We start from the raw sequence: 114,962 nt of genomic DNA on the forward strand, positions 1-114,962 counted from the left end.
GATCCTGTTCAATATTCCCCTGGCGCTGGTGGGCGGCATCGCCGCGCTCTGGATTTCCGGCCAGAACCTGTCGGTGCCTGCGTCAGTAGGCTTCATCGCGCTTTTCGGCATCGCCCTTGAGAATGGCATGGTGCTGGTGTCCTATCTGAACCAGTTGGTGCGCGAGGGCATGGGCCTGGATGAGGCTTCAATACAGGGAGCCTGCCTGCGTGTTCGGCCGGTAATGATGACGGCCCTGACGACATCGCTGGGGCTTTTGCCCCTGTTGATGGCGACAGGTACTGGCAGTGGGGTGCAGCGGCCGCTGGCCACCGTTGTGGTGGGAGGATTGATCACGTCCACACTGCTGACTCTGGTGGTCATTCCGGCGCTGTATCGCTGGTTCGCCGAGCGAGCCAGTAGCGTGTCCCAGGATTGAGAGACGTGATCGCCTTTTCACGCAGTCGGGTGCTGGCCAGGCCTACCAATGCGTTGAGAACTGATGGGCATTTGACGTTGATTGACGATGATAGACTCCTTGCACTATCTGAAATCGATATAACAGAGAGGATGTTTTCATGAAACAGATGCTATCGCTCGCCTTTGTGCTGGTATGCACCCTCGCGGTGACCGCCCAGGCCCAGGAGATGACCGTCAAGGGCGTTGAGCTGCCAGGAACCATCGACGTCGAAGGTAATGAGCTCAGCCTGAACGGCGCCGGCATCCGCTCCAAATGGTTCATGAGCCTGTATGTGGGATCGCTTTACCTGCCACAGGAATTTGACAGTGCCCAGGCCATCGTTGAAGCGGACCAGCCAATGGCTATTCAACTTGATATCGTCTCCGGCATGATCAACAGCGAGAATATGACCGAAGCCACCATGGAAGGATTCGGGAACGCGACAGACGGCAACATGGAGCCCATCCAGGAGGATGTGGATGCGTTCATGAGTTTGTTTGAGGAGGAAATCAAGGAAGGGGACCAATTCCAGATTGCCTACCTCCCAGACGACGGGATTGTCGGGTATAAGAACGGTGAGCGCACGGGCACTGTTGATGGCGGCATGAGATTCAAAAAGGCCGTTTTCGGCATCTGGCTCGGCGAAGTCCCGGCCCAGGAGAGCGTGAAGAACGCCATGATGGGCAAGGACTGAAACGGTCAATCAGCCGTTTTGTCTTTGTACTCGCACAGATCCTCGATGACGCAGCTGCCGCAGCGTGGCCTTCGGGCCAGACAGGTGTAGCGGCCATGGAGGATCAGCCAGTGATGCGCGTCCTTGAGGTAGGCCTTCGGGACGCGCTTCATCAGGTTCTCTTCCACTTCCCGTACGTTTTTCCCGGTGGCAATGCCGGTGCGGTTCGCTACACGGTAGATATGCGTGTCCACCGCCATAGTGGGCTGATCGAAAGCGGTGTTCAGGATTACATTGGCGGTCTTGCGGCCCACACCAGGTAATGCTTCCAGTTCTTTGCGGGTCTGCGGCACCTGCGAGTTGTGTTTCTCCACCAGCATCCGGCATGCCTTGATGATGTTGGTGGCCTTGCTGTTGTAGAGGCCGATGGTCTTGATGTACGCCTTGAGGCCTTCTTCCCCCAGCTCAAGGATCGCTTCCGGGGTGTTGGCGACGGGGAACAGTTTCGCCGTTGCCTTGTTGACGCCCACGTCGGTGGCCTGGGCGGAGAGTGTGACCGCCACCAGCAATTCAAATGGAGAGTTGAAGTTCAGTTCCGTGGTGGGCGCGGGATTGGCTTCCTTGAGGCGGGCGAAGATGGCCTCACGCTTGGTGTCGTTCATGAGTAGGTTCCTGTAACGCGTACCCGTTTGTGCCCGCTTTCCACGGGCGCCTGCTGGGCCTGCTGCTGTTGCTGGATGTGGTGATCGATACGGTTGCGCAGGGCAATGATCAGCCCCAGACCGATGAAGGCCCCGGGCGGCAGGACGGCGATCAGCGCCTGGCGGTAGTCGGGAAAGACGGTCAGTGTCCAGTCCCGGGCCGCCTCGCCGAAGAGCAGATGGGCGTCTGCCAGCAGGGTTCCGTAGCCCACCAGTTCGCGCATGCCGCCCAGGAGCACCAGTACGGCCAGGAAACCGAGACCGGTCATCAGGCCGTCCAGGGTTGCTTTGTGCAACGGATTGCGGCTGGCAAAGGCCTCGGCGCGGCCGAGGATGGCGCAGTTGGTGACAATCAGCGGGATGAAGATGCCCAGGATCTGGTAGAGCTGGTAGGCATAGGCCTGCATGATCAGTTCGGTGCAGGTGACCAGTGCAGCGATGATCATGACGAAGGCCGGCAGGCGCATGGAGTCGGTCACTTGATGGCGGATGAGCGAAACCGCCATGTTGGAACCGGTCACCACCATCAGCGTTGCTAGGCCCAGCCCTATGGCGTTGACCACGGTGTTGGTAACCGCCAGCAGCGGGCACAGGCCGAGCAGCTGCACCAATGCCGGGTTGTTACGCCAGAGGCCGTCAAGAATGATCTGGTTGGTGTTTGCGCTCACAGCTTTTCAGCTCCCGCTTCTGCGCCAGCATTGGTGAAAAGGCGTTGTTGATGGGACGCAGTGAATGCCAGCCCGCGGCGGACTGCGTCCACCACCGCCCGGCTGGTGATGGTTGCCCCGCTCAACGCGTCAAAGGTATCGCCACTGCCAACGCCCCACTGCTCGGGTACGGGATTGGTCAGTGAGCGGCCATTGAAGTGCAGTATCCAGTCGCTCTTCGCCACCTCGATGGCATCGCCCAGGCCCGGTGTTTCCTGATGTTTGGTAGCGCGCACGCCGGTGAGCATGCCGTCCCTCCGCACGCCAAGGATGAGTTCAATCCGCCCGGAATAGCCATCCGGTGCTGTGACAGGCAGGATCAGGATGGCGGCGGCGTTGGCAGGCGTAACCAGGATGGCTTCCGCGCCCTCCCGGATACCGGTCACCCCGTTCGCCGGTAGGGTGATTGGCTGCGTGTTACCCGCCTTCAGGGATACCGGCTCCGGCAGGACGGCGGCGCGCGCCCTTGCGGTGGCCAGTTCACGCTGCTGCTCGATGCGCTCGGCCGTCAGGATCTGGGTAACGCCGATGGCGCCGGCCGTCAGGGCCGCGAACAGGCCCAGCCCCAGAGCGTTGCGCTGAATGGCTCGGAGCGCCTCGCTCATGACGGGACCCCCCGCCCCGCCCGTTTATGGCCGCGGGTACGTGGACGCGTGTAGTAATCTAGGAAGGGCACGGCCAGGTTCATCAGCAGCACCGCGAAGGCGACTGCGTCGGGGTAGCTGCCCCAGGAGCGGATGGTGTAGAGCAATACACCGATGCCAGCGCCGTACCAGAGTTTACCCCGGTTGGAAGTGGCTGCCGAGACCGGGTCTGTGGCGATGAAAAAGGCGCCGAACATGGTGCCCCCGGCCAGCAAATGCAGGCTCAGGGGCACAGACTGGTCCGGATCATAGCCGAACAGCAGGGCCATGAAGGTCAGTGCCCCGAGTAGACTGACCGGGATGTGCCAGGTGATGATCCGGCGCTGGATGAGCAAAAGGCCGCCTGCAAGAAATGCAAGATTGACCCACTCCCAGCCAAGGGCAACTCGGTCGCCGTAGATCGGGGCGGCAGTGACCCGGATGGCGACGGCGCCGTCGATGGCATGCTTATAGTCATCCAGGGGCGTGGCGCCGGTGAAGGCGTCAACGGAGGCTGCACCCAGCCCCGTGAACACCGACAGGCTGTCCATGAGCGACAGTGGTGCTTCCTGCAGTGACACAGGCAGGGCCCAGCGTGTACTCATGGCTTCCGGGAAGCTCACCAGCACCAGGGCGTAGCCGACCATTGCGGGGTTGAACAGGTTGCTCCCCAGCCCGCCGTAGAGGTGTTTGGCCAGGATGATGGCGCTGGCGGTGGCTACCAGCGCGATCCACCAGGGCAGTAGCGGCGGCAGCGAAAGGCCCAGCAGCAGGCCCGTCAGCGCCGCGCTGCCATCCATGAGAGTGCGTTGAATGGGGCGTGCGCGGAGCCAGAGGATCAGGGCCTCGGTGACCAGGGCGACGCCCACGCACCAGAGCACGTTGATCAGCACGCCCCACCCGAAGAAGTGGATGAATGCCAGCAGCCCTGGCAGGGTCGCCGCCATGACCCAGAGCATGATCCGCTGGGTGGTCAGCATGGTCAGGCCTCTCCGTCCGCACTGCCAAGCGCCTGTTCGGCCGCTTCGAGGCGCTTACGGTGCTTGTTCAGGGCCCGTTCCAGCTTGGGTACGGCTTCCGGGGTCTGTTCTCGTGCCTCGGTCACTCGGGCTTCTGCTTCCTCGACTTTCTGGCGGGCCTGGTCCCGGCGTTGGATCAGCGTTTCGCGATCCGGGCCGGTGGCTGCCGGTGCAGGGTGGGGCTCGCTAGCGGCTTCGTCCGCCACCTCAGTCTGACGTTGCTCTCGTGCCTGCTGCCGGGCACGGCGGCGTTCCTCGCGTTCTGCCTGCTCCCGTTCCATGCGGGCCTGGCGCTCCTCGAACCGCTTCCGGGCATGATCCGCCTCCGCCTGCTCCTTCTTTTCCTGACGCAGCACGCCTTTGCTGTGCCGGAAGTAATCCGTCAGGGGCAGGTGGCTGGGGCAGACCCAGTCGCAGGCACCGCATTCGATGCAGTCGAACAGGTCGAAATGCTCGGCCTTCTGGTGCTCACCCGCGCTGGCGAACCAGTAGAGCTGCTGGGGCAGAAGATCCACGGGGCAGGCCTGCTCGCAAAGGCCGCAGCGGATGCACGGCTGCGGTATCGGCGGGTCCGGGAACTCTTTGGCGGTGCCCGCGATAAGGCAGTTGGCGGTCTTGATCAGGGGCAGGCCCGTGGTTATCAGGTCGAAGCCCATCAGCGGGCCGCCCATGATGAGCCGGTGCAGGTGCTCGGGATCCAGCCCGGCCGCGAAGAGCACGTGATCGAGGGGCGTGCCGATGCGGGCCTCGATATTGCCGGGACGGGCCAGCGCATTGCCCGTGAGCGTGGTGATGCGCTGGATGACGGGCTCGCCCAGGCGAAGGGACCGTTCCACGGCTACCGCCGTGGCAACGTTCTGGCAGAGTACGCCCATGTCCGCCGGCAGATCGCCCGAAGGGACTTCGCGCCCCGTGAGAAGCTGGATCAGCTGTCTTTCGCCCCCGGAGGGATAACGCGCGGGGACGACCCGGATCTCAATGCCGGTGCCTTGCGCAGCCTGCTTGAGCGCCTCAATGGCGTCCTGCTTGTTATCCTCGATACCGATCAGGCACTGTTCCGCGCCAACAAGCTCCCAAAGTGCTCGTGCGCCCGCGATCACGGATTCCGGTCGTTCCCTCATCAGCGCCTGATCGGCAGTGATGTACGGTTCGCACTCGGCGCCGTTCAGGATCAGAACCTGTGGGGCAGTTTCTGCGCGCTGCAGCTTGTCCCTGGTCGGGAAGCCGGCGCCGCCGAGGCCTACGACGCCGGTGCGGTGCAGGTGGTCGTAGCGACCAAGGATGCCGGCATCGCTCTGGCAGGGCGAGAGTTCGCACCACTGGTCCCTGCCGTCCGCCGCGATCTGGATGCAGAGTTCCTCCAGCCCGGAGGGGTGGGGTACGGTGTGGGGCTCGATGGCTGTGATAGTACCGGATGTGGGGGCATGCACCGGCGCGGAGAGACCAGGTTCACACTCACTCAGCGGCTGGCCAGTGAGTACCTGTTCGCCAACGCGCACCAGCACCCGGCCGGGGTCTCCGCGATGCTGGCGCAGCGGCACAATCAACTGCTCCGGCAGAGGTGCCTGGCGGATGGGCTCCTGCAGCGACTGCTGCTTGTTATCCGGCGGGTGAATGCCACCCGGAAAGTCGAATTGAGTGCCCATCAGGCGGTGGCCTCCGCCGGACGCTGGTCCGTGGCGATCATTGGCCCATGGGTCAGGGGGCGTTGTTCCGGGTGCGGAGGAACCCAGTCGTCGATGCCTTTGGCTACCTCGATCATGTCGATGCAGTCCACCGGGCAGGGATCCACACAGAGATCACAGCCGGTACACTCGCTTTCGATCACCGTGTGCATGAACTTCGGCGCGCCCACAATGGCGTCCACCGGGCATGCCTCGATGCACTTGGTGCAGCCAATGCACTCAGCCTCTCGGATATAGGCCACTCGCTTGGGCTGCTCCTCGCCGTGTTCGGCGTCCAGCGGCTGGGGTTCCACATCCAGCAGGTTGGCCAGGCTCTGGATGGTTGCTTCACCGCCGGGCGGGCACTTGTTGATGGCGTCGCCCTCGGCGATGGCTTCGGCGTAGGGGCGGCAGCCGGGGTAGCCGCACTGGCCACACTGGGTCTGCGGCAGCACCGCGTCGATCTGCTCCACCAGTGAATCGTCATCCCGGCGCAGACGCACCGAGGCATAGCCCAGCAAGGCGCCGAAGGCGCCGGCGAGCAGCAGCAGCGTGGCGATGGCGAGCAGCAGGTTCATCCACATGGCGGTACACCTCTCACACCTGCACCATCCCGGTGAAACCCATGAAGGCCAGCGACATGATGCCGGCGGTGATCATGCCGATGGCGGCCCCCTGGAACGGCTGGGGCACGTCAGCGGCGGCAATGCGCTCGCGCATGGCGGAGAACAGCACCAGCACCAGCGAGAAGCCGGCGGCGGCGCCGAAGCCGTAGAGGACGGATTCAAAGAAGCTGTTCTGCTTCTGGATGTTGAGCAGGGCCACGCCGAGCACGGCACAGTTGGTGGTGATCAGGGGCAGGAAGATGCCCAGCACTCGGTGGAGCAGCGGGCTGGTGTGACGAACGGCCATTTCGGTGAACTGGACGACCACGGCGATGACGAGGATGAAGCTGATGGTCTGCAGGTATTCGACCTGCAGGGGTTCGAGGATCCAGGTGTTGACCAGATAGCTGCAGACCGAGGCCAGCGTTAGCACGAAGGTGGTGGCCATGGACATGCCCATGGCGGTCTCCAGTTTGTTGGAGACGCCCATGAAGGGGCACAGCCCCAGGAACTGGGCCAGCACGAAGTTGTTAACCAGGACGGTGCTGATCAATATGAGCAGGTATTCGGTCATGACTGAGATTCCAGACGCAGGCAGCAGAGGCATTTTGCAATTGAGGGGAACGTCTGTCCATTCGATCCTCACTGTAGGTCGGCATGCCGCCCCTGTGAATGATACCGGTATTACGCTCCAGCTTATAGGCATCATCATATTGAACCAGGAGAAGGTTGCTCTTCGTTATTAAGTATGCGATTGTTATACTAATTGTTACAAAATGTACATGGAATGTTAGGGAAGTTTTTGGTGATGAGGAGTATTACCTGTCAGTGCGCTTTATTCATTTTTGTATTTTCCTACCTGCCCAGTGCCTTTGGGGTCGCTATTGATCTGAATGATTGGGCTGTTAATAGAGACGGTGTTATTTCCGAGAACTTTGCTGGCGATTCTTTGCCGGGCGAGGGCAACTTCAATCTTCAAACCGGGTTGGGGAAGCGCACCTTTGAATTTGCCTCGCCGGGTTCCCATTCCCTGACGGCTTTTTTTGACCACGAGATCGCCGTCCAGAGCAATTTCTTTACCAACGAGTATGGGGTTGTCCATGGAAATCCGGAACCGGACCAGTCGTGGCAGGTTGATGAGCCTGGTTTTGTATTCGGGACGATTTACGACAATCTGATTGATGGTTCGCTCAACAACACCAACACCATCCCCGATACGGCTCCCGAGGATGTCTCCGTCGCAATGGGGTGGGAGTTCGCTCTGGATGCGGGAGAGCAGGCCGAGGTCATCCTGAATCTTAAGGAAACCAGGCCTGATAGCGGCTTTTTTCTTGAGCATGTCGACCCGGAAACCGGCCCCGGATTTGATCAGAAAAAATCCCTGTTCTTTTCCAGTGAGCTCAATATCACGGGCTCTGCTGCACAGGTGCCAGGCCCTCCCACATGGACTCTTCTCCTTGTCGGCCTCTTTATTGGAAGTGGCCTGAGACTGCGCGAGTCCATGTCCTACCGCTAGAAATCAAAATCCGGAGAACTAAAACCAGAGATCCAGGACGGGAGCGTTCTGGATGCTGTTTGAAAAATTGTGTCAAAGAAGGCTTCGCGCTATGAAATGGATGTCAGTTCCCTCCCTGTCTTTCGTGTGTCTTGTCGCCATGCTTGCGGCATGGCCTTTTGCCGCCTATTCCCAGGCTCCTGTAGCGGCCGATCTGATTATGGTCGTGGATGAATCCGGCTCCATGTCGGGGGAGCAGAGGTGGCTGCGAGAGATGGCGCCCCTGCTTGAGTCAAACCTGAATAGTTATGGGATTGGCAGTGAATCCCAGAAGAATCTGTACGGCGTAGTTGGCTATCTCGGAAGCCCACGGAGTCTGGAGGTAGGCGGTGATTTGTTCGGTTCGTCCGAAGAATTTGTGGAAGCTGCCCGAGGGCTTCGTACTTATGGCGGTACTGAAGATGGGTGGCGCGGGATTCAGTCTGCATTGGATGATTACCCTCGGCGTAATGGCGCGGCCTTGAACATTATACTTGCCACAGACGAGGACCGTGACAACAGGGACTCGTCAATAACATTCGACTCACTCCTTGAAAAACTCAATGGCCAGCGAGCACTGCTCAATGCGGTCGTGAATGTCCGCATTGAGTGTGAAGACGGCACCAGGGCTTTGGGGATGGACAGCATCGGTAACGGCTATGTTGCCGATGGCGCCGGTGGATTCTCTCTATGCGATAACCCAACAGCGGTTTCAGGCGGTGGTCGCACCATTGACCACTACGTTGATCTTGCGATCCAGAACGGGGGCGCTGTATGGGACCTGAATGTGCTCCGGTCCGGTGGTGCCAATGCGGAATCGTTCACGGAAGCTATTCTTGATATCAAGGTTGAAGAGATTCTGGATCAGCGCCCCGTTGATGACCTTGTAGCTGTGGCCAATGCAGCCCCCAACCCGGCAGTCGCGGGCCAGTCAGTCACGCTGGATGGAACGAACTCCTTTCATCAGGAAGACGATCGCGGGATTGTCCGATGGGAGTGGGATCTTGATGATGACGGCAACTTTGAGGCATCGGGTCCAAAAGTAACCACCCAGTTCCCCGAGTTAGGTGAATACCCGGTAACCCTCCGGGTGACCGATGACGCGGATTCACCAGCTACCTCACGTGCCAGTGTCACGGTGGACGTCAGCACCCCACCCCTGGAGCCCACCGCCGACACAGGCGGTCCCTATCGCTTCTGCCCCCAGACGAAACCCTGGCGGCTTGATGCCAGCGAGTCTGTTAACCCGGATGATGGCCAAAGCGAGCCCGGGCAGCCGGAGGATCGTATCGTGTCCTATGAGTGGGACCTGGACGACGACCAGGCGTTTGACGATGCGAGTGGTCCCACCGTTGATGCTACGCCCCAGCTGGCCGATCTCGGGGTAGGCGACCATCTGATCCGCCTGCGCGCAACCGACAATACCAGTAAGGCATTCCCCTCCAGCGGCAAACCGGATCTGACGGATACAGCGGTAACCCAGATCAGTGTCCTTGATGAATCCGCCGCGGTGTGTAATTGCCTCACGGACCTGGCCGCCCGAGCCAAGATGAGGAAGGTGCAGCTGACCTGGACCGATTCCGGTGCGCATCAGTATGGCGTCTACAGGAGCAAGCAGGAGGGCGGCCCCTATGAGCGGATCGCGCTGACGGACAACCGCTACTCCGGCTACCTTGATTCTGGCCTGGAGCTTGATACCACCTATTACTACATGGTCCGGGAGCTCGATCGGGCCGGGCAGACGCTCTGCCAGTCGCGTGAAGTCAGCGTCACCCCGCAGGCGCGCCGACTCAACGAGTCCAATCGTACGCCTGAAATCGTGTCCGCCCCGGTCATCGAAGCGACAGAGGGGCAACGGTATGAGTACGCGGTTCAGGCGCAGGACCCCGACCGTCGTGAACGCCTCACGTACAGCCTTCCTGTTTCGCCATCAGGGATGAACATCGATGCGACCACCGGCCTGATTGAGTGGGAGCCCGTTAACGCACAGGTAGGCGACCAAACAGTCATCGTCAGGGTGACGGATAATCAGGGTGCTCACTCAGAGCAGGATTTCGTCGTCTCGGTGAGCAATGTGAACCAGGCGCCCGAGATTGTAAGCAGTCCGGTTACTGAAGCGGTCGAACTCAAGACCTACGAGTACCAGGTGGAGGCGCTGGACCCGGACAAGGGCGACAGTCTCACCTATGCATTGGATTCGGCACCGAACGGCATGGCGATCGATGCGGCAACAGGCAAGATACGCTGGACGCCCGAGGAAGGTCAGGCCGGCCGGGGCAGTGTGAGCGTGAGCGTCACCGACAGCGCTGGTGAAACCGACCAGCAGTCGTTCGAAGTGGATGTGCGCGAACGCAACCACCTCCCGGAAATCACCAGTGAGCCGCCGACCAGCACGACGGAGGGAAAGAGCTATAACTACCTCGTCATGGCGACGGACCAAAACGAGGACGATACGATCACCTTTGGTCTGGACCAGGCGCCGGCCGGCATGACGATCGATCCCGCAAACGGGTTGATTGACTGGACGCCGCAGGAGGATCAGGTCGGCACCACCAACGTTGCCGTATCCGCCTCGGACAGCAGGGGCGGCTCAACCTCCCAGAGCTTTACCATCGAGGTTGACGAGGCGAACAGGGCGCCGGAGATCCTGACGGACTCCCTTCCGCAGGCGAGAGAGGATCAGGCGTATCGGTTCACTCTGAATGCACAGGACCCCAATCAGGGCGATGAGCTTGAATACAGCCTGACCTCGGGCCCGTCGAATATGGAAATCAATGCCGCAAGTGGCGAGCTCGCCTGGTACCCGGTCAACAATCAAGTCGGCCAGCACGAGGTCACGATCCGGGTCAGTGATGAGGAAGGCCTGCATGATGAAGCAACCTTCCAGGTTGAGGTCGAAAACGCCAATGATTCGCCCTTCTTCGTGTCGCAGCCTGTTTACCAGGCGTCTGTAGACAGTGCTTATGTCTATGACGCCAGCGCCGACGACCCGGATGACGCTGATACCCTCAGCTATACGCTCGTGGAATCACCGGATGGAATGAGCATTGAGGGCGATACTGGAAGGGTGGATTGGACTCCGGAAGCCGGACAGGGGGGAACCCATCCGGTGACCATCCGGGCAGCTGATCAGGGCGGCACCGCGACCGAGCAGAGCTTCCAGGTTACCGTGGCCTCCAGCAACGAGGTTCCCGTGATCACCTCGGAGCCACCGGCGATGGGGTATGTGGACAGCACCTATCGCTACCAGGTGGTGGCGAGCGACCCCGAGGGTGCTTCACTGAGTTACAGTCTGGATCAAGCACCGGATGGCGTCGCCATCAATAATTCCGGAAACCTCAACTGGATTCCGTCGCCAGGCCAGTCAGGTCAGAACCGTATTAGTGTACGTGTAACGGATGAGCGGGGTGCCACTGCAACGCAGTCATTCACGGTCACCGTATCGGCCACGAACCAGCGCCCGGTCATCGAAAGCCTACCGCCCCAGGGCGCCAGGGTTGACCAGCCCTATCATTACGACGCCAATGCGAGTGATCCGGATGGGGATGTGCTCACATACGTGCTCTCACAGGGGCCATCCGGGATGAGCATTGATTCCAGTACGGGCAGCATTCAGTGGACACCTGGTGAATCCCAGGAAGGGACGGTTCCAGTGCGCCTGGACGTCTCCGACGGTCGTGGTGGACAGACCAGTCAGACGTTCGAGATTCAGGTTTCCAGGGATAATGCGGCACCAACAATAGTCAGCGCCCCGGAAACCGTAACCGAACCGGATACAGAATACGTCTATCAGGCTCAGGCTAGTGATCCGGACGGAGACCCGCTGACGTTCTCGCTGGAAGCAGGACCTTCCGGCATGACAGTGGACGCCGACAATGGTCTTATTCTCTGGACGCCAGGGGAGAACCAGGCAGGCGAGCACAGTGTTGCGCTGCGTGTATCTGACTCGAAAGGAGGTCAGAACACCCAGTCCTTTAACCTCGTGGTGACGGGTGACAACGAGGCCCCAGTGATTGAGAGTGCCCCGATAACCAGTGCGCGCGTTGATGAGCCCTATCAATACGAGGTTAAGGCCACCGATCCGGACGGCGACGACCTGGAGTACCGGCTGCGCGAGGCGCCGGCCGGGATGGCCATTGGGGCGCAGTCCGGCACTCTGTCCTGGACACCGGGTGCGGCACAGGAGGGGAGTTTTACCGTGGACCTGGTGGTGAACGACCCGGCCGGAGGGACTGCCTCCCAGCGGTTTACTGTGGAAGTAACTAAAGAGGGTGAGCCGCCCTACCTGGCCAATAAGCCGGCAGCACGCGCCGAAGTTGGTGAGCAATATCGGTTCAAGGTGCTGGCTGTTGACTTCGAAGGTAATGCCGCCAGTGTCGAGCTGGCATCCGGTCCCGACGGCATGACCCTCAGCGATGACAGCAACGTCCCCGAGCTGCGCTGGACGCCGGCTGAAGGGGACTGCACCAAAGAGGTCACTCTGGTACTGGAAGACCGTTTCGGCCAGTCCGAGCAGGTGACCTTCAGCATCAAGGTGCTCGCGGCGCCCAAACGGTTGAACCGCATCCAGTGCTCGAAACAGTCCCAGGCTTGTGGCGACTAACAGGAATTCAGGGAGAGAAACCGTGTATACCGAATTTACAACCGACGCCCTTTTCACGACTCGAACCCGGAGAATCATCAGCGCTCTGGTGCTGTTCTTCTTCATCTTCACCTTCTACTCCCCGGCGGTCGCGTCCGCCGTGGACAAGGCAAGAGAGAACTGGAATCCGCCAGTCAATTCCCTGGAGCACGTGAATCCAGTCGGCAAGACCTTGGAATCACTGAATGCGCAAGTCAGGGAACTGAAGCAGACAGTTGCCGATTCCGGGGAAAAAGGCGACCGGCCCGACGTTGAGCCGATGCTCGAGGAAATCGCCACCCTGGCGGACGAATTCGTCGAGCGGGACGAACAAACGCGCGCCGAGATTCGCAGCACGGAGGCGCACCTGAGGAATGAGGGCGTCGCCGGGAAAGTCCTGGAACGCCACCAGGCGTATAAGCAGCATTATCAGCGCCAGGCCGATGCGGTGCGGGAGCATGTGCAGCGTCTTGCTGAATGGAAGCCGCAGGAGCAGAATCTCGACGACCTGAAGACGGCGATCGACGATCTGCAACCCTACCTCGAATACCCGGCGCGCAATCCCCAGGAGAGCTTCAGCAATGACCTGGACTTCGTCAGTCCGCCTCCCAGGTCGCTCTTTACAGAGCAGTCCGATATTAACGCACTGCTGAATCTCAACGGGGATGAAACCTGGAGCCAGTCCGATTTTCTCGAAACCGACAGCGCAACCGCAGCGGGTGAGAACATTGAGGAAAAGGTCAGCGAGCTGTCAGGTGATCCCCTGGCGATGTTCCAGTGGGTCCACGATAATCTCGACTACGTGCCCAGCTACGGCGTGATGCAGGGCGCCGACTACACGCTCGCCAGCGGGCGCGGCAACGCCTTTGACATTTCCAGCACCCTGATCGCCATGTACCGCGAAGCCGGCATCCCGGCCCGCTATAGCTACGGCACCGTGGCACTTCCCGCGGAAGCGGTGCAGAACTGGGTGGGCGACGTGGCCAATGTGGACGCGGCCACCAACATTCTCAGCCAGGGCGGTATCCCCCAGACCCAGGTCAGCTACGGCGGCGCGGCTGAAGAAATCGAAATGGAGCACGTCTGGGTCGAGGCTTATGTGGATGGCCAGTGGGTGGCGCTGGACCCCAGCTTCAAGCAGTACGACTACCAGGAAGGGGTCGATATTGAATCCGAGGTACCGCTGGACGCCGAAGGCCTGGTGAACCAACTGGAAAGCGGTGCCACGGTGAACGAAAGCGAGGGCTGGGTTCAGGGCGTGGACGCCGCCAGCCTCCAGACTGAGCTCAATGACTACCAGAGCCAGGTCGAGAGCTTCATCAACAACCAGCACCCGGACGCCACGCTGGGCGAGGTGCTTGGCAGCCGCAGCATCATCCCCAATGAAGCGGATTCTTTGGCGGCGGTGGAGCTGCCCTACGAGCAGATCCAGGCCAGCGCCGTCAGGCCCAACCTGCCGCAAGGCCTGTTTTATGAGTTCCGACTCCAGATAGGGGATACGACAGGTGGCCAGTTCGGCATCCCGGTGCAATGGAATTCCCTCCAGGCAGAACTGGACCGGCCCACGCCCGAGCTGCTTGGCAAGGACCTGGCCATCAGCTTCCGCCCGGCCAGCCAGGCGGATGAGCAGGCCATCGCCAGTTATATTCCGGACGATCTGGAAGATCCCGAAGATCTGCCCAGCTCACTGCCGGCCAACAGCATCCACATGATCGGCGAGATCACGCTGGACGGGGAAGTGGTCGAAAGCACCGGCCAGGTCACACTGGGCGAGGCGATGATGACACGCCTGGGCTACGTCAAGCCCCAGCACGGCTGGCGTAAGTCCGAGAACCACCTCACCGCCGGCCAGTATCAGGCGGTGGGGCTGGACATGCAGGGGATCAGCCCCGACCAGCTGGAATCCCTGCAGTCGGATCTGGAAGGGGTCCAGTCCAAGCTGGAGGCGGAGGATTTCAGTGGCCTGACCCGCCATGATCTGACCGGCGCCATCCTGCAAAGCGGCATCCAGGGCTATCTGGCCGAGACCTACGCCATGGACCGCATCGCCGCTCAGTCCTCGGGCATCATCTACCACCGCAGCCCAAGCTACGGCACCTTCTCCACCAGCATGCAGGTGCAGTACAACTTCGGCATCGCGCAGAAGGTACTGTTCAGTGGCGTGGTCATGGACATGGACCGGATCGAGTCCAATACGGAATCCAGGGAGAACTGCTACGAGGACTGGGTGGCATTCAACCGGTCATCGGGCATGCGCAGCAGCGCCTATGAGCACATCATCCCGGAGCGGCTGTTCTCCACCGAGAACAGCCAGGCGGAGGGCGTATCAACCGCCAAGGCGCTGTCCAAGGCCATGGCGGACGGGCAGCGGATCTACACGCTGACGGAGGACAACGAAGAGCAGTTGTCGAACATCACGATAGACGATGAGGCCCGCAGTGAAATCCAGCAAGCGCTGAGCCGTGGCTATGAGGTCACGGTCCACCAGAAGCCGATCAACGTCAATGGCTGGGAGGGTAGTGGTTACTCGATCATTGATCCCGAGCGTGGGGTTGGGGCTTATAAGATTTCTGGGGGCGTAAATGGGGGAGTACTCCAAGGTATTTCTACGGGACTTTCTGGACTACTCGGTGGCATTGGTGGTTTCCTGGAGAAATATAAAACGAACCAGATTGGCAAAGTGCTGTTCAGTCCAGAATTGGAGCGACTTCAGAAACTGGCAGGAAAAGCTGGAACAGTTGGGGCGTTGGGGCTGATCGCGCAGCTAGTAAACATCGGTAACGGAGATGCAGACACCGTTGATAAAGTCGGCCAAGCAAGTAGCGCAGTTTTTGGTTTCGCGCTCACATCATTTCTAACGAGTAGCCTCTTAGCTACGGCGCCCGCTCTTTTAGCTATTCTTGGAGGGATATTAATTGCGGTCGCTGTTTCCGTTGTCATGGCACAGTTTACAAAAAGGTATTTCAAGTGATGATGGGGTACTATGAAGTGGCAGGTTCTCTGCTATTGCTCAGCGTTATATGCTGCACGACTTATTATGTTTGGTACCTGACATGGCCGGTTGTCGATGGGAAGATTACAGATGTCGAAGAGGGGGTAAGGCCCTCAGATGGTGTGGTTGGTCCTCGCAAATATCGTTTCATCACCTATGAGTATTATGTAGAAGGCGAAAAATCTGTTTCTAGTGTCCAGAGTCTCTTTCTCTCTGGTGCGCTGGGGCCAAAAAAATTAATAGGAGAGCCTATTCGGGTTGCCTATTGCCGCCCCTTTCCTCGGGCATCTTGTCCCAAGCGTCCACTGGTTGATGGATTCGCATTGATGGTGTGGAATGCGCCCATGTTGACAGTTATTGCCATCGCGTTCATGGCTGCTGAGCTAGGGGCATGATGAGTGCAAGGTGTTTGTTGTACAAGTTTGGTTATTGCCCGAGTACGCAGTCCTTTAATCCTCGTGGTCACGGCTGACAACGAGTCTCCGGTTATTGAGAGCGCCCCAGTAACTAGCGCCCGGATTGATAAACTTACCAATACAAAGTGCAGGCTATCGATCCCAACAGTGATGTGGAATACAGGCTGCGGGAAGCGTCGGATGGTACGTCAATCGGTGCCCAGACCGGGGCTGTCTCCTCGGCGAAGCGATGATGACACGCCTGGGCTACGTCAAGCCCCAGCACGGCTGGCGTAAGTCCGAGAACCACCTCACCGCGGGCCAGTATCAGGCGGTGGGGCTGGACATGCAGGGGATCAGCCCCGACCAGCTGCAATCCCTGCAGTCGGATCTGGAAGGGGTCCAGTCCAAGCTGGAGGCGGAGGATTTCAGTGGCCTGACCCGCCATGATCTGACCGGCGCCATCCTGCAAAGCGGCATCCAGGGCTATTTGGCTGAGACTTACGCCATGGACCGCATCGCTGGTCGCGGCGCGCGAGTTGCTGCATCTGCCCATCGATGATCTTTTGGTTGTGGCCGGCGAGTTTGTAAACCCGCAGCTGTCACGCTCGGCGCTGCACCGAATGCTCAAGCGCCGCCAGGTTCCCACGCTGGCCGAGCTGCGGCGCCAGGAGGCGGGTGACGCCAATGGGCGCGCTCACAAGCCGTTCAAAGAGTATGGGCCGGGCTTTGTCCATGTCGACATCAAGTATCTGCCCCAGATGCCGGATGAGAGCCATAGGCGCTACCTGTACGTGGCCATCGACCGCGCTACCCGCTGGGTCTTTGTGCAGGTGCGCGACAGCCAGTCCGCGGCCGATGCCCAGGCGTTCATGCGCCAGCTCACCGACAAGGCCCCGTTCCGGATTGAGAAGCTGCTCACCGATAATGGCAAAGCGTTTACGGATCGGTTCTCACGTGGCGGCTAGCGCAGCCCCAGTGGCAACCATCCAGTGGACCACTACTGCCATCAGCAGGGCATTGAGCACCGTCTGATTGCCCCTGGCCGGCCCCAGACCAACGGCATGGTTGAGCGGTTCAATGGGCGCATCAGTGACGTACTCGCCACACGGCGCTATGATTCCCGCGAGGATCTTGAGACCACTCTCAAGCGCTACAACTGGCTTTACAATCACCAGATCCCTCAGCGGGCACTGAACCATCAGCCGCCCATACAGGCGATGAAGCAAAGGCAGGCTGAACGGCTTGAGTTATTCCATAAAAAAGTTATCGATCATCCGGCGCCCCGAATCCCTGCACCAAACCAAAAGGCTACATAATCCGAAGACCCGGAGTAGCACCAGAATCAGGAGCCAGAAGCCAGATATCCTCCCCCCCGGGCCCGGCAGCCAGAACCATCCCCTCGGATACCCCGAACTTCATCTTCCTCGGTTTCAGATTGGCCACCATCACCGTCAGCCGTCCGATCAGGCCCTCCGGGGCGTAAGCCGTCTTGATGCCCGCAAACACCTGGCGCTGCTCCGCCCCGATGTCCAGAGTCAGCTTCAGCAGTTTGTCCGCCCCTTCAACAGGCTCGGCATTCTCGATTTTCGCCACCCGCAGATCCACTTTGGTGAAGTCATCAAACTCAATCTGTTCCGCGATGGGCTCCACGCTTCTCTCCTCGGGCTCTTTGGGTTGCTGGCTCGTCTTCTGATCCTGAGCCACGTCTTCTTTCGAAGCTTCCAGCATGGCTTCGATCTGATTTGAATCGATGCGTTTCATCAGCGGCTTGAACTTGTTGATCCCATGATTCAGGAGGTGATCATCAAGCCGGTTCCAGTCCAGGGTTGTGTTCAGGAAGGCTTCCGCGTTGCGGGCTGTTTCCGGCAGCACTGGGGCCAGATAGGTCATGAGGATGCGGAACATGTTCAGCGCATTGGTGCTGATAGCCTGGACCTGGTCGCGGGTGCTTTCATCCTTGGCCAGCACCCAGGGTTTCTGTTCGTCAACGTATTGGTTGGCCCGGTCGGCCAGTTCCATGACGCGTTTCATGGCGCGGCCGATTTCCAGTTCCTCGTAATAGCCTGCGATCTCCCCGGCGGCGTCGGTGAACTCCTTCAGCCGTTGCGGTTCGGTGATTGTTGCGCTCAGGTGGCCGTCGAACTGTTTGGTGATAAAACCGGCGCTGCGGCTGGCGATGTTGACCACCTTGCCCACCAGGTCCGAGTTCACCTTCTGGACGAAATCCTCCAGGTTCAGGTCCATGTCGTCCACACCCGCGGTGAGTTTGGCGGCGAAGTAGTAGCGCAGGTACTCTGGATGCAGGTGCTCCAGGTAGGTGCGCGCCATGATGAAGGTGCCGCGGGATTTGGACATCTTCTGGCCGTTCACGGTCACGAAGCCGTGGCAGTTGATGGCGGTGGGCGTGCGGAACCCGGCGGTCTTGAGCATGGCCGGCCAGAACAGGGCGTGGAAGTTGATGATGTCCTTGCCAATGAAGTGGTAGACCTCGGCCGTGGAGTCTTCCCGCCAGTAGTGGTCGAAATCGAGATCATCGCGCTGGTTGCACAGGTTCTGGAAGCTGGCCAGATACCCCACAGGCGCATCCACCCAGACGTAGAAGTACTTGCCCGGCGAATCCGGGATCTCAAAGCCGAAGTAGGGGGCGTCGCGGCTGATGTCCCAGTCCTGCAGGCCGGCGTCGAGCCATTCCGCCAGTTTGTTGGCCATACCGGGCTGTAGCGCGCCACTGTTGGTCCAGTTTCTGAGAAAATCCGCGAAGTCGGGCAGGGTGAAGAAGAAGTGTTCGGACTCACGTTCCTCGGGCGTGGCGCCCGAGAGTGCGGATCTTGGATCAATCAGTTCCATGGGCGTATAGGTGGCGCCACAGGCTTCGCAGTTGTCGCCGTACTGATCCGGTGCATGGCAACGTGGGCAGGTGCCCTGAATGAAGCGGTCCGCCAGGAACATGCCTTTTCCGGGATCGTAAGCCTGGGTGATGGTGCGTGTGGCGATATGGCCCCGGTCGCGCAGCTTCTGGTAGATGTAGGAGGAAAGCTCGCGGTTTTCCGCGGAATGCGTCGAGTAGTAGTTGTCGAACTCGATCAGGAAGCCGGAGAAGTCACGCTCGTGTTCGGCCTGGATGCGGCTGATCAGCTGTTCCGGCGTGATTCCCTCGCGTTCGGCCCGCAGCATGATGGCGGTACCGTGGGCGTCGTCCGCGCACACATAATGGCAGTTCTCGCCCCGCAGTTTCTGATAGCGCACCCAGATATCGCTCTGGATGTATTCCAGCAGGTGGCCCAGGTGTATGGGCCCGTTGGCATAGGGCAGGGCACTGGTGACCAGGATATCGCGGCGGTGGGCGCTCGGCTCGCTCATGGGGGTTGGGTGGCTCCGTGATTGGTGATGGATTCAGTGATGATACCGTTCAGGCGCGCTTTTTTCATCCCGCCCGGCTGGCCGCTTCCCCCGCGCCGGGCGTATGATTGCGGAAAGTGAAATACAGCGTTACCGGGAGCAGCATGACGGACATTGACCAGAAGGCGGTTGAGCAGGCCATCCGCCAGTACACGGACCCTTACCTTAAGCAGGACCTGTTGACGCTGGGGGCGATCCGCAACCTGGCCATCGCGGGGAGCACCGTGTCTTTCGAGGTTCAGCTCGGCTATGCGTGGGACGGTATCGCCGGTGGGGCCCGATCGATCCTGACCCATGCCATTGAGGACGTGGACGGTGTCGAGGATGTTCGCATCACCACCAGTCACAATATCCACCCCCACAAGGCTCAGGGCGAGCTGCACGCCATGGGGGGCGTGAGCAACATCATTGCCGTGGCCTCCGGCAAGGGCGGGGTGGGCAAGTCCACCACCGCCGTGAACCTGGCTCTGGCACTGGCGGGCGAAGGGGCGCGCGTGGGCATTCTGGATGCAGACATTTACGGCCCCAATGTGGGACTGATGCTGGGGATCCCCGAGGGCAGCCGGCCTGAGACCAAGCAGGACAAGTATTTCGTGCCGATGGAGGCGCACGGTATACAGGCCATGTCCATGGCCTTCATGATCACCGACAAGACCCCCATGATCTGGCGTGGGCCCATGGTCAGTGGTGCGGTCCAGCAGCTTGTGGGCCAGACGCTGTGGGATAACCTCGATTACCTAGTGGTGGACATGCCGCCGGGTACCGGTGACATCCAGCTCACATTGGCGCAGAAGGTGCCTGTGACCGGGGCGGTGGTGGTGACCACTCCCCAGGATATGGCGCTGATGGATGGCCAGAAGGGTATCGAGATGTTCCGGAAGGTGGATATTCCGGTATTGGGCGTGGTTGAGAACATGAGTACGCACATCTGCAGCCAATGCGGGCACCATGAGCCGCTGTTCGGCAGTGACGGCGGTGAGCGGCTGGCAGCGGATTACGATGTGGAGTTGCTGGCGCAGTTGCCGCTGCACCGCACGATCCGTGAACAGACTGATGGCGGCAACCCCACAGTAGTGGCGGAGCCGGACTCGGAAGTATCCCGCATCTACGCGGATCTGGCCCGCCGGGTCGGTGCGGCGCTGTCACAGCGTGAACGCGATACCAGTTCGCCCATAGCGGCGATGAGTTCCTGATTGCAGAGGATAAACGGGTCTTAATGGTGTGGAGATGGGTGATACGTTATAAACGGTGCTCTTCGCGGCTTCCAGCATTGTTCGTCCAGGGCGTATGAAACGATTTCCCACTCTCCAGGCTCGTTACCGGGGTCTCCGGCGCCGGGGCCATAACTGGCTGGTTGGCCATCCACGGCTCTGGCGGATGCTTTACGTTACCGGGTGCCTGCGGGGAGGCGTAGAATCGGCGGCTCGGGGTGTCAGCGTGGGTCTTTTTGTGGGGCTGACCCCAACCGTCGGGTTCCAGACCATCTTCATGATCATTGGTTGCGTCATCGTTCGAGGCAACTTCCCGGCTGCCTTCGCCGTTTCCTGGCTCAGCAATCCCATCACCATGGCGCCTCTGTACTGGGGGTTTCATGAGTTGGGCGAGCTGCTCACTGTATTGCTGCCGGTTTCGCTGGATCTCATTCCATCCTGGATGTTCGAGAATGTCGGGGACACCATGACGTTTACCGCCATTGGCAGCCTGATTGTCGCGACCCCCTTTGCGGTAGGCGGCTATTTTGCCACCCACGGGGTATCGCGCTGGATCCGGCTGCGCCGCCGTCTCCGACGGGAGCGGCGGGACGAGGCTGCGCCCGGCTCCTGACTTTCAGTCTTTGCCTCCGCTGCGGTATGATCCGCTGCGACTCTATTCTCCAACGGTTAACGTGGACGCAGCATGAGCATAAAATCCGATCGCTGGATCCGCCGGATGGCGCAGGAACACAGCATGATCGAACCCTTCGAGCCCGGCCAGATCAAGGAAACCGCGGACAAGGGGCGCGTGATATCGTACGGTACCTCCAGTTATGGGTACGATGTCCGCTGCAGCTCCGAGTTCAAGATTTTTACCAATGTTCACTCTGCGACGGTTGATCCCAAGAGTTTTGACGAAGACAGCTTTGTGAATGTTTCTGGGGAATCGTGCATTATTCCGCCAAACTCGTTTGCATTGGCACAAACTGTTGAATACCTCCGGATCCCGCGCAATATCCTGACCATCTGCCTGGGCAAGTCCACCTACGCCCGCTGCGGGATCATCGTGAATGTCACGCCGCTGGAGCCGGAATGGGAAGGGCAGGTGACGCTGGAGTTCTCCAACACCACCAATCTTCCCGCCCGGATCTACGCCAATGAAGGTGTCGCCCAGATGTTGTTTCTGGAGTCCGACGAGACCTGCGAGATCAGTTACGCGGATCGCAAAGGCAAGTACATGGGGCAGCGCGGCGTGACCCTGCCCAAGACCTGAGTGCCGGGAGCGGCCGATGAATTCGAAGCAGTGGCAGCGTGAGATGAACCGGCTGACAGGCTGGCGCCAGTACGGTTTCATACTGGCACTGGCTGAACGCGCGTTTCCCAACTACGCGCTTTTTGCCGAGATCACTGAGCCCGAGTGGGGGGATCGCTTCCGCGATGCCCTGGACTGGGGCTGGCGGATGCTGGCAATCAGGGATCACGACGTGGACCCTCTGAAGCAGCTGACCCGACTGGAAGAGGTTTATCCGGACCCGGGGCAGTACGATTTCTATGGCGTAGCGCCGGCGATGGACGCGTGGCATCTTTTGGAACAGGCTTTCCTGTGCCATGTCAACCCGGAGAAAAAGCGTGCTTTTGATGCCGCGGCGCGGGCGCTGGAGGCGGTGACCACGTTCGTCGAGGTCACCGAGGGCGAGGGGTTGGACGACGATGCGCTGGTGAAGCTGTTCGACAGCCATGAGCTGGTGAAGGCGGAGAAGGTCTTTCAGAAAACCCTCGCCGAGACGCTGCGGCGCGCGCCAGCGCCGGACGGCGAGACCCTGAACGAACTGCATGACATGGCCCACAATGGGGGCGTCAGCAGTCTGGGGCTTGCGGTGCCCGAGCGCTGGACAAAAACGGATCATTCCTGAACGGGAGCCTGCATGAAACTGTCATCCTTCGGTCAGAAGCTTGGCGAGGACGCCGGCATTAATTCGCTGATGGACGATCTGGGCGAGGCTATGGCTTCTGGGGGCGACGTCGTCATGATGGGCGGCGGCAATCCCGGCCATATTCCGGCGGTCACGGATCGGCTGCAGACGATCATGAAGGAACTGGTAGACGATCCCGATCAGTTCCGCCGCCTGACCGGAGCATACGATCCCCCGCAGGGGGAGAAGCAGTTCATCGCCAGCCTGGTGGAGCTGCTGAACCGCGAATACGATTGGGGGCTGACCACGGACAACGTGGCGCTGACCAACGGCAGCCAGTCAGCGTTCTTCATGTTGTTCAATATGCTGGCAGGAGAGCATCCGGACGGCAGCCATAAGCATATCCTGCTGCCGTTGGCGCCGGAATACATCGGCTATGGGGATGCCGGCCTGACGCCGGGTCTGTTCCGGGCTGCGCGCCCGGAGATTGAGGAGCTGGGCGATAACCAGTTCAAGTACCGGGTCGACTTCTCCCAGCTTGAGATCACGCAGGATACCGCCGCCATCTGCGTATCCCGGCCGACGAACCCTACCGGCAATGTGCTTACCGACGGCGAGATGCTGGGCCTGGAGGAACTGGCTCGCAAGCATGACATCCCGCTGATCGTGGATGGCGCCTACGGCACCCCCTTCCCGGATCTGATGTACACCGAGGCCTCGCCGCGTTGGACGCCCGAGCAGATCCTCTGCCTGAGTCTCTCCAAGCTTGGGATCCCGGCCGCGCGAACAGGCATCGTGATCGCCGACAAGCCTGTGATCCGCGCTCTTTCAGGTATGAATGCCATCATGAATCTGGCTACTGGCAGCTTCGGCGCTATGCTGGCAGAGCCGTTGGTGCGCACTGGCGAGATCATTACCATGAGTCGCGAGTTGGTGCAGCCGGTTTATCAGCGCAAGATGGAAAGGGCTGTGGCAGCTTTCCGGGAGGCTATGGGGGATGACTGCCCATGGCGGGTCCACAAACCGGAGGGTGCCATGTTCCTTTGGCTCTGGTTCCCAGACCTGCCCATCAGCAGCCTGGAACTCTATAGGCGGCTCAAGGCCAGGGGAGTGCTGGTGGTATCAGGGCACTACTTCTTCCCCGGTCTTGCGGATGAAGACTGGCGTCACCGACATGAGTGCCTGCGGGTCACCTATTCCCAGGACGAAGCGGATGTAGCCCGTGGTCTGCAGACCATTGCCGAGGAAGTGAAGGGGGCCTGGGCTCAGGGCTGAATTCGCTCGCCGTCGAGGGTAGCGCTCTTGAGATAGATCTCGAAGTCCTCGCCCTCGTCGTTGGTCTGTTCCAGACGCACCAGCAGGTGATCCCATTCCGGGGCGAACCACATCAGGGTGGTCCGGGGCGAATCCTCTTCCCGGACCCGCTCGACAACGACCGTTTCCACGTCGCCAAATTTGCGGGTATCGAGGGTCTCCCTGCGCACCACCTCAAACTGGTAATCCTTGAAGTCGCCGTCGTCCGGGATCACGTATTCCATGGTTTCTTTGCCGGCGCGCAGGTCGACCCAGAGCTGAAGCTGGGCACCAAGCTGGTCCTGGACGTCCAGCTGCTCGCTCATGTCGGTGCGTCGGTCGTTCTCATGGTCGGCAATGACGCCCTTGTCCCAATTGAAGTCGAGCTTCTTGTAGCGGTTGGACAGAAAAAAGCCCTCGAGGCTGTAGCGGTACCGTTGCGAGATTACGGTCTGGTCCTCGAAGCGGAAACGGCTGGATTCTCGGATATCGGCCACGAAGGAGTCCACGTCGAAACGATAGATCCAGCGGCCCGTGTCTGTGGGTTCCAGTGAGCGCGTGGCTTCGCCGCTGATAGTGATGCCACGTTCAAGTTCGGCGCCATAGGTGCTGCTCATGGGATAGAGATCGACGTTATCCGCCACGGCAGTCGAGGGCAGTGCCGCCGTGGCGGCAAGAGCGAACAGCAGTTGGCGTGTCTGGACCATGGCGGAATTCCTGATTGAACCGTTCCAGTCTACCCTATGAGAACCGGGGTAACAGCTCAAGTCCAGGGCTTTAAGGATTTTTATCCCTGTCAACTGGTTCGTTCAGACGGGTACCGTCCAGTTCCGTCTCGCCATTGGCCAGCCGCAGCCGCCCTTGACAGAACCAGCGCACGGCCTCGAGGTAGATTCGCCGCTCCTGGGCACCAACGCGGCCTGCGAGGGTTTCTTCATCATCGTCCGTGTGCACCGGAACGCGACCCCGGATGATGCGCGGGCCGCCATCCAGCTCTTCGGTAACGAAGTGCACCGTGGCGCCGTGTTCGGCCTCGCCGGCTTCCAGGACTTTGCGGTGGGTATGCAGTCCCGGCCAGGCCGGCAGCAGTGAAGGGTGGATGTTGAGCAGCCGCCCCTGATAGTGCTGCACGAAAGCATCGGTGAGAATGCGCATGAAGCCGGCGAGCACAACAAGGTCCGGGCTGAAACCGTCAATGGTGGCCATGAGAGCCCCATCAAAGGATTCCCGGCTGCTATGTTCCCGGTGGGGAATGACTCGTGTCGGGATACCGGCGGTTTCAGCCCGCTCCAGCCCTTTGACGCCGGCGCGGTTACTGATGACACCCGCAATAGTGCCCTCCAGTGAACCCGCTGCCTCAGCGTCAATCAGCGCCTGCAGATTGGTGCCACCCCCGGAAATAAGGACGACGATACGCGGCAGGGTATTGGGCATCAGCGTTCGTCGTTGTCCGGCACGAAGCGAACGCCGGCGGCTTCACTGGCCTCCGGTTCGTCGCATTCCTGGATGTGACCCAGAAGCCACGCATCCTCGCCGGCGTCGTTCAGGGTCTCGAGCACCTGGTCGCGCTCGGCGTCCGGAATGCAGACCACCATGCCCACGCCGCAGTTGAAAGTGCGGAACATCTCATCTGTCGCGACGTTGCCGGCGCGCTGCAGCCACTGGAAGACGTCCGGCCACTGCCAACTGTGGGTATCGATAACCGCTTCCGTGCCCTCGGGGAGGACGCGCGGCAGGTTCTCGGTCAGTCCGCCACCAGTGATGTGGGCCATGGCCCGGATATCGAACTGGTGCAGGACTTCCAGCATCGGCTTGACGTAGATACGGGTGGGCGCCATCAGCGCCTCGCCCAGGGTCTCCGTGCCCACCGATTGCTTCAGATCCGCGTTGGTCTGTTCCAGAACGCGGCGGATCAGAGAGTAGCCATTGGCGTGTGGGCCCGAGGATCCGAGACCGATCAGCGCATTGCCGGCTTCGACGCGACTGCCGTCAATCAGACGTTTGCGCTCAACGATGCCCACACAGAAGCCTGCCAGGTCATAGTCGTTGCCCTGGTACATGCCGGGCATTTCCGCGGTCTCGCCGCCCACCAGCGAGCAGCCGGCGCTCTCACAGCCAGCGGCGATGCCGTTGATAACGTCGGCAGCGATGTCATTGTTGAGCTTGCCCGTCGCGTAATAATCGAGAAAGAATAGAGGTTCGGCACCGGTCACGATGATGTCATTCACGCACATGGCCACCAGATCGGTACCGATGCGGTCATGGCGTTCCATGTCCATGGCCAGACGCAGTTTGGTGCCAACCCCATCGGTTCCTGAGATCAGAACCGGCTCCCTGTAGCCTTCGGGGACCGCGAAGGCGCCGCCAAACCCCCCCAATCCGCCCAGCACTTCCGGGCGCTGGGTGCGTGCGACGCTGTCACCGATGCGTTCCACCAGCTCGCTGCCGGCATCAATATCGACACCGGCGTCGCGGTAGGTCATTCCCTGGTTGTTATCGCTCATGGGGCGGTTCCTCGAAACGGGTATTGGACGGATTCTAGCACCGCGGCCATCCCCGGCCAAATGCGGCGGGTGTCGTGGTCTGGGTGCTTGTTGTATCCTGAGCCAACCTTGGAGGACAAGACGATGGGATTTCGGGTGCAACTGGGCATTGATCGGCTCCGGATGGGGCTGCTGGCATGCGGTTTTCTGCTTTTGGCGCTGGCTGGCTCTGTTCAGGCAGTGGTTGTGGATCGTCTTTACGATGCAGTCGTGCCGGTTGAGGATACCGGTACTGATGTGCGGCAAGAGGCGTTTCGAGAGGCATTGCGCCAAGTGCTTCTGAGACTGACCGGTGACCCGGCCCGGGTGCAGAGAATGGTGCCGGATGATACCGGCGGTGAGCAGCCGCAAGAGGCTCTGGGCGATCATGCAGCGCGTTTCATCGAAGCGTTCAGCTATCGGCGTAACGGCAAACAGCTCGAGCTGCACGCCACGTTGAGTACCGCTGCGGTTGGTCAGGCACTAGCGGACCGTCAGGTTCCTGTCTGGGGGGCCACCCGGCCGCGGATTCTGCTCTGGTTCTTGGTGGATGGCCGCGGTGAACGCAAACTGATCCATCGTGACAATATCTTGCCCCCTTTTCTCGAAAAACCCATGCAGCCGCTGGACTCAGAAGCTCTTGCCGCTGAACGCGGTCCCTGGAAAGAGCCTCTCTGGGAGACCTCGCGGCAGCGCGGCATGCCTCTTGCGCTGCCTTTCAATGACGACAGGGATCGTGCGCAAGTCGGTCTTTCCGAAATATGGGGGCTGTTTCAGGAGCCCATACGGCGCGCTTCCCGGCGCTACCCCCATGATGTGATGGCGATTGCCCGGGTTAACCGGGACGGTGATGGCTGGCGGGCGCGCTGGCAGCTCAGGCGCGGTGATGATCGGATTGCGGATGGTGTCACTCGTGCTAATGACCGTGCTGACGTAGCGCAGCAGCTGGTCAATGCCTGGGCTGACCAGCTTGCCGGGCGTTACGCCGTGGCGCCTGCCAGCGGGGAGGCGCTGCGCTCAGCCCGCATGCTTATCGCGGATGTCGAAGGGTTGGGGCCCTATGCAGCTGTGCGCCAGTCACTGGCCGGATTGGAACCAATCCGTTCGGTGCAGATAGACGCCATTCACCAGGATCGGTTGACACTTGAACTTGCCTTCAACGGGGATCTGCGTCTGCTGCTTGATTACATTGGACTTGATGAGCGGATGGTGCTGATGGGCGGACCACCAGACGGTGCTATTCCCAGTGGCTCGACTACCGACGGTGATGCACTGCGACTGTACTATCGGTGGGATCAGGATCGCGCGGCCATTGGTATGGGGCCGGGCAGTGATGAGGCTCAAGAGATTGTTCCGCTGGATTCCGCCGAGGAGGGCAGTGGGGGAAGCGCTCCATCACTGCAGTAGAATGAAGCCATGACGCAGACGCCTTCACAATTCCCCCTGAGAATTCTGCTTCGGGATGAGGCTGGATTCGACAACTTCCATGCCGGGCCCAACGACGCGCTGGTTCGACGCCTTCAGGCCTGGCCGCTGGCGCCGGAATCCGGTGCGGTGGTGCTGTGCGGTGAGGCCGGTGCAGGTAAGAGTCACCTGCTCAATGCTGTCTGCCTCGCAGCGGAAGCGGCCGGTTATGACCCGGTTTCTATCAGCCTTCGTGAGGCGGCGTCACTGGCGCCTGAGGCTCTTCAGGGCTTTGAGGGATTCGACCCGGTTTGTCTGGATGACCTTGAAGGACTCCCGGACGATACGGCCTGGCAGGAGGCGCTGCTGCATCTTTTCAACCGGGTCCAGGATGCCGGCGGGCGCATTCTGATCGCCAGCCGGCAGCCACCGGCGGCGCTGACCTGGGGTTTGCCGGATCTGGCCTCGCGGCTCAGGGCCTTGCCCGTGTGGCAGCTGTGTCTTCCGGATGACGACCAGCGCGCGGCCATGCTCGGGGCTCGCGCGGCCAATCGCGGGCTTGCCATGCCGGAGGAGGTGACCCGTTACATCCTGCGCCGCGCCCCAAGGGATCCGGGCCAACTTCTGGGGCTTCTGGATCGTCTGGATGAGGCATCACTGCAGCATCAGAGGCGGTTGACGGTACCCTTCGTCAGGCAGGTGCTGGGCTGGTAAACTCCTGACGTTCAGGGACTTCATCGATAACAGCAAAAAGACAGGGGGAACAGCCATGCGCCGGGTGGTTTTCAATCAGAAGGGCGGTGTGGGTAAATCCAGCATCGTGAGCAATCTGGCGGCCATCAGCGCGAGCCGGGGGGTGCGGACCCTGGTGGTCGATCTGGACCCGCAGGGGAATTCAACCCAGTATCTGCTCGGGCAGTCAGCAGAAGCGTTGAACGATACGGTGGGCGACCTGCTGGAACAGTCCATCGCCTTCCGGATCACTAACCGCCGCCCCCAGGAATTTGTGCATGCATCGGCGTTTTCCAATCTGCACGTGCTGCCCTCCAGTCCGGAGCTGGACTACCTGGAGCGTAAACTTGAGGCCAAGCATAAGATCTACAAGCTGAGGGATCATCTCAGCCGCCTGAGTGATCTCTACGATGCGATCTATATCGATACCGCTCCGGCGCTCAACTTCTATACCCGCTCGGCACTGATCGCGGCCCAGCGTTGCCTGATTCCTTTCGATTGCGACGATTTCTCCCGCAAGGCGCTGTACAGCCTCCTCGGCGAAATCCAGGAAATCCAGGAAGACCACAATCCGGATCTGATGGTTGAAGGCATCATTGCGAATCAGTTCCAGAGCCAGGCAAGCCTGCCGCGCCGGCTTGTCCAGGAACTGACGGACGAGGGGTTGCCCGTTCTGCCAGTGAGGCTGCCGTCCTCGGTCAAGATGAAAGAGTCCCATCAGGCGGGCCGCCCTCTGATTTATATGGCACCGAAGCACAATCTTACGGCCCGTTTCCAGGATCTCTACGGTTTGCTCAATGGTGAGACCGTGGAAGTGGAACCGCTGGGGGTTTGATTTGATGGCGATGGATCAGGAACAGGCGCGCAAAGCCCTGGTTGAGGCGATCAAGGCGGTCGGCCAGGCGCTGTCCGATTTGGCGCTGCGCAGCAGTGTATCTCCGTCCCCGGAGGCATTAGCCAGCGTCCAGCCCTTCTGTGTGGATACCATGACATTCCCGGAATGGATCCAGTTTGTTTTCCTGCCCAAGCTTGAGGGGATGCTGGAAGGAGGCGACCCCATGCCTACCTGGTGTGATGTTGCGCCTATGGCTGAAGAGTATTTCCGCCAGCACGAGCTGGACGGCATTACCCTGATCGAGGCACTTCGGCGTCTGGACGAGCTGGTAACCGCCGCGCGTTAGGTGTCCCCGTCAGTTTCAGCCGGCTCGTGGCTCAGTGACCAGCGTTCGCGCACCTCGTAAACCGGACCATGGAGCCCCTGCTGGCTGTCGTAGAGGCAGACCTCGGAGACCGGTAGCTCCGCCTGCCAGGGTGTTGGCCTGATGGCGGGCGGCCGTCGGTCGCGCAAATGCGCCACGGTGATGTGGGGGCGCCATTGGCGTTCCTGTTGGGATTGGCCGAGTGTTGCGGCCAATCCCTCTCTGAGGGTGCGCTGGAGTGTTTCGATGGTGGGGGAGGCATAGCCCTCAAGCACCAGATGGCGCGGTTTGCCTGGATCCGGGAAGCCGGCAACCTGGCGGCAATGGATGCGGCCCGGGCGGGCATCGGCCAGCAGCTCGCTCACCCGGGGAATCACCTGTTGGCTCAATGTTGATCGCGGGAGCGAGCCCAGAAATACCAGCGTAAGATGGAGGTTGGCCCGTGGCGTGGCTTTCAGTGGCGGCAAGCTGGGGGTTGAGGCATTGATTGTGGCCATGAGCGGCTCCGCCACGGTGTCGGCCACGGGAACGGCCAGGAAGCTGCGAATCGCGTCGGTCACCGGCGAATCCTCCTCTCTATCAGGTAGACACTTCAGTGTCTAAACATAGACGTTCACCAGCGGCTCTGCCGGCTCAGTCATCGTCTTTGATACGCAGTGACAGATCTGCTGCGGTGACGTCCTTGGTCAACACACCCAGGGAGATGAAATCGACGCCGGTTTCCGCGATGGTTGCCAGCTTCTGTTCAGTGATTCCCCCGGAAGCCTCGAAGCGGGCGATACCGCTGTAACGTTCTACCACTCGAGTCATGCTTTCCAGCGGGAACTCATCCAGCATGATGTGGTCGGCGCCGGCAGCAATGGCCTCGGCCACTTGCGCCTCGGTTTCCGTTTCCACCTCCAGAGGCACATCCGGGGAGGTCTCCCGGGCCCGTTCAACCGCGGCGGTTATCGAGCCACAGCTGGTGATGTGGTTCTCCTTGATGAGTATACCGTCATATAGCCCGATGCGGTGGTTGGCACAGCTGCCGCAGCGCACCGCGTACTTCTGCGCGATACGCATCCCGGGCAGGGTTTTGCGGGTGTCCAGCAGTTGGGTTTGGGTATGAGCGACACGGTCCGCATAGGAACGACAGCGCGTTGCCACCCCGGAAAGCGTCTGCAGCCAGTTGAGCGCAATGCGCTCGGCCGTGAGAAGAGAGCGGGCAGGACCGGTGATGGTCAGAAGGTTGGTGTCCGCGTCGACCTGCTGTCCTTCGTTGCAGTGCCAGGTCACGGCGAGTTGCGGATCCACCTGTCGGAAGCTCTCGTCCACCCAGGGTCTACCTGCAATCACACCCGCGTGGCGGATGATGACGCTGGCCTCAACCTTTCGCTCCGGGTCAATGAGCGCAGCCGTGCGGTCACCACTGCCTTCATCCTCGGCAATGCTGGCGGCGACATTCCGGGTCACGGCCTGACGCAGTGTGGCAGCAGGGATCTGGTTCATCATGGTGGAGCCCTTTCTGATGGTGGTCACAAAAGGTGACAAATTCTGACACAGATTGACGGATTCCGACTCTATAGTGGAAATGTTGAAAATTCCAATCGGCGTTTCGCTGAATCTCGGGAGTCAGACAGATGAGTCGTGGAGAGAACGTGGTCACCATTGGTCAGTCCAGTGAGCCTCGGCAGCTGCCGGCGCCGCTGATCAGTCTGCGTGACAGAGCGGCGGTTCGGTTCCGAACCCTTCTCGACGCATTCTTTGACAGCGCTGACGATGCCCTGTTCGATCTTTCGGAGCGCTCCCGTTCCAATGCGGAGCAGACGACTTACTTTGATGCCATGCGTGAACTGCGTATGCAGCGCCAATCCATGACCCTGGCCTTTCAGCAGTGGCTGAGCCGTGCTTTCAACGAAGGCGGTCATTTTGAGCCAGCCCCCGGGCGGCACAGTGAAGGGGAGTCCGATCTCGAGTCCCTATCACTGGTGGATGATGATGACCTGGAGGAACAGGTGGCGGTGGATAATATGATCCAGCGCATCCGTAATCGCTACAACGATCAGGTGGAGCTGCTGCGCCAGCGCATGGCGGAGCTTCTTGGCGATCTGGATCTGGCCTCATCGTGCAATCCACTGGGGCCGGAAGTGATCTGTCACGGTCTTGCGGACGCCTGTTCGTCGCTGTCCATCGACATTCGCTCGCGGCTGGTGATTTACAAGCTGTTCGATAAGCTTTTGATCAATCAGCTGGACAACCTCTATACCGAAGCGAACCAGCACCTCAGTGATGAAGGCGTTCTGCCCAATCTGAAGAACCCGGCTCCGAAGCGCCAGCATCGGAGCAGCAGCCAAGGGTCTTTTGGTGGTGAAGGGGGCACCGCTGGTGGTGATGTGACGGGCGGAGCTGCTGAAGCCTCAACACAGCAGCCGAGTGGCGGGACGGACATCCGTAGCTTGATTGAGATGATGCATGCCAGTGGCAGCCCGGGCGGTGCCGGGTCTGCGGGAAGCGTGGGTAATGGCTCCGGTTCTTCCGTGATTGGTGCCGGTCAAGGGGGGACACCAGTCCAAACGTCCGAGCTTGTGCAGATGCTCTCCGGCGTTCAATTTTCGGCCGAGGCCGCTCAGGCTGGCGGCGCGATCCCCGTCGTACAGAATATGGTCAGCGAGAATGACCGCAATGTGCGCCAGGCGGATTCGGACGTGATCAACCTGGTTTCGATGCTGTTTGATTTCATCCTGGAAGACCGTCGGCTGCCTGAAACGATGCAGGCCCTTATCGGTCGCCTGCAGATTCCCATGGTCAAGGTAGCGCTGGTGGATCCGGCTTTCTTCGAACGTGGCGGCCACCCTGCCCGCAAACTGCTCAACGAGCTCGCCGCGGCGGCTCTATTGTGGAATGGGAGCGGCGACAGCAGCCGCGATCCGCTCTACGAAAAGATAGAGGCGGCAGTCAGTCGGATCCTCAACGAGTACAGCGACGATGTCAGCGTTTTTGAATCCGTTCTGGAGGACTTTGCCGCCTTCATGGAAAAAGACCGTCGGCGGCGCGAGCTTGTGGAGCAGCGCCTGCGTGATGCTGAGGAAGGCCGAGCACGGGATGAACAGGCACAGGCAGAGGTGGAACGATTCCTGGGGCAGGCCAGGGCCGGGCGCACTGTGCCGGAGGCTCTGGTCGATTTTCTGGATAACGCCTGGTCCCGAGTGCTCAAGTGGCATTACCTGCGCGAAGGCGCCGAAGGAGAAGGCTGGCAGCAGCAGTGTGCCCTGACTCAAAGGCTGCTGTGGAGTCTGGATCCGGATCCTTTCCTGGCATCCACCCGGTCAGTGGTGCTGCGTGAGATTCCCGGCATTGTTCGCAGTGTAAAAGAGAGCCTGGAAGAGATTGGGTGGGATCCCTTTGATCTGGATCGCAACCTGCACCAGCTTGAGCTGGTGCATGTGGACGTGCTCCAGCGGCTGAAGACGGCGCCACGAGAGGCGCCTCCGGGGCTCGATGAAGGCAGCGATGCGGGGGAACAGCTTGTAGAACAGGAACCTGATGAGGCGGAGCCGGGACAGGAAGATGATACGCCGCCGGAGCTGAGTGTGGGCGCCTGGCTGACGTGGCAGCCACCTGAAGGCGACCCGGTGCGCTGCAAGCTGGCGGCGGTGATCCGGGCCACGGGAAAGTACATCTTTGTTAACCGCAATGGAGCCCGAGTCGTTGAGTACATGATGTCGGAGGTGAACCGGGCGCTCGCGGATGGCACTCTTGAAATGCTGGATGACGGGCTGATCTTTGACCGGGCACTGGAGTCGGTTATCGACAGTCTCCGCCAGGGACAGACGGCCTGAAACACCGCCTGACGTATTGCAAAATACGGCGACTATGCTTCACTGCAGCCTGAATCCGCTACCGAGTGAACTCATTGCCCAGAGAACCGTTTGACCATCTGACGCCGGGGCCCGATGGTTGGCTCCCAGAGGCCAGGCTCATGCCCTCGGAGAATTACGATGCTCGTCCTCCAGGTACCGCCGTCTCGCTGTTGGTGGTGCATGGTATCAGCCTACCGCCCGGCGAGTTCGGGGGGGATGCCATCGAGCGCCTGTTCTGCAATACCCTCGACTGTAATGAACATCCCTGGTTTGAGCGTCTGCATGATCTTCGTGTGTCGGCACACATGCTGATCCGTCGTGATGGTGAGCTGGTGCAGTTCGTTTCCCTGTTCGATCGCGCCTGGCATGCGGGGCGATCGTGTTTCGCCGGACGCGCGGAATGCAATGATTTTGGCATCGGTATTGAGCTTGAGGGTACTGATGAGACGCCGTACACGGACGCTCAGTACGGGCAGCTGATCCCGCTGGCAAGGGGGCTGATCCGGGCATTCCCTGGAATGACACAGGATCGTGTCGTCGGTCATTCGGATATTGCCCCCGAGCGCAAAACAGATCCCGGGGCTGGTTTTGACTGGCAGCGGCTGCGGCGGGGTATTGAATCTGGTGCAGAGGAGTCGGGCTGATGCGCCTTCTGGTGGTCATTGTGGCCTGGATGCTGCGCCGGCAGCTGGATGCACGTGGCTGGCTGACTCCCGCCGACTGGCAGCGCCGGATCCTTGAGCATGCGCCAGCGGAGAGGGGCGATGGCAGCGCGACGCTGCGCTGGATCGTGGCGCTCTATGGCGTGTTGGTGCTGCTGGTTGGTCTGCTGTCCTGGGGCGCCAGCGGTATCGCTGGCGGTCTTTGGGCCAGCGTTCTGGCACTGGTTCTGCTGGTCGCCGGTACGGGCATGCCTGGTTGGCGCAAGCCACTGACTGCCTACAGTGCAGCCTGGCGTTCCGGCGATATGCAAAGTGCCTGGCGTCACATCTCACCACTGTTGCCCGCGGAGCAGCGCGGTGCGGCGTTAGCGCCTGAGCAGCTTCACCTGAGTCTGTGCGGGGCGCTCATTCAGACCACTTTTGAACGCTATTTCCTGCCGCTGTTCTGGTACGCTTTGCTGGGGCCGGCAGGGGTGGTTCTGATTCTGGTGGCGCTGATGTTGCGGGATCACTACCCCTCCACAGGCGTGCGGACGTTTTTTGAGCGCTGGAGCCACTGGCTCACCGTACCGCCGCGCTGGTTGCTGTCATTCAGCTTTGCGCTGGCTGGGGACTTCTCTGGCTGGGCTGGTGAAGCGTGCAACCGTCGTCTCCGGATGAGAGCCGGCTGTAACGATGTGCTGCTGACCGCAGCCGGAAGTGCGCTTTCCAGCTATGCGTTGGACCCCGCTCGTTTCCAGGTTCATGACCCGGATGGCTGGCCGGATTACGGCCATCGGAGTCTGCTGGCCGTTCGCAATTTGCTCAATCGCAGCATGCTGGTCTGGCTGGCGGTGCTTGCGGTTCTTGCTTTGATGGGAATTCTACCCTGATAGCTCAAGATTCTCGGGAAAAAGTCGTTAAACGGCAGGGAAGTTGACGGATCTGGCTTGTCTCGACGCGCATGTCACCTAAACTTTCAGACACTGAGCGATTTCCTGAAGGAGCCGGGAAACGGTTAACGCCGCATTGGAGCGCGGCACACAGGCGATAGAGCCGGTAAGACCGGTCTGCCAGTACGACTGGTGTGTTTGAACGCTCGGAGGGCGTATCGTGAAGAAACTGCTAGCACCTGCCATTCTGCTGATGAACAGACTGAAGATCGTCTATAAGTTCAGTCTCATCAGCGTTTTGTTCCTGCTGCCCATCGTTGGTCTTGGCTACCTTTTGGTGAGTCAGCTGAACGCGTCCATCGATGATCTGGATCGGGCCATCGGCGGTACACAAGCCGTGGCTGAAGCCAATGATCTGGTGCGTAGCGCCCAACGATACCGTGATTACCAGACGGTGGTGCGGGTGCGCGAGCTGGAGGGTGAACTCCAGGAAAAGTCACAGCAGGCTCAGGCCTCCGTGACCGAGCAGCTGCAGGGACTGCGTGATTATGCCAGCAATCTTGAAAACGGCGATACGTTGAAGGCGCAGCTGGATGAGGTAACCGGATCCTGGGAGCGGATGCTGGAGGAAAATCAGTACCTTCAGACAGCGGACCGCCAATTCAATCTCTACGACCAGTTTTTCCAGAAGACTTTGGCGCTGCGCAACACAGTGGTTCAGGTAAGCGGACTGGGTCAGGATCCCTCCAATAGTGTTCAGATGCTTCTGGAACTGATCATCAACGGGATCACGCCCGTGGTCGACGAAATGGGGCAGGCCCGCTCTTTCGGAATCTATGGGCTTAACGAGGGCCGGCTTTCCGGCCAGCTCAGTAAGCGTATGAATGGTATCTACGACAACCTTACGAACGTGAGCAATCAGCTCCAGACAGCGTTTAATCTTGGGTTCGACGCGGCGCCGGTCATCGGTCAGCGCTTCACTCAGGATGCCGAGCAGCTCGGCAAGGCCCCTGTTGAAGTCCGCGATCTGATGGAAACGAAGGTCATCACTCCCTTCCGCCTTGAATACCCGGCTGGGGATTATGATGCGGAGGTCTCGAAGCCCATCGGTGAGCTGTATTCACTGAGTGATGAACTGCTAGGCGCCATCCGTGGCAAACTGAAGGAGCGCATGGCCAGTGAACGCCAACAACGAACCGTCATTTTCGCCTCGCTGGCGGTGGTGCTGATGATCATTGTCTGGCTGTACACCGGCTTCTACTACTCCGTACGCACGGCTGTCCAGAATTTCGCCGACGCCGCCCGCCGCGTTTCGGACGGCGATATGCGGGTCCAGCTGGAACTCAACAGTCATGACGAACTGGGCGAACTGAGCACCGAGTTCAACGGTATGACGGAGAGTATCCGAGAGCTGGTCGAATCGGTGCGCGCAACGGTGAATCAGGTGGATCAACAGGCCCGGCGCGTTAATGAGACGGCCACATCCAATTCAGATGCCGTATCACGTCAGATGCAGGAAACCGATCAGATCAATGATGCCATGAAGCAGATGGTGGAGACGGTTCAGGAAGTGGCGAAGAGTTCCCAGCAAGCGCTGGACAATGCCAATGAGGCGGACTCAGAGGCAGAGCAGGGCCAGGATGTGGTTGGCGACTCTGTCCAGACCATTAATCGGCTGGCCGAGGAGATCAAGGGGGCCGCGGACGTTATCAACCGAGTCAGCGAAGACAGCAGCAGCATCAGTCAGGTACTGAATGAGATCAAGGCGATTGCTGAACAGACCAACCTTCTTGCTCTCAATGCTGCGATCGAGGCGGCGCGGGCCGGCGAACAGGGGCGTGGCTTCGCCGTGGTCGCGGATGAGGTGCGTTCACTGTCGCAACGCACACACAAGTCCACGGAAGAGATTGAGGAGATGGTCAGTCGCCTGCAATCCGGCGTTAAGGATGCTGTGACCGCCATGAACAACAGTCACGAAGTCACCAATGAGACGGTGACCAAATCCGGCGAGGTTACCGAGGCACTGGAGAACATCGTTAACGCCATTCGCCGTATTGTGGATATGAGCCAGCAGATTGCGCAGGCGGCCGAGGAGCAGTCAGCAGTGGCTCACAACATCAACAGTAATGTTGAAACGATTTCCGGAGTGGGTCGTGAGACTGCGGGTAATGCTGAAGAAACCCTTGCGGCCAGTCGTGAGCTTGCTGACCTGACCGCATCGCTCCACGAGCAGGTGGAGCGGTTCAGGGTTTAGGCTTGCTCATCTGCTGATCCCAGAGGACCTCAGCTGCCCCTTCGCGGCGGGCCAGTACCCGGGCTGCGACAAAAAGGAAGTCTGAAAGCCGATTCAGGTACTGGCGGGCATCCGGGTTGATGGACTCCTCGTGCCCGAGCGCCACCGTGATGCGCTCCGCGCGGCGAGACACGGCTCTTGCCATGTGGCACTGCGCTGCGGGCATGGAGCCGCCTGGAAGCACGAAGTTCTTCAGCGGTGGCAGGTCCTGGTTCCAGTGATCCAGAGTGCCTTCCAGCCAGTCAATGTGGCTGTCAGCCACCACTCTGCTGCCTGGGATAGCGAATTCGCCACCGAGATCGAAAAGGTGGTGCTGTACCCGTTGCAGGACTTCTTTCAGCGCCTGTTCTTCTACACCGAGTGACTCGACCAGAATGCCCATCTGGGCGTTGAGCTCGTCCATGGTACCCATGGCTTCCACCCGCAGGCTGTTCTTGGCAATACGGTTGCCATCGGCAAGGCCGGTGGTGCCGTCATCCCCGGTGCGGGTGTAGATCTTGGAGAGGCGGTTACCCATGCGTCTATCCGTTTTTGGTTATGACTGACTTTGGAAATACGATGCTTTACAGCGCCCGGATCTGTTCCAGCTGCTCATTAAGGCGCTGGCGCTGACTGTTTGCGTCCGCCAGCTTGGCCTTTTCCTTCTCGACTACTTCGGCAGGGGCCTTTTCCACAAAGCCAGCGTTGCTGAGCTTGCCGTTGAGTCGCTGAATCTCCTTGTCGAGCTTTTCCAGTTCACGACTCAGGCGTGCGATCTCCTCATCTTTATCAATGAGGTTGGCCATGGGGACCAGGACTTCCAGTTCGCCCACCAGCTGCGTCGCGCACAGGGGAGAGTCCGCGGTTACCCAGTCGATGCTTTCAAGCTTGGCGAGAGATTTCAGGAAGGCGCGGTTGGCCTCCAGTCGCTCGCGGTCCTGCTCGTCGCCATAGCGCAGCAGAACCGGCAGGGCTCTGGCCGGGGAAATGTTCATCTCGCCGCGGATGTTGCGCACGGCCTCGATGACGCCCTTGAGCCATTCAATATCCGTTTCGGCTGACGCGTCCTCCAGAGCGGGGTTGGGTTCCGGATAGGGCTGCAGCATCACCGTTTCCCCGGCAATGCCGGCCAGAGGCGCGACGCGCTGCCAGATCTCTTCGGTGATGAAGGGCAGCAGCGGGTGGGCCAAACGGAGTACGGTCTCCAGAACCTGAATCAGTGTCCGGCGTGTACCGCGCTTGCGCTCGGTGGTCGCGCTCTCGTCATAGAGCACTGGTTTGGACAGTTCCAGATACCAGTCACAGTACTCATTCCAGAGAAAATCGTAGATGCTTTGAGCGATACGGTCGAAGCGGTACTGGTCGAAGAAGCCATTGGTCTCGTCAACGCAGGTCTGAAGCCGGCTCAGGATCCAGCGGTCAGCAAGTGACAGCTCGAGGGGGGCGTCCGACACGCCGCAGTCCTGTGCCTCGGTGTTCATGAGCACATAGCGGGCGGCGTTCCAGAGCTTGTTGCAGAAGTTACGGTAGCCCTCCAGGCGCTTCATATCCCAGTTGATGTCGCGCCCTGTTGTTGCCAGTGCCGCCAGAGTGAAACGCAGTGCATCTGTGCCGTGGGGCTGGATGCCATCCGGGAACTCTTTCCGAGTGTTTTGGGCGATCTTTTCGGCCAGCTGCGGCTGCATCATGTTGGCCGTGCGCTTGGCAACCAGATCCTCGCAGCTGATGCCGTCGATCATGTCCATAGGGTCGAGTACGTTGCCCTTGGACTTGGACATCTTGTTACCGTGCTCATCGCGGATCAGCCCGGTTACATACACCTGCTGGAATGGCACCTGGGGCGATCCATCATCGTGTTTCATGAACTGCATCGTCATCATGATCATCCGGGCGACCCAGAAGAAGATGATATCGAAACCGGTTACGAGCACACTGGTAGGGTGGAAAGTGCGCAGGTGTTCAGTGTCCTCGGGCCAGCCCAGGGTGCCGAAGGTCCAGAGAGCGGAGCTGAACCAGGTGTCGAGAACATCCTCGTCCTGCTCCAAAGAACACGTCTCTCCCAGTCCGTACTTGTGGCGCACTTCCTGTTCTGTCCGGCCAACGTAGACGTTGCCTTCGCTGTCGTACCACGCCGGAATGCGATGCCCCCACCACAGCTGCCGGGAGATGCACCAGTCCTGTATCTCGCGCATCCAGGCGTAGTACATGTTGGCGTACTGCTCCGGGACAAACTCGATGTCGCCGTTCTCTACGGCCTGGATAGCCGGCTCGGCGAGAGGTTTGGTGGCAACGAACCACTGGTCCGTAAGCAGCGGCTCGATGATGAGTCCGGAACGGTCGCCGCGTGGAACCTTGAGAGTATGGGCATCCACCGCATGCAGAAGCCCCTGCGTTTCCATCGCGTCAACAATGCGCTGCCGGGCATCGAAGCGGTTCAGTCCGGCGAATGCCGTGGGCATGGTTCCGTCGAGTTCATGGTCGGGCGTGCCGTCGGCATTGAAGACCTCAGCCTGCTCCCGGATGCTGGCATCCGGTGTGAGGATGTTCACCAGCGGCAGCTCACACCGCTGGCCTACGGCGTAGTCGTTGAAGTCGTGGGCGGGAGTGATCTTGACACAGCCACTGCCCATCTGCGGGTCCGCGTGCTCATCGCCCACAATCGGGATGTTGCGCCCGACCAGCGGCAGGCTCACAGTTGCGCCGATCAGGTGCTTATAGCGTTCGTCTTCGGGGTTAACCGCCACGGCCGTATCACCCAGCATGGTCTCAGGACGGGTGGTGCCGACCACCAGGTAATCCGTTCCTTCAGTGGTGGTTTGGCCGTCATTGAGCGGGTAGCGGAAGTGCCAGAAGTGCCCCTGTTCCTCAGCGTTTTCGACCTCCAGGTCGGAAATGGCTGTATGCAGCTGCGGGTCCCAGTTCACCAGGCGCTTGCCACGGTAGATCAGCTCGTCCTCGTAGAGGCGCACAAAGACTTCCTGCACAGCGCGGTAGAAGCCGTCATCCATGGTGAAACGTTCGTGGTCCCAGTCCACGGAGGTGCCCAACCGACGCATCTGGCTGGTGATGGTGCCACCGGACTGTTGCTTCCATTCCCAGACCTTGTCGATGAAGGCTTCACGACCCAGATCGTAGCGGGTCTGGCCTTCGTCACTGGCGAGGTTGCGTTCGACCACCATCTGGGTGGCGATGCCGGCGTGGTCGCTGCCCACCTGCCAGAGGGTGTTGTCGCCCTTCATACGGCGGTGGCGGATCAGGGCATCCATGAGTGTGTGCTGGAAGGCGTGGCCCATGTGCAGGCTGCCGGTCACGTTGGGCGGCGGAATCATGATGCAGAAGGGGTCACCCTCGCCGGAAGGCGCGAAATAGCCGCGCTCCTCCCAGGTCCGGTACCACTGGTGCTCGATCTTTTCCGGCTGGTAGGTCTTATCCATGCTTGTTCGGCCCGGCTCTGCTGATGTGGGTTAAGACATAAAGGCTAACAGATCGCAATTATACATGGTGGTCGGTCACCGGCGAACCATCAGGTGGAACTGCGGAAGTCGTGGACCTGTGGCTTGATACCCAGTTCCCTCAGTTGTCGGTACTGGTTACGGGCGCGCTCCAGACTATCGTCATCATTGCTGGCGATCAGGGCCAGGCGGGTGAAGCCGTCAGCCGTGGCAGGCAGACCAGAGGCGACCACAATCAGTGTGCCCCATTCCGCAGGTGTGGGTTCGCATTCGAGAACCGTCACCCGGGTTTCAGGTTGCTGATCACTGGTGCGGATGTGGTCATGGGGCAGGAATGCGTCCGGGCGGAAGGACCACAGTGTGTCATCCAGTGCCTGGGCGGTGTCGGCATCGTCACAGTACAGGGCGACCCGGTCGTCATCCAGCCAGGCCTTTTCAGCCAGCCTGGCCGCATGAAGGAGGCGGGCGTCGAGGCCGGAGCCGGCCAGGATGTGGAACCAGTGACTCATGGCGTGTCCCGCGGTTGGCTGTCATTGAGGGCACAGGTTATCTAGAATGACTTTTCCTGTCAGGCGATGCGAGACGCTGGGAACCGCCGTGTTCATTATTTTCCGTTATCTGGGCCGCCAGGTTCTGACCACCATGGCCGCTGTTGCGCTGGTGCTTTTGCTGATCTTCATGAGCGGCCGTTTTCTGCAGTACCTGGCGGCGGCCGCGGAAGGCGAGTATGCGGCCAATGTTATCTTTCTGGTCATGGGGTACCGGCTACCGGAGTTTCTGGAGCTGATCCTGCCCTTGAGCTTTTTCCTCGCGATTCTTCTGACCTACGGGCGCATGCATCAGGACAGTGAGATGACGGTGCTGACCGCCTGCGGGGTGAGTGAGCGCCAGGTTCTGCTGCTGACCCTGGGGCCAGGGGTGCTGGTGGCCTTTATGGTCGGCGCCATGAGTCTGTGGTTGACACCGGCGGGCATCCAGCAGGTGGATCGTCTGTTCGCGCAGCAGGCCCAGCGCACCGGGTTTGAAATGCTGGCACCAGGCCGTTTTCAGGCCATGGGGTCGAATGAACGCGTAACCTACACGCGAGCCATGAGTGACGATAAACAGACCCTGGAAGGCGTTTTTATGGCGCAAGGCCGGGATAACGGGCGCTTCACGCTTATGAAGGCGGACAAAGGAACCCAGATTGTTGAGGGCGAGCGAGAGCGTTTCCTGGTGCTGCATGAGGGCGTGCGGTTTGAGGGGCGGCCGGGCGGCGCTGAATTCGATGCCATGACCTTTGACAATTACGGTCTGCGGATTGAATCGCCTACTGGGGTGAGCTCGGGGGCTTCCCGTGAGGGCAAACCAACCCTGGAGCTCATGGCTTCCGGAGCGCTGGCGGACCAGGCGATGGTGCACTGGCGTCTGTCACTGCCTGTGTTGGTGCTGGTGATCACAGTTCTGGGAATTCCGTTGAGCCGCGTGAACCCGCGTCAGGGGCGCTTTTTCCATCTGCTACCGGGGATTGTGGTGTTTATCAGCTATCTGGGAGGGCTGATTCTGGGGCGTGATGCCATTGCCTCAGGCCAAGTACCCACCGGGGTCGGCCTCTGGGGCGTTCATGGCGCTTTTATAGCGCTTGGTGTCGGCATGCTGGCATGGCCGTCACTGCGACTGCGGCGGACAGCGAAGGTGGCTCATGCGGCTGATTGATGGCTACATCATGCGGGTGGTGGCCGCTGCCATTCTGCTGGTGCTGTTGGTGGTTCAGGCACTGGATTTCGTGTTTGCCTACATTGCTGAGTTGGAGGACACGACCAACAACTATCAGGCATGGGAAGCTTTTCTTTTCATGCTCTATACGCTGCCGCGGCGGATCTATGAGTTCCTGCCGCTGGCCGCCTTCATGGGAGCGCTGGTTGGGCTGGGTCAGCTGGCCAATAACTCCGAGCTGGTGGTGATCCGGGCTGCCGGGGTGTCACTGGGGCGGATTACCTGGTCTGCCATGAAGCCGGCTCTTGTTGTCGTAGTCATCAGCCTTGTGATTGGGGACTTCGTTGCGCCACCCGCCGAGCAGGTAGCTCAGAGCAACAAGGCGGTTGCCCGTTACGGCGGGCAGGCAGCGGCAACCCACGGGTTCTGGCACCGCGAGGGCGATGTTTTCATGCACTTCAATACGGTGTTGCCCAACGGAGAACTTCACGGGGTCTCCTTGTTCCGTTTTGGCGATGACCAGTGGCTCGAGGAGGCGCTCCATGCTGAGCGGGGCGAGTACCAGGGTGATTATTGGCTTCTGCATGATGTGAGCCGCTCCCGGATCAAGACGCAGTCCGTCAGCACAAGCGAGCAGAAAATATTTCGGTGGGAGAACGGCCTGTCGCCGGATGTGCTCAGTGTGCTCACGGTCAAGCCGGACCGTCTTGCCATCCACGGGCTGTACACCTATGCCACCTATATGGAAGGGCAGGGGTTGAATGCCAGTGACTACTGGCTGGCGTTCTGGAAAAAGAGCCTGCAGCCGCTGGGAACCGCCGCCATGGTTCTTCTGGCCATTTCCTTCGTGTTCGGCCCGCTGCGGTCCGTGACCATGGGGTTCCGGATATTCTGCGGACTACTGGCCGGGCTTGGCTTCAAGTACACTCAGGATCTGCTCGGGCCCATGAGCCTTGTCTACGGTTTCAGCCCGATGCTGGCCACTCTCGTACCAATCGCCATTGCCGGAGGCGCGGGCGCTGTGCTTCTGCGGCGGGCTGGATGATACCCATTAGTCGTGCTTTTTCCGTTTCGCCAGCTGCATCGTGCGGCTCCGTGACAGCCGGTCCGTCCAGCTCCGGTCTTGCGGGTCCCACCACTGCCACAGCCATCCCAGCCCGAAGGTGGCCCAGCTCAATAACCCTGCAATCACCCTCAGCAGCGCCTGCGTCCAGCTAATCACCGAGCCATCCGGGTTCTCGATGCGGATCCGCCAGGTCTGCATGCCCAGGGTCTGACCGGCACGCCGCCAGAAAAAGCCGAAAAAAAGCCACAGACTGACAACCAGTACCAGAGCCAGAACCGGGTCATGTCCGACGTTCCCTTCGGCCTCGAGCATGGCACCGTAACGGTCACTGAAAAGACCGGCGCTGATCAGCAGTTTGTGAAGAGCGGTGTAGATCGCGGTAACCACAAAGGCCAGTGCGATGCACAGCAGGCTGTCGTAAAGCATGGCTGCGAGCCGGCGCCAGAGTGGGGCCGGGGTGTACAGCTCGCAAGTTGCGGGGTGATCTGTCATGGGGCACGGATGCTGTCTGGAAGTAGCCGTTATTGTAGCGGCTCGGGGCCGGCTCGGCGAGGTTGCGGATTGTGCGGGGCGTGAAACGGTCCCCGTCGGGCGCGTTCCCCGGCTTTTTGCGCCTATGTTAGAGTGTTTGCCTCAGAATCAATGTAATTGTCACCATCAAAGAACGGGTCCGAGTCCGCTATGAAAACAGCCGAGCTGCGCAGTGCGTTTCTGGAGTATTTCCGTCAGAACGGGCACACCATCGTTCCCAGCAGTTCGCTGGTGCCGGCGGACGATCCAACCCTGCTGTTCACAAATGCGGGAATGAACCAGTTCAAGGACGCGTTCCTGGGCCGGGAGGATCGCGGCTACACCCGAGCTGTGTCTTCCCAGCGCTGCGTTCGCGCCGGCGGCAAGCATAATGATCTTGAGAATGTGGGCTACACCGCACGCCACCACACCTTCTTCGAGATGCTGGGTAATTTCAGCTTCGGCGATTACTTCAAACGCGAAGCGATCAATTTTGCCTGGACGTTTCTGACCGATTCCCAGTGGCTGGGCCTTACCGCGGAAAAGCTTTGGGTCACCGTGTACCACACGGATGACGATGCCTACCGGATCTGGAATGAGGAGATCGGGGTGCCGGCCGAGCGGATCGTGCGTATTGGCGATGAGGACGGTGTGCCCTATAAATCCGACAATTTCTGGTCCATGGGTGACACAGGCCCTTGCGGCCCCTGCTCTGAGGTGTTCTATGACCATGGTCCGCATGTAGCGGGCGGCCCGCCCGGGAGCGAGGATGAAGACGGTGACCGCTACATCGAGATCTGGAACATCGTGTTCATGCAGTTCAACCGCACGGCGGATGGTGTTATGCATGATCTTCCCAGTCCGTCCGTGGATACCGGCATGGGGCTCGAGCGTATAGCGGCGGTGCTGCAGGGCGTACACAGCAACTATGAAATTGATCTGTTCCAGTCGCTTCTGGAATCCGTCTCGCAGGTGCTGGGAGGAGTGGATCCGGATCAGGCCTCCGCCTGCGTGGTCGCCGATCACATCCGCTCCTGTTCCTTCCTCATCGCAGACGGTGTTATGCCCTCCAATGAGGGGCGTGGTTTTGTGCTGCGCCGGATCATCCGACGCGCAGCGCGCCACGGCAACAAGCTGGGCGCGACCGGAACCTTCTTCCATCAGCTGGTGGCGCCACTTCAAGCGCTGATGGGCGATGCCTTCCCCGAGCTGACAAAAGCCCGCCCGCAGATCGAAAAGATCCTGAAACAGGAAGAAGAGCAGTTCGCCCGTACTCTGGAAAAAGGGCTGCGCCTGCTCGAGGATGACATCGCTCAGCTCAACGGTACGGAGATTCCTGGCGAGACTGTCTTCACCCTGTATGACACCTATGGCTTCCCGGTGGATCTGACCAACGACATTGCCCGGGAGCGTGGCCTGACCCTGGATATGGAAGGCTATGAAAAGGCCATGGAAGCGCAGCGTGAACGGGCGCGGGCGGCGAGCAAGTTTGGTATTGATTACAACGCCGGACTCAGTCTTGAAGGGGAGACCGAGTTCACCGGCTATGGCCACTTCGAGGATAACGGCGAGGTCCGCGCTGTGCTCGTTGAGGGTGAACGCCGCCCTGCTGGTGTTGGCGAACGGGGCGTCGTAGTGCTCGATCGCACGCCTTTCTACGGGGAGGCTGGTGGCCAGGTGGGCGACACCGGCGTGCTGAGCTGGTCCGGTGGCCGCTTTGAAGTGGAAGATACCCAGAAAGAAGACGGCCATCATCTGCACATTGGCCGGGTTGTGGCTGGCACCGTAGAGCCCGGCATGAGCCTGCATGCCGAGGTGAACGGCGAGCGTCGCGCGAACACCGCACTCAATCACTCCGCTACCCACCTGCTTCACGCCGCGCTGCGGACTGTGCTCGGAGACCATGTAGCCCAGAAAGGGTCGCTGGTGAACGCGGAACGGTTGCGGTTCGACTTCTCTCACTTTGAGGCCGTTACTGGCGATGAAGTGGAACGGATCGAGCGCATGGTTAACGAGCAGATCCGCGCCAATACGCCGGTGGAGACCCGGGTGACGGACATGGAAACGGCCAAAACCATGGGCGCCATGGCCCTGTTCGGAGAGAAATACGGTGATACCGTCAGGGTCCTGTCCATGGGTACGGGAGGCTTCTCTGTCGAGCTTTGTGGGGGCACTCATGTGGAGCGCACCGGTGATGTCGGCCTGTTCCGCATTGTAACCGAGACGGGCATTTCCTCGGGCGTTCGTCGCCTCGAGGCGCTCACCGGCGAAGCTGCCCTGGCCCACGACCGGGGTCAGGAGGAGCGCTTGGGGCGGATTGCAGCACTGGTCAAAGGTGCCCCTGAATCCGCCGTCGAGCGTGTCGAATCTCTGGTGGAGCACAACCGTCAGCTTGAAAAGGAAGTGGAGCAGCTCAAGGGCAAGCTGGCCAGTGCCGCCGGCAATGATCTGGCTGACAGTGCTGTGGACGTCAACGGCGTTAAGGTGGTTGCTGCGGATATGCAGGGTGCGGACCGTAAAGCACTGATGGAAACCGCCGACCAGCTCAAGAACAAGCTTGGCAGTGCGGTGGTGTTCCTGGGCGCTGCGGAGGACGGCAAGGTCACGCTTGTGGCTGGTGTTACCAAGGATCTCACCGCACAACTCAAGGCGGGTGATCTGATGAAAGCCCTGGCTCCCAAGGTCGGAGGTAAAGGCGGTGGTCGGCCGGATATGGCGCAGGGCGGTGGCAGCGACCCGGACGGTCTGCCTGATGCGATAGACGCTGTGGAAGGCTGGGTGCGGGAGAATTCGGGGAACTGAGAGGCTAAGGGCTATCCCTACCTGTACAGCTAGCTCAAGAGGACTATAATTCGTCCGGCGCTAGTAGTGAACCGGGATTCATTTAATCCGTTCGGACCAAGGAATACGCACGCATGGCGTTGTACGTGAAAAAATTTGGCGGTACCTCTGTTGGTGCCGTTGACCGGATTGAGGCGGTGGCGGATCAGCTCCAGGCCGCACGCAATGCCGGTGATGATGCGGTGGTTGTGGTTTCGGCCATGAGTGGCGAGACCAATCGGCTGATTGAGCTTGCCCATGAGGTGACGGAGGAGCCGGATCCGCGTGAGATGGACGTTCTGGTTTCTACCGGTGAGCAAGTGACCATTGCCCTTTTGAGTATGGCTCTTCTCAAGCGGGGTGTGGACGCCCGCTCCTATACCGGGGGCCAGGTTCGCATCACAACGGACAGTTCCCACACTAGGGCTCGGATCCAGGACATTGACGAACACAATATGCGTCAGGATCTGGACGCCGGGCGAGTTGTGGTTGTGGCCGGCTTTCAGGGCATGAATGAGGAGGGTCACATCACCACTTTGGGGCGTGGTGGTTCGGATACCACGGCCGTTGCCCTGGCCGCTGCACTCAAGGCGGATGAGTGCCACATCTACACCGATGTGGATGGCGTCTACACCACGGATCCGCGGATCGTGGACAGCGCTCGCCGGCTCGAGACCATCACCTTCGAGGAGATGCTCGAGATGGCCAGCCTAGGCTCCAAGGTGCTGCAGATCCGCTCGGTGGAATTCGCCGGCAAGTACAATGTACCGGTGAGGGTGCTTTCCAGCTTCAAAGAGGGCCCTGGAACCCTGATCACCTTTGACGACGAGGACGATATGGAAAAGCCAGTGGTCTCGGGCATCGCTTTCAACCGCGATGAAGCCAAGCTGACGGCAGTGGGCGTAGCGGACGTCCCCGGCTGTGCCTCGCGGATGCTCAAGCCGATCAGTGACGCGGGTATTGAAGTGGACATGATCCTCCAGAATGTCGGCTCTGATAACCGTACTGACTTCACGTTCACCGTGCACCGCAATGATTATCGCCAGTCATTGGAACTGTTGGAAAACCTGGGGCGTGACCTGGATGTGCAGGCAGTTCAGGGCGATGAGCATATCGCCAAAGTCTCCATTGTGGGCGTTGGTATGCGCTCCCATGCGGGCGTAGCCTCGTGTATGTTCGATGCGCTTTCGGCGGAGGGCATCAACATCCAGATGATCTCCACTTCGGAAATCAAGATTTCGGTGGTGATCAATGAGAAATACCTGGAGCTGGCAGTGCGTACGCTGCACAGTGCATTCGGACTTGAGCAGGCCGAAGTCCGGGAAGAAGACTGAATAACCATAATAATACAGCTGGCGAAAACGCGTGCAGGCTTCAATAATTAGGAAGCCGAAACGAAAACGACACAGGTAGCGTCTCGCGACTGAGCCAAAAGAGCCAGTGAGGCGTACAACCGGAAAGCGGTTAATTACGACAAGGAGCTTGGACAATGCTGATTCTGACACGTCGCGTCGGCGAAACACTCATGGTGGGTGATGAAGTCACCGTGACCGTTCTCGGGGTTAAGGGAAATCAGGTGCGTATCGGCGTGAATGCCCCCAAGGAAGTGGCGGTACACCGGGAAGAGATCTATCAGCGCATCCAGCAGGAACAGGACGAGGACGAGCCCGAACACGAGTGAGTCCAGGCCCTGTGCGGCGGCTGCTATGATTTTTCGCGTCAACCCTATGAAAACGCGTCAGATATGGTAGTATACGCCGCGTTGCTAAGGAGAGGTGGGTGAGTGGCTGAAACCAGCTCCCTGCTAAGGAGCCGTACGCATTGCGCGTACCGAGGGTTCGAATCCCTCCCTCTCCGCCACTATTTGCGGCCGTAGCTCAGCTGGATAGAGCACGTGGCTACGAACCACGGGGTCGGAGGTTCGAATCCTCCCGGCCGCACCATATTCAAGGCGGATGCCAGCATGGCATCGGTCTGCGCTCAGTTCGACTGAGCACTATTTGCAGGATGGGAAGCGCCCGCCAGTAAGCGGCTGTAGCTCAGCTGGATAGAGCACGTGGCTACGAACCACGGGGTCGGAGGTTCGAATCCTCCCAGCCGCACCAGCTCACGTTTTGATGTTAAGATTCATCATTGGCGTTTCAGTAGTGCAATTTGAAATAGCGTCTCACCTTTAAGCGGCTGTAGCTCAGTTGGATAGAGCACGTGGCTTCGAACCATGGGGTCGGGGGTTCAAGTCCTCCCAGCCGCACCACTTCCTTCTTATTTGCGTTTATCGCACGCCTCATCTTCTGTGGCGCATATGCCCTGATGACTAACCTGCCCAGGATAAAACACTCACTTTGAGTGCCGTTGGCTGGCAGGGCGCCGTTTGCTATCACCGATCAACTTGCAATCCTGAGGGATAGTGCGTATAAAATCGCGCGCCTTCTCGGCATGATCAGTTTTTTATTGTCGGTTAAGGCAAGAGACTGTAAATTATGACAGATTTTGCGAGGACTCTGAGCGGCTCTCGCAACCAATGAATCTCGCTTAAAAGGTGATTTCCATGGATGAAGTGATGCAGGGGGCTGTGGACCTGATGCTGGTTGGCATGGGGTTCGTGTTTTCCTTTCTGGTCATTCTGGTGTTCGTCACCATGCTGATGTCCCGCATCGCAGGGCGTATTGCTCCGCCGGAGCCGATGCGCCCACCGGGCGGCGGCTCTTCAGGGGGTGCTGATCCCATGCAGGACCCGAAACTCAAGGCGGTTATTTCCGAAGCTGTTGCCAGGCACCGCGCTCGTCGCCGGCAATGAGCCGCCGCGGTTGATCGGCGGCCGGGAACCCAATACGAGAGAAAAAAGGTCAGAACGATGACAGATACTAAGCAACCCCTGGGGATCACGGATCTGGCGCTGCGTGACGCGCATCAGTCGCTGTTGGCTACACGCATGCGCCTGGAAGATATGCTCCCGATTGCCGAGAAGCTGGACCAGGTCGGTTTCTGGTCCATCGAATCGTGGGGCGGGGCTACCTTCGACTCGTGCATTCGCTATCTCGGGGAAGATCCCTGGGAGCGCATCCGCGAGCTGAAAAAGGCCATGCCCAATACCCGCCAGCAGATGCTGCTGCGGGGCCAGAATCTGCTTGGCTACCGCCACTACGCGGATGACGTGGTGCGCCGGTTCGTGGAGCGGGCCGCGGCGAATGGCGTTGACGTGTTCCGGATCTTCGACGCCATGAATGACCCGCGTAATCTGGAAACCGCGATTCAAGCCACCCGCGAAACCGGTAAACATGCTCAGGGCACCATCTCTTACACAGTGAGCCCGGTGCATACGATCGAAATGTGGGTGGATCTGGCGAAGAAGATCGAGTCCATGGGCGCGGATTCGCTGGCTATCAAGGATATGGCGGGGCTCATGAAGCCCTACGTCTGCTATGACCTGGTGAGCCGTCTCAAGAAAGAACTTGATATTCCCATCCAGTTCCACTCACACGCCACAACCGGGATGTCCACAGCCAGCATCATCAAGGCTGCCGAAGCCGGGGTTGATCGTGTGGATTCGGCAATTTCCTCAATGAGCATGACTTATGGCCACTCGCCCACCGAATCCGTTGTGGCGATCATGGAGGATACCGAGCGCAATACCGGGCTGGACATCGAGCAACTGGAAGAGGTGGCCAAGTACTTCCGCGAGGTACGTAAGAAGTACGCGAAATTCGAAGGCTCTCTTAAGGGTGTGGACTCGCGCATCCTGGTCGCTCAGGTGCCGGGCGGCATGCTCACCAACATGGAAAGCCAGCTTCGCGAGCAGGGTGCCAGCGACAAAATGGATGAGCTGCTTGGTGAAATCCCCCGCGTGCGCGAGGATCTGGGCTATATTCCGCTGGTCACGCCAACCTCGCAGATCGTGGGGACCCAGGCGGTACTGAATGTGCTCACGGGCGAGCGCTACAAGTCCATTTCCAAAGAAACCTCGGCGGTACTCAAGGGCGAGTACGGGGCGGCCCCTGCGGAATGTAATAAGGACCTTCAGGAACGCGTTCTTGATGGTGCTGAACCCATTACCTGCCGTCCTGCGGATCTGATTGAGCCTGAGATGGAGCGCCTGACCGATGAACTCCGCCAGGAAGCGAAGGACAAAGGCTTCACCATCGCGGAGAACGAGGTGGACGACGTCCTGACCTATGCGCTCTTCCCGCAGATCGGCCTTAAGTTCTTGGAAAACCGTGGCAATCCGGAAGCCTTTGAGCCCGTACCGACAGGTCAGGAGGCGGCTGCTCCCGCCGCACCGGGTGAACCCGAGACCTATACCGTTACGGTTGAGGGCCAATCCTATGTGGTTGAGGTTGCTGAAGGTGGTGAGATTGCCAAAATCCAGCCGGCGCAGGGCGGCGGCCAGCCGCAGGCGCCAGCGGGTGGCGGCCAGGCGGCTGCCCCAGTAGGTGGCGGCGAGCCGGTTACCGCACCACTGGCCGGCAACATCTTCAAGGTCCACGTGAGCCCTGGCCAGCAGGTCAATGAAGGCGACGTTCTGATCATTCTTGAGGCCATGAAGATGGAAACCGAGGTGAAAGCGGATCGTTCCGGGACGATCGGCTCCGTGACCGTCAAGGTCGGCGACAGCGTGGCCGTTGGCGATGAACTCCTGACTCTGGGATAAGAAGGGCTGTACGGCATGGATAACCTGATGACTCTGTGGACCGGTAGCGGTCTGTACAATCTGACGCCGGGCGCGCTTACGATGATCGTGGTGGGTCTGGGGTTGCTCTATCTGGCAATCAACAAGAAGTTCGAGCCACTGCTGCTGGTGCCGATTGGTTTCGGCACCATCCTGGCCAACCTGCCTGAGGCAGGGCTGGCGTCAAGCGCGGTGGAGGCGGCCATCTACAGTGAGTCGCCGAAAGTGCTCGCGGCTCTGGCGTCCGTTATGGACGTCGGTTACGACATGGGCCAGAAGGTGACGCCCGATGTCATCAAGTCCTTTATTGAGGCGTACAAGAACCTGGGGGCCGAAGCGGCCCTGAGCGCGACCCAGACGGCCAAGGATATGGGGTATTCGCCCGGTATCATCCAGTCGTTCTACGCCGTGGCCATTGGCAGTGGCGTGGCGCCGCTGCTTATTTTCATGGGGGTTGGGGCGATGACCGATTTCGGTCCGCTCCTTGCGAACCCCAAGACGATGCTGCTGGGGGCAGCCGCGCAGTTCGGTATCTTTGCTACCGTGCTCGGCGCGGCGCTGCTGAACACCACCGGCATGATGGAGTTCTCTGTGGCCGAGGCCGCTGCGGTGGGCATCATCGGCGGTGCTGACGGACCAACGTCCATCTATGTCTCCAGCATCCTGGCACCCCACCTGCTGGGCGCGATTGCGGTGGCGGCCTATTCCTACATGGCACTGGTGCCGCTGATCCAGCCGCCCATCATGCGGGCGTTCACGACCAAGGAAGAGCGTACGCTCAAGATGAGTCAGCTGCGTGATGTCGGCAAGCTGGAGAAAATCCTGTTCCCGGTCTGCATTCTGGTTCTCACCGGCATGTTCCTCCCGGACGCCACGCCGCTACTGGGTATGTTCTGCTTCGGTAACCTGATGAAGGAGTGCGGTGTTGTTGAGCGCCTGAGCGACACGGTGCAGAACTCGCTCATCAACGCGGTAACCATTGTTCTGGGCCTCGCTGTGGGTTCCAAGATGGCCGCTGAGGCGTTTCTGAACGCGCAGACCCTGGGCATCCTGCTTCTGGGTATTATTGCCTTCGGCGTGGGCACCATGTGCGGCGTGCTCATGGCCAAGCTCATGAACGCCATGACCAAAGAGAAGATCAACCCGCTAATCGGCTCTGCCGGTGTTTCCGCAGTGCCCATGGCGGCTCGGGTTTCCAACAAGGTGGGCCTGGAGGAAAACCACCAGAACTTCCTCCTGATGCACGCCATGGGCCCGAACGTAGCCGGCGTGATCGGCTCCGCCGTCGCAGCGGGCGTCATGATCAAGTTCGTCGGGGGCTGAGCCCCGTTCAGCCTTCCCCGTTAGACGGGGGAGGCCATCCTCCCAGCGATTTCCAGCGGTTGACGATCAGGCAGAACAGCTCAGCTGTCTTCTCAGCGTCGTAAAGCGCCGAGTGGGCTTCCTTGTTGTCAAAATCCAGACCGCCAATACGGCAGGACTCCGCCAGCACCGTGTGCCCCAGAGCCAGGCCGGCGAGGGCGGCGGTATCAAAGGTGGAAAAGGGGTGGAACGGATTGCGTTTGATATTCTGGCGGTCCGAGGCGGCTTTTACAAAGCCGAGATCGAACGTGGCGTTGTGACCCACCAGGACGGCGCGCTTGCACTGGTTGCGGCGTACGGCCTGGCGGATGGTCTGGAAGGTGCCGCGCATGGCCTCCAGCTCCGGGCGCTCATCGCGCAGGGGGTTGCCGGGGTCAATGCCGGTGAACGCCAGCGCCTCCTTCTCGATATTGGCGCCTTCAAAGGGGTGGACGTTGTAATGGACCCGCTCCCCGGCATAGAGCCAGCCATCGTCGTCCATCTCCACCAGAACAGTGGCGATTTCAAGCAGGGCATCGGTGGTCGCGTTGAAGCCGCCGGTTTCAACATCCACGATCACCGGAAGGAAGCCACGGAAGCGCTGTTGCATCAGTGTCGGTGTCGCTGTCTGGCTGCTCACGCCCGGCTCTCCCCGTCATCAATCCGCCAGTTCAGGGTGCTTCCGGCGTTCAGGGGCACAATCGGCTGGCCGTGCTCATGCAGGACCTCAGGGATCGTGTGGGGCTCCCGGCGCAGGGTGATGCGGTCGGTGTTGCGTGGCATCCCGTAGAAATCCGCCCCGTGGCATGATGCAAACCCTTCGAGTTGATCCAGAGCATCGGCTTGCTCGAAGAACTGAGCGTACAGCTCAATGGCGGCGAAGGCGGAGTAACAGCCGGCACAGCCGCAGTCGGTTTCCTTGCGGCTGCGGTCGTGGGGGGCAGAGTCCGTGCCCAGGAAAAAGCGCGTGTCACCGCTTGTAGCTGCCTCTCGCAGCGCCTGCTGATGGCGCTGGCGTTTGAGGATCGGCAGGCAGTAGAAATGCGGCCGGATGCCACCAACCAGCAGATGGTTCCGATTGAACAGCAGATGCTGGGGCGTAATGGTGGCGCCCAGATTGTGTTGCCTGGACTTCACGAATTCAGCGGCATCCGCGGTGGTAATGTGTTCCATAACCACGCGCAGCTGAGGCAAACGTTCAATCAGCGGTGCCAGAACTTCGTCGATGAAGACCTTTTCCCGGTCGAATATGTCCACCTCAGCCCGTGTGACCTCGCCATGCGTAAGCAGGAGCAGACCTTCGTCGGCCATGGTCTCCAGGGCGGCATGAATGTGGCGGATGTCTGTTACGCCGGAATCCGAGTTTGTGGTTGCGCCAGCTGGGTAGAGCTTGCAGGCTACGACACCGGCCCGGGCCGCCTCGCGGATCATCCCGGGTGTGGTATTGTCGGTGAGGTACAGCGTCATCAGCGGCTCGAAGCGGCTGTTCTCGGGGGCGGCGGCCCGGATCCGCTCGCGGTACGCCAGAGCCTGGTTTGCGGTAGTCACCGGTGGCGTTAGGTTCGGCATGATGATGGCGCGGCTGAAGCGCCGGGCTGAGGCGGGAACCACCTGTTGCAACAGTCCGCCATCGCGCACATGCAGGTGCCAGTCATCGGGTCGGGTCAGGGTCAATGTCTCAGTCATGGCGCGAAGTATACCAGAAGATCCAGGGCTCAAGTTCCAGCGGATTTGGCCGATACCTGATACTGAAGCGTCAGAATAATGGTCCTATTTGCCATGAGTCCACGTCACTGGATCGTCGCAATACTGGTAGGTGCCTGGTTGCCTTGTGCGGCCATGGGCACGACTTTTTCCGCGGGTATTGAAAACAGCCGCTGGCTCCTGTCGGATTCCATCTTCGCGTGTACGCTGACGCACCCGGTGCCGGGCTATGGTGAGGCGGTATTCCATCATCGTGCCGGTGAATCGCTGCGTTTTTTCCTGCAGCCGGTACGCAACCCGATGCGGGCGGGGCAGGCTGCGCTGGTGATCGAGCAGCCCGCTTGGAAAGCGGGTAAGTCGGTGGATGACTTGGGCTATGTGCGCGTGGAAGGTGATCACAGTCGGCCGGTCGAGCTGTCATCCGGTACCAGTGAGCGACTCCTCGCCAGTCTGAGGGATGGGCGTATGCCCACCTTTACACGCCGTGCCCGCCAGAGTAACCGGCCGGTACGGGTGCGGCTTAATCACATCAATTACCGCAGTCCCCACCAATCTTTCCGTCGTTGCCAGACCCAGTTGCTTCCGGTGAACTACGATCAGGTTCAGCGCACCGTGGTTCTGTTTGATCTGGACCGATCCGAACTCAGTGCTGATGCCAAAGAACGGCTCGGCGAGGTGGCGCTGTATGTCAACGCCGATGACCGGGTTAAGCAGGTTTACGTGGATGGCCATACCGACAGCATTGGCACGCCTTTGCGTAATCGGGAGCTGTCGAAAGCGAGGGCAGAGGCGGTTGCCGGGTATCTCAAAGACCAGGGGGTTGGCGACGACAAGCTGGTTACCCGCTTCCACGGTGATCGCTACCCCGTTGCTGGTGTGGAGACACCCGGGCCGCGGCACCGCCGCGCTACGGTTCGGCTTGAACGTGAGAAGGACGAGAGCGATGCCGAGCCAGTGGTAACCCAGGCCAAGCGTGATGACATTGTGGTCGTCGACTGAACCGGATTGGCTCTGGACCCTGCCCTTGCCGTAAAATAGCCGCCATTGATCAGCAGGCCCGGGTGCCAGGGGTGCCCGGCGTTCATGAATTGCGGATAAGGCGAAACAGCGATGTCAGACATTAACAAGGTCGTTCTGGCCTACTCCGGGGGACTCGATACCTCCGTCATCGTCAAATGGCTCCAGGAAACCTATGACTGTGAGGTGGTGACCTTTACCGCCGATATTGGCCAGGGTGAGGAGGTAGAGCCCGCGCGTGAAAAAGCCAAAGGGCTGGGCGTGAAGGAAATCTACATCGAAGACCTGCGCGAAGAGTTTACGCGCGACTACGTCTTTCCGATGTTCCGCGCCAACACGGTTTACGAAGGCGAGTATCTGCTGGGCACTTCCATCGCCCGGCCGCTGATTGCACGCCGGCTGGTGGAAATCGCCAACGAGACGGGCGCGGACGCCATCGCCCACGGCGCCACCGGTAAGGGCAATGATCAGGTCCGCTTCGAGCTCGGGGCTTACGCGCTCAAACCGGGCATCAAGGTCATCGCGCCCTGGCGCGAATGGGATCTCAATTCCCGCCAGAAGCTGCTGGACTACTGCGACCACCACGGCATTCCCGTGGAAAAGCAGCATGGCAAGTCGCCTTACTCCATGGACGCTAACCTCCTGCATATCTCCTATGAGGGCGAAGTGCTGGAAGACCCCTGGGCGCAGGCCGAGGACGACATGTGGCTCTGGAGCGTCGCGCCCGAGCAGGCCCCGGATGAGCCGACCATACTGGATGTGACCTATGAGTGCGGCGACATTGTGGCCATCAACGGCGAACGCATGAAACCGCACCAGGTGCTGTCCTACCTGAACAGGGTTGCCGGCGATAACGGCATCGGCCGTATCGACATCGTCGAGAACCGCTATGTTGGCATGAAATCCCGTGGCTGCTACGAGACACCGGGCGGCACCGTCATGCTCAGGGCGCATCGCGCCATCGAGTCGATCACGCTGGACCGTGAAGTGGCCCATCTGAAGGACAGCATCATGCCCCGCTATGCCGAAGTGGTGTACAACGGCTATTGGTGGGCCCCTGAACGCCGCGCCATGCAGGCTCTGATTGATGAGACCCAAGGGCACGTTAATGGCGACGTACGCCTCAAGTTGTATAAGGGCAATGTGGAAGTGCTGGGCCGGCGCTCAGAAGACTCGCTCTTCGACGAGAAGGTCGCGACCTTTGAGGAAGACGAGGGCGCCTACGACCAGAAGGATGCGGAAGGCTTCATCAAGCTGAACGCCCTCCGCCTGCGTATTGCCGCCTCCAAGGGCCGCTCCCTTTAAGCCCTTTCTGCTACTTGATGCGCTCCGGGAAATGCTTCCGCATTTCCCGAGGGTTCATCTGTGACAGGTCCTTCCCGATTTCTTCCGCCACAATGGCTTTGAGTTCCGGCTTCATGTGTTTGCGCAGTTCCCCCAGGAACTTGGGCGGAGCGGCTATATAAAGCTTTTCAACCTGCCCCTGGTTGCGGCTGTGCTCCAGGTTGTCCGCCAGCTCCCTGGCAAACTTCTGTGCCTCCACTTCTTTCGGTTCGGTGTGCTCTTCCATAGCACTGCGCCCGCCGTTCATGGAATCCGCTTGGCGACCGGGCCGATCCGTTGTCAGATCACCGTCATGCAGCCGCGCTTCCGGGTTGAGCAGGGTATCCACTTCCGTGAGATCGCCCTTGGGGGAGTCGGTGCTGAACAGCCGCGCACGGCTGGCGTCGGCAACAACAATGCGAACCTTTGGCATGATGAAGTGGGGGTTGTTCATGGAGCCTCTCCTCTACGGATCGGTGGGTGAAAAACTCCTTTCTTGAACTACTGTGGGGGCTGTTCTGGGGTGGGGCAAGGGTTTGGCAGGAGCAGTTCAAATCCTGCGGACAAACGAGTCGCAATCTTGTATCCATTTGCTATATTCCCGAAAGGGCCACTGTGTGTCCGTTTAAGGCTAAGTGACAATAACAAGAGTTAAAACGATGCGTAATATTCAATTGAGTCGTGCTTTCCCTGTAGCTGCCTTGGCAGGCAGCCTCGCCCTCTCCGGCTGTTTTCTGGACTCTGACTCCAGTTCGAGCTCAGATGCCGGCAACAACCTCAAACCTTCCAATGATCAATACCAAGCAACAATCCGCCGTACCACCAGCGGTGTCCCGCATATCAAAGCGGATACCCTGGGTTCCGCCGCTTTCGGCGCCGGTTACACTCAGGCCAGCGACAACCTGTGCACGTTGGCTGAAGCGTTTGTTAAAGCACGCAGTGAACGGGCGAAATATTTCGGACCTGGACAAGACAACGCCAATGTCATCAGTGACTTCAGCCTCAAGGCGCAGGACGTTATTGGTGGCGCGCGCGATGGGTACGACCAGCTTTCTGACGAAAGCCGTGCCATGGTCGATGGCTACACCGCTGGCTATAATCGATATCTTGAGCAGTCGGACGTGAGTGACCACCCGCCGCAGTGCAAGGATCAGCCCTGGGTCAAGCAGATTGAGCCAGTGACCCTGCTGGCCCATTACCGCGTTGTTGCGCAGGAAGCGAGTGGCAAACAGCTTACGGAAGCCGTGTTTGGTGCCACACCTCCGGACGAATCACCGACGCCATCACCGGTGATGGCTGCCTCCGGCGAATCCGGGGAGCTGGAGCAGGTGTTGGCCGATGTTTCGCAAAACGCCGCAAAGGGTGCCCAACGAAGCCTAACCCAGGAGCCGACCATGGCCAGTAACGCCTGGGCCATCGGCAGCGAGAAAACCGAAGAGGGCGTTAAGGGGGCGCTTCTGGGCAACCCTCATTTCCCCTATACCGGGCCGCGGCGGCTCTATCAGATGCAGCTGACCGTGCCGGATTACCTCAATGTTCAGGGTGCGGGGTTGCTGGGTACCGCTATCCCCTTGATCAACTATAACGAGAATCTTGGATGGTCCCACACGGTATCCACGAGTAAGCGGTTCACGGTCTATGAGCTGACGCTGAAGGACGGCGATCCGATGACCTACGTTAAGGATGGGCAGGATAAATCCATTACCAGTAAAACGTTTCAGATTGAGGTCAATACGCGCGGCCCTCAGACCCAGACGCTGGAACGCACCTTCTACTATTCTGAGTATGGCCCCATGGTCAGGCTCCAGGAGGCCACAGGCGGCGGGCTGTCGAAGTGGGGTGATGATGCCACAGCTTACACCTACCGCGACGCCAACCTGGATCGCAACAACCTGCTTGATACCTGGCTGGGCATGAGCCGTGCCAGCAACCTTGAAGAATTCAAGGATGTCTTTCGCAACTGCGGTAGTACCCTCTGGACCAACACGGTTTATGCGGATCAAGAGGGCAATGCCTACTACATCGACAGTACATCCGTGCCGAATCTGTCGGAGGAGGCTCAAGCTGTTGTCAACTTTAAACGCAATGCGGACGCGGGTTATAGACAGCTTTTCAATCAGGGTCTAGTGCTTCTGGAAGGTGACACCTCCCGTGACGACTGGGTGGAAGGCCAATGCGGTGGCACCGTGCCTTTTGAAGATAAACCCAAGCTCCAGCGGAGCGACTTTGTCCAGAACTCCAACAGCAGTTATTGGGCCACCAACCCGGACGAGTTTCTGACCGGTTACTCGCCGATGTTCGGTCTTGAGCAAGTGTCACCCAATGCCCGTACCCGTCTGGGGATTCGCATGTTGCGCAACCCCAAGCGTGACGGATTCGGCAACGGCACCCAGGCCAAGTGGCCTGCCGGTCAGGATGGTCAGTTCAGCGGTCGGGATCTGATCCAGACCATCTACAACAACCGCAGTTTCTGGGCCGAGCAATATCTGAGCGATTTGCGCAGTCGCTGTACAAGCATTGGCACCACTGAGGTGAACGTTCCCGATGGTGAAAACCGTCAGGTCGATGAGGGGTGCTCTGCCCTTCAGAACTGGGATGGCTACTACGATCTGGACAGTCAGGGCGCCCACACTTTCCGTGTCTTCATGGCGAACTATCTGAACGTTATTGAGAATAATCCCGGCGAACTCACGACCGTATTTGACCCCCAGAAGCCCGTGGCTACGCCCGCAGAGCCGTCCGAAGACAACGCGGGTACCGCCAGTGACCCGATGCTGCGATCGCTTGCGCAAGGGTTGAATGCCCTTGATAGCGCCGGCGTAACCTATGACGCCAAGCTGAGCAACGTGCAGGTCTTCCATGCTTCTGGCGGCGTACCGCCGGGCGGCAACGCCATGAGACTAGGAACCGAAATCCCCTGGCATGGTGGGCGCGGCGGTATGGATGGTGCGTTCAATGCGGTTGAAACACGGGATATGGCGACCAGGCAGGACACGCTCTTTCCGCGCCTGAATCCAGACCAGGTGCCGAACACGGGCGGTTTGGCGAAAGGTCAGGGTAAGTGGTTCAAGATACGGGGCACGAGTTACCACTTTGGGCTCGAATTCACGGAGGAGGGGCCCCAGGCTTACGGCCTTACCGCCTATTCCAAGTCCACGGATCCTGGCTCGCCGTTCTTCAATGACCAGGCTCAGCGGTATTCGGACAAGAACCCGCGTGAGTTCCCGTTCACGGAAAAAGAAATCCAGCAGAACCTGCTGGAGAACGGCACAACCACTATTTCCAACTGATCCTTCCGGGCGGGGCTTGGCCCCGCCCCCTCTCCCGCTGAATATCCGATCGTATTATCGTTGGATCAATGCCCAACTCCTGGGGCTGGATCGCTAGAAAGCCTGCGATGAGTGTCTTCTCGCCTGCAATGTAAGCGCCAGCGAACCGACACCGATTCCCTGATCTGAAGCAGATCATACTGGTTCCAGCATTTGTAATGGAGGAACCAGCATGGCCAAAACTGAGTTGCATCATTTCTGGTGACCAAGCCATCAGCCTGGCGGCGTTCAGGTCTGTGACCTCAGTTCGTCGAGTATCCCCATAACCCGGTCTGAGTAGGGTAAGCGCCCGCAAATCGACCCACTTGCCCTAGGGCCTGTGATCAGCTCTTTTACGGAGCCGGCTCCAGGTCGGTATGCCAGGGCAGTAGCGCTTCCAGTCTCTCAACGGTGTCCGCCTCGGCGATATGGTTGAGGAGGTGGTGGTTGTAGGCGGAGGGCTCCAGACCGTTCGCCCTGGCCGTCTCGATCAGCGAATAACAGGTGGCGCTGGCGTTAGCCCCTCGCGCGGTATCGGCGAACAGCCATGCCCTGCGTCCGAGCGCGAACGGGCTGATGGCGTTCTCGGCCAGAGCGTTGCTGATCTGCAGGTCCCCGCGCTCGCAGTAGTCCACCAGGGTGTCCCACTGGTTCAGGGCGTAGTCCATGGCCTTACGGGTCAGTGAGCCTTTTACGACCTTGTCAGCGTTGGCGTCCAGCCAGCTCTTGAACGCTTGCAGCCGGGGCAGGCTTTCGCCCTGGCGGATCCGATAGCGTTCGTCATCGCCAAGGTCGGTCATCCGGCGCTCGATGGCGTAGAGCTCGCGGATGTGGTTCAGTGCCACATCGGCCTTGGACGTTTGCCGTTGGCCCTTGCCTTTCTTTTTTGCCGGCGCCGCTTTCGAGGCCTCGACGAACTTGCGACGGGCATGATCCCAGCACCCGATCCGGGTGATGGCATTATCCCGACACACCCTTCCCATAGTCGGAGTAACCATCGGCCTGGAGGTAGGTGCTTGCGTTCTGCGCCTCGCGCATGTGGTTGATCAGTTGCTTAAACACCTCGTTCAAGCGGAGGATCCAGTGCGCCATGCTGGTGCGGCTGATCGGGTGCCCGAGCCGCGCCAGCATGCTTTCCAGCCGGTACAGCGGCAGACCATCGGCGTACTTCGAGGTGATGATGGGGGCCAGCAGCGAGGGCGTGGCAATGCACTTGGCCAGCCGCAGTGTCAGCATCTGCCATCGGCGCAATCCGGGTGAATCCGTTGCCAGTCTGCGACTCGCCCTCAGGGCGCAACTTGCGGCACCAGTAGCGGAACTGGTGGTAGCCGAGGACGTGTTCGCGGCAGAAGGCGGCGCCGGAAAGCCCGGAGTCCGCCCAGTAAGTCAGGGTCTGTTGCCAGAAATGATGCCGCTCGGTGCGGGTCATCAGACTCGGGGGTAGGTGTCGGTTCTCTGGCGCTTACGATAGACAGGGTTTGATCCGCTTTGCAGATAAGGGTAGATACTACTGCATAAAAAAGCCCCGACCGAAGCCGGGGCTCTGTTGCATCGCTTTCTATGTGCTGACGTCGTCAGTCTTTCTGTATTACGTTAGAGCCGGCTCCTTCCGCCGCTTTGCCTCCAGTAATATTTGGAGCTCCCTGAACCATCTGAAGTGTCTGAGAGACGAGTTCGCCAAAGACCAGTTGAGCGTTCTGGGAACTGACCACCTCCTTCTCAGACTGAGCAATGTTTCGGTCTTTCTTGACACCACCAGCGTCCACCGACTCCGCCTGTGGCAGAACCGGCACACCATGGGTCCCTGCCAGATAGCGTGTGATCGCAGGGGTGGTCTGCCCACTGGTGCCTGTGTTGATTTCGGCCCCGCCCGCACTGAGCCTCATAAGCTTCGCGAGTGCTTCGGAGCCTGTGAGCGGTGCCTCAAATGAATCGACCGTGAGACCATTCGGGAAAAATACGTTCAGCGGTCCACCATCGTAGCCCGGCACGCCCTCAATCATGTCGCTGAAGCGTGTATCGGCCGCGTTGGGCGTTGTGCGATCACCATTGACCTGGCTGATCAGCGTATTGCTGTCAGCCAGTTGTGGTGCGAAGTTGATGGGGTCAGCCGAATCCAGAGCAGCCTGATTAACGTTCAAGTAGGTTTCGTAACTGGAATCGCCCTGACTGATGCCAGCAGAGGCCTGGAGACCACCGACAACTGTTGGCGCGAAGGAGGGCGAGTTCTCCAAGAGACGCACGATTCCGGCCACAGGGGTCTGGAGGTGAACACCGGCCAGTGACAGTGCAGTTGGAAGCTGACTCTCAGCATTGCTCTGTTTAACCGCGCCCGCGAAGGTGCCGCCGGTCTGAGTGCCAAGAGAGTGGCCTACGAAGTAAGTGCTGCTGCCGTCCAGACCTGCCATGTTTTCGATGGTTGCACGAAGATTCATCAGATCCAGGGAGCCCTGGCGCAGGTTGTCACGCCCGTTCAGGAAGTTGCTCAGGTTGATGAAGAGTGACCCGGATGTGCCCAGCGCGGCGCTTGCATCGAAGTTCATCTCGACCGGCTGGTTCGCTTCGTTGGCGGTATAGCCGAAGTGGCGTTCGGTTACACCGCTGTCGTTGACACCGCTATCGGTGAAGGTCGGTGCCAAGCCGGGGATCGTGCTTCCTGCGCGGCTGACCGTCCCGACGATGCCTTTGGCTGATGTCAGGTCAAGTGCTTGGTTGTTGTCGGCAAGGGCTTGGGCATTTCCATCCACCGCGAGCTGTTGGTTTGCTTCCGTGTTGAGCGACCCTTCCGGAACCATATCGTTACCTTCCTCGATGCTCGCAAAGAGGCTCCCAGCCAGCGTCAGCCGCTCCTCGTTTGAGGCAGGATCAACGCCGTGCAATGGCTGATCAATTGCGATGACTACCAGTTCCTCCCCACCGGTTGCTGCGTCGTATGAGTTAACAAGCTTGCTGCCGAACGCAAGAGCCGCGCTACGGTCGGTTGTAATACCGTGCTGATAGATCACAACAGGGTATTTGTCGCTACCATCTTTCAGCTCTGCAGTACCAACATCGCTAGAGGTGATCGTCACCATGGGGACCTGGAGATCGGCCTGCTTTTCAGGGAACGGGAAGTTGTAGTTGAGAACCTCACTGGTGCTCGGATCCGCTTGAGGAATGTCGAAACCAGTCGCATCAGCGATGATGGCAGCAAGGCCGGAGTCCGGTTGCCAGCTTGAGGTCTTGATCGGCGCGCCACTGCTGCTGTCCGGGATGCCCAGATAGTAGGGCAGAGTAATCGAGCCCTGATGCACGTTGATATCGCCCTGACTAACGACTTGGCTCAGCACTGAGGAAAGTGCGACGGCATCCGTCGTAGTACCGAAAGAGAAATCTCGGGCTGAAGGCGTGGGGAAGCCAGCGCTGCTGAGAGAACCTTCAAGGGCCACACCAATGCACTGGAACTGATCTGAGAGGGTAACTGGTGGTTCGCCTTCCTGAAGAACGGTCTGGAACCCGTCACTTGCCGGATCAGCATCACTGTCACAGGGTTTAAGTGCCGGATTTAGTTGCTCGCTGGGCTTGAAGTTCGCCACTGCTGTATTGACGGCACTGCTTACCCCGGAAAAGTCAGTGGCGCCGTTTTCCATGGCCGCATCGGCCGCGCTGCGCTTGGTGGCGCGTTCGACTTGATCGGCAATCCAGTTGGCCGGGTTGGCGATATGGCTGAGAACCTTTTCATCTTCACTGGTCGTGAATGTGTAGGATAGTGCAATGTTTTCTTCACTGAGTTTCTTAAGGTCTGGGCGCCCCTCGCGGCTACTGTTCGTAACCTTGAAATACTCGGTGGCTACAGATTCCCAGAGTCCATTGATAAGCCCGCGTACCGTGTCGAGGCTGGAGTTACCTATGTCTCCAGTTTCATCATCTGAGAGCCTGGTGTAAGAGGGCGAGGAGTTAATTGGATCGCCGCTCATATCTTTCACGTCATCCGTTACGACTACGAGATATCGCTTGAGAGGGTCCAGTGGTTTGTTGGGCCGGATACGAATAGCCGAATTACCGTCCAGCTCCTCCACGTCATGATCGTAGCGGCGATTCTGCGCTAGGTCGGCCAGAGCCGCCCCGGCTTCCGGTTGGTTGCGCCCTGAAAGGTCCTGGGGCGGAGCACCGTCGGCACCGGCTGCAACCTGAGCCGTTATTGCTGTGGGTGCCGTCGGTGGTTCCTGAGCGGAAAAGGCGCGAACCGGAGCACCGCTGGCGTACTGCAACTCAATCAGGAAAACATTCTGAGTTGGGTTCGGGATGGGGCCGTCGGTTGGGTTCCTTTTGTCATTGGGAGGAAGAAACGCTTGAGAATCTACGGTTGAAGCGTCGATCTTTCCGTTAAATTGGATAACGGCTGGCGCCACGGTCGAAGCACCACTTAGGTTGTTTAGCGCTTCCAGAACCGGATTGCCTTTGTCCGCTGCAGGGATGTCCACGCTGAATGAACCGTCACCCGCCTCCGTATCGAAAATTAAGTCGTTCGGAGTCGGCAGCTCACTAGTTACCGGATTGAAAACCGGGTAAGTCCCCTGTTCCGCCTGGGTCGGCGTATCCGCCGTGTTTGCCCCGGCATTGTCGTTACCGCCATCCGAGAAACACCCCGAGAGGCCCACGGTAGAGGCAACGGCAAGGCTCAGTAATGTTTTTTTGTACATAGGTCGGACCTTCCTTCCTTTTATTGTCTTGTCGTAAATCGGTGCTGCGCCCGCTCAACCCGCAGTAGAAGCCGGTATGACGGCCGAGTTTACGGTGCCTGACTGAAAAGGTAGACCGGTGCAGGGGCTTTGTCGAGGCTGACAGGCTGTTAATTTGCCGGTCAGTTCACGCTTTCTGTGTCGTGAAAGTGCGACCTGCAATGGGTTTACGAAACCCATAAAGCGAGCAATGATGGATCTTGATCACAAACAAGTGAAGTAAAGGGAGAGGCAAGATGAGTACGTTAACGCAACAGACCTGTGAGGCCTGCAGCAAGGATTCGCCACTGGCGACTGAAGAAGAGAAAAAGGAGCTGGGTGCTGAAGTGCCTGAGTGGGCCTATGTCACCCGCAATGGCGAGGAGCAGCTGGAGCGGACCTTCAAGCTGAAGAACTTTGCTGAAGCCCTGGCCTTTACCAATAAGGTTGGCGAAATGGCCGAGGAGGTGGACCACCATCCGATGATCACCACTGAGTACGGCAAGGTGGCGGTCGTCTGGTGGACCCACAAGATCGGCGGGCTGCACCGCAACGACTTCATAATGGCGGCGCGCACCGACGAGCTCTACGGAGCCTGAGCAAGTCCACCCCAGTATGTCCTCCGGGGCGCGGAAGGCGCCCCGGATTCCACCGGGTCGTGCATTCTGTGGTAGTATAGGCGGCTTTGGCGTGCCCGTGCAGCACGCCGCAGACCACCGCCAGAACACAGGAAGGATGACGTCCCGATGGGAGAGCTAGCCAGAGAAATCCTGCCGGTTAACATCGAAGAAGAACTCAAGCAGTCCTACCTGGATTACGCCATGAGCGTGATCGTGGGGCGGGCGCTGCCGGATGTTCGGGACGGGCTGAAGCCGGTGCACCGCCGGGTGCTGTTCGCCATGGACGAGCTCGGCAACGACTGGAACAAGGCCTACAAAAAGTCCGCCCGCGTGGTGGGTGACGTCATTGGTAAATACCATCCGCACGGTGATGCGGCGGTGTACGACACCATTGTGCGTATGGCCCAGCCGTTTTCATTGCGCTACACGCTGGTGGACGGCCAGGGCAACTTCGGCTCCATTGACGGCGACAACGCCGCAGCAATGCGTTACACAGAAGTGCGCATGCGCAAGCTCGCGCACGAGCTGCTGGCGGATCTCGACAAGGAAACCGTCGACTATGTTCCCAACTACGACGGTACCGAGCAGATCCCCGAGGTACTGCCCACGCGGGTACCCAACCTGCTGGTCAACGGCTCTTCCGGGATCGCGGTGGGTATGGCCACCAATATCCCCCCGCATAACCTGCGCGAGGTGGTTGAAGCCTGCCTGGCCCTGGTCGAGGACGATTCGCTCAGCGTTGATGACCTGATGGAATACGTTCCGGGCCCCGACTTCCCCACCGAGGGGCTGATCAGCGGCCGCGCAGGGATCGTGCAGGCCTACCGGACCGGCCGGGGCCGCATCTACGTGCGCGCGCGGCATGAGATCGAGCACGACAGGAAGACTGGTAAGGACGCCATCATCTTCAATGAGCTGCCTTACCAGGTAAATAAGGCGCGCCTGATCGAGAAGATCGCGGAGCTGGTCAAGGAAAAGCGCCTCGAGGGCATCAGCGAGCTGCGGGATGAGTCCAGCAAGGAAGGCATCCGCATTGTGATTGAAGTGCGCAAGGGCGAGAACCCCGAGGTGATCGTCAATAACCTGTTCAAAAACACCCAGCTCGAGAACGTGTTCGGCATCAACTGTGTAGCTCTGGTGGATGGCGAGCCCCAGGTGCTCAACCTCAAGCAGATGCTGGAGCGTTTCCTGCTGCACCGGCGTGAGGTGGTGACACGCCGCACAATCTATGAACTGCGCAAGGCACGCGAGCGTGGTCATGTTCTGGAAGGCCTTTCTGTGGCGCTGGCCAACATCGATGAGGTGATTGAGCTGATCAAGGCGTCGCCGGGTGCCGCCGAGGCCAAGGAAAAGCTGCTGGCCCAGGGCTGGCAGCCGGGGCAGGTCAACGACATGCTCGAGCGCGCCGGTGCTGACGCCTGCCGCCCAGACGATCTGCCGGAAGGTTATGGCCTGCGTGACGGGCAGTACCATCTTTCGCCGGAGCAGGCCCAGGCGATTCTGGATCTACGCCTGCATCGCTTGACCGGCCTTGAGACGGAAAAGCTGTTCAGTGAATACAAGGACATCCTCACCAAGATCGGGGAGCTGATCGAGATCCTGAGCAACCCGGACCGACTGATGCAGGTCATCCGCGAGGAGCTGGAAAAAATCCGCGATGAGTTTGGTGATGCGCGCCGTACCGAGATCGTGAGCTCACGCCAGGATCTGACCACGGCGGATCTGATCGATGAAGAGGATTTGGTGGTCACGATTTCCCACAACGGCTACGCCAAGACGCAGCCGCTCGAGGATTACCGGGCACAGCGTCGCGGTGGCCGTGGCAAGTCCGCCACCAGCATGAAGGATGAGGACTTCATCGAGACCCTGCTGGTGGCCAACTCCCACGACACCATCCTGTGCTTCACGGACAAGGGCAAGGTGTACTGGCTGCGCGTGTTCGAGATCCCGCAGGGCAGCCGCAACTCCCGTGGCAGGCCCATGGTCAACATCCTGCCACTGGATGACGACGAGCGTATTTCCACCTTTCTGCCGGTGCGTGAGTACACCGAGGGCCATTATGTGTTCATGGCCACCGCCAACGGCACGGTCAAGAAAACACCGCTGGAACATTTCTCGCGCCCACGCAGCTCCGGCCTGATCGCCACCAACCTGGACGAGGGTGATCACCTGATTGGCGCTGTCATTACCGAGGGCGGAACCGAAATCATGATGCTGGCCACCTCTGGCAAGGCCGTGCGCTTTACCGAGGATCAGGTGCGCTCCATGGGCCGTACGGCGCGGGGCGTGCGCGGCATCCGGCTCAAGGCGGGTGAGCAGGTGGTATCGCTGATCCAGCCGGATCCGGAAGGGTATATCCTTACGGCGAGTGAGAACGGTTTTGGCAAGCGCACGAAAGTTGAGGAATTCCCGGCCTACAGCCGCGGCAGCCAGGGTGTGATTGCCATGCAGTGCTCTGAGCGCAACGGCGACCTGGTCTGCGCGCTGCAGGTATTTGAGGGCAATGAGATCATGCTGATCTCCAACCAGGGTACGCTGGTGCGTACCGGTATCGAGGATGTCTCGATCAGTGGACGCAATACCCAGGGCGTGCGCCTGATCCGGATGACCGGTGATGACGAGCGCCTGGTAGGCATCCAGAGGATTGAAGACAGCAGCGACGATGATGACGAAGACGGGGAACAGGACTGACCCATGACACGAGCCTATAACTTTTGCGCCGGCCCGGCAGCTTTGCCGGAGGAAGTGTTGACGCAGGCGCGCGACGAAATGCTGGACTGGCAGGGTACGGGCCTGTCGGTTATGGAAATGAGCCACCGGGGGGATGCCTTTGTCGGCATCGCGCAGCAGGCGGAACAGGACCTGCGTGAGCTGATGGGCATTCCGGACGACTACGCTGTGCTTTTCCTGCAGGGGGGCGCCAGTAGCCAGTTTGCGGGGGTGCCGCTGAATCTGGCAGGGCCCAATGACCCGGTTGACTACGTCAACACCGGCGTCTGGTCGCGCAAGGCGATTGCGGAGGCGGGTCGGTTCACGGACGTCAGGGAAGTGGCCAGCTCTGAAGCGGACGGCTACACCCATGTGCCGGATCCGGCTCAGTGGCGGACGCGCCCCGAGGCCCGCTATCTACACATCACGCCTAACGAAACCATCGGCGGGCTGGCGTACAGCCGCTTCCCGGAGGCCGGGGATGTGCCTGTGGTGGCGGACTGGTCTTCGGCCATTCTCTCTGAGCCGGTCGACGTTACACGTTATGGCATGATCTACGCCGGTGCGCAGAAGAACATTGGCCCTGCCGGGCTGACCCTTGTGATCGTACGCCGGGATCTGATCGGCAACGCGCGTGACGGCACACCGGCGATGCTGGACTACGCCGTTCACGATAAAGCCGATTCCATGTACAACACCCCACCCACCTACGCCTGGTACCTGGCGGGGCTGGTCTTCCAGTGGCTCAAGCGCCACGGTGGCCTCCAGGCCATGGCGGACATCAACCGGCGCAAGGCCAATCGCCTTTACGGCTTCATTGATGCGAGTGGCTTCTACGCCAATCCGGTTCAGCCGGAAAACCGGTCACTGATGAACGTGCCGTTCACCCTTGCGGATGACAGTCTCAATGATGCCTTCCTTGAGGGCGCCGAGGCCCGTGGCCTGCTCAACCTCAAGGGCCATCGCTCGGTGGGCGGTATGCGGGCAAGCATCTACAACGCGATGCCGGAAGCCGGTATTGGGGCGCTGATTGACTACATGGCGGAATTCGAAAAAGAAAAAGGCTGACCATGAGCGACGAAGAGGCGCGTCTGGCCCGGTTGCGCAAGCGCATCGACCAGATCGATGACGACCTGCTTAAGCTGATCAGTGAACGGGCCGAGTGCGCCCGGGACGTGGCCGAGGTGAAGCAGCAAGCGAAGCCGGAAGAGGATGTGGCGTTCTACCGCCCGGAGCGCGAGGCGCGCATTCTCAGCCGCATTAAGGAGCGTAACCCGGGGCCACTGGCCGACGAGGAAATGGCGCGTCTGTTCCGTGAGGTGATGTCCGCCTGCCTGGCGCTGGAAAAACCCATGACGATCGCGTTTCTGGGACCGGAGGGCACCTTCACCCAGGCAGCGGCGTTCAAGCATTTCGGTCACTCGGTGCTGAGCACCCCGTTATCCGCTATTGGTGATGTCTTTCGTGAGGTGGAATCCGGTAACGCCCAGTACGGGGTAGTGCCGGTGGAGAATTCCACCGAGGGGATGATCAATCACACACTTGATATGTTCATGGGGTCGGGGCTGAAAATCTGTGGTGAGGTTCAGCTGCGCATTCATCACCACCTTCTGAGGCATCCGGGCCAGGATGAAGCCGGTATTACGCGCCTGTATTCGCACCAGCAGTCGTTTGCCCAGTGCCGCAAGTGGCTGGACAGCCACTGGCCAGCTGTCGAGCGTATCACCGTCTCCAGCAATGCCGAGGCGGCCCGCCTGGCCAGCCAAGAGGAGGGCGCCGCCGCCATTGCCGGGGACATGGCGGCCTCGCTCTACGGTCTTGGAATCGCCCACGGCAACATCGAGGACCGGCCGGACAACACCACGCGTTTTCTGATCATCGGCACCGAAGCCGTGCCTCCCAGCGGGCAGGACAAGACCTCCATCCTGGTTTCCATGCGCAACCGCCCAGGCGCCCTTTATGAGCTTCTGGAGCCGTTTAAGCGCGAAGGCATTGATCTGACCCGCCTTGAAACCCGGCCATCGCCCAGAGCCACCTGGGCTTACGTGTTCTATATCGACTTCGTCGGTCACCGGGACGCGCCCGTCATCCAGGCGGTTCTGAATGAGATTGAAGCTGAGAGTCAGGAACTGAAGCATCTGGGGTCTTACCCCATGGGAGTGCTGTGATGAGCTGTGATTACGAGGCGTTGGCCGCGCGCGGCGTGCAGGGCCTGCAGCCGTACCAGCCGGGCAAGCCGGTGGATGAGCTGGCGCGCGAGCTGGGGCTTGACCCAGAGCGGATCGTGAAACTGGCCAGCAATGAGAATCCTTTGGGGCCCAGTGACCGTGTCATCGCGGCGGTTGAAAGCGCACTCCCGGAAGTGACCCGGTACCCGGATGGGGCCGCCTATACTCTGCGTCAGACTCTGGCAGAGCGTCTGAACGTGATGCCCGAAATGCTGACGTTGGGTAACGGCTCCAATGATGTACTGGAACTGGTCGCGCGCGCTTTTGCCGAACCCGGCACCGAGATCGTTTATTCCGAGCATGCCTTTGCCGTCTACCCCATCGTGACCCAGGCCATTGGTGCGGATCACGTGAAAGTACCGGCGCGCAACTGGGGACATGACCTGGAGGCAATGGCGGACGCCATTACGCAAAAGACGCGGCTGGTCTTCGTCGCCAACCCGAATAACCCCACCGGTACAGTGGTCGAGAAAGACGCAGTCTACCGGTTCCTCAAACGGGTACCAGAAAACGTCGTCATTGTGCTGGACGAGGCCTACTGTGAGTACCTGCAGGGGCCGCAGTACGCAGACGGTGTTCAGTGGCTCAGCGAGTTCCCGAACCTGGTGGTCTCGCGCACCTTTTCAAAGGCCTGGGGGCTGGCGGGGTTGCGCATGGGGTACGGCATATCCAGTCCGGAGATTGCGGATGTCATCAATCGCGTGCGCCAGCCTTTCAACGCTAATGCCCTGGCGCAGGCCGCAGCGACGGCGGTACTGAATGACCAGACCTACATTGAGCGCGCAATCGAGGTGAACCGGGCGGGGCTGGAGCAGCTGGCGGTCGGCTTTGACCGGCTGGGGCTGGACTATATTCCCTCGGCGGCCAACTTCATCGCCCTGGATACTGGGCGGGACGCCAACGAGGTGAACGATGCCCTTCTGCACGAGGGGGTTATTGTGCGCCCGGTGGGTGCTTATGGAATGCCCCGGCACCTGCGCGTTTCGGTTGGGCTCGAGCACGAAAACCGGCGTTGTCTGCAAGCGCTGGAGAAGGTGCTGGGCTGATGGCCAGCGACGACACCCCAGTGTTCCAGCGTATGGCCGTGATCGGCCTGGGTTTGATCGGCGGTTCCCTGGCACAGGCTGCGAAGACCCGTGGGCTGGTTGCCACAGTGGTGGGCTGTGATGAGCGCTCTGGTCCCCTGGAAGAAGGGCGTCGTCTGGGCCTGATCGATGAAAGTGAAACGGATGCGGCGTGTGCCGTAGCGAACGCGGATCTCGTGGTGCTGGCCGTACCGGTGCGGGCCAACCGTGCCGTGCTGGCGCAGATCCGCGGTGCCCTGCCGGAAGGCGCAGTGCTCACGGACGTGGGCAGCGTTAAGGGCGGGTTTGTGGCGGATGTGCGTGGTGTTTTCGGTGAATTGCCCGTAACCGTTGTGCCCGGTCATCCGATCGCCGGTTCTGAAAGGAGCGGGGTCGGCGCCGCTGACGCGGACCTGTTCCGGGATCACAAGGTGATCCTGACGCCGGAACCGGAAACCGACGCCGGCGCACTCAAGAAAATGTGCCAACTCTGGTCCGCCTGCGGTGCCGAAGTGCTGACCATGCCGGTGGCGCGACACGACGAGGTGCTTGCTGCTACCAGTCATCTGCCGCACCTGATCGCTTTTTCGCTGGTGGATACGCTGGCTGGCGAGGACGACAGCCAGGATATCTTTCGCTACGCTGCCGGCGGCTTCCGTGATTTTACCCGCATTGCCGCCAGTGACCCCGTGATGTGGCGCGATATTTTCCTGGCGAACCGTGAGGCAGTGCTGGAAGCACTGCAGCATTTCCGCAGCGATCTTGACCAGCTTGGCGAGGCCATTGCCGCCGGTGATGGTCAGCGGTTGCAGCAGGTGTTCACCCGCGCCAAGGCGGCACGCGAGCACTTTTCCCGAATCCTTTCCGGTGAGGCCTATCTCAACACCATGACCGATCAGACCGTGACCTACACCGCCCGGCCTGCTGGCGCCATCCAGGGCGATATCCGGGTGCCCGGGGACAAGTCCATGTCCCACCGCGCCGTCATGCTGGGGGCGCTTGCCGAGGGCGTAACCGATGTCTCCGGCTTTCTTGAGGGCGAAGACAGTCTCGCCACGCTTCAGGCCTTCCGTGATATGGGCGTGACCATCGAGGGACCGGACGCGGGGTTTGTGCGTATCCACGGTGTGGATCTGCACGGGCTGCAGCCGCCCCATGGATCACTCTATGTGGGTAATTCCGGAACCGCCATGCGCTTATTCGCCGGGCTTCTGGCAGGTCAGCGCTTTGATACCGAACTCACTGGCGATGCCAGCCTGACGCGCCGGCCCATGGCGAGGGTGGCGGACCCGTTGCGGCTGATGGGAGCGCATATTGATACCGCCGAGGGCGGCAGGCCGCCGCTTCACATCGCCGGCGACCAGCCGCTGAAGGGCATTGACTATGAGCTGCCCGTGGCCAGCGCCCAGGTGAAGTCCTGTCTGTTGCTGGCTGGTCTGTATGCCGAGGGTGAGACCACGGTGACGGAGCCGGCCCCGACGCGGGACCACACCGAGCGCATGCTCAAGGGGTTTGGTTACCCTGTAGCGCAGGAGGGAGCTGTGGCACGGCTTAGTGGCGGTGGTCATCTGAGCGCCTGCACCATTGACGTACCCGCTGACATTTCCTCAGCCACCTTCTTCATTGTCGCTGCGGCGATCACGCCGGGGTCTGATCTTTGGCTGCGCCATGTCGGTGTTAATTCGACACGTATTGGCGTCCTCAACATCCTGAAGGCCATGGGCGCAGCGATTGAGTTGCATAATGAGCGCGAGGCCGGCGGTGAGCCCGTCGCGGATCTGCGCATCCGCTATGCGCCGTTGACAGGTATCCGCATTCCCGAGGACCAAGTGCCGCTGGCCATCGATGAGTTCCCTGCGATCTTCATCGCAGCTGCTAACGCTGAGGGCAGTACAGAGCTGGTGGGAGCGGCGGAGCTGAGGGTCAAGGAAAGTGATCGGATCCAGGTGATGGCGGATGGTCTCGATGCGTTGGGTATCGCCAGTGACGTCCGTGAGGACGGCATCCTGATCCAAGGTGGCGCTTACGGCGGCGGCAGAGTCGACAGCCACGGTGATCACCGCATCGCGATGGCATTCACGGTTGCAGCCCTGCGGGCAACCGGGCCCGTCAGCATTGATGACTGCGCGAACGTGGCCACCTCTTTCCCCGGTTTTGTGGCACTGGCCAACAAGGTCGGGTTGAACGTTGAATCTTCTGAGGAGACCCAATGACGGCATCCGAACAGGCACCGGTGCTCACCGTGGATGGCCCCGGTGGGGCCGGCAAGGGCACGATATCGCAGCTTCTGGCGCGGAAGCTGGGGTGGCATCTGCTCGACAGCGGCGCACTCTATCGACTCACGGCTCTGGCGGCCATGAAACAGGCTGTGGCGTTTGATGATGAGACAGCGCTGGCTGGGGTTGCAGGGGCTCTGGATGTGCGGTTCGAGCCGAGCCCGGGCGATGAGCCGGCCCGGGTTTTTCTGAACGGTGCAGACGCCACTACTGCCATCCGGACCGAAGAATGTGGCGATCGTGCTTCCCGCGTGGCGGCTCTCCCCTCGGTCCGCCAGGCGTTGCTCCAGCGCCAGCGGGACTTCTGCCAGCCACCCGGTCTGGTGGCCGACGGCCGCGATATGGGGACGGTGGTTTTCCCGGATGCAAGCCATAAGGTATTCCTGACCGCCTCGGCCGAGGAGCGGGCCCGGCGGCGCCACGAGCAGTTGCTGGCGCAGGGGGAGGATGTTAAGCTTGCCGACCTTATAGAAGAGATTCAGGTTCGGGATGAGCGGGACGTAAACCGTTCAACCGCGCCGCTGAAACCGGCGGATGATGCGCGGGTTGTCGATACAACCGGATTGTCGATTGACGAGGTGCTGGATCAGGTCCTGGCAGTAACGGGCCACACCTGATAGCGCCTTGTTGTTATTGAGAGAGTGCCGGCGGGCCGTTGGGAGACCAGCATGGCGGCGCGAAGGCTTATGATGAACGGACCCGGGAGGGCTGGCTCGCGGGGAGCTTGGTATTGATCACATAGGACACACAATGAGCGAAAGCTTTGCGGAACTTTTTGAAGAGAGCCTGAAAGACATCGATATGCAACCAGGGTCGATTGTCAAGGCCTCGGTTGTGGACGTTGACAGTGACTGGGTGACGGTCAACGCCGGTCTGAAGTCTGAGGGTATCATTCCGGTATCCCAGTTCTACAGCGAGAATGGGGAGCTGGAGGTCGCGCCGGGCGACGAGGTTGATGTGGCGCTGGATGCCGTGGAAGACGGTTTCGGGGCAACCCGCCTGTCGCGTGAGAAAGCTAAGCGCGCTGAAGCCTGGAAAGTGCTTGAAAAAGCCTTCGAGGCGGAAGAAGCGGTCAAGGGTGTGATCAATGGCAAGGTTAAGGGCGGCTTCACTGTCGACCTCAAGGGCATCCGGGCCTTCCTTCCGGGTTCTCTGGTTGACGTTCGCCCGGTGCGCGATACCACGCACCTCGAGAACAAAGAGCTCGACTTCAAGGTCATCAAGCTTGATGCCAAGCGCAATAACGTTGTGGTCTCCCGTCGTGCCGTTCTGGAAGCTGAGAACAGCGCCGAGCGTGAGCAGCTGCTCGAAACGCTCACTGAAGGCATGGAAATCAAAGGTATCGTCAAAAACCTTACCGATTATGGCGCCTTCGTGGATCTGGGCGGTGTTGACGGCCTTCTGCACATCACAGACATGGCCTGGAAGCGTATCAAGCATCCGAGCGAAATCGTGAACGTTGGCGACGAGATCAACGTCAAGGTTCTCAAGTTCGATCGTGAACGCAACCGTGTCTCTCTCGGTCTGAAGCAGTTGGGCGAGGATCCGTGGATCAACATCAAGGGACGCTATCCGGAAAGCATGCGCGTCCCGGCGAAGGTCACCAACCTCACCGATTACGGCTGCTTCGCCGAGCTGGAAGAAGGTGTCGAGGGTCTTGTACACGTCTCCGAGATGGACTGGACCAACAAGAACATCCATCCCTCCAAGGTTGTGGATGTGGGTGATGAGATTGAGGTGATGATCCTCGACATTGACGAGGAGCGCCGCCGTATTTCGCTGGGTATCAAGCAGTGCCAGCAAAATCCCTGGGAAGAGTTCTCGCAGAACTACAACAAGGGCGACCGGATTTCCGGTAAGATCAAGTCCATCACGGACTTCGGTATCTTTATCGGCCTTGAGGGCGGTATCGATGGTCTGGTGCACCTGTCCGACATCAGTTGGAACGAAACCGGTGAGGAAGCGGTCCGCAAATATAAGAAGGGCGACGAGGTTGATACCGTCATCCTGTCTGTGGATCCGGAGCGTGAGCGTATCTCCCTGGGCATTAAGCAGCTCGAGAGCGATCCCTTCGCTGAATTCACCCAGGTCAACGATCGTGGCAGCATCGTCACTGGCACTGTAAGCAGTGTTGATGCCAAGGGGGCGACCGTAACGTTGAGTGAAGAAGTGGAAGCTACTCTGAAGGCTTCCGAAGTCAGCCGGGACAAGGTTGAGGATGCACGCAACGTTCTTCAGGAAGGCGACGAGGTGGAAGCCAAGATCATCAGCGTTGACCGCAAGAATCGCGTGATCAATCTGTCGATCAAGTCCAAGGATGTTGAGGACGATAAGGAAGCTATGCGTGATGTGCGCGAGAAAGCTGAGAGTACCAGCAGCGCCACCACCATTGGTGACCTGATCAAGGAGCAGATGCAGCAGAACGACAACAGCTGAGGCTTTGGCGGCTGTTAATTATCAAAAAAAACGGGCTGTAAAGGCCCGTTTTTTTTGTCTTTTTCATCAGGTTCGCTAAACTTAGGGCGTTTCTGAACCTGTGAGGAAGGACAGGACCATGACGAAATCCGAACTGGTAGAAGTGATCGCCTCGAAACAGTCCCAGCTGTCCGGCAAGGATGTGGAGCTGGCGGTCAAAACGATGATTGATCACATGTCGCAGGCGCTGGCCGAAGGGGAGCGGATCGAAATCCGCGGCTTCGGGAGCTTCTCTCTGCATTACCGGGCGCCGCGTGTAGGTCGAAATCCCAAGACCGGCGAATCCGTGAACCTGCCTGAAAAGTACGTTCCCCACTTCAAGCCGGGCAAGGATCTGCGCGAGAAGGTCAATGACAGCATGAAGGCCGGGTACTGATCCCGTAGGGAGGGCCTGATGGCCAGGATACGTCGCATTGTTCTTATTCTGCTGGCACTTGTTCTGGGATTGGCGGCAATGCTGTTCAGCTTCGGTAACCGGCAAGAGGTGGTGCTGGATCTGCTTCTGGTTCAGACGCCTCCCGTCAGTGTCGCGCTGGTGCTGGTTCTGACGCTCATCGCGGGCGTGATTCTGGGCGCTGGAGCAATGCTGGGGCCACTGTTGCGGGCGCGCGCCGGCCGCCGTCGGGCGGAGCGCCAGTTCCGCAAGTCTGAAAAGCAGTCTCGTGGACTGCAGCGGAATCCGGCCAAGAGTATGGAATGAACACCATCCTGCAGTGGCTGTTGCTGGCGGTGGCGGTCGGCATCGGCTGGGGGTTGGGGCGCTGGCGGCTTTACCGCCAGTCCTCACCGGCTCCCATTGATGACGAGGACCGGCTCCGGGAACGCCTCCAGTTTCTGTTCACCAACTATTCCGATGAGGCTATTGAATCCTTTCTGGATTCGCTTGAGGTTAATCGCGAAACGGTCAACCTGCATCTTTCGATTGGGGCCCATTTCCGTGATAAGGGAGAAGTGGCGCGGGCAACGCTGATCCATCAGAACCTGCTGGCGCGACCGGAGCTACCCAGCCGTTACTCATCACAGGTTACCTATGAGTTGGCTCTCGACTATCTTGCGGCAGGTCTTCTTGATCGGGCGGAAGCACTGCTGCAGGAGCTTTTGGGGACCCGTGCCTATGGTTCCCGTGCAGCGGAACAGCTGGTACTGGTCTATCAGCGCGAACGGGATTGGGAAAAAGCCGTGGAAGTGGCCCGGACCCTGGTAGGGATCAACGATACGCCGGAGATCCGCAAGCAGCTTGCTCATCTTCTGTGTGAGCAGGCCTCGGATCAGGGCGCTGCAAGTATGACGCCGGATCCTCGGGAACTGCTGCAGCAAGCCCTTTTCCATGATCCCAGCTGTGTCCGCGCCAGCCTGCTGCTTGCGGATCTGGCGCGCGAACGTGGCAGCTGGCGTGAGGCTCAGCAACTGCTTCTGAAAGTCTTTGATCAGAACGCCGCTTTTGGCCCGGAAGCGGTCCGGCGGCTGGTGCGTCTGGCTCACGAGTTTGGCATCGAGCGTAAGCTCCTGCGGCGCCTGTACCGGATTTACCGTGACCATCCATCGACGACATTGCTGTTGTGCCTGGCGGAAGAGGAGGAGCGCTTCAATTCACGGGAGAGGGCGCTCCGCCTGCTTCATGATGAATTGCAGCAGCGCCCGAGTCTGCGAGCACTATTGCACCTTCTTCAGATGGAAGAGGGGCAGGACCCCGCGAACGGATCCACACGTCATCTGGTGCGCCAGGTCGGGCAACGGTTGCTGGAGAACCGGCCCGCCTACCAGTGCACGCGCTGTGGTTTTAGAGGGCAACAGCTGCATTGGCTTTGTCCAAGCTGTAAGAACTGGGAAACTGTTGAGCCCTATCAGGGGGTTGAGGGTGAGTAGTCGCGGGAGTTATTGATGGCATCAATTGTTGTTGCTCTGGATTTTGCAGACCGGCTGGAAGCGCTCCAGCTTGTGGATCAGTTGGACCCGGGCCGGTGCCGTCTCAAGGTGGGCAAGGAGATGTTTACCCGCTTCGGCCCGGGGTTCGTGCAGGCGTTACAAGGTCGCGGATTTGAGGTCTTTCTTGATCTGAAATTCCACGATATTCCCAATACCGCAGCGGCTGCCGTGGCGTCGGCGGCGGAGTTGGGGGTCTGGATGGTGAATGTCCATGCATCCGGTGGCCGCCGGATGATGGAGGCCTGTGTGCGGGAGTTGGCGAAGTTTGGCGAGGAGCGGCCGCTGTTGATCGGAGTGACAGTACTGACCAGTCTCACTGATTCAGAACTGCAGGAGATCGGCTGGGAGGGTGGTGCCGGTGCTACGGTGAACCGGCTATCCCGCGTGGCATGTGAGTCCGGCCTGGATGGGATTGTGTGCTCGGCTGCCGAGGCGTCGTCGCTGCGTGAGTCCCTGGGGCCGGAGCTGCGGCTCGTGACGCCGGGTATCCGGCCAGCTTCTGCCGCCCGGGGGGACCAGCAGCGTGTGATGACGCCAGCGAAGGCGATTGCTGCCGGCAGTGATGATCTGGTGATTGGTCGCCCGATCACGCGGGCGGCGGATCCCATGGCGGCGCTGGCAGCTATTGAGCAGGAGCTGGTGGCGGCCAGGGGCGACTAACCGCCGGCTTTTTTCGCTTTCCAGCCTTTTTTCTCAAGCTCGTTGAGCAGGGTATCCCGGTGGTCGCCCTGGATCTCGATCACGCCGTCACGGACGGTGCCGCCGGTGCCGCATTTAGCCTTGAGGGTTTTGGCGAACGCCTTAAGGTCTTTCTCTGGCAGGTCGAGACCTGTGACTAGAGTGACGCCCTTGCCTTTGCGGCCTTTGGTCTCGCGCTGGATGCGGACGGTGCCATCGCTGGAGGTTGAGCGGGTTTCGTTGCTGCACTGGCACTGGTCGAGGGGGTGGCGGCATTCGGGGCAGGTTTTGCCGCCTGCTTCGGTGGAGTAGACGAGGCCGCCATCTTTGTTCCTGCTCATTGCTTGTGGTCCTCCAGCCTGTTGAGTCGTTGCAGGGGGCAGGATGAGGCAGTACTAATCGGGAAACGCTGTAAATACATCCCTGTACGCTGCTCTTCCGCCATCCATGGCTCCAGAGCTTCCCGCTTAGCACTGCCTCATCCTGCCCCGGATAGCTTGAGGGTGGTTCCTGCCGTTAGAAGTGCTTTGACAGTACTTCAGCGGCTTTTCGGAACAGGTCCTCATCGAATGATTCCTCGGGGGTGAAGCCCTCGCTCCGCCATTCCAGTGATCCTGAAACAAACACCCCGCCACTGGCCTCAATGCCACAGTCCAGCATCAGGTTATCGCACAGACCGAATCCTTCAACCAGGCTGCCATTGGCGTCGGTATCAGCGCCGCAAGAGACGCGCTGGTTGTAAGGGGTGGTGCAGGTGGTGTAGGCGGCAACAAGCTTGTTCTGGGCGATCATATAGCCCACTTCGAAAATGGTCCCGGCGTCGGCGCTGGGGCCGCGAAAGGGCGTAAGGTTGGCGATAAGGCCGTCGGCTTGGTTCATGAGGTTCCGGTTGGCATCATAAATGAGCTGGGCCGGGCTGCTGGCAGTGTCGAGGTCCAGGTCATTGTCGCAGGGAGAAAGGGCCTCAAGGCCGTGTTCAGCGAGGATGGCCTTTTTGGTGGCTTCGATGGGGTTGCGGATGGTGTCCGGGAAGAAGACGTCCGGTCCAGCGAGGTAGATGCTTGCCATTGGGGCCCCTGAAACAGAAAAAGCCGCTCCGTGGAGCGGCTTTTTGCGATGTTTGGCTCCCCGAGCTGGGCTCGAACCAGCGACAACCTGATTAACAGTCAGGTGCTCTACCAACTGAGCTATCGGGGATAAGCGCTGCGTATATTAGGGGCGCTTGGCCCCTTCGTCAAGTCTTAAGAACCTTCCCGAGCCGCTCGATGGCGTTTTCAAGGTTTTCCATGCTGGTTGCGAAGCTCAGGCGCATATGACCGGGTGTGCCGAAGGCGGAGCCGGGCACCAGGGCGACGCCCGCTTCCTGGAGCAGATGTTCGGCGAGTTCCTGGTCGTTGCTGACGCCGGGCGTTGCCTCAATAGCGCCTTGGAAGCCCGGGAAGGCATAGAAGGTGCCGTCGCTTTCAATGCATTCCACGCCGGGCAGTTGGTTCAGGGCATTGACCACATAGTCGTGGCGCTCGCGGAAGGCTTTGAGCATCTCGCCCACACAGTCCTGCGGGCCGTTCAGGGCCGCCGTCGCCGCAGCCTGGGAGATGGAGGCCGGGTTGGAGGTGCTCTGGGACTGGATTTTTTTCATGGCGCCGATCACCTCGGCGGGGCCGGCGGCGTAGCCGATGCGCCAGCCGGTCATGGAGTAGGCCTTGGAAACGCCGTTGAGGACGAATGTGCGGTCCTTCAGCGAGGGCGTGGCGTTAACGATGTTAACGAATTCCCCGTTCCAGAGGATGTGTTCGTACATATCGTCAGTGGCGATCATGACGTCCGGGCGTTCCTCCAGAACCTCGCCGATGGCAGCCAGTTCGTCCCGGCTGTAGGCCTTGCCACTGGGGTTGGACGGGCTGTTGAGCACGACCAGGCGGGTGCGCTCGGTGAGCGCATTCCGGATCTGCTCGGCGCTAACCTTGAAAGCGGTTTGGGCGCTGCTCTCCAGAATGACCGGAGTGCCCTCGGCGACCTTGACCATATCCGGGTAGGAAACCCAGTAGGGTGCCTGAATGATGACCTCATCCCCCGGATTGAGAAGGGCCAGGGCCAGGTTGAAAAAGCTCTGCTTGCCGCCGCAGGAAACCAGGATCTGGTTGCGCTCGTAAGCCAGATCATTATCCCGTTGGAACTTTTCGATGATGGCATCCTTGAGTTCCGGTGTGCCATCTACTGGAGTGTACTTGGTCCTGCCGGCATTGAGCGCGTCTACCGCCGCCTGTTTGATGTGTTCAGGCGTATCAAAATCAGGCTCACCGGCGCCAAGGCCAATGATGTCCTGGCCGGCGGCGCGCAGCTCGGCGGCCTTGCTGGTGATCGCGAGGGTAGGCGAGGGCTTGATCTGCTGGACGCGGTTGGATAGTTGCGCGCTCAAGTCGGACTCCTGTTGAAAAGTCGATGTGCCGGAATAATGTCGTGTACATGATAGCATGAGCTCTCCTGCCATGTGCGATTCCCGGATCCGGAAGAGACCGTAATACTATGTCGAAAGAGGACCTGACGTTCCGTGTGGCCTCGGATTTTGAGCCCTCCGGTGACCAGCCCCAGGCGATTGAGAAGCTGGTGGAGGGCGTTCATGACGGCCTGATGCATCAGACGCTGCTGGGCGTCACCGGCTCCGGCAAGACGTTCACCATGGCCAAGGTGATTGAGCAGATTCAGCGCCCAACCATCATCATGGCGCATAACAAGACACTGGCGGCGCAGCTCTATGGCGAGTTCCGCGATTTCTTTCCGGACAACGCTGTGGAGTACTTCGTCTCCTATTACGACTATTACCAGCCGGAGGCCTACGTGCCGGCCTCGGATACCTTCATTGAGAAGGATGCCTCGGTGAATGAGCACATTGAGCAGATGCGGCTCTCCGCCACCAAGGCGCTGCTGGAGCGCCCGGACGCCATCATCGTATCAACGGTTTCCTCCATCTATGGTCTGGGTGATCCGGAGTCCTACCTACGCATGATCCTGCACGTGACGCGGGGCGAGCAGGTGGATCAGCGCGATATTGTACGGCGCCTGGCGGAGCTCCAGTACACGCGCAATGACACCGAGCTGCAGCGTGGCAATTATCGGGTGCGTGGCGAGGTGATCGATGTCTTCCCAGCGGAATCCGAGGATCAGGCGGTTCGCATCGAACTGTTCGACGACGAGGTGGAGAATATCGCCTGGTTTGACCCGTTGACGGGGGAGATCATCCAGCGCCTCCCTCGTGTAACCGTCTACCCCAAGACGCACTATGTGACGCCGCGTGAGAAGATCCTGAACGCGGTTGATGCGATCAAGGAAGAGCTGGAGGAGCGCCTGAAGCAGCTGCGTGACAACAACAAGCTGCTGGAGGCCCAGCGCCTGGAAGAGCGCACCCGTTACGATATGGAGATGATGCTGGAGCTGGGCTACTGCAATGGCATCGAGAACTACTCGCGCTATCTTTCCGGGCGTCAGCCAGGCGAGGCGCCGCCCACGCTCTTCGATTACCTGCCGGATAACGCCCTGCTGATGATCGACGAGTCCCACGTGACCATTCCGCAGATCGGCGGTATGTACAAGGGCGACCGCTCGCGCAAGGAAACGCTCGTGGAGTACGGCTTCCGGCTACCGTCGGCGCTTGATAACCGCCCCATGCGTTTTGATGAGTGGGAGCGCATGGCGCCGCAGATGGTGTTTGTGTCGGCAACGCCGGCCAAGTACGAAGAAGAGCATGCTGGGCAGGTGGTTGAGCAGGTGGTGCGGCCTACGGGCCTTGTGGATCCGGAGATCGAGGTGCGCCCCGCTTCGACCCAGGTAGACGATCTGCTGTCGGAGGTCCGGCGTTGTGCTGAGGCCGATGAGCGGGTGTTAGTGACGACCATGACCAAGCGCATGGCGGAGGACCTGACGGATTTTCTGGAAGAGCACAGTGTGCGGGTGCGCTACCTGCACTCGGATGTGGACACGGTCGAACGTGTGGAGATTGTGCGTGATCTGCGCCGGGGTGTGTTTGATGTACTGGTGGGCATCAACCTGCTGCGCGAGGGCCTGGATATGCCGGAGGTCTCGCTGGTGGCGATCCTGGACGCGGACAAGGAGGGCTTCCTGCGCTCGGACCGGTCGCTGATCCAGACGATGGGGCGTGCGGCCCGCAATATTCATGGTAAGGCGATTCTTTATGCGGACCGTGAGACGGGGTCAATGCGCCGGGCGATGGACGAGACGGAGCGCCGGCGTGAGAGGCAGATGGCTCACAATGAGGCGCATGGCATCACGCCGACGGGGCTGAATAAGAAAGTGGCCGATATCATGGAGGGCGCTCAGGGCCAGCATAAGCACGCTGAGGGTGGCCGTGAGGTGGCTGAGTCGTCGTCGGATTATGCGGCGGAGGTTCAGGGCAAGGATGCGGATCAGATGCTGAAGGAGATCGACCGGCTCGAGGATGAGATGTACAAAGCGGCTTCCAATCTGGAGTTTGAGAAGGCGGCTCGGCTCAGGGATGAGGCGAACAAGTTGAAGGAGGCGGCTCTGCGGTATGGCTGAGTTCTTGGCTCAGGCCAGGAACTCAATTCTGATTCGGCCCGGTGCGGAACTCATCGGCGTACCAGATGCGGATGTCGCCAATCCAGGGCAGATCGCTGGTGCGGGACTTGAGCTGGCAGGTCAGGCACTGCTGGTTGCGGGCCTGTTCGTTCACGGCCGTGCGGCTTTCAAGGTAGAGCTCCACGGAGACTTCATCCGATAGGTAATGGAGCCGCGGCGGGCAGGTGTTGTGGAAGTTGATCAGGTCGTCCCAGCGCTGCTCGAGCTCATTGGCCACCGCGCTGCGTGACGGCAGGATGGCGGCGTGTACATCCTGCTGCACGGCTTCGTCTTCGGCATCGATGTGGAAAGTGACCTCGCGTACGTCCGGCACGGCGTCAAGCAGACGGTGCTCAGCACGCACGCCAATTTCATGGCCTTCGGAGACGCTTACTTGCGGGTCGACCTGGAGGTGGATGTCGAGGAGGAAGTCGGAACCCATACGGCGGCTCTTGATGGCGTTGACGGAGCGTACGCCCTCGGTTGCTTCAGCGATTTCGCGCAGGTGCCGCTGTTTTTCCACCGGCATGGCGGTATCGACCAGTTCCTTGATGTTATCCCAGGCGAGGTGCCATCCCACACGCGCGACAATCACTGCGATGGCGCAGGCGGCGACAGCGTCAAGCCAGGGGTAGCCGAGCATGGCGCCGGAAGCACCGAGCATGACGACAATGGAGGAGAACGCGTCGGTGCGGCTGTGCCAGGCGTTGGCGACCAGTAGATCCGAGCGTATGGAGCGGCCTACTCTGAGGGTGTAATGGTAGATCCATTCCTTGCCGAGAACGGCGGCGGCGGCTACCACCAGCACCGGCCAGCCGGGTACGCCCAGTTGCGTGCTCGCTACCCGCTGTACGGCTTCCCATGCAAGCGCGCCGGCGAGGGCGATGAGGGCGCTGCCCAGGATGACGGCGCCCAGTGTTTCAAAGCGTTCGTGGCCGTAGGGGTGATCTTCGTCGGGTTCTTCACGGGAGATGCGGAACAGCACCAGCACCATGATGTCAGAGGCCACATCTGAAAAGGAGTGGACACCGTCGGCGATCAGGGCATAGGAGTTGTAGAAGAAGCCAATGATGACCTTTACAACGCCCAGAAGGGCATCCAATACAAGCCCGACCAGGGTTACCCGGCGTGCGGACTGGAGTTCGCTCTCGGGCGCATGGTCAAGGGTTGTTTCTTCAGATGCATTCATAAACTGCACTGCTTTCTTAGGGCGCACACAGGGTAACCCGGACACGGCAGCCGTGGACAGGGCGCAGTGTAAACGGTACGGCCAACCTTTTCATCTTTCAATGGCAAGGAAAGGGTTTATTTTATGCACAGAAACGGTGCTGAACCGTGATTTTCGTAAAATGCCGTCAATAGCGGAACTTAGCTTTTGCAGTTCTGTAAGTTACTGAAAAATAGTACAAAAAAGTTTGGTTAAAAAATGTACAATCTGCAGAGCTCCGCCATTGGCAGGCGGTCTGGCGGTTTGCCACAAAAAAGTTCACAGAGTTTTCCACAGATTTCGTGGAAAAGGTCATGGAAACGTCATCGCACTGCCACCCAAAGTGTTTAACGGCCTTGCTGCTCTTTCCTGTACACTGTTGGTTCCATCGCAACGTTCCATTCCGGTGATCAATCCATGTACAAGGCCCTGAGATCTCTTTCCTTCCGGCTTCCACCTGAAACAGCTCATTGGTTGGCGCTGGAGGCGGCGCGGACTGTGGCCAGAACCGGTCTGCTTGAACGTCTTTGGCCGGCCCCGGCTGCCAGGCCTGTGGAGGTGATGGGACTGAGCCTGCCGAATCCCGTTGGGTTGGCTGCGGGGCTGGATAAGGATGGGCGTTACATTGATGCGCTGGGTGCTCTGGGTTTCGGATTTCTGGAAATCGGAACCGTCACGCCGCGTGCCCAGGCGGGTAATCCGAAGCCCCGACTGTTCCGGCTTCCGGAGCATGAGGCAATCATCAACCGTATGGGGTTCAACAATCAGGGTCTGGAGGCCATGGCTGCCAATATCCGGGCCAGCCGCTATGACGGTGTACTGGGCATCAATGTGGGTCGCAATAAGGATACGCCGGCGGAGTCTGCGCTGCAGGACTATCTGGTCGGTATTGAACGCATGTGGCCGCTGGCGGACTACCTCACGATCAATGTCTCCTCGCCCAATACGCCTGGTCTCAGGGATCTACAGCACGGCGAAGCGCTGCGTTCGTTGCTGGCGGGTATCCGGGAAAAGCAGCTTGCGCTGACGGAGTCCAAGGGCCATTACGTGCCCATCGCCGTAAAGGTGGCACCAGACATGGACGAATCCGCCATTCGCTTTATGGCGGAGACGCTGCGCGAGGTGGGGATGGACGGTGTTATTGCCACCAACACCACGATCGATCATTCGGCTGTGGTACGGGATCCTCTGGGCGAGGAAACGGGTGGGCTGAGTGGCCGCCCTCTGTCAGAGCCCTCCACAGCTGTCATCCGTCAGCTTCGGGCGACGCTGGGGGCGGATGTCCCGATCATTGGGGTGGGCGGTATTACCAGTGGCGCGGCAGCGCTGGCGAAGCTCCGGGCTGGGGCTTCGGCGGTTCAGCTGTATTCCGGGTTGATCTATCGTGGGCCGGGACTGGTAGCGGACTCGGTTCGAGCCGTTGAAGGGGCGTCGCAGCATTGACTATAAACGGGCCCGTCCTGCGGGCCCGGTGGGGGACGGGTGGTCCCCTTTTCATGCTGTCAGAGATCACTACTCTGTCTGGGGTAGGGGGCGGGTAGCCCCCTGGGCTGCCGCCACCAGGTGATGGCGTTCAGTTCTTTCCGGTTTTTTTCAAGGGTGGCCGCCTCGCGGCGGTCGCTTCACGCTGTTAGGTACGGCATTCTGTGTATTGAGGAGACACCCTGTGTCAGTCCGCTCCAGTGGTCTTCCCGACCTTCTCGCCACCCGTTCAACCATTCCTGTCGGGTTTCCGGTTTATCCAATGGACAGATTTCTTTGGACTTTCCGGATAAACCTGCCATGTAACCGCGTTTGTAGGCGCGGGCTGACATGTCTCGCTTCTGTTTTTTCATGCTCTCTACCTCATGTGGTCATGTCGGTCTTGAGCGTGCGCACGAATTCGCCACACTTGTTTGAGCACCCATCACGGGCCGCCAGCAGCGTGAAACCGGCAGTGATCCGCTCAAGGGCGTTGGCGAATGGATCGATCCATTCAGGGCCCTTTCCGTCTGTTTTTAACAGGCGGTGTCATTGACGCGTCATAATCAGTAAAGCGCAAAATCTGCGCAGTGTATACCCAGAAAAAGCTAATCATGCCCGGGGTTATGATTAGTGAAGGCAATAAGCCTGCTGTGACAGGCATCAACCGTTGAAACCGTTGGATTGAAGATGAATGATTTTTTTGTAACCGCCTCATGGGGTCTGATTGAGCTGCTGGCAGATGAAGTGGCGGCCCTCGGCCATGAAGTCAGCGGTCGCGCATCCGCCGGCCTCTGGGTCCGTACGGATATGGCCGGCGCCCGCCACATCTGTCTCTGGTCAAGGCTGGCGAGTCGCGTGATTCTGCACCTGACGCGGGCGCAAGCCGACAGCGCCGATACGGTTCGCGAGGCGGCTGCAGCTGTCCCGTGGGAGCAATGGCTGGATGCCGGCATGAGTTTCCGGGTCCGCTTTCAGGGCACCTATGGTGACATTCTCAGCCCGCGGTTTGGCGCCCAGTGCGTCAAGGACGGATTGATGGAGCGGGTTCGTGCCAGGAGCGTACCGGAGCCGGTGATGACACCCAGCGATCCGGACCTTCCAATAAGGGCGCGGTTGCGCAATGGGCAGCTTGAGCTGGGGTTGGATATGGCTGGCGAGGGTCTGCATCAGCGCGGTTACCGGACGGAAGCCGGCGAGGCACCGCTGCGCGAGACGCTGGCTGCCGGCTTGCTGCACCGGGCCGGTTGGCCTGAGAAAATGAGGGCTGGCGGCGATCTCGCTGATCCTTTCTGCGGTTCCGGCACGATCCTGATTGAAGCTGCCATGATGGCCACGGACACGGCGCCTGGCCTTTATCGGGACTTCGCCTTTGAGCGCTGGCCGCAATCCGCAACCTCAGGGTGGCCGGAACAGAGAGCCGAGGCCCATGAACGCCGCAGGCAGGGGCTCGCAACCAGCCGGATCCAATTCCGTGGCACCGATGTGGATAAGCAGGTGGTGGCTGTAGCCTGGCGCAATATTGAGCGCGCCGGTTTCAGTGATCGCATTCATGTGGAGAAGTGTGACGTGGCTGACTGGCGCATACCGGACAAGGTCAATACCGGCCTCATCCTCACTAATCCGCCCTACGGGAATCGGCTGGAAACCCGCGAACGGGCCGCTGAGCTATTCCGGGTCTTCGGAGAACGGCTGCGCAACGAGGCAGAGGGGTGGCACCTGGGGCTGCTTTTGGCGGAGCCGGAACTGGGGCATCAACTGGGGGTGCGTGCGCGGCGCCAATACCGGTTCTACAACGGCTCACTGGAGACCACGCTGCTGCTTTTCGAGATTCAGGAGAGCGATTTCCGTCAGCCACAACAGTCACTGGAGGAGTTGCGCACCGGCATCCCGGAGCCGGAAATTTACAATGAAGAGCGGGCGGCCATGCTTGCGAATCGTCTGCGCAAGAATCGGCGCCACCTTCGGCGGCGGATCAACAAGACGCCGGAGCAGGCTCACTGCCTTTATGACGCGGATATACCGGAATACGCGGTGCGTATCACCCAGACCGGACATCATCTGGCCATTCGCGAGTACGCGCCACCGGCCTCAGTGCCGGAGAAAAACGCACGGCAGCGGCTTGCCGAGGTGCTGGCGGTTGCGCCGCAAGTGCTTGGGATTGAGGCGGATGCGGTATCGTGTGAACGGCGTGGCCGCTGAGACGGTCTTCTGATCAGAAGTCCAGCCGCAGGCCGAGGTTCCACTGCCGGATGCGGATGTGGCTGGTCGTGTCCTGGTGCAGTTGCCCGTACTCCACGAACACACTGGAATTGCCGATGAAATCCACATCCGTACCCACCAGCCAGCTCCGGCTGAGGCTGGTCTCGAGGTAAGAGTCTTCTGTGACGGTCACATTGCCGTCGTCATCCTCACTGGTGCGCGTGGCGGTGGTCTCCACATGGCTCATGCCGAACTGCGCATAGGCGCGGGAGAACATCGTCCAGTGGTAATAGACGCCGATGTAGGCACTGGCGTAATAGTCGATGTCCAGCTCCAGATTGGCGGTTTCCTCTTCCGGCGAGGGCGCGGCGCCCCCTCTTGCCTCAACCTTGACGTGGTCATTCAGGAATTTCCCGAACACAACGCCAGTGGTGGTCACGGTTGCCTTACCGTTGCCATCACTGAGTTTTTTGTGTCGGAAATGGGAGCCGGTTACGCCGAGATAGTACTCACCAGCCTTGCTGTCGGCTTCCTGCTGCTGGGGGCGTTTCTGTCGCTGCTGAGCCAGGCCCGGCAGGCTGGCAACCAGAAGTGCTGAAACAATCAGAAGAACGGCAATGCGGCGCATAGGCTGGTGTATCCGTGGCGCTGAATTGCCGGTGATTGTCGCCCACCTGGAGCGTGCTGTCGTCGAAACCGGTCACAAAGTCCGTGTTCAGCCGGATGAATCCGGATCGGTCAGTCCCTCTTCCCGAGCCAGCAGAAGCTGGGCATAGACGGCGTTCTCCGCTACGGTGGCGTCCAGAGTTTCGCGTTGGATAATGTCCTGGTAACGGTCATTGAGGCTTTCAAAGCTCTCGTGATGAAGCAGTGCGGTCATGGGTGCAAGCTCGAATCCGGCCTGGATACCCAGCGCCTCACATAGAAAGTCCAGCAGCTGGTCATCCGGGTCCAGTCCGTCCGAGAAGACGGTGGTCTCGCCCAGATCTTCGTTCATCTCGCGTAACACATCCACTGGCGCTGCGCCCTTTTCCCGGAAGAACTCGTCGTCCAGGAGGCGCTCGTCCAGGTCGTCCGCCAGCCAGTCGTCCTCTGGGCGTATGATGACGTATTTGATCCGGCCATCACTCAAGGACCAGGCCACAGCTGTGGGAAACAGCTGGGGGCCGTTGTCGTCGTATTCGAATTTGAGAAACTGAGGAATCCGCATGGGGGTTTTATCCTGCGCTATGCTGTTGGGAGCCAATGGTAAACCCGCACACTTTCTGAGGCGAGATGCAAACGGGAGTCCGAATGGAACTGAATACTTTCAATGAGGGGCTGCTCGAGTTCCTGGGCCAGTCCCCGACACCCTGGCATGCCGTGGGCAATATGACTGCCATGCTCGAGGCAGCTGGATTCCGGCAGCTTGATGAGGGTGAGGCCTGGTCCCTGCAACCGGGCGAGGGCTATTACGTGGTGCGCAACGGCTCGGCGCTGGTGGCGTTCCAGACCGGGCAGCGATCGCCGGTGGAAGCGGGCTGGCGCATGATGGGCGCCCACACGGACAGTCCCTGTCTGCGCATCAAGCCCAATCCCGAGATTCGGCGCAATGGCTGCCTGCAGCTCGGTGTAGAGGTCTACGGCGGGGCGCTGCTCAATCCCTGGTTTGATCGGGATCTTTCAATGGCAGGGCGAGTGACCTACGAGGATGATCAGGGCCGGAGGCGGGACACGTTGGTGGACTTCCGTCGGCCGGTGGCGGTTATCCCCTCGCTGGCGATCCATCTGGACCGGGAAGCGAACAGCAACCGCAGCATCAACAACCAGCAGCATTTGCCGCCGGTTACCCTGTTAACCGCCGAACACCCGGAAACGGATTTCTGTCAGCTTCTGGCGCAGCAGCTGCGGGCCGATCAGCCTGAGATCAGTCTGCGCCGGATTCTGGAACACGAGATATGTCTTTATGATACCCAAGCGCCGGCCCGGCTGGGCATGGCCGGGGAGTTCATCACCTCGGCGCGGCTGGATAATCTTCTGAGCTGCTGGGTCGGGGTCCAGTCGCTGCTGTCGTCGGATGGCTCACAGCCTGCACTGGCGGTGTTCAATGATCATGAGGAAGTGGGCAGCATGACGGCTGAGGGCGCCCAGGGCCCTCTTCTGGAGTCCGTTCTGCAGCGCTGGGTGGAAGGTGAAGATCGCCATCGGGCGCTGGCCCACTCCATGATGATGTCCGTGGATAACGCCCATGCCATTCATCCGAATTATGCGGAGTACTACGACGACGCCCACGGCCCAGTGATGAATGAGGGGCCAGTGATCAAGATCAACCGTAATCAGCGCTACGCCAGCAGTACGCGGACCAGTGGCCTCTACCGCCATCTGAGCGGGGAGCTCGGCGTTCCCTGTCAGACCTTCGTGGTCCGTTCCGACATGGGCTGTGGCAGCACCATCGGGCCTCTGACCGCCGCTGGTATCGGTGTCAGTACGCTTGATGTGGGCGTTCCCCAGCTGGCCATGCACTCCATCCGGGAAATGGCTGGTGAGCGTGATGCGCATGCGCTCTACCGCGTGCTGCGTCGTTATTTTGGACTGGACAGTCTCTGGGACTGAGAGAGGCGGCAATGACTTTGACCCTGGCATTCGATGTGTACGGCACGCTTGTGGATCCGTCGGGCATGGTGTTTTATCTTCGGGAGGACGCCGGGGATTCGGCGGAAGCGTTATGCCGCCACTGGCGGGAAAAGCAGGTTGAGTACGCCTTTCGGCGGGGCCTGATGCGGTATTACGAGGACTTTGGTACCTGCACTCGTCAGGCTCTGCGGACCGTCTTCCGGCTCCATGGGCTGGCCCTGCCACCGGATCGGGAAGACGCTCTGATCCAGCTTTACCTGACGCTGCCGGCATTCCCGGATGCGCTGGAAGGGCTCAAAGCCGCCGCCGGTTATCCTCGCTTCGCGTTCTCAAATGGCACCTATCCAGCCCTGGAGAAACTGCTGGGGCATGATGGGTTGAGTGAGCATCTGGACGGCGTGGTGTCCGTGGATGATATCCGTAGCTTCAAGCCGGACCCAGCGGTGTACGCCTATGCACGCCGTGCCACGGGAGCGTTTGATTCGCCGCTGTGCCTGGTCTCCAGCAACAGCTGGGATGTGATCGGGGCTCGTGCCGCAGGACTGATGGCGGTCTGGGTGAAACGTGATCCGGGCATGGTGTTTGAGGATTGGGGCATTGAGCCCAATGCGGTCATCAGTGATCTGACCAAGCTCCCAGGCGTTCTGGGCTGAAGATTGGCTCCCCGAGCTGGGCTCGAACCAGCGACAACCTGATTAACAGTCAGGTGCTCTACCAACTGAGCTATCGGGGAACGTCGAAAGAGGGAGAATATTACCCATCCTGCCTGGAGGCGTCAATCCGGGTTAGCGCTTTGGCACGGCGGCGTTCCGCATCGGAATCGAACAGTTCCGTGCGCAGCTTCTCGATTGCCTGCTGTCGGTCGGCGTTGGTCAGATTGTTATTGTTCAGGAGGCGCTTTTTACGTTGCTGGTAGCGTTTCAGCTGGCGCTCCCACTGCCCGCGCCTATCATCCAGCTTCGCCAGTTGATTGGCTGCCTTGGCCCCGAGCTCGCGCGTGCGCAGAGCATGGATTGTGGCATCGCTGGCGCCGTCTTCGCGCATCCGGCGTGTTTGTTGCCGCAGATTGGTGTAGGTACGTGACCGGTCCCGCACACGTTGCACGTGTTCCGGAAGTTGGTTCTCAAGTTTCTTTAAGCGATTGCGTTTTTCAGCGGTACTGAGGTCCGGGTTGGACTGGATCCGCTGGCGGGCCAGCTGGTTCTCGAGCCTCTGCTGTTCGCGCCCGAAAAAACCTTTGGCCATGGCCTCCCCGAGATGACTACGGCGCAGCTGCTTCAGCTCTTTAAGCAGACTTCTCATCCGCTCCGGACTTGATCCGCCGCGCCGCGCTTGCAGATTGGCCGCAGCGTTGCGGTAACCCAGATAGCGATCAAGCGCTTCCATGACGTCCTTACGGATTGCTTCTGGGATGTCCTTGTCCATCATGGACTGGCGCATGCGTTTCCGCATCAGGGCTTCATCCTCGGCTGACTGGGTAAGACCGATGAAAAAGTCCATGAAACGACGCAGGTCCCGATCAAAAACCAGGTTCCCATTGATGTCCACGCGGATAGCGCCGTCAATGGCGATCCCTTCGACGGTGTCTCCCAGGGGCAGCTCCGTGCTTTCGGGTTGGATCGGTTCGCGGTTTGCGTCAGCAGCCGGCGCTGATCCGGTGGCTTTGACAGTGGTCACTGAGCCTTCCGGACGCGGTGTTTCCGGGCTTTCCGGCTGCAGCAGGAGAAGGCTGAATCCGAAAGTGGCAGTGCCGGCGATTAGACCGGCCCAGAGCCCATGCTTAATGCCCATATCAGAGTACCCCGCTGATCCCGGCCCGTGGCGGGCCGGGATGTGCTCTGGAAGGCTGGGATCAGAGCCCGGCCTGCTGCAGTCGGTTGGCCTGCTGGCGGTAAAGCTCGACCGGATCCGCCGCGTTGCGCGAGGTCAGGCCGAACAGGTGGTTCACTGTGTCCAGGTGGTTGAGCTTATACCCGGTGCTGATGACCTGGCCCAGCTTCATGCTGCAGGCCGGAACAAGGCCGTCATTGGCCTCGTCGATCAGGGTCCCGGTAGCGGCCAGGAGCGAATCGCTGATGTCGACCAGATTGGTTTTGACGTCGCTGCCACCCCAGGAGTAATACCGGACCCCGTTCACTTCCCGGGCACCGTCATTGCCACAGTATTCGGATGGAACCCCGGCAGGGAAATCCTGATTAAAGGCCACACTGCCGTCAGTGCTCAGCGATTCAATGGCCGCCCCGGTATCCTGCGGCAGATTGGCGCCCGAGACGCCATCCACGATGCTGAACACAATGTCGCCCAGCCCGTCGAGCTCACCACTGGCCGCGGCGTCGGCCACAGGGGTTCCCCAGTTGACGCCGCTTACGCTGGTGGCTGAAGCCACCAGATCCGGCGCCACGCCGGCTACGTAGCGTACCGTTGGTCCACCATGGCTGTGGCCGATCAGGTTCACTTTGTCGGCGTCTGTAGTGGCAACGATTTCCTGAACCTGAGCCAGCAGCTGCTCGCCACGTACTGCAGTGGCATTCGCTGCCGAGACCTGGGGAACGTAGACGTCCGCACCATCCTCGGCCAGTGCGCCGGGAACACCATTGAAATAGTCAACGATCCCGAAGAGGTCGTCGAAGCCGGAGAGTCCGTGCACAAGAACGATCGGGTGCTCGGTTTCGGTGTAGCCGCGGTCGTCGCCCCAGCTGAAGACGCTGTCGAACAGGCCCGCAGTTGCGGTGCTGGCTGCAAAGGTCGCGGCTAATGCTGTGCTGGTAATAAGGGCTGTGCGCTGTTTGCGGAAAGTCATATCGGTTTCCTTGTGCTTGTTGTTGTTGGTCGAATAACCGTTCTATGTGGCAGGTTAGTGTTATCAACTAACTGCGCAGATTCTATACAAGCACAGGCAACAGCTGCGGTCATTGTTACGAGCGCAACCATGTTGACTCGAGAGGGGGTAAAAGGGGATTTTTTTGTAATAGAGTGATGTGCTTCACAGCCGATGAGCGTTTAAAAGCACTTCCTGTAATGCGGGGCCAGCCGATACACTCTTGGCCATGACGCATAAAAACGGTAGTACTGATCAGTTTCAGCCTCCGATCTGGCTTCGTAACCCCCATCTGCAAACAGTCTGGCCCACGCTTTTCCGCCGGATTGACCTGGCACCGGATGCCACGGAACGGCTGCAAACCCCGGATGATGACTTTCTGGATCTGGATTGGTATCAGCGCGGTAATAGCCGCCTTCTAGTGCTCAGTCATGGTTTGGAGGGGTACAGTCGTCGCCCCTATATGTTGGGGATGGTGCGCGCGGCGTTGGCCAATGGCTGGGATGTGCTGGCGTGGAATTTCCGGTCCTGCAGCGGCGAGATGAACCGCCAGCCGTGCTTCTATCACAGTGGTTCCAGCGACGATCTGTCGCTGGTGGTGGAGCGTGCACTGGCCTGGTCACTGGCGTATGAAAGCGTAGCCCTGGGCGGGTTCAGCATGGGGGGCAACGTCACCCTGGTTTATCTGGGCCAGCAGCAGGCGTTGCTGGATCCACGCATCCGCGGGGCTGTGGTTTTCTCTGTCCCTTGTGATCTGGCCGGCAGTGCGCGTGAACTGGCGAGACCCGCCAACCGTTTCTACATGAGCCGTTTCATGGATGAGTTGCGGGCCAAGGTCCGGGCCAAACAGGCGCTCTACCCGGATCTTATCCCGCTGGAGGGGGTGGATCAGATGAAAACCTTTGCGGAGTACGATGACCGCTACACCGCACCCCTGCACGGGTTCCGCGATGCTGAGGATTACTGGTATCGCTGCTCAAGTACTCGCTTTATGGGTGGAATACGGGTACCGGCGCTGATTGTGAATGCCGCGGACGATCCCTTTCTGGGCGCGGGCAGCTATCCATATGCGGAGGTGATGGACAACCGCCAGCTCAAGCTGGAGGTGCCGCCCCATGGCGGGCACGTCGGGTTTGTAGGGGATGAGCGTAACGGCCAGTACTGGTCCGAGTGGCGCGCCATGCGGTTCCTGGAATCGCTGGACTAGTCGGCTTTTTCCAGCAGGGGGTGCAGCGCATCCCAGACGCGGTTACGGATCAGCGGTTGTGCCTCTGCCGTGGGGTGAATGCCATCCTCCTGCATCATGCCCTGGCGATTGTGGATGTTTTCAAGCAGAAAGGGTATGAAAGTGAGGTTTTTCTCTTTTGCCAACCTCCGGTATTGGCTGCGGAAAGCATCGGTGTAGGCGCGCCCGTAGTTGGGCGGAATCTCAATGCCCACCAGAAGCACCCGCGCGCCTTCACTGCGGATGCGTTCAACCATGCGGGCCAGGTTGGATCGGATGGCGGACGGATCCTTGCCGCGGAGCCCGTCGTTACCCCCGAGTTCCAGGACGACCAGATCCGGAGACTGGGTTTCAAGCATCCGCTCGATCCGACGCAAGCCGCCGTCGGTGGTTTCACCGCTGATGCTTGCGTTGACCACTTGCCATGTGGGCGCCTGCTTGGCGATGCGCTCCTGCAAAAGGCTGACCCAGCCGTTTTCCTCTTCAATGCCGTAGGCCGCGCTCAGGCTGTCGCCGTAGATCACGAGGGTATTCCCCTGCGCCAGCATGGGCAGTGCGAGTAGAAAGGCGGCTATGAGCGCACGCGCGAATGAACCCGAGAAGCTGTGGAGCGTATTGTTTTTGTGTGTACCACGCAGAGCGTGGCGATTACTATCTACTGTTGTCATAAAGCAAGTGGAGACCATGGGTGAGCAACGCGACTGATGCAATCATAAGGGCCCAGAACCTGAGTCACCAGGTCGGCGTGGGTGAAGAGATGCTCACCCTGCTGAGTGATATTGATTTCAGTGTGGCTACTGGCGAATCAGTAGCGATCCTGGGTCGCTCGGGCTCGGGAAAGACAACGCTGCTGGGGCTGCTGGCCGGACTTGATCTGCCCACCGGCGGTACCGTGGACTTGGCCGGCGAGCGCATCAGTGCCATGGATGAGGACAGCCGGGCACGTCACCGTGCCAACCGCGTGGGCTTCGTGTTCCAGTCCTTCCAGTTGCTGCCCACCCTGAGTGCGCTGGAGAACGTGCTGCTGCCGCTGGAGCTGGGGGACGTCAGGGATGCCTCCGGCCGGGCAAAGGAACTGCTCGAACGGGTCGGGCTGGGTGAGCGTCTGGGGCATACGCCCCGGCAGCTGTCCGGTGGGGAACAGCAGCGGGTGGCCATCGCCCGGGCCTTTGCTGCCAATCCAGCCGTCCTCTTCGCTGATGAGCCTACAGGCAACCTGGACACCACCACGGGGGAGCAGATCGCGGATCTGCTCATGGTGCTCAACGCAGAGCAGGGCACCACCCTGGTACTGGTAACCCATGACGAGGAGCTGGCCGGACGCTGCAACCGGCGCATCCGTATGGATGCCGGCCAGCTGCTTGAGCAAGACACGGAGTCCGCTCCATGAGTGGTGTGCACCGGCTCGGCTGGCTCTCACGCCGGGACTGGCGCCAGCGCGATGTGCGCGTGGTGCTGGTCTCGCTCATGGTCGCTGTGGCGATTGTGGCCACTATTGGTTTGTTTGCTGAGCATCTGCAGCGCACCATTATGAGCTCGGCGAGCGAGTTCCTGGCGGCAGATCGGCAACTGGAGGCGTCCCATCCCCTTCCGGATGAGTTTCGGCGTGAAGCGCAAAACCGGGACCTCGCGACTGCCCGTCAGATTTCGTTTGCCACTATGCTGCAGGGCGGGGACGCCATGGAACTGGTGCGCGTTCGGGCAGTGGATGATGGCTATCCTTTGCGTGGCGAGGTCGAGATCCAGTCAGCACCTGGCGGACCAAGGCGTATGGTGGCCCATGGCCCGGGCCAGGGTGAGATCTGGGTGAATGCGCGGCTTCTGAGACTTCTTGATGTGGAAGTCGGAGACAGTGTCGGTGTAGGTGATGCGAGCTTGCGCGTTGCCGGTATCCTGGTGCGCTCTCCGGATGCCGGCTTCGATCTGGCGGCGCTGGCGCCCCGGGTAATGATGCACCACGCGGATGTGGAAAAAGCCGGGGTGGTGCAACCGGGGAGTCGGGTAACCTATCGGGAGCTCTACGCCGGATCGGAATCGGATCTCAAGGCTTTTCAGCAGTGGCTTGAACCGAAGCTGACCTCGGGCCAGCGCTGGCGCAGTGTGGACGATGGTCAGGCCGGTGTCTCGGATGCGCTGGAGCGGGCCGAGCGATTTCTGATGCTGGGCGGCAGTCTGGCGGTGCTGTTGGCGGCGGTAGCGGTCGCTGTGGCAAGCCGCCAGTACGCTCTGGGCCAGCGCGATACCGTGGCTCTGCTCAAGACTCTGGGGCTCGATGGGCGCACCATCGGCTGGCTCTATCTTCTGCGTCTCGGTCTCTGGGGAATCGTCGGCACTGGCCTGGGGCTGTTGCTGGCGCTGCCGCTGTTCGCGGTGCTGGCCCACATCGCCAACCGTTTTCTCGACGACCCGGTCGCCTGGCAGGTCGCTCCATCAGCGCTGCTGCCGGCGCTGGTAACGGCCTTTGTGGCGCTGTTCGCCTTTGCCTGGCCGCCCATCCAGCGCCTGCGGCGGGTAACGGCCATGCAGGTGCTGCGGGCAGCGCCGGGCGAGCAAGGGCGTTGGATCCTTCTGGACCTGATGATAGCTATAGTGGCAATTTTTGGGTTGCTTTGGTTCTATAGCGGCGAAGTATGGCTGGTACTGGCGCTTCTGGGTGGGCTGGCGGCGCTACTGGCGGTATTGACGTTGCTGTCAGCTGGCCTGGTGAGTGTGCTCGGTCGCATCCGCGGTGGCAACCGCGCCTGGCGCCTGGCACTGGTGGCTCTGTATCGCCACCGGCGCTCGGGGCTCGCGCAGATGTCGGTCTTTGCCATGGTTCTGATGCTGGCGGCGACGCTATTCCTGACCCGCTCCGCGCTTTTGGAAGACTGGCATCGCCAGCTGCCTGAAGACGCCCCCAATCATTTCCTGATCAATATCGCGCCAGACAAGGTGGATGAGGTCGGCGACTTTCTGGAAGACCATGGTATGAGCTTCGAGGCTTTGTATCCCATGGTCCGGGGGCGTCTTGTACGGATCAACGGCAAACCAGTGCGCCAGGCGGTATCCAAGCATGAGTCCATCGGCGCCCTGAACCGCGATCTGAACCTCACCTGGATGCAGGAACTGCCTTCGGATAATGCGCTTGAGCGTGGCCAGTGGTGGGGTGAAAGCGGTGGCGAGGGCGTCTCTGTTGAAGCTGAGCTGTATACGGAAATGGGGCTCTCAATGGGGGATGCGCTGACCTTCCGGGTGGGGGCGCAGGAGGTTACCGCTGAGGTACGCAGTGTGCGCAGTGTGCAGTGGGAGAGCATGCGCCCGAATTTCTTCATGGTCTTCGCACCCGGCAAGCTGGATGATCTCTCCGCCACCTGGCTGACCAGCTTTCATCTGGATGAGGGGCGCAAGGAGCTGCTCAACGAGCTGGGTCGCACCTTTCCGGCGGTCTCCATTCTCGAAGTGGATCATTTTATCGAACGCATCCGCAGCATTATCGCCCAGGTAACCCGGGCCATGGAGGCACTGCTCAGCATGATTCTGGTCTCGGCATTGCTTGTAATGGTCGCAGTAGTGAGTGCCACGCTGGGCGCACGCCAGCGTGAGGGCGCGCTTCTGCGGACTCTGGGAGCTAGACGGGGACTGCTGGTGGGCAGCAGCATGCTGGAGTTTGCGCTCATGGGACTGATCGCGGGCGTCCTGGGGGTGCTGGCGGCGGAGTTGGCCGTTTGGGCGCTGCAGTACCGCCTGTTCGAGGGCAGCTTCCGGCTGCACGTGGAGCTGTGGCTGGTGCTTCCGCCCGTAAGTGCGCTGGTTCTGGCGCTGATGGGGCGGTGGCAGCTGTCGCCGGTGCTCAATGTCTCGCCCATGCTTTTGTTGCGCCGTCTGGAGAGCTGAGCCCGTGGAAAAACATCGGGCGAGTCTGCATACTATCAGGGTAGCTATCCCCAAAATCCTGGAGGGAGAGATTTGATGAACAACGAGCAGCTTCAGGCTCTTAAAGAGAAATACGTCGCCGCTGGTGGTGCCAGCCCCAACAAACAGTTTGCCGACCACGCGGAGAACGCGCAGATCTGGGACGCTGACGGCAAGCGCATGATTGATTTTGCCGGTGGTATCGGCGTACTCAACCTCGGTCATCGCCATCCGCGGGTGGTTGAGGCGGTCAAAGGCCAGCTCGACAACCTGATGCACACCTGCCAGACCGTGATGCCCTATGCGCCCTATGTACAGCTCTGCGAGAAGCTGAGCAATGTTGTGCCGGTGCGCGGTCATGGCAAGGTTTTTCTGGCCAACACCGGCGCCGAAGCTCTGGAAAATGCCGTGAAAATCGCCCGTGCCAGCACCGGGCGCAGCAACGTGATCTGCTTCACCGGCGGTTATCATGGTCGTACCTTCATGACCATGGCAATGAACGGCAAGGTTCATCCTTACCAGACTGATTTCGGCCCCATGCCGGGCGGCGTCTTCCGCGCGCCTTACCCAGTGCCGTATCACGGCGTAAGCGAGGAGGAAGCACTCCGTGGTCTTGAGGCCACCTTCAAAGCGGATTCCGCGCCCCAGCACACCGCCGCCATCGTGATTGAGCCGGTTCTCGGCGAAGGTGGCTTCTACGCTGCGTCAGCGCAATTTCTGCAGAAGATCCGCTCCATCTGTGACGAGCACGGCATCCGTATGATCGTGGATGAGGTCCAGTCTGGCTTCGGTCGTACCGGTCAGATGTTCGCCATTGAGCACAGTGGCGTTGAGCCGGACATGGTGACCATGGCCAAGAGCATGGCTGACGGCATGCCGATTTCCGCGGTGGTCGGTACCGACACCATCATGGACAGCTCCGGGGGCAATTCTCTGGGCGGCACTTATACCGGTAATCCGCTGGCCTGTGCTGCGGCCAATGCTGCGATCGATGTGTTTGAGGACGAGGACATTCTGGGCAAGAGCCGTGCTCTGGGTGCGCGACTTGAGGAGCGCTTCAACGACTGGTATCGGCGTTTCCCGCATGTGGATAATGTGCGTCGCGTTGGCGCTATGGCGGCCTTCGAACTGGTGAAGAGCCGTGATACCCATGAGCCGGATGCCGAGATGGCGGCCGCCATTGTGGGCAAGGTCAAGGAGAAGGGTCTGATTCTGCTCAGTTGCGGTATGTACGGCAACACCCTGCGTTTCCTGATGCCGGTCACGATCGAGAACGAGGTGCTCGAGGAAGGGCTTGGATTGATTGAAGAGGCGCTGACCGAGGTCCACGGCTAAGCGCCTCCCCAGAATCGTAAAAAAAGGGGCTCCTGCGGGAGCCCCTTTTCGTCCCACTTTCATTTCAGCACAGGAGGATGCCGTGACAAGCTGGCTGATGGCATTGATGGCATTTGCTGTCTTTTTTCTGGGTTACCGCTATTATTCCCGTTTCATTGCTGAGCGTCTGTTCCAGCTGAGTCCTGACTACCGGACGCCGGCGCGGCGGTACGAAGATGGCGTCGATTTTGTCCCCACCAACAAGTTCATCCTTTGGGGGCACCATTTCACATCCGTCGCCGGCGCGGCTCCTATCATCGGGCCTGCTATTGCTATGATCTGGGGCTGGGGACCGGCGTTGGCCTGGGTTCTGATCGGAACTGTTTTCATGGCCGGTATCCATGATTTCGGCACGCTATGGGCGTCGGTTCGTAATCGCGGCCAGTCTGTCGGAGTGATTGCGCGTAATGTCATCAGCCCACGGGCTCTGATGCTGTTTCTACTGATCATCTTCTTTTTGCTATTGATGGTGAACGCGGTCTTCGCCGTGGCGATCGGCACACTGTTCTCGTCCTTCCCAGAGAGCGTTCTGCCGTACTGGCTGCAGATCCCGATCGCCATCAGCATTGGATTCATGGTTTACCGGCGCAACTGGCATATTCTGATGCCCTCGCTGGCAGGGCTCGTTGTGCTGTTGTTCCTGGTCTACGCGGGCACGCTGGCACCGCTGGGTCTGCCCGAACAGATGGGCGGCTACTCCAGCACAGCCTGGTGGGTTCTGATTATGCTGGGCTACGGTGCCATCGCCTCGCGCCTGCCGGTCTGGCTGCTGCTGCAGCCCAGGGATTTCATCAATTCCCACCTGTTGTTCATCTGTCTGGCGCTGGTCTATTTGGGCGTTTTCGTGGGGCAGCCGGAGATTGTCGCGCCCATGTTCAATTCCAATGTCCCTGACGATGCGCCGCCCATCCTGCCGCTACTGTTCGTGACCATTGCCTGTGGCGCGATTTCCGGCTTTCACGGGCTGGTCAGTTCCGGTACATCGTCCAAGCAGCTGGCGCATGAAACCGATGCCCGGTTCGTCGGTTATCTGGGGTCCACTGGCGAGGGGCTGCTGGCGGTTGCCGCGATCCTGGCGACGGCCGCTGGTTTCGGTAGTGTGGCGGAGTGGAATAGCCACTACGGCTCCTGGGCCGAGGCGAGCAGCCAGGGGATTGCCGCCTTCGTCGAGGGTGCGGGCAACCATGTGAATAACCTGGGTATCCCCGTGGAAGTCGCCACGACCTTCATGTCCATGATGGTGGTAGCGTTCGCGGCCACTACTCTGGACACCAGCATGCGCCTGCAGCGCTTCATCCTGGGCGAGATTGGTCGCCAGTACCGGTTGCCGGCGCTGGGCAACATCAACTTCGCGACCGTGTTGGTGTTCGTCAGCTGCGCGGCCCTGGCGTTCTTTGCGGATCCGTCGAACCCCGGCGCCGGTGGCATGGTGCTGTGGCCGCTGTTCGGCACAACCAACCAGCTCACGGCCGGGCTTTCCCTGTTGGTTTTGACGCTCATCCTGTGGCACCTGAAGCGCCCGATCATCTACAGCCTGGTGCCGTTCCTGTTCGTGGGCGTGATGACCGCGTGGAGCATGATCATCAACATCGGCACCTACCTGCGGGATGGCAACATCCTGCTGGTGGTGATTGGCGGCTTCATTTTTGTACTCAACATCTGGCTGGTACTGGAAGGCGTCAACGCGGTGCGTCACAAGCGTGATCCCTCGCAAATGCTGGACCTGAACGATGATTAGGCAGGGGCTGCGGCGTCTTCTCGCGTTCTATGACGAGATGTACCAGGCTCCCTACCGCCGGATTGAAGGCCGTGCAAAGCGGCGCAAGGATGATCTTTTCCGGCTCATGGTGTTGTCCGAGTCTCTTGGGGTGCCTAATCCGGCCGGCTTCTACACCCTGGAGCTGGTGCCTTTTATGCTGGAGGACTTCCACGAGTGGCACCGGCGTATGGGGATGGAGCATTCTCCGCTGGAGGGTTTCCGTTGCTGCTAGGGCGGCTCTTCGGGCGTAAGGCTGCGCCGGTTGATACCGGCGCTGGGGCCCGCTTGGTGTTCTTCGGAGGCAAGGGCGGTGTGGGCAAGACCACCTGTGCCTCAGCCTATGCGTTAGCGCGGGCAGGTGACGGTGAGCGGGTGTTGATCATTTCCACGGATCCGGCCCATTCCCTGGGCGATCTGTGGCTGACCTCTCTGGGCGCCTCGGCGCGGGCGGTGGCGGAGGGCGTGGAGGCCCTGGAGCTGGACCCCGCGAAGGCTCTGGAGCGCTACATCAGCCAGGTCCGCGAGAACCTGCGGGATCTGGCCAGCCCGGAGGTGCGTGAGGCGGCGGAACGTCAGGCCTCGCTGGCTGCAGGAGCGCCCGGGGCCGAAGAAGCGGCTCTTCTTGATGAGTTGGTGCGCCTGACCCTTGAGAATGAAAGTCGCTACGACCGGATCGTGTTCGATACCGCGCCCACGGGGCATACGCTTCAGTTGCTCCAGCTGCCAGAGGTGATGCGGACCTGGACGGACGCGCTTCTGGAGAAACGCCGCGAGACGGTGGATACCAGTAGTGCGCTTCAGGGTGAGGAAGGTAGCCCGGAAGATCGGGCAGCGCGCCTATTGGCCGAGCGGCGCAATCGTTACAGCGCGATGCGGGACCGGCTACGGGATCCGAACCGGGCTCGGTTCATTCCAGTGCTGAACCCGGATCGGCTGTCCCGGGAGGAAACCCGCCGGATGGTGGCGACACTCGACGAAGTAAACGTACGGGTCGACACACTCATCCTTAACCGCGTTTTGCCCGAAAGCGCGGACGGTGATTTCGCCCGTCGACGCCGAGAGTCCGAAGTCGGGCATATTGAGGCAACCCGCAAGGCCTTCCCGACGTTCGCCCTCATTCAACTGCCCCTGAACGCCGGCGATGTGAGCCGTGACCAGGGGCTTGAGGAACTGGCCGGGGCGCTTTAGGCCCAGGCCTTCTCCAGTACTGCTCGCGCATCCTCGAGTGTCGTTTCCTTGGGATTGAACATGATGGCGCCATCGTCGATGGCCATCTGCGCGATCCGGTCCAGTTGGCTCTTTTCCACCTTGCCAGTTTCCTGCAGCGTTCGCGGCAGCTGGCAGTGGCGGTGAAGGTCGTCACGCAGCTTGCGGATGGTTGCGATGGACTCTTCGGCACGCTGGCTCTTGGGCGTCATGGCGTAGATTTCCGGGCCCGCGAGGTGCAGCAGCAGCTCGCTCAGCGGCTCGCGGATCTGTTCCAGGTTGTACTCCAGTACATAGGGTAGGAATACGCTCATGCAAAGCCCATGGGGCAGGTGGCAGGCGGCGCCCAGGGAGTGGCCCAGCGCGTGAACGAGGCCCACCATGGAGTTGGAAAACGCGATGCCTGCCATGGTGGAGGCCTGCGCCAGCTCCAGGCGGCGCTCGCCGTCGTCCGGCTTCTCCATCACCTTCAGCAGGTTGGTGCTGATTTTCCTGATGGCTGCCGCAGCATAGGCGTCGCTCAGCGGATTCTTGGCCAGGCAGGTGAAGGCTTCCACTGAATGGGTGATGGCGTCCATGGCCGTCGCGGCCGTGACCTGGGGCGGCAGGGTGAGCGTCATGCGTGGGTCGATCACCGCTGCGTCCGGCAACATGAAGCCAGAGGCGAAAGGCAGCTTGACCTGTTTTGCGGTATCCGCGATCACGGCCACATTGGTGACTTCGGAGCCGGTTCCGGCGGTGGTGGGGATCGCGATGAAGGGCTTGAGTGGGCGTTTGAGGACGCCGGAGCCGGCGTACCGCGCAATGTCTTCGCCGCCTTCGGAAACCAGGATGTTCACTGCTTTGGCGGTATCAATGGGCGAACCGCCACCGATGGCGAGGATGCCGTCGCACTTCTGCTTGCGGTATTCGTTCGCGATTGCCGTAACGGTCTGTTTGGACGAGTCCGCTGGCACATCATCGTAGACGACGGTGATGTCCATACCGCCTTCCTCACAGGCCGTCAGGACTTTATCCAGCAGACCAGCGTTACGCACGCCCTTGTCGGTGACGACCATGGGTCGCGCCACCGCGCGCGAACTGAACTCGTAGGGCAGGTGTTCCAGTGCTGCCTGTCCGGCAATGACTTTGACCGGGCAGAAGAATTCGTAATAGCTCATGATGACCTCACCGTGTCCACAAAATTCATTGCCACTTTCAGATAGATACGGGCCGCGCTGAAGACTTTCTCCGGCAGACCCAGATTATCCGGGTATTCCTTGACCGCGCGCGAGGCAACCAGGCGCGGGAGTATGAAGGTCTCAAGGCGGTTAAGTACGCGGGTCATGCGCACTGCATAGCCCAGGTCGCCATCCACCACCATACGGTCATTGGCGAAGGACTGGGCGGTTTTTTCCTGGAACGAAAGCACCAGGAAGGCGTGATGCAGGTGCTTGAACTGGATGCTCAGATCAGCACGCTGGTCAACATTGCCGCCGAGATACTGCAGGCTACCGTCGCGTTGTTTGCGTATGAACAATGCCGGACCTTTCGGCATGACCTGCATCGAGAAGAGGAAACCGTCAGGCAGAACGGCTGCCTCGTTGCGTACCTGGTCGTCCACCTCACTGATGGCTTCCAGGGACCGGCCCACTACATCCATCATAAGCTGGACGTAGGTGCGCTTCGCCTGTGAGGCCAGGGGTCTCAAACGTTGTCGGATCATCGTGATCGATTCCCTGAATGGAGAGCGGTTTTCGGGTTGAGCGTGATAGGCTACGCCACCGTGCGCAGGCCTACCTGAATTGTCCGACGCCTTTTGTACCACAGCGCCGGAACCGATGACAGGGTGGCAGATTATCCAGGACAGGAGGAACTGGCATTGGCACAAACGGCATCCGCTCCGATTTCAGGTTTGCAGTATTGGGAGCGCCGCACATCCGCGGGTCACCTCGTTACTGGTTGGCATTCGCAGCCAAGCGATCGTCCGGTGGTGCATTTCATCCATGGCAACGGCTATAACAGCCTGGTCTATCTCCCATTGCTGGAGCGCCTTGCCAAGGATTACGACCTGTTCCTGAGCGACGTGCAGGGCCATGGCGCCAGCGAGGCCAATGGTGACTTCCTGGGCTGGAACCGGACCTCGGAGCTGTGCGAGGAAACCTGGCGGGCTTTCGCGCCCCTCTGGGAAGGGCAGCGCCAGTACGCCATGGGCCACAGCTTCGGTGGCATCATGAGCCTGCTGATGATGGAGCGGGATCCGGCCCTGTTTGACCGTGCTGTCCTGCTGGACCCGATCATCTTCTCGCGGCCCATGCTGTGGGTGATGCGCATTGGAACCTGGACCGGGCTCTGGCAGAACAACAGTTTCTCGAAGAAAACGCGGCAGCGACGCCGGCGATGGCCGGATCGTGCCACGGCTTTTGAAAGCCTGGAAGGACGTGGCATGTTCCGGGGCTGGACACCGGAGGCGCTTCAGGCCTACGTGGATCACGCGTTGGAGAACCAGGAGGGGCAGGTGGTTCTGCGGTGCCCGCCGGAACTGGAGGCGGCAATTTTCGCTGGTTACCCCCGCGGCTTGTGGCGGGCCATGAAGCGGCTGCGCACTCCCAGCCACGTGATACACGGTGATGCCACCTATGACTTTGTGCGTGCGTCAGTGGCGCAATGGGAGACGCTCAACATGAATGTGAGCGCGGAAGCGCTGCACGGCGGCCACTGCTTTATGCAGGAGAGCCCGGATGCCGCAGCGCAAAGGGTGCGGGCAGCGCTAACCGCCGCTCAGTGATTCCAGCCGCTGACGTGCGATTTTACCAATCCGGCCTTCGCCCTGGGCCGCCTTCTGGTAGTACTGGCGGGCCTCCGTGTTGCGCCCCTGGCCAGAGACAGCATCGCCAAGTCCCAGGTAGGCGATGCTGGTTGGAACTACTTCCAATGATGCCTTGAAATCCTGTTCCGCCGCGTTGAACTTTTCCAGCTCCTCATAGGCAAGGCCACGTCCGATGCGGTAGCTGAACATTTCAGGGTAGAGTTCCACTGCCCGGTTGTAATCCGTCAACGCGGCCTGAGTCTGACCCTTTTCCATCCGGACGTCCGCTCGCAGATTCCGGAATGCGGCTTCATTGGGGACCTGCTCAATTGCCTGCTCCAGTAGCGCCAGTGCCTTTTCGGACTCGCCCTCGCTGGCTGCTTTCCGGGCCTGCTTATAAGCCTCGTAGGCATCGGTATCCTCGCGGATTCCGGCCATCATGCGCTGGTAGCGATCTTCTCCAAGGGCGCCATCACGTCCCAGCTTTTCCGCAATCTGGCGATTGGCTTCAACCCGTTCCTGGGAGGGAGGATGGGACTGGAACAGGCCGGTGACGAAGTTGCTCTGCTCATTTTCGGAAAGCCGCACGAAGACTTGCTGGAGTTGGACGGCGGCTTGCGGGTTGTAGCCGGCCTGGGCCATGTACTGCATGCCGTAACGGTCGGACTCAAGTTCATGGCTGCGACTGTACTTCGCCATGATGAGTTGGGACCCCAGGGCAGCGCCGCCCACGATCAGCCCGGCGTATTCGTTGTCACTCAGGCCCAGGCCGATTCCGATGCCTGCCACCCCAAGGTTGATGAGGGTGCCGCGCTGCATGCGCTGAGCACTGTGGCGCGCGGCCGCATGCACAATTTCATGCCCCATGACCGCCGCCAGTTGTGCCTCGTTATCAAGTTCGGTGAGCAGCCCACGGTTGATAGCGATTTTGCCGCCTGGCAAAGCCCAGGCGTTGGGTACGCCGCTGTTAATAACCGTGAATTCATAGGGTAAGTCAGGGCGGTCACTGACTTTGGCCAGGGACTGCCCGACTTCAGCAACGTAATTGTTGAGCTTCTCGTCGCGGTAGTAGCGGCCTCCCTGGGTCTGGATGGTGGGCTGATACTGCTGCTGGCCGATCTCCAGTTCATTGGATTCCGATACCAGGCGCAGCTCACGCTCGCCAGTGACCGGATTGACGCCACAGCCAGCCACAAGAAGGGCTGTGAGGATCAGGGTCAGAAGGGCGCTGGGGTGTTTCGGACGCCTCATGGTTTGGGGTACCTCGTCTGTGAATGGGGGCTTGTTTTCGTTATAGTGCGCCGGATTCGCAGCAGATTGCAAAGCCGCCATGAATGATGAAACCCTTTTTGGCCGGGTCTCGCGCTTTATCGGGACCCTGCGTCACTGCCAGCGCTTGGGGATACGGGCCGTTTCCGCCAGAGAAAATGAACTGGTCGTTGAGCTGCCCTATTCCGATGCCATCGTGGGGAACCCGGAAACCGGAGTGATCCACGGTGGTGCCATTACCACCCTCATGGACACGGCCTCCGGAACCGTTGTGATCTGTGCGTTGCCGGAATTCGAGCTCTGCCCGACGCTTGATCTGCGGGTGGATCACATGCGTGCGGCAGAGCCGGGGCACACGGTCTATGCCCGGGCCAGAGCCTATCGCGTGACCAATAACATCGTGTTTACCCGCTGCGAGACCTATCAGGCTGATCCAGAACAGACTATTGCCCATTGTGTTGGGACCTTCATGCGGATCGGTCCTGAGGCAACGCCCAAGGCCTACCGCGATCTGATCACGGGAGGGGAGGACGAATGAGTCTGTCCTGTGAAATGCGCCGTGCCATGGAGGCCGGTGATTACGAGGCCCTGGTGCGGGCCATCCCCTACGCCTGTACCCTGGGCATGGAGTGTGAGACTTTCGGGGAAGAAGTGGTCTTCCGCCTGCCGCGCAGCGACGATAATCTGGGTAACCCCATTCTGCCCGCCATCCATGGTGGTGTGATCGGCGGTTTTCTGGAGATGTCCGCCATGCTCTCGCTGATGATGTCCCAGGAGACGCCGCGGCTGCCACGGATCGTGGATTTTTCCCTTGATTATCTGCGTGCCGGCCTGGACAGGGACACCTTCTGTGAATGCCATCTGACGCGCCAGGGCAACCGGGTGGCGAACGTGATCGTGACCGCCTGGCAGCAGTCACGGCGTAAGCCCATCGCCACGGCGCGCGCGCACTTCATCATGGATTGAAGCTGCAGGCCCAGCCCTTGAAATCTGCCGCGCCGCCCCAAGATAGCGTGCTGACAACCGAATCAAGCAGGCATCAACCATGAAGGAGTGCGGCGCGTCATGACTGCCGAAGCACAGAAAGAAACACTTGGTTTTCAGACCGAGGTCAAGCAGCTTCTCAATATCGTCATCAATTCCCTTTATTCGAACCGGGAGGTCTTTCTGCGCGAACTGATCTCCAACGCCTCGGACGCGGAGGATAAGCTTCGGTTCGAGGCCCTCTCCAAGCCGGAGCTGCTTGAGGAGGATCCCGACCTGGCCATCCACCTCAGCTTTGATCAGGAAGCCGGGACCGTCACCATTCGGGATAACGGCATTGGCATGAGCCGCGATGAGGTGATCGAAAACCTGGGCACCATTGCCAAATCCGGCACATCCGACTTCCTCAATCAGCTCACTGGTGACCAGCAGAAGGACGCCAAGCTGATTGGCCAGTTTGGTGTGGGCTTCTATTCCTCTTTCATCGTGGCGGACCAGGTGGACGTTGTAACCCGCAAAGCGGACGCTGACGTGTCTGAAGGCATTCACTGGGTTTCCAGCGGCGATGGGCAGTTCACCATTGAGCAGGTGCCGGATGCACCGCGTGGGACTACCGTCACCCTGCATCTGCGGGAAGATGCGAAGGACTTTGCAGACGGCCAGCGTCTGCGGCATCTGGTCAAGAAATACTCCGACCACATTTCCTTCCCGGTCCGTATGCCACCGGAGCCGACCGGCGAAGAAGAGGAAAATCAGGAGGATCAGCCTGCCGAGGAAACCGTCAATGAGGCCACAGCGCTCTGGACCCGGCCGCGTACTGAAGTTACCGAAGATGAGTACAAGGCGTTCTATAAACACATCGCGCACGACTTTGAGGACCCGCTGACCTGGTCCCACAACCGGGTGGAAGGCGCGCTGGACTACACCAGCCTGCTGTACATCCCGGGTCGGGCGCCGTTTGACCTCTACAACCGCGAAGCATCCCGCGGGCTCAAGCTTTACGTACAGCGTGTGTTCATCATGGATGATGCGGAGCAGTTCCTGCCGCTGTACCTGCGGTTCGTGCGCGGTGTGATCGACAGTAACGACCTGTCATTGAACGTCTCGCGTGAAATTCTGCAGAACGACAGCACTGTGGAAAGCATTCGCACCGCACTGACCAAGCGGGCGCTGGATATGCTGAAGAAGCTGGCTAATAATGATCCTGAAAAGTACCAGCAGTTCTGGGATCAGTTCGGCCAAGTAGTGAAGGAAGGGCCGGCGGAGGACTTCGGCAACCGCGAGAAGATTTCGCCGCTTCTGCGCTTCGCCTCCACGCACGCTGGCGATTCTACCCAGAACGTTTCGCTGGATGACTACGTGGCCCGCATGAAGGAAGGTCAGGAAAAGATCTACTTCCTGACGGCCGATTCCCATCAGGCGGCCGAGGCCAGTCCGCACCTCGAGATCTTCCGCAAGAAGGGCATAGAAGTGCTGCTGCTCACAGACCGCATCGATGAATGGATGATGGGCTATCTCAGCGAGTACGAAGGCAAGCACCTGCAGGACGTCTCCCGCGGTGAACTGGACCTGGACGAGGTCGAGTCCGAAGAGGAGAGGAAAGAGCAGGAGCAGGCTTCCGAGGAACATAAGGATCTGGTGGAGCGGATCCAGAAGACGCTGTCCGAGCGCGTTAAGGAAGTGAAGGTAACCAAGCGCCTGACCGAGTCACCGGCCTGCCTGGTGGTTGGCGATTACGACATGGGCCAGCAGATGCGCAAGATCATGGAAGCGGCCGGTCAGCCGGTTCCGGATTCCAAGCCGATCTTCGAGATCAACGTGGATCATCCGCTGGTGCAGCGGCTTGAGACGGAACAGGGCGAGGAGCGGTTCTCGGACCTGACTCAGGTGATCTTTGATCAGGCTACTCTGGCCAGTGGTCAGGAGATTGAGGATCCGGGCACCTATGTGTCCCGTCTCAACCGTCTCCTGCTGGAACTGGCTGAGTAACCGGGGAGGCACCTGTGAAACCGGAGTCCGTGATCGTGGATGTGGCCATCCCTCGTGATGACTGGCTCCGGGTCTATGAAGGCAGCGCCCATCGCGTCTATGTGGTAGCCCGCGATGGGCGCTCCGTCGTTTTCCCCGCCCGTATACTGCAACGCTGGATGGATCACGACGGCGTCTATGGCACTTTTGTGATCAGTTACAACAGCGAAGGCCGATTCGATTCCGTCCGGAAGATCGCCGACCTGCCCAAATCAACGCCGACAACCCAGGTAGAGTAGGTTAAACCGAGCTTGTTCTATCCCGCCTTCGCTTCCCTGAATGAAACCAATCGCCGTTTTCCCTCGTCCCAGAGTGCCAGGTGCACCGAGCCAAGACTCTCACGCAGTGTGAGCCGACTGAAGTTCTGGAGTTCCGGATAATCGCGCAATACCTCGGGAAGACGGTAGCAGGGGATGCGGCTGGCCAGGTGATGCACATGGTGCATCCCGATGTTGGCGCTGAACCAGCGCAGGATACCTGGCAGTACATAGTAGGAGCTTCCATGCAGCGCAGCGTCCTGGGCGTTCCACTGGTCCTTGTGTTCCCAGTAGGTGGTCTCGAACTGGTGCTGCACATAGAACAGCCATACACCCATAGTAGAGGCGAGCAATGTGATCGGAAGCTGAATCAACAGGAAGGGGCCCAGTCCGATCAGCCAGATCAGTCCGCCTGCCAGTGCCGCAATGCCGGCATTGGTGCCCATGGTGCTGATCCAGGGCATCCAGCCATCACGCAGGAAGCCGAATGGCAGCCGGTAGTTGAACAGAAAAATGAACATAGGCCCGAAACCGAACAGCACCAGCGGATGACGGTACAGTCGATAGCGCCATTGCTGCCATTTAGGAAGGGCGAGGAACTCGTTCACGGTCAGGGTGTCAAGGCCGCCAATGCGCGGCCGGTCCAGGTTACCGGAGTTGGCATGGTGAAGGTTATGGGCATGACGCCAGAAATCATGAGGAGTGAGGGTGAGTACGCCGATCATTCGGCCTGTCCAGTCATTGGCGCGCTTTGACTGGAAAAATGCCCTGTGGCTGCAATCATGCTGGATCATGAACAGTCGTACCAAAAAGCCGGCCGCGGGGATGGCCAGAATCAGGGCGGCGGGCCAGTATCCGGCACTGACGGTAAGCCACATTAAAAACCAGGTGAACGCCAACGGGATCGCCGTGACCAGAAGCTCCACTATACTGCGTGCCAGCCGTGGCTTGCAGTACGTCCTGAGGGTCTGCTTAAGGAATCCGGGAGTAGTCGTGATGTCTGGTGCTGCTGTACTCATGGTGCTTTCTTCGTGACTCTGGTGTTGATTGGACAACTCTGCATCACAAGCGCCACAACGTCTGTACGCTAGCGAACGTTCAGTCATTTACCCGGAAATACCGTTCCAAGGCATTAAAAACGCGCTCGGGATACCAAGTCTTACCCGCGCTGCCATTATAGCGAGCCAGGGCACGCGCCATATTCCCGTCTTCCTTATTCAAGTAATGACTCAGGATTGTCGTGCCGTACACCAGGTTAGTCTCAATGTTGGTCAGATTGTCGCCAGGGCGGCCGATCTCGTTTTTCCAGAAGGGCATCACCTGCATCAGCCCCTGAGCGCCTGCGGAAGAGATGGCGAACCGATCAAAACCGCTTTCCACCTTAATGACGGCCAGCACTACTTCCGGTGAAAGGCCGCGGCGGCTGGCTTCCCGATGAACGAGGCGCAGAATCCGCAGGCGTCGTTTATGGTTGTCGAGCCAGCGCTTGGTGCGCCCGGACATGTCTACCAGCCAGACCTCGGCGTCGAAGCGGTCATCAAAACTGTCCGAGGCGTTGACGGCCTCGCGTAGCCTGCTCCTCAGTTCGGGATTGGATTCAGTCGTGGTCGCGGCATGGATGGGGGCTGCCAGAAGCAGGGCAAGCCCCAACAGGGCGATGCTGAAAACAGTGCGCATGCCCTTAAATCTAGTCTGCGATTACCCGGGCTGCCAGGAAGCGGATAATGTCGTCTGCGGCCACATCCTGTTTGTCCGCATCCGTTCGGCCCTTGTATTCAAGAGTGCCCGCTTCCAGGCCGCGGTCACTGATAACCACCCGGTGCGGGATGCCGATCAGCTCCATATCCGCGAACTTCACGCCCGGGCGTTCCTTGCGGTCATCCAGAAGCACGTCGTAGCCGGTCTGGCGCAGCTGTTCATAGAGCTTGTCTGCTGCCTGTGCCACGCGCTCAGATTTCTGGCCGTTGAGGGTAACAATCGCGATCTCGAAGGGGGCGATAGCAGTGGGCCAGGCAATGCCGCTGTCGTCGTGATTCTGTTCAATGGCTGCGGCAACCAGGCGTGAGACGCCAATGCCATAACAGCCCATGTCCATGTGCACGGATTTGCCATTTTCATCCAGAACCGTGGCGTTCATGGCTTCGCTGTACTTACGGCCCAGTTTGAATACGTGACCCACTTCAATACCACGCTGAATGCCCAGCACGCCCTGACCATCCGGGCTCGGGTCGCCTTCTTCCACTTCGCGCAGGTCGGCCGTTTGGCCCAGGGCCACATCACGGTCCCAGTTGACGCCGGTCAGGTGGTAACTGGTGCGGTTGGCGCCGCACACGAAATCGGCCAGGTGCGCCGCGGCATGATCCACAATCATCGCCACTTTGAGGCCGACGGGGCCGATGGAGCCGGCGTTCACGCCCAGAGCTTTGCGGATCTGTTCGTCACTGGCCATGGTCAGCGGCTCGGCTACCTCCGGGCGCCTTTCCGCTTTAAGGTCGTTCAGAGTGTGGTCCCCGCGCAGCACCAGGGCGACCAGGGGCTGGTCACTGCTGTTCTCGTCCTCTTTGGGGGCGTGCACCAGCAGGGTCTTGAGCACCCGGTCCGGTGTGGTGTTCAGGTACCCGGCCACCTGCTCGATGGTGTTCTGGTCCGGGGTGGCCACCTCCTGCATGGTGTCAGTGGCAGCGGGGCGTTCGCCTTCCGGGGGCAGGGCTTCAGCCAGCTCGGTATTGGCTGCGTAGTCGCTCTGGGAACTGAAAGCGATGGCGTCCTCACCGGAGCTGGCCAGCACGTGGAATTCCTGGGACTTGCTGCCGCCGATGGCGCCGGAGTCCGCCTCCACCGCCCGGAATTCCAGGCCCAGGCGCCGGAAGATGGCGCTGTAGGTCTGCACCATGAGCGCATAGGTTTCGTTCAGTGATTCCGGGCTGGCATGAAAGGAGTAGGCGTCTTTCATCAGGAACTCGCGCGAGCGCATCACACCAAAGCGGGGGCGGCGCTCATCGCGGAATTTGGTCTGGATCTGGTAGAAATTCGCTGGCAGATCCCGGTAGCTCTTGAGCTCGTTGCGCGCAATGTCGGTGATCACTTCCTCGTGCGTGGGGCCATAGCAAAAGTCGCGCTCGTGGCGGTCCTTCAGGCGCAGCAGCTCGTCGCCGTATTCCTCCCAGCGGCCGCTTTCCTGCCAGAGCTCGGCGGGCTGGATGGCTGGCATCAGCACTTCCTGGGCACCGGAACGGTCCATCTCCTCGCGCACAATCTTTTCCACCTTGCGCAGCACGCGCAGCCCCAACGGCAGCCAGGTATAGAGACCGCCAGCCAGGCGCCGGATCATGCCGGCGCGCAGCATCAGCTGGTGGCTGACGATCTCGGCGTCCGCGGGGGTTTCCTTGAGGGTGGCGATCAGGTACTGGCTTGCACGCATAGGTGTGGGTCCGTCAGGGCTGTGGCGAATGTGACTGTTCAGTAGCAGAGGGGTTATTCTACGAAGTCCGCCCGCCAGGGTACAGGGTGGCGATCACGCCAGAGCCAATCAGGAGACAGTGGAACCATGAAGTTGCGCGCGGATGAGGTGCAGCAGTTGATCCGGGAAGGGGTGCCCATGGCCGAGGATATCGATTTCCGGGTCCAGGCTATTGAGCATCAGGCCGCCACGGCCAGGGTGCCGTTCAGCGAACGCATGGTGCGCCCCGGCGGCACGCTCTCTGGGCCGGTGCAGATGGCGCTGGCGGATGCGGCCATGTACGCGGCTGTGCTGGGCGCGCTCGGTGAGGTGCAGATGGCGGTCACCAGCAACCTGAACATCAACTTCCTGCGCAAGCCCGGGCGCTGCGACCTGCTTGCCCGGGCCGTGGTCCTGAAGCTGGGCAGCCGCACCGCCGTGAGCGAGGTGCAGTTGTATTCCGAGGGGAGTGAGGGACTGGTGGCGCATGTGACGGGAACTTATGCGCTGCCATGAAAGCTATGGCTTGATCCCTCAGCCGGTCACCACATCCATGAGACCCAGTCCCACCACCAGGGGCAGCGCCCGCCGCAGACGTGGCCGTCCGGGTGACTGGTGACCTTCCAGATGATGGAATTAACCGTGAACGGCCTGTTGCTGCTCAGTTTGAGGGTGTGGAAGCTTTGCACGTTCTCCGGGTATTCGGGATCTTTCAAGGACTCGGGGTCATTGTAAAACCCTTTGCCTACCGGGTAATGGGGGGGGCGCATGTTGCCACCGGCTTCAAGCTCGAAGGCTTCTCCTGTGTTAGCTAGGACGGTTACCTCGGGAATGATAATGACGCCGTCGTTCCGTTTCAGGTCGTAGTAATGCTCAGGAATATCCATATTGTTGTAGGGGTCATAACGGTCGGAGTTGACCGTGAGGTAAAGCAGCTGGCTCCCTTCGGGATTGAGTTCAAGAGGTCGATCCAACTTGATAGTCGTTTCCTTGC

99 protein-coding genes, 6 tRNA genes and 3 pseudogenes (2 of these 108 running past the window's edge) are annotated in these 114,962 nt (G+C 60.1%); 66 read left to right on the top strand and 42 right to left on the bottom strand.

The window, feature by feature from the left end; all coding sequences use genetic code 11:
• Together AAF659_RS01800 and AAF659_RS01805 are read left to right on the top strand one after the other, a co-directional pair.
• On the top strand, positions 1-418 hold the 3' portion of the coding sequence (locus AAF659_RS01800; RefSeq protein ID WP_349749989.1) for an efflux RND transporter permease subunit. 2,762 nt of this gene lie to the left of the window's left edge; the window shows 418 of its 3,180 coding nt (coding positions 2,763-3,180); its start codon lies off the left edge, out of view; its stop codon occupies positions 416-418.
• Positions 419-557: 139 nt separating this feature from the next.
• Positions 558-1,133 (top strand): chalcone isomerase family protein, encoded by a 576-nt coding sequence (locus tag AAF659_RS01805; RefSeq protein ID WP_349749990.1) that lies wholly within the window; start codon positions 558-560, stop codon positions 1,131-1,133.
• 5 nt (positions 1,134-1,138) lie between these two features.
• Here AAF659_RS01805 and nth read toward each other — a convergent pair whose 3' ends face one another.
• From nth to rsxA, 7 genes are read right to left on the bottom strand one after another with little or no spacing between them, the layout of a single operon-like run.
• Positions 1,139-1,774 (bottom strand): endonuclease III, encoded by a 636-nt coding sequence (nth, locus tag AAF659_RS01810; RefSeq protein WP_349749991.1) that lies wholly within the window; start codon positions 1,772-1,774, stop codon positions 1,139-1,141.
• Positions 1,771-2,481 carry an electron transport complex subunit E gene (locus AAF659_RS01815; RefSeq protein WP_349749992.1) on the bottom strand — a complete coding sequence of 237 codons (711 nt, stop codon included), beginning with the start codon at positions 2,479-2,481 and terminating at the stop codon, positions 1,771-1,773. The genes nth and AAF659_RS01815 overlap by 4 nt, the downstream gene beginning before the upstream one ends.
• On the bottom strand, positions 2,478-3,125 hold the full coding sequence (locus AAF659_RS01820) for an RnfABCDGE type electron transport complex subunit G (RefSeq protein ID WP_349749993.1): 648 nt from the start codon (positions 3,123-3,125) through the stop codon (positions 2,478-2,480). Before AAF659_RS01820 ends, AAF659_RS01815 begins: the two co-directional genes overlap by 4 nt.
• The gene (rsxD, locus tag AAF659_RS01825) at positions 3,122-4,123 is read right to left on the bottom strand and encodes an electron transport complex subunit RsxD (RefSeq protein WP_349749994.1); all 1,002 of its coding nucleotides are present in this window, start codon (positions 4,121-4,123) and stop codon (positions 3,122-3,124) included. Before rsxD ends, AAF659_RS01820 begins: the two co-directional genes overlap by 4 nt.
• Before the next feature lie 2 nt (positions 4,124-4,125).
• The gene (gene rsxC, locus AAF659_RS01830; RefSeq protein WP_349749995.1) at positions 4,126-5,808 is read right to left on the bottom strand and encodes an electron transport complex subunit RsxC; all 1,683 of its coding nucleotides are present in this window, start codon (positions 5,806-5,808) and stop codon (positions 4,126-4,128) included.
• Positions 5,808-6,404, bottom strand: a complete 597-nt coding sequence (gene rsxB / locus AAF659_RS01835) for an electron transport complex subunit RsxB (RefSeq protein ID WP_349750740.1) — start codon at positions 6,402-6,404, stop codon at positions 5,808-5,810. The genes rsxC and rsxB overlap by 1 nt, the downstream gene beginning before the upstream one ends.
• 19 nt (positions 6,405-6,423) lie before the next feature.
• Entirely contained in the window at positions 6,424-7,005 is a 582-nt protein-coding gene (gene rsxA, locus AAF659_RS01840; RefSeq protein WP_349749996.1) for an electron transport complex subunit RsxA, read from the bottom strand.
• 192 nt (positions 7,006-7,197) lie between these two features.
• On the opposite strand from rsxA, the gene AAF659_RS01845 reads away from it, so the two are divergent.
• The 6 genes and pseudogenes from AAF659_RS01845 to AAF659_RS01870 form a co-directional block, all read left to right on the top strand.
• Positions 7,198-7,947: a hypothetical protein gene (locus tag AAF659_RS01845; protein ID WP_349749997.1), complete on the top strand. Its 750-nt coding sequence runs from the start codon at positions 7,198-7,200 to the stop codon at positions 7,945-7,947.
• Between the two features lie 91 nt (positions 7,948-8,038).
• Entirely contained in the window at positions 8,039-12,568 is a 4,530-nt protein-coding gene (locus AAF659_RS01850) for a putative Ig domain-containing protein (RefSeq protein WP_349749998.1), read from the top strand.
• A gap of 22 nt (positions 12,569-12,590) precedes the next feature.
• A complete protein-coding gene (locus AAF659_RS01855) occupies positions 12,591-15,557 on the top strand; it encodes a transglutaminase domain-containing protein (protein ID WP_349749999.1) in 2,967 nt (988 codons plus the stop codon).
• On the top strand, positions 15,557-15,973 hold the full coding sequence (locus AAF659_RS01860) for a hypothetical protein (protein ID WP_349750000.1): 417 nt from the start codon (positions 15,557-15,559) through the stop codon (positions 15,971-15,973). The genes AAF659_RS01855 and AAF659_RS01860 overlap by 1 nt, the downstream gene beginning before the upstream one ends.
• A gap of 250 nt (positions 15,974-16,223) precedes the next feature.
• Positions 16,224-16,535 (top strand): hypothetical protein, encoded by a 312-nt coding sequence (locus AAF659_RS01865; protein WP_349750001.1) that lies wholly within the window; start codon positions 16,224-16,226, stop codon positions 16,533-16,535.
• Positions 16,489-17,292 (top strand): annotated as a pseudogene (locus AAF659_RS01870) (integrase core domain-containing protein); the annotation flags it as partial. The gene AAF659_RS01865 and the pseudogene AAF659_RS01870, both read left to right, overlap by 47 nt.
• On the opposite strand, the gene metG reads toward AAF659_RS01870, so the two are convergent.
• The gene (gene metG / locus AAF659_RS01875) at positions 17,285-19,336 is read right to left on the bottom strand and encodes a methionine--tRNA ligase (RefSeq protein ID WP_349750002.1); all 2,052 of its coding nucleotides are present in this window, start codon (positions 19,334-19,336) and stop codon (positions 17,285-17,287) included. The pseudogene AAF659_RS01870 and the gene metG sit on opposite strands and share 8 nt — an antisense overlap.
• Before the next feature lie 143 nt (positions 19,337-19,479).
• Here metG and apbC point away from each other — a divergent pair, with 143 nt between their 5' ends.
• From apbC to AAF659_RS01900, 5 genes are all read left to right on the top strand, one after another.
• Positions 19,480-20,568: an iron-sulfur cluster carrier protein ApbC gene (gene apbC, locus AAF659_RS01880; protein WP_349750003.1), complete on the top strand. Its 1,089-nt coding sequence runs from the start codon at positions 19,480-19,482 to the stop codon at positions 20,566-20,568.
• Positions 20,569-20,662: 94 nt separating this feature from the next.
• Positions 20,663-21,199: a DUF2062 domain-containing protein gene (locus AAF659_RS01885; protein WP_349750004.1), complete on the top strand. Its 537-nt coding sequence runs from the start codon at positions 20,663-20,665 to the stop codon at positions 21,197-21,199.
• A gap of 72 nt (positions 21,200-21,271) precedes the next feature.
• A complete protein-coding gene (gene dcd / locus AAF659_RS01890; protein ID WP_349750005.1) occupies positions 21,272-21,841 on the top strand; it encodes a dCTP deaminase in 570 nt (189 codons plus the stop codon).
• A 16-nt stretch (positions 21,842-21,857) separates the two neighbouring features.
• Positions 21,858-22,481 (top strand): DUF416 family protein, encoded by a 624-nt coding sequence (locus tag AAF659_RS01895; RefSeq protein WP_349750006.1) that lies wholly within the window; start codon positions 21,858-21,860, stop codon positions 22,479-22,481.
• A gap of 12 nt (positions 22,482-22,493) precedes the next feature.
• Positions 22,494-23,756: a valine--pyruvate transaminase gene (locus AAF659_RS01900; RefSeq protein ID WP_349750007.1), complete on the top strand. Its 1,263-nt coding sequence runs from the start codon at positions 22,494-22,496 to the stop codon at positions 23,754-23,756.
• Here the strand turns inward: AAF659_RS01900 and AAF659_RS01905 are convergent.
• The 3 genes from AAF659_RS01905 to purM all read right to left on the bottom strand — a co-directional run bounded on the left by AAF659_RS01905 (position 23,747) and on the right by purM (position 26,278).
• Positions 23,747-24,481 (bottom strand): DUF3108 domain-containing protein, encoded by a 735-nt coding sequence (locus AAF659_RS01905; protein ID WP_349750008.1) that lies wholly within the window; start codon positions 24,479-24,481, stop codon positions 23,747-23,749. The genes AAF659_RS01900 and AAF659_RS01905 overlap by 10 nt on opposite strands.
• 70 nt (positions 24,482-24,551) lie before the next feature.
• Entirely contained in the window at positions 24,552-25,208 is a 657-nt protein-coding gene (gene purN, locus AAF659_RS01910) for a phosphoribosylglycinamide formyltransferase (RefSeq protein WP_349750009.1), read from the bottom strand.
• Complete coding sequence (gene purM / locus AAF659_RS01915; protein WP_349750010.1) at positions 25,208-26,278, bottom strand: phosphoribosylformylglycinamidine cyclo-ligase; 1,071 nt, start codon at positions 26,276-26,278, stop codon at positions 25,208-25,210. The genes purN and purM overlap by 1 nt, the downstream gene beginning before the upstream one ends.
• Before the next feature lie 123 nt (positions 26,279-26,401).
• Here purM and AAF659_RS01920 point away from each other — a divergent pair, with 123 nt between their 5' ends.
• The 4 genes from AAF659_RS01920 to AAF659_RS01935 are packed head-to-tail and all read left to right on the top strand — an operon-like array spanning position 26,402 to position 29,613.
• Entirely contained in the window at positions 26,402-27,703 is a 1,302-nt protein-coding gene (locus AAF659_RS01920) for a DUF8605 domain-containing protein (RefSeq protein ID WP_349750011.1), read from the top strand.
• A gap of 9 nt (positions 27,704-27,712) precedes the next feature.
• On the top strand, positions 27,713-28,414 hold the full coding sequence (gene hda / locus AAF659_RS01925) for a DnaA regulatory inactivator Hda (RefSeq protein ID WP_349750012.1): 702 nt from the start codon (positions 27,713-27,715) through the stop codon (positions 28,412-28,414).
• A 55-nt stretch (positions 28,415-28,469) separates the two neighbouring features.
• Complete coding sequence (locus tag AAF659_RS01930; RefSeq protein WP_349750013.1) at positions 28,470-29,267, top strand: ParA family protein; 798 nt, start codon at positions 28,470-28,472, stop codon at positions 29,265-29,267.
• Between the two features lie 4 nt (positions 29,268-29,271).
• Positions 29,272-29,613 (top strand): YqcC family protein, encoded by a 342-nt coding sequence (locus AAF659_RS01935; protein ID WP_349750014.1) that lies wholly within the window; start codon positions 29,272-29,274, stop codon positions 29,611-29,613.
• Here AAF659_RS01935 and thpR read toward each other — a convergent pair.
• Both thpR and nadC read right to left on the bottom strand, forming a co-directional pair.
• On the bottom strand, positions 29,610-30,191 hold the full coding sequence (thpR, locus tag AAF659_RS01940; RefSeq protein WP_349750015.1) for an RNA 2',3'-cyclic phosphodiesterase: 582 nt from the start codon (positions 30,189-30,191) through the stop codon (positions 29,610-29,612). The two genes, AAF659_RS01935 and thpR, sit on opposite strands and share 4 nt — an antisense overlap.
• Before the next feature lie 73 nt (positions 30,192-30,264).
• Positions 30,265-31,122 carry a carboxylating nicotinate-nucleotide diphosphorylase gene (nadC, locus tag AAF659_RS01945; RefSeq protein WP_349750016.1) on the bottom strand — a complete coding sequence of 286 codons (858 nt, stop codon included), beginning with the start codon at positions 31,120-31,122 and terminating at the stop codon, positions 30,265-30,267.
• A gap of 128 nt (positions 31,123-31,250) precedes the next feature.
• Between nadC and AAF659_RS01950 the strand changes: the two genes are divergently transcribed.
• The 4 genes from AAF659_RS01950 (at position 31,251) to AAF659_RS01965 (ending at position 37,258) form a co-directional block, all read left to right on the top strand.
• The gene (locus AAF659_RS01950; protein ID WP_349750017.1) at positions 31,251-33,449 is read left to right on the top strand and encodes a DUF1631 domain-containing protein; all 2,199 of its coding nucleotides are present in this window, start codon (positions 31,251-31,253) and stop codon (positions 33,447-33,449) included.
• A 65-nt stretch (positions 33,450-33,514) separates the two neighbouring features.
• A complete protein-coding gene (ampD, locus tag AAF659_RS01955; RefSeq protein ID WP_349750018.1) occupies positions 33,515-34,114 on the top strand; it encodes a 1,6-anhydro-N-acetylmuramyl-L-alanine amidase AmpD in 600 nt (199 codons plus the stop codon).
• The gene (locus AAF659_RS01960) at positions 34,114-35,004 is read left to right on the top strand and encodes a hypothetical protein (protein ID WP_349750019.1); all 891 of its coding nucleotides are present in this window, start codon (positions 34,114-34,116) and stop codon (positions 35,002-35,004) included. Before ampD ends, AAF659_RS01960 begins: the two co-directional genes overlap by 1 nt.
• A gap of 220 nt (positions 35,005-35,224) precedes the next feature.
• Complete coding sequence (locus AAF659_RS01965) at positions 35,225-37,258, top strand: methyl-accepting chemotaxis protein (RefSeq protein ID WP_349750020.1); 2,034 nt, start codon at positions 35,225-35,227, stop codon at positions 37,256-37,258.
• Here the strand turns inward: AAF659_RS01965 and AAF659_RS01970 are convergent.
• From AAF659_RS01970 to AAF659_RS01980, 3 genes are all read right to left on the bottom strand, one after another.
• Entirely contained in the window at positions 37,248-37,814 is a 567-nt protein-coding gene (locus AAF659_RS01970) for a cob(I)yrinic acid a,c-diamide adenosyltransferase (RefSeq protein WP_349750021.1), read from the bottom strand. The two genes, AAF659_RS01965 and AAF659_RS01970, sit on opposite strands and share 11 nt — an antisense overlap.
• Before the next feature lie 46 nt (positions 37,815-37,860).
• A complete protein-coding gene (locus AAF659_RS01975; protein WP_349750022.1) occupies positions 37,861-40,710 on the bottom strand; it encodes a valine--tRNA ligase in 2,850 nt (949 codons plus the stop codon).
• An 89-nt stretch (positions 40,711-40,799) separates the two neighbouring features.
• Complete coding sequence (locus AAF659_RS01980; RefSeq protein WP_349750023.1) at positions 40,800-41,237, bottom strand: DNA polymerase III subunit chi; 438 nt, start codon at positions 41,235-41,237, stop codon at positions 40,800-40,802.
• A gap of 46 nt (positions 41,238-41,283) precedes the next feature.
• Between AAF659_RS01980 and lptF the strand changes: the two genes are divergently transcribed.
• Together lptF and lptG are read left to right on the top strand one after the other, a co-directional pair.
• Positions 41,284-42,423: an LPS export ABC transporter permease LptF gene (lptF, locus tag AAF659_RS01985; protein ID WP_349750024.1), complete on the top strand. Its 1,140-nt coding sequence runs from the start codon at positions 41,284-41,286 to the stop codon at positions 42,421-42,423.
• Positions 42,410-43,468 (top strand): LPS export ABC transporter permease LptG, encoded by a 1,059-nt coding sequence (gene lptG, locus AAF659_RS01990; RefSeq protein ID WP_349750025.1) that lies wholly within the window; start codon positions 42,410-42,412, stop codon positions 43,466-43,468. Before lptF ends, lptG begins: the two co-directional genes overlap by 14 nt.
• Positions 43,469-43,474: 6 nt before the next feature.
• On the opposite strand, the gene AAF659_RS01995 is transcribed toward lptG, so the two are convergent.
• A complete protein-coding gene (locus tag AAF659_RS01995) occupies positions 43,475-43,981 on the bottom strand; it encodes an RDD family protein (RefSeq protein WP_349750026.1) in 507 nt (168 codons plus the stop codon).
• Positions 43,982-44,170: 189 nt separating this feature from the next.
• Here AAF659_RS01995 and alaS point away from each other — a divergent pair, with 189 nt between their 5' ends.
• From alaS to AAF659_RS02045, 10 genes are all read left to right on the top strand, one after another.
• Complete coding sequence (gene alaS, locus AAF659_RS02000) at positions 44,171-46,801, top strand: alanine--tRNA ligase (protein WP_349750027.1); 2,631 nt, start codon at positions 44,171-44,173, stop codon at positions 46,799-46,801.
• 113 nt (positions 46,802-46,914) lie between these two features.
• Positions 46,915-48,153, top strand: coding sequence for an aspartate kinase (locus AAF659_RS02005; protein WP_349750028.1), 1,239 nt, complete (start codon positions 46,915-46,917; stop codon positions 48,151-48,153).
• 155 nt (positions 48,154-48,308) lie between these two features.
• Positions 48,309-48,500 carry a carbon storage regulator CsrA gene (csrA, locus tag AAF659_RS02010; protein ID WP_349750029.1) on the top strand — a complete coding sequence of 64 codons (192 nt, stop codon included), beginning with the start codon at positions 48,309-48,311 and terminating at the stop codon, positions 48,498-48,500.
• A gap of 88 nt (positions 48,501-48,588) precedes the next feature.
• Positions 48,589-48,679, top strand: a tRNA-Ser gene (locus tag AAF659_RS02015).
• Between the two features lie 6 nt (positions 48,680-48,685).
• Positions 48,686-48,762, top strand: a tRNA-Arg gene (locus AAF659_RS02020).
• Between the two features lie 85 nt (positions 48,763-48,847).
• Positions 48,848-48,924, top strand: a tRNA-Arg gene (locus AAF659_RS02025).
• A gap of 72 nt (positions 48,925-48,996) precedes the next feature.
• Positions 48,997-49,073 (top strand) — tRNA-Arg (locus tag AAF659_RS02030).
• A 294-nt stretch (positions 49,074-49,367) separates the two neighbouring features.
• The gene (locus tag AAF659_RS02035) at positions 49,368-49,616 is read left to right on the top strand and encodes an OadG family protein (RefSeq protein WP_349750030.1); all 249 of its coding nucleotides are present in this window, start codon (positions 49,368-49,370) and stop codon (positions 49,614-49,616) included.
• A gap of 57 nt (positions 49,617-49,673) precedes the next feature.
• A complete protein-coding gene (gene oadA, locus AAF659_RS02040; RefSeq protein ID WP_349750031.1) occupies positions 49,674-51,467 on the top strand; it encodes a sodium-extruding oxaloacetate decarboxylase subunit alpha in 1,794 nt (597 codons plus the stop codon).
• A gap of 15 nt (positions 51,468-51,482) precedes the next feature.
• On the top strand, positions 51,483-52,808 hold the full coding sequence (locus AAF659_RS02045) for a sodium ion-translocating decarboxylase subunit beta (protein ID WP_349750032.1): 1,326 nt from the start codon (positions 51,483-51,485) through the stop codon (positions 52,806-52,808).
• 7 nt (positions 52,809-52,815) lie between these two features.
• Here the strand turns inward: AAF659_RS02045 and rnt are convergent, their stop codons facing one another.
• Both rnt and pyrC read right to left on the bottom strand, forming a co-directional pair.
• Positions 52,816-53,436: a ribonuclease T gene (rnt, locus tag AAF659_RS02050; RefSeq protein ID WP_349750741.1), complete on the bottom strand. Its 621-nt coding sequence runs from the start codon at positions 53,434-53,436 to the stop codon at positions 52,816-52,818.
• Positions 53,437-53,462: 26 nt separating this feature from the next.
• Positions 53,463-54,512: a dihydroorotase gene (gene pyrC, locus AAF659_RS02055; protein ID WP_349750033.1), complete on the bottom strand. Its 1,050-nt coding sequence runs from the start codon at positions 54,510-54,512 to the stop codon at positions 53,463-53,465.
• A 93-nt stretch (positions 54,513-54,605) separates the two neighbouring features.
• Between pyrC and AAF659_RS02060 the strand changes: the two genes are divergently transcribed.
• Together AAF659_RS02060 and AAF659_RS02065 are read left to right on the top strand one after the other, a co-directional pair.
• Positions 54,606-55,529: a flagellar protein MotY gene (locus AAF659_RS02060; protein WP_349750034.1), complete on the top strand. Its 924-nt coding sequence runs from the start codon at positions 54,606-54,608 to the stop codon at positions 55,527-55,529.
• A 111-nt stretch (positions 55,530-55,640) separates the two neighbouring features.
• Complete coding sequence (locus AAF659_RS02065) at positions 55,641-56,852, top strand: argininosuccinate synthase (protein ID WP_349750035.1); 1,212 nt, start codon at positions 55,641-55,643, stop codon at positions 56,850-56,852.
• 10 nt (positions 56,853-56,862) lie between these two features.
• Here AAF659_RS02065 and AAF659_RS02070 read toward each other — a convergent pair whose 3' ends face one another.
• Positions 56,863-57,324, bottom strand: a complete 462-nt coding sequence (locus AAF659_RS02070) for a host attachment protein (RefSeq protein WP_349750036.1) — start codon at positions 57,322-57,324, stop codon at positions 56,863-56,865.
• Between the two features lie 205 nt (positions 57,325-57,529).
• Here AAF659_RS02070 and AAF659_RS02075 point away from each other — a divergent pair, with 205 nt between their 5' ends.
• On the top strand, positions 57,530-60,160 hold the full coding sequence (locus AAF659_RS02075) for a penicillin acylase family protein (protein ID WP_349750037.1): 2,631 nt from the start codon (positions 57,530-57,532) through the stop codon (positions 60,158-60,160).
• Between the two features lie 371 nt (positions 60,161-60,531).
• Here the strand turns inward: AAF659_RS02075 and tnpC are convergent.
• The 3 genes and pseudogenes from tnpC to AAF659_RS02085 form a co-directional block, all read right to left on the bottom strand.
• Positions 60,532-61,399, bottom strand: a pseudogene (gene tnpC / locus AAF659_RS02080) (IS66 family transposase); the annotation flags it as partial.
• A gap of 46 nt (positions 61,400-61,445) precedes the next feature.
• Positions 61,446-61,607, bottom strand: a pseudogene (gene tnpA, locus AAF659_RS15035) (IS66 family insertion sequence element accessory protein TnpA); the annotation flags it as partial.
• Positions 61,608-61,752: 145 nt separating this feature from the next.
• A complete protein-coding gene (locus tag AAF659_RS02085; RefSeq protein ID WP_349750038.1) occupies positions 61,753-64,860 on the bottom strand; it encodes a hypothetical protein in 3,108 nt (1,035 codons plus the stop codon).
• Positions 64,861-65,135: 275 nt separating this feature from the next.
• Here AAF659_RS02085 and AAF659_RS02090 point away from each other — a divergent pair, with 275 nt between their 5' ends.
• The 12 genes from AAF659_RS02090 to pyrF all read left to right on the top strand — a co-directional run bounded on the left by AAF659_RS02090 (position 65,136) and on the right by pyrF (position 78,836).
• A complete protein-coding gene (locus AAF659_RS02090; RefSeq protein ID WP_349750039.1) occupies positions 65,136-65,477 on the top strand; it encodes a 4a-hydroxytetrahydrobiopterin dehydratase in 342 nt (113 codons plus the stop codon).
• Positions 65,478-65,624: 147 nt separating this feature from the next.
• A complete protein-coding gene (gene gyrA, locus AAF659_RS02095) occupies positions 65,625-68,189 on the top strand; it encodes a DNA gyrase subunit A (protein ID WP_349750040.1) in 2,565 nt (854 codons plus the stop codon).
• Between the two features lie 3 nt (positions 68,190-68,192).
• Positions 68,193-69,275 carry a 3-phosphoserine/phosphohydroxythreonine transaminase gene (gene serC / locus AAF659_RS02100; RefSeq protein WP_349750041.1) on the top strand — a complete coding sequence of 361 codons (1,083 nt, stop codon included), beginning with the start codon at positions 68,193-68,195 and terminating at the stop codon, positions 69,273-69,275.
• Positions 69,276-69,277: 2 nt separating this feature from the next.
• Positions 69,278-70,375 carry a prephenate dehydratase gene (gene pheA, locus AAF659_RS02105; RefSeq protein WP_349750042.1) on the top strand — a complete coding sequence of 366 codons (1,098 nt, stop codon included), beginning with the start codon at positions 69,278-69,280 and terminating at the stop codon, positions 70,373-70,375.
• Positions 70,375-71,481 carry a histidinol-phosphate transaminase gene (gene hisC / locus AAF659_RS02110; protein WP_349750043.1) on the top strand — a complete coding sequence of 369 codons (1,107 nt, stop codon included), beginning with the start codon at positions 70,375-70,377 and terminating at the stop codon, positions 71,479-71,481. Before pheA ends, hisC begins: the two co-directional genes overlap by 1 nt.
• Positions 71,481-73,712 carry a bifunctional prephenate dehydrogenase/3-phosphoshikimate 1-carboxyvinyltransferase gene (locus AAF659_RS02115; RefSeq protein WP_349750044.1) on the top strand — a complete coding sequence of 744 codons (2,232 nt, stop codon included), beginning with the start codon at positions 71,481-71,483 and terminating at the stop codon, positions 73,710-73,712. Before hisC ends, AAF659_RS02115 begins: the two co-directional genes overlap by 1 nt.
• Positions 73,709-74,392 (top strand): (d)CMP kinase, encoded by a 684-nt coding sequence (gene cmk / locus AAF659_RS02120; protein WP_349750045.1) that lies wholly within the window; start codon positions 73,709-73,711, stop codon positions 74,390-74,392. The genes AAF659_RS02115 and cmk overlap by 4 nt, the downstream gene beginning before the upstream one ends.
• 133 nt (positions 74,393-74,525) lie before the next feature.
• Complete coding sequence (gene rpsA, locus AAF659_RS02125) at positions 74,526-76,211, top strand: 30S ribosomal protein S1 (RefSeq protein WP_349750046.1); 1,686 nt, start codon at positions 74,526-74,528, stop codon at positions 76,209-76,211.
• Positions 76,212-76,329: 118 nt separating this feature from the next.
• On the top strand, positions 76,330-76,626 hold the full coding sequence (locus AAF659_RS02130; protein WP_349750047.1) for an integration host factor subunit beta: 297 nt from the start codon (positions 76,330-76,332) through the stop codon (positions 76,624-76,626).
• Between the two features lie 18 nt (positions 76,627-76,644).
• On the top strand, positions 76,645-76,950 hold the full coding sequence (locus AAF659_RS02135) for a lipopolysaccharide assembly protein LapA domain-containing protein (protein WP_349750048.1): 306 nt from the start codon (positions 76,645-76,647) through the stop codon (positions 76,948-76,950).
• The gene (lapB, locus tag AAF659_RS02140; protein WP_349750049.1) at positions 76,947-78,116 is read left to right on the top strand and encodes a lipopolysaccharide assembly protein LapB; all 1,170 of its coding nucleotides are present in this window, start codon (positions 76,947-76,949) and stop codon (positions 78,114-78,116) included. The genes AAF659_RS02135 and lapB overlap by 4 nt, the downstream gene beginning before the upstream one ends.
• Positions 78,117-78,131: 15 nt before the next feature.
• Positions 78,132-78,836, top strand: coding sequence for an orotidine-5'-phosphate decarboxylase (gene pyrF, locus AAF659_RS02145; protein ID WP_349750050.1), 705 nt, complete (start codon positions 78,132-78,134; stop codon positions 78,834-78,836).
• Here the strand turns inward: pyrF and AAF659_RS02150 are convergent.
• From AAF659_RS02150 to AAF659_RS02165, 4 genes are all read right to left on the bottom strand, one after another.
• Positions 78,833-79,195, bottom strand: a complete 363-nt coding sequence (locus tag AAF659_RS02150) for a translation initiation factor Sui1 (RefSeq protein ID WP_349750051.1) — start codon at positions 79,193-79,195, stop codon at positions 78,833-78,835. The genes pyrF and AAF659_RS02150 overlap by 4 nt on opposite strands.
• A gap of 175 nt (positions 79,196-79,370) precedes the next feature.
• On the bottom strand, positions 79,371-79,922 hold the full coding sequence (locus AAF659_RS02155) for a nucleoside 2-deoxyribosyltransferase (RefSeq protein WP_349750052.1): 552 nt from the start codon (positions 79,920-79,922) through the stop codon (positions 79,371-79,373).
• A gap of 53 nt (positions 79,923-79,975) precedes the next feature.
• A tRNA-Asn gene (locus tag AAF659_RS02160) sits at positions 79,976-80,051 on the bottom strand.
• A gap of 37 nt (positions 80,052-80,088) precedes the next feature.
• Positions 80,089-81,273: a pyridoxal phosphate-dependent aminotransferase gene (locus AAF659_RS02165; protein ID WP_349750053.1), complete on the bottom strand. Its 1,185-nt coding sequence runs from the start codon at positions 81,271-81,273 to the stop codon at positions 80,089-80,091.
• A gap of 107 nt (positions 81,274-81,380) precedes the next feature.
• Here AAF659_RS02165 and uvrB point away from each other — a divergent pair, with 107 nt between their 5' ends.
• A complete protein-coding gene (gene uvrB, locus AAF659_RS02170) occupies positions 81,381-83,408 on the top strand; it encodes an excinuclease ABC subunit UvrB (protein WP_349750054.1) in 2,028 nt (675 codons plus the stop codon).
• 22 nt (positions 83,409-83,430) lie between these two features.
• Here the strand turns inward: uvrB and AAF659_RS02175 are convergent, their stop codons facing one another.
• Positions 83,431-84,636, bottom strand: coding sequence for a cation diffusion facilitator family transporter (locus AAF659_RS02175; RefSeq protein WP_349750055.1), 1,206 nt, complete (start codon positions 84,634-84,636; stop codon positions 83,431-83,433).
• A gap of 435 nt (positions 84,637-85,071) precedes the next feature.
• Here AAF659_RS02175 and AAF659_RS02180 point away from each other — a divergent pair, with 435 nt between their 5' ends.
• Positions 85,072-86,097 carry a quinone-dependent dihydroorotate dehydrogenase gene (locus tag AAF659_RS02180; protein ID WP_349750056.1) on the top strand — a complete coding sequence of 342 codons (1,026 nt, stop codon included), beginning with the start codon at positions 85,072-85,074 and terminating at the stop codon, positions 86,095-86,097.
• Between the two features lie 179 nt (positions 86,098-86,276).
• Here the strand turns inward: AAF659_RS02180 and rmf are convergent, their stop codons facing one another.
• On the bottom strand, positions 86,277-86,489 hold the full coding sequence (gene rmf, locus AAF659_RS02185; RefSeq protein WP_349750057.1) for a ribosome modulation factor: 213 nt from the start codon (positions 86,487-86,489) through the stop codon (positions 86,277-86,279).
• 316 nt (positions 86,490-86,805) lie between these two features.
• Here rmf and rlmKL point away from each other — a divergent pair, with 316 nt between their 5' ends.
• The gene (rlmKL, locus tag AAF659_RS02190; protein ID WP_349750058.1) at positions 86,806-88,317 is read left to right on the top strand and encodes a bifunctional 23S rRNA (guanine(2069)-N(7))-methyltransferase RlmK/23S rRNA (guanine(2445)-N(2))-methyltransferase RlmL; all 1,512 of its coding nucleotides are present in this window, start codon (positions 86,806-86,808) and stop codon (positions 88,315-88,317) included.
• A 13-nt stretch (positions 88,318-88,330) separates the two neighbouring features.
• Here rlmKL and AAF659_RS02195 read toward each other — a convergent pair whose 3' ends face one another.
• Together AAF659_RS02195 and AAF659_RS02200 are read right to left on the bottom strand one after the other, a co-directional pair.
• On the bottom strand, positions 88,331-88,945 hold the full coding sequence (locus AAF659_RS02195) for an outer membrane beta-barrel protein (protein WP_349750059.1): 615 nt from the start codon (positions 88,943-88,945) through the stop codon (positions 88,331-88,333).
• Between the two features lie 87 nt (positions 88,946-89,032).
• Entirely contained in the window at positions 89,033-89,527 is a 495-nt protein-coding gene (locus tag AAF659_RS02200; RefSeq protein WP_349750060.1) for a hypothetical protein, read from the bottom strand.
• An 83-nt stretch (positions 89,528-89,610) separates the two neighbouring features.
• Here AAF659_RS02200 and AAF659_RS02205 point away from each other — a divergent pair, with 83 nt between their 5' ends.
• On the top strand, positions 89,611-90,909 hold the full coding sequence (locus tag AAF659_RS02205) for a M18 family aminopeptidase (RefSeq protein ID WP_349750061.1): 1,299 nt from the start codon (positions 89,611-89,613) through the stop codon (positions 90,907-90,909).
• Positions 90,910-90,920: 11 nt separating this feature from the next.
• Entirely contained in the window at positions 90,921-91,583 is a 663-nt protein-coding gene (locus tag AAF659_RS02210; RefSeq protein WP_349750062.1) for a haloacid dehalogenase type II, read from the top strand.
• A 4-nt stretch (positions 91,584-91,587) separates the two neighbouring features.
• Here the strand turns inward: AAF659_RS02210 and AAF659_RS02215 are convergent.
• From AAF659_RS02215 to AAF659_RS02225, 3 genes are all read right to left on the bottom strand, one after another.
• Positions 91,588-91,663 (bottom strand) — tRNA-Asn (locus AAF659_RS02215).
• A 20-nt stretch (positions 91,664-91,683) separates the two neighbouring features.
• On the bottom strand, positions 91,684-92,721 hold the full coding sequence (locus AAF659_RS02220) for a lipase secretion chaperone (RefSeq protein WP_349750063.1): 1,038 nt from the start codon (positions 92,719-92,721) through the stop codon (positions 91,684-91,686).
• 61 nt (positions 92,722-92,782) lie between these two features.
• Positions 92,783-93,730, bottom strand: a complete 948-nt coding sequence (locus tag AAF659_RS02225) for an esterase/lipase family protein (RefSeq protein WP_349750064.1) — start codon at positions 93,728-93,730, stop codon at positions 92,783-92,785.
• A 247-nt stretch (positions 93,731-93,977) separates the two neighbouring features.
• On the opposite strand from AAF659_RS02225, the gene AAF659_RS02230 reads away from it, so the two are divergent.
• Complete coding sequence (locus AAF659_RS02230; protein WP_349750065.1) at positions 93,978-94,955, top strand: YheT family hydrolase; 978 nt, start codon at positions 93,978-93,980, stop codon at positions 94,953-94,955.
• On the opposite strand, the gene AAF659_RS02235 is transcribed toward AAF659_RS02230, so the two are convergent.
• Positions 94,952-95,641: an arylesterase gene (locus AAF659_RS02235; RefSeq protein ID WP_349750066.1), complete on the bottom strand. Its 690-nt coding sequence runs from the start codon at positions 95,639-95,641 to the stop codon at positions 94,952-94,954. The genes AAF659_RS02230 and AAF659_RS02235 overlap by 4 nt on opposite strands.
• 89 nt (positions 95,642-95,730) lie before the next feature.
• Between AAF659_RS02235 and AAF659_RS02240 the strand changes: the two genes are divergently transcribed.
• The 6 genes from AAF659_RS02240 to AAF659_RS02265 all read left to right on the top strand — a co-directional run bounded on the left by AAF659_RS02240 (position 95,731) and on the right by AAF659_RS02265 (position 103,185).
• Positions 95,731-96,363: an ABC transporter ATP-binding protein gene (locus AAF659_RS02240; RefSeq protein ID WP_349750742.1), complete on the top strand. Its 633-nt coding sequence runs from the start codon at positions 95,731-95,733 to the stop codon at positions 96,361-96,363.
• A complete protein-coding gene (locus AAF659_RS02245) occupies positions 96,360-98,846 on the top strand; it encodes an ABC transporter permease (RefSeq protein WP_349750067.1) in 2,487 nt (828 codons plus the stop codon). Before AAF659_RS02240 ends, AAF659_RS02245 begins: the two co-directional genes overlap by 4 nt.
• A gap of 75 nt (positions 98,847-98,921) precedes the next feature.
• Positions 98,922-100,199: a 4-aminobutyrate--2-oxoglutarate transaminase gene (gene gabT / locus AAF659_RS02250; protein WP_349750068.1), complete on the top strand. Its 1,278-nt coding sequence runs from the start codon at positions 98,922-98,924 to the stop codon at positions 100,197-100,199.
• A gap of 82 nt (positions 100,200-100,281) precedes the next feature.
• Positions 100,282-101,976, top strand: coding sequence for a carbon starvation CstA family protein (locus tag AAF659_RS02255; RefSeq protein ID WP_349750069.1), 1,695 nt, complete (start codon positions 100,282-100,284; stop codon positions 101,974-101,976).
• Positions 101,969-102,229 carry a cory-CC-star protein gene (locus AAF659_RS02260; RefSeq protein WP_349750070.1) on the top strand — a complete coding sequence of 87 codons (261 nt, stop codon included), beginning with the start codon at positions 101,969-101,971 and terminating at the stop codon, positions 102,227-102,229. The genes AAF659_RS02255 and AAF659_RS02260 overlap by 8 nt, the downstream gene beginning before the upstream one ends.
• A complete protein-coding gene (locus AAF659_RS02265) occupies positions 102,220-103,185 on the top strand; it encodes an ArsA family ATPase (protein ID WP_349750071.1) in 966 nt (321 codons plus the stop codon). The genes AAF659_RS02260 and AAF659_RS02265 overlap by 10 nt, the downstream gene beginning before the upstream one ends.
• Here the strand turns inward: AAF659_RS02265 and AAF659_RS02270 are convergent.
• A complete protein-coding gene (locus tag AAF659_RS02270; protein WP_349750072.1) occupies positions 103,182-104,363 on the bottom strand; it encodes an iron-containing alcohol dehydrogenase in 1,182 nt (393 codons plus the stop codon). The two genes, AAF659_RS02265 and AAF659_RS02270, sit on opposite strands and share 4 nt — an antisense overlap.
• Positions 104,360-104,908 (bottom strand): hypothetical protein, encoded by a 549-nt coding sequence (locus AAF659_RS02275; protein WP_349750073.1) that lies wholly within the window; start codon positions 104,906-104,908, stop codon positions 104,360-104,362. Before AAF659_RS02275 ends, AAF659_RS02270 begins: the two co-directional genes overlap by 4 nt.
• A 264-nt stretch (positions 104,909-105,172) precedes the next feature.
• On the opposite strand from AAF659_RS02275, the gene AAF659_RS02280 reads away from it, so the two are divergent.
• On the top strand, positions 105,173-105,970 hold the full coding sequence (locus AAF659_RS02280) for an alpha/beta fold hydrolase (protein WP_349750074.1): 798 nt from the start codon (positions 105,173-105,175) through the stop codon (positions 105,968-105,970).
• Here the strand turns inward: AAF659_RS02280 and AAF659_RS02285 are convergent.
• Complete coding sequence (locus AAF659_RS02285; protein ID WP_349750075.1) at positions 105,953-107,242, bottom strand: M48 family metalloprotease; 1,290 nt, start codon at positions 107,240-107,242, stop codon at positions 105,953-105,955. The two genes, AAF659_RS02280 and AAF659_RS02285, sit on opposite strands and share 18 nt — an antisense overlap.
• 79 nt (positions 107,243-107,321) lie before the next feature.
• On the opposite strand from AAF659_RS02285, the gene AAF659_RS02290 reads away from it, so the two are divergent.
• The 4 genes from AAF659_RS02290 (at position 107,322) to AAF659_RS02305 (ending at position 110,511) form a co-directional block, all read left to right on the top strand.
• The gene (locus AAF659_RS02290; RefSeq protein WP_349750076.1) at positions 107,322-107,798 is read left to right on the top strand and encodes a PaaI family thioesterase; all 477 of its coding nucleotides are present in this window, start codon (positions 107,322-107,324) and stop codon (positions 107,796-107,798) included.
• Positions 107,795-108,226, top strand: a complete 432-nt coding sequence (locus AAF659_RS02295; RefSeq protein WP_349750077.1) for a PaaI family thioesterase — start codon at positions 107,795-107,797, stop codon at positions 108,224-108,226. Before AAF659_RS02290 ends, AAF659_RS02295 begins: the two co-directional genes overlap by 4 nt.
• 99 nt (positions 108,227-108,325) lie before the next feature.
• Entirely contained in the window at positions 108,326-110,233 is a 1,908-nt protein-coding gene (htpG, locus tag AAF659_RS02300; protein WP_349750078.1) for a molecular chaperone HtpG, read from the top strand.
• 14 nt (positions 110,234-110,247) lie between these two features.
• Complete coding sequence (locus AAF659_RS02305) at positions 110,248-110,511, top strand: DUF2835 family protein (protein WP_349750079.1); 264 nt, start codon at positions 110,248-110,250, stop codon at positions 110,509-110,511.
• Between the two features lie 17 nt (positions 110,512-110,528).
• On the opposite strand, the gene AAF659_RS02310 is transcribed toward AAF659_RS02305, so the two are convergent.
• From AAF659_RS02310 to AAF659_RS02320, 3 genes are all read right to left on the bottom strand, one after another.
• Positions 110,529-111,548, bottom strand: coding sequence for a fatty acid desaturase (locus AAF659_RS02310; RefSeq protein ID WP_349750080.1), 1,020 nt, complete (start codon positions 111,546-111,548; stop codon positions 110,529-110,531).
• 79 nt (positions 111,549-111,627) lie between these two features.
• Positions 111,628-112,206 (bottom strand): lytic transglycosylase domain-containing protein, encoded by a 579-nt coding sequence (locus AAF659_RS02315; protein WP_349750081.1) that lies wholly within the window; start codon positions 112,204-112,206, stop codon positions 111,628-111,630.
• A 10-nt stretch (positions 112,207-112,216) separates the two neighbouring features.
• The gene (locus AAF659_RS02320; RefSeq protein ID WP_349750082.1) at positions 112,217-113,950 is read right to left on the bottom strand and encodes a proline--tRNA ligase; all 1,734 of its coding nucleotides are present in this window, start codon (positions 113,948-113,950) and stop codon (positions 112,217-112,219) included.
• A gap of 126 nt (positions 113,951-114,076) precedes the next feature.
• Here AAF659_RS02320 and AAF659_RS02325 point away from each other — a divergent pair, with 126 nt between their 5' ends.
• Positions 114,077-114,484: a PaaI family thioesterase gene (locus AAF659_RS02325; RefSeq protein ID WP_349750083.1), complete on the top strand. Its 408-nt coding sequence runs from the start codon at positions 114,077-114,079 to the stop codon at positions 114,482-114,484.
• A gap of 26 nt (positions 114,485-114,510) precedes the next feature.
• Here the strand turns inward: AAF659_RS02325 and AAF659_RS02330 are convergent, their stop codons facing one another.
• Positions 114,511-114,962 carry the 3' portion of a hypothetical protein gene (locus AAF659_RS02330; protein WP_349750084.1) on the bottom strand. The gene runs 121 nt beyond the window's last position, so the window shows 452 of its 573 coding nt (coding positions 122-573); its start codon lies beyond the right edge, outside the window; its stop codon occupies positions 114,511-114,513.

The organism is Salicola sp. Rm-C-2C1-2, assembly GCF_040196175.1.
GTDB lineage: Bacteria > Pseudomonadota > Gammaproteobacteria > Pseudomonadales > Oleiphilaceae > Halospina.

Bases quoted from the DNA above. Each gene is read 5' to 3' on its own strand.
- AAF659_RS01805 (WP_349749990.1), top strand. From the start codon at position 558: ATGAAACAGATGCTATCGCTCGCCTTTGTGCTGGTATGCACCCTCGCG.
- nth (WP_349749991.1), bottom strand. From the start codon at position 1,774: ATGAACGACACCAAGCGTGAGGCCATCTTCGCCCGCCTCAAGGAAGCC.
- AAF659_RS01820 (WP_349749993.1), bottom strand. From the start codon at position 3,125: ATGAGCGAGGCGCTCCGAGCCATTCAGCGCAACGCTCTGGGGCTGGGC.
- rsxD (WP_349749994.1), bottom strand. From the start codon at position 4,123: ATGCTGACCACCCAGCGGATCATGCTCTGGGTCATGGCGGCGACCCTG.
- rsxC (WP_349749995.1), bottom strand. From the start codon at position 5,808: ATGGGCACTCAATTCGACTTTCCGGGTGGCATTCACCCGCCGGATAAC.
- rsxB (WP_349750740.1), bottom strand. From the start codon at position 6,404: ATGAACCTGCTGCTCGCCATCGCCACGCTGCTGCTGCTCGCCGGCGCC.
- rsxA (WP_349749996.1), bottom strand. From the start codon at position 7,005: ATGACCGAATACCTGCTCATATTGATCAGCACCGTCCTGGTTAACAAC.
- AAF659_RS01850 (WP_349749998.1), top strand. From the start codon at position 8,039: ATGAAATGGATGTCAGTTCCCTCCCTGTCTTTCGTGTGTCTTGTCGCC.
- AAF659_RS01860 (WP_349750000.1), top strand. From the start codon at position 15,557: ATGATGGGGTACTATGAAGTGGCAGGTTCTCTGCTATTGCTCAGCGTT.
- AAF659_RS01865 (WP_349750001.1), top strand. From the start codon at position 16,224: ATGATGACACGCCTGGGCTACGTCAAGCCCCAGCACGGCTGGCGTAAG.
- metG (WP_349750002.1), bottom strand. From the start codon at position 19,336: ATGAGCGAGCCGAGCGCCCACCGCCGCGATATCCTGGTCACCAGTGCC.
- apbC (WP_349750003.1), top strand. From the start codon at position 19,480: ATGACGGACATTGACCAGAAGGCGGTTGAGCAGGCCATCCGCCAGTAC.
- AAF659_RS01885 (WP_349750004.1), top strand. From the start codon at position 20,663: ATGAAACGATTTCCCACTCTCCAGGCTCGTTACCGGGGTCTCCGGCGC.
- dcd (WP_349750005.1), top strand. From the start codon at position 21,272: ATGAGCATAAAATCCGATCGCTGGATCCGCCGGATGGCGCAGGAACAC.
- AAF659_RS01895 (WP_349750006.1), top strand. From the start codon at position 21,858: ATGAATTCGAAGCAGTGGCAGCGTGAGATGAACCGGCTGACAGGCTGG.
- AAF659_RS01900 (WP_349750007.1), top strand. From the start codon at position 22,494: ATGAAACTGTCATCCTTCGGTCAGAAGCTTGGCGAGGACGCCGGCATT.
- AAF659_RS01905 (WP_349750008.1), bottom strand. From the start codon at position 24,481: ATGGTCCAGACACGCCAACTGCTGTTCGCTCTTGCCGCCACGGCGGCA.
- purN (WP_349750009.1), bottom strand. From the start codon at position 25,208: ATGCCCAATACCCTGCCGCGTATCGTCGTCCTTATTTCCGGGGGTGGC.
- purM (WP_349750010.1), bottom strand. From the start codon at position 26,278: ATGAGCGATAACAACCAGGGAATGACCTACCGCGACGCCGGTGTCGAT.
- AAF659_RS01920 (WP_349750011.1), top strand. From the start codon at position 26,402: ATGGGATTTCGGGTGCAACTGGGCATTGATCGGCTCCGGATGGGGCTG.
- hda (WP_349750012.1), top strand. From the start codon at position 27,713: ATGACGCAGACGCCTTCACAATTCCCCCTGAGAATTCTGCTTCGGGAT.
- AAF659_RS01930 (WP_349750013.1), top strand. From the start codon at position 28,470: ATGCGCCGGGTGGTTTTCAATCAGAAGGGCGGTGTGGGTAAATCCAGC.
- AAF659_RS01935 (WP_349750014.1), top strand. From the start codon at position 29,272: ATGGCGATGGATCAGGAACAGGCGCGCAAAGCCCTGGTTGAGGCGATC.
- nadC (WP_349750016.1), bottom strand. From the start codon at position 31,122: ATGATGAACCAGATCCCTGCTGCCACACTGCGTCAGGCCGTGACCCGG.
- AAF659_RS01950 (WP_349750017.1), top strand. From the start codon at position 31,251: ATGAGTCGTGGAGAGAACGTGGTCACCATTGGTCAGTCCAGTGAGCCT.
- AAF659_RS01960 (WP_349750019.1), top strand. From the start codon at position 34,114: ATGCGCCTTCTGGTGGTCATTGTGGCCTGGATGCTGCGCCGGCAGCTG.
- AAF659_RS01970 (WP_349750021.1), bottom strand. From the start codon at position 37,814: ATGGGTAACCGCCTCTCCAAGATCTACACCCGCACCGGGGATGACGGC.
- AAF659_RS01975 (WP_349750022.1), bottom strand. From the start codon at position 40,710: ATGGATAAGACCTACCAGCCGGAAAAGATCGAGCACCAGTGGTACCGG.
- AAF659_RS01980 (WP_349750023.1), bottom strand. From the start codon at position 41,237: ATGAGTCACTGGTTCCACATCCTGGCCGGCTCCGGCCTCGACGCCCGC.
- lptF (WP_349750024.1), top strand. From the start codon at position 41,284: ATGACTTTTCCTGTCAGGCGATGCGAGACGCTGGGAACCGCCGTGTTC.
- lptG (WP_349750025.1), top strand. From the start codon at position 42,410: ATGCGGCTGATTGATGGCTACATCATGCGGGTGGTGGCCGCTGCCATT.
- AAF659_RS01995 (WP_349750026.1), bottom strand. From the start codon at position 43,981: ATGACAGATCACCCCGCAACTTGCGAGCTGTACACCCCGGCCCCACTC.
- alaS (WP_349750027.1), top strand. From the start codon at position 44,171: ATGAAAACAGCCGAGCTGCGCAGTGCGTTTCTGGAGTATTTCCGTCAG.
- AAF659_RS02005 (WP_349750028.1), top strand. From the start codon at position 46,915: ATGGCGTTGTACGTGAAAAAATTTGGCGGTACCTCTGTTGGTGCCGTT.
- csrA (WP_349750029.1), top strand. From the start codon at position 48,309: ATGCTGATTCTGACACGTCGCGTCGGCGAAACACTCATGGTGGGTGAT.
- AAF659_RS02035 (WP_349750030.1), top strand. From the start codon at position 49,368: ATGGATGAAGTGATGCAGGGGGCTGTGGACCTGATGCTGGTTGGCATG.
- oadA (WP_349750031.1), top strand. From the start codon at position 49,674: ATGACAGATACTAAGCAACCCCTGGGGATCACGGATCTGGCGCTGCGT.
- AAF659_RS02045 (WP_349750032.1), top strand. From the start codon at position 51,483: ATGGATAACCTGATGACTCTGTGGACCGGTAGCGGTCTGTACAATCTG.
- rnt (WP_349750741.1), bottom strand. From the start codon at position 53,436: ATGCAACAGCGCTTCCGTGGCTTCCTTCCGGTGATCGTGGATGTTGAA.
- pyrC (WP_349750033.1), bottom strand. From the start codon at position 54,512: ATGACTGAGACATTGACCCTGACCCGACCCGATGACTGGCACCTGCAT.
- AAF659_RS02060 (WP_349750034.1), top strand. From the start codon at position 54,606: ATGAGTCCACGTCACTGGATCGTCGCAATACTGGTAGGTGCCTGGTTG.
- AAF659_RS02065 (WP_349750035.1), top strand. From the start codon at position 55,641: ATGTCAGACATTAACAAGGTCGTTCTGGCCTACTCCGGGGGACTCGAT.
- AAF659_RS02070 (WP_349750036.1), bottom strand. From the start codon at position 57,324: ATGAACAACCCCCACTTCATCATGCCAAAGGTTCGCATTGTTGTTGCC.
- AAF659_RS02075 (WP_349750037.1), top strand. From the start codon at position 57,530: ATGCGTAATATTCAATTGAGTCGTGCTTTCCCTGTAGCTGCCTTGGCA.
- AAF659_RS02085 (WP_349750038.1), bottom strand. From the start codon at position 64,860: ATGTACAAAAAAACATTACTGAGCCTTGCCGTTGCCTCTACCGTGGGC.
- AAF659_RS02090 (WP_349750039.1), top strand. From the start codon at position 65,136: ATGAGTACGTTAACGCAACAGACCTGTGAGGCCTGCAGCAAGGATTCG.
- gyrA (WP_349750040.1), top strand. From the start codon at position 65,625: ATGGGAGAGCTAGCCAGAGAAATCCTGCCGGTTAACATCGAAGAAGAA.
- serC (WP_349750041.1), top strand. From the start codon at position 68,193: ATGACACGAGCCTATAACTTTTGCGCCGGCCCGGCAGCTTTGCCGGAG.
- pheA (WP_349750042.1), top strand. From the start codon at position 69,278: ATGAGCGACGAAGAGGCGCGTCTGGCCCGGTTGCGCAAGCGCATCGAC.
- hisC (WP_349750043.1), top strand. From the start codon at position 70,375: ATGAGCTGTGATTACGAGGCGTTGGCCGCGCGCGGCGTGCAGGGCCTG.
- AAF659_RS02115 (WP_349750044.1), top strand. From the start codon at position 71,481: ATGGCCAGCGACGACACCCCAGTGTTCCAGCGTATGGCCGTGATCGGC.
- cmk (WP_349750045.1), top strand. From the start codon at position 73,709: ATGACGGCATCCGAACAGGCACCGGTGCTCACCGTGGATGGCCCCGGT.
- rpsA (WP_349750046.1), top strand. From the start codon at position 74,526: ATGAGCGAAAGCTTTGCGGAACTTTTTGAAGAGAGCCTGAAAGACATC.
- AAF659_RS02130 (WP_349750047.1), top strand. From the start codon at position 76,330: ATGACGAAATCCGAACTGGTAGAAGTGATCGCCTCGAAACAGTCCCAG.
- AAF659_RS02135 (WP_349750048.1), top strand. From the start codon at position 76,645: ATGGCCAGGATACGTCGCATTGTTCTTATTCTGCTGGCACTTGTTCTG.
- lapB (WP_349750049.1), top strand. From the start codon at position 76,947: ATGAACACCATCCTGCAGTGGCTGTTGCTGGCGGTGGCGGTCGGCATC.
- pyrF (WP_349750050.1), top strand. From the start codon at position 78,132: ATGGCATCAATTGTTGTTGCTCTGGATTTTGCAGACCGGCTGGAAGCG.
- AAF659_RS02150 (WP_349750051.1), bottom strand. From the start codon at position 79,195: ATGAGCAGGAACAAAGATGGCGGCCTCGTCTACTCCACCGAAGCAGGC.
- AAF659_RS02155 (WP_349750052.1), bottom strand. From the start codon at position 79,922: ATGGCAAGCATCTACCTCGCTGGACCGGACGTCTTCTTCCCGGACACC.
- uvrB (WP_349750054.1), top strand. From the start codon at position 81,381: ATGTCGAAAGAGGACCTGACGTTCCGTGTGGCCTCGGATTTTGAGCCC.
- AAF659_RS02175 (WP_349750055.1), bottom strand. From the start codon at position 84,636: ATGAATGCATCTGAAGAAACAACCCTTGACCATGCGCCCGAGAGCGAA.
- AAF659_RS02180 (WP_349750056.1), top strand. From the start codon at position 85,072: ATGTACAAGGCCCTGAGATCTCTTTCCTTCCGGCTTCCACCTGAAACA.
- rmf (WP_349750057.1), bottom strand. From the start codon at position 86,489: ATGAAAAAACAGAAGCGAGACATGTCAGCCCGCGCCTACAAACGCGGT.
- rlmKL (WP_349750058.1), top strand. From the start codon at position 86,806: ATGAATGATTTTTTTGTAACCGCCTCATGGGGTCTGATTGAGCTGCTG.
- AAF659_RS02195 (WP_349750059.1), bottom strand. From the start codon at position 88,945: ATGCGCCGCATTGCCGTTCTTCTGATTGTTTCAGCACTTCTGGTTGCC.
- AAF659_RS02200 (WP_349750060.1), bottom strand. From the start codon at position 89,527: ATGCGGATTCCTCAGTTTCTCAAATTCGAATACGACGACAACGGCCCC.
- AAF659_RS02205 (WP_349750061.1), top strand. From the start codon at position 89,611: ATGGAACTGAATACTTTCAATGAGGGGCTGCTCGAGTTCCTGGGCCAG.
- AAF659_RS02210 (WP_349750062.1), top strand. From the start codon at position 90,921: ATGACTTTGACCCTGGCATTCGATGTGTACGGCACGCTTGTGGATCCG.
- AAF659_RS02220 (WP_349750063.1), bottom strand. From the start codon at position 92,721: ATGGGCATTAAGCATGGGCTCTGGGCCGGTCTAATCGCCGGCACTGCC.
- AAF659_RS02225 (WP_349750064.1), bottom strand. From the start codon at position 93,730: ATGACTTTCCGCAAACAGCGCACAGCCCTTATTACCAGCACAGCATTA.
- AAF659_RS02230 (WP_349750065.1), top strand. From the start codon at position 93,978: ATGACGCATAAAAACGGTAGTACTGATCAGTTTCAGCCTCCGATCTGG.
- AAF659_RS02235 (WP_349750066.1), bottom strand. From the start codon at position 95,641: ATGACAACAGTAGATAGTAATCGCCACGCTCTGCGTGGTACACACAAA.
- AAF659_RS02240 (WP_349750742.1), top strand. From the start codon at position 95,731: ATGCTCACCCTGCTGAGTGATATTGATTTCAGTGTGGCTACTGGCGAA.
- AAF659_RS02245 (WP_349750067.1), top strand. From the start codon at position 96,360: ATGAGTGGTGTGCACCGGCTCGGCTGGCTCTCACGCCGGGACTGGCGC.
- gabT (WP_349750068.1), top strand. From the start codon at position 98,922: ATGAACAACGAGCAGCTTCAGGCTCTTAAAGAGAAATACGTCGCCGCT.
- AAF659_RS02260 (WP_349750070.1), top strand. From the start codon at position 101,969: ATGATTAGGCAGGGGCTGCGGCGTCTTCTCGCGTTCTATGACGAGATG.
- AAF659_RS02270 (WP_349750072.1), bottom strand. From the start codon at position 104,363: ATGAGCTATTACGAATTCTTCTGCCCGGTCAAAGTCATTGCCGGACAG.
- AAF659_RS02275 (WP_349750073.1), bottom strand. From the start codon at position 104,908: ATGATCCGACAACGTTTGAGACCCCTGGCCTCACAGGCGAAGCGCACC.
- AAF659_RS02285 (WP_349750075.1), bottom strand. From the start codon at position 107,242: ATGAGGCGTCCGAAACACCCCAGCGCCCTTCTGACCCTGATCCTCACA.
- AAF659_RS02290 (WP_349750076.1), top strand. From the start codon at position 107,322: ATGAATGATGAAACCCTTTTTGGCCGGGTCTCGCGCTTTATCGGGACC.
- AAF659_RS02295 (WP_349750077.1), top strand. From the start codon at position 107,795: ATGAGTCTGTCCTGTGAAATGCGCCGTGCCATGGAGGCCGGTGATTAC.
- htpG (WP_349750078.1), top strand. From the start codon at position 108,326: ATGACTGCCGAAGCACAGAAAGAAACACTTGGTTTTCAGACCGAGGTC.
- AAF659_RS02310 (WP_349750080.1), bottom strand. From the start codon at position 111,548: ATGAGTACAGCAGCACCAGACATCACGACTACTCCCGGATTCCTTAAG.
- AAF659_RS02315 (WP_349750081.1), bottom strand. From the start codon at position 112,206: ATGCGCACTGTTTTCAGCATCGCCCTGTTGGGGCTTGCCCTGCTTCTG.
- AAF659_RS02320 (WP_349750082.1), bottom strand. From the start codon at position 113,950: ATGCGTGCAAGCCAGTACCTGATCGCCACCCTCAAGGAAACCCCCGCG.
- AAF659_RS02325 (WP_349750083.1), top strand. From the start codon at position 114,077: ATGAAGTTGCGCGCGGATGAGGTGCAGCAGTTGATCCGGGAAGGGGTG.